General features: G+C 55.1%; 90 protein-coding genes (2 of these 90 cut by a window edge). 36 read left to right on the forward strand and 54 right to left on the reverse strand.

The window, feature by feature from the left end; all coding sequences use genetic code 11:
- The 10 genes from phnE to phnG form a co-directional block, all read right to left on the reverse strand.
- On the reverse strand, positions 1 to 873 hold the 5' portion of the coding sequence (phnE, locus tag SRBAKS_RS15600; protein ID WP_229591819.1) for a phosphonate ABC transporter, permease protein PhnE. The gene continues 231 nt to the left of window position 1, outside the view; only the first 873 of its 1,104 coding nucleotides appear in the window; its start codon is at positions 871 to 873; the stop codon falls past the left edge of the window.
- 2 nt (positions 874 to 875) lie between these two features.
- Entirely contained in the window at positions 876 to 1,757 is an 882-nt protein-coding gene (gene phnD / locus SRBAKS_RS15605; protein WP_229591820.1) for a phosphonate ABC transporter substrate-binding protein, read from the reverse strand.
- A 73-nt stretch (positions 1,758 to 1,830) separates the two neighbouring features.
- Positions 1,831 to 2,652, reverse strand: coding sequence for a phosphonate ABC transporter ATP-binding protein (gene phnC, locus SRBAKS_RS15610; protein ID WP_229591821.1), 822 nt, complete (start codon positions 2,650 to 2,652; stop codon positions 1,831 to 1,833).
- A gap of 154 nt (positions 2,653 to 2,806) precedes the next feature.
- Positions 2,807 to 3,967 carry an alpha-D-ribose 1-methylphosphonate 5-triphosphate diphosphatase gene (locus SRBAKS_RS15615; RefSeq protein ID WP_229591822.1) on the reverse strand — a complete coding sequence of 387 codons (1,161 nt, stop codon included), beginning with the start codon at positions 3,965 to 3,967 and terminating at the stop codon, positions 2,807 to 2,809.
- Between the two features lie 2 nt (positions 3,968 to 3,969).
- The gene (phnL, locus tag SRBAKS_RS15620) at positions 3,970 to 4,668 is read right to left on the reverse strand and encodes a phosphonate C-P lyase system protein PhnL (RefSeq protein WP_229591823.1); all 699 of its coding nucleotides are present in this window, start codon (positions 4,666 to 4,668) and stop codon (positions 3,970 to 3,972) included.
- An 8-nt stretch (positions 4,669 to 4,676) separates the two neighbouring features.
- The gene (phnK, locus tag SRBAKS_RS15625; protein ID WP_283816488.1) at positions 4,677 to 5,459 is read right to left on the reverse strand and encodes a phosphonate C-P lyase system protein PhnK; all 783 of its coding nucleotides are present in this window, start codon (positions 5,457 to 5,459) and stop codon (positions 4,677 to 4,679) included.
- Positions 5,460 to 5,467: 8 nt separating this feature from the next.
- A complete protein-coding gene (locus SRBAKS_RS15630) occupies positions 5,468 to 6,412 on the reverse strand; it encodes an alpha-D-ribose 1-methylphosphonate 5-phosphate C-P-lyase PhnJ (protein ID WP_229596999.1) in 945 nt (314 codons plus the stop codon).
- 5 nt (positions 6,413 to 6,417) lie between these two features.
- On the reverse strand, positions 6,418 to 7,524 hold the full coding sequence (locus SRBAKS_RS15635) for a carbon-phosphorus lyase complex subunit (RefSeq protein WP_229591824.1): 1,107 nt from the start codon (positions 7,522 to 7,524) through the stop codon (positions 6,418 to 6,420).
- 1 nt (position 7,525) lies between these two features.
- Positions 7,526 to 8,125, reverse strand: coding sequence for a phosphonate C-P lyase system protein PhnH (gene phnH, locus SRBAKS_RS15640; RefSeq protein WP_229591825.1), 600 nt, complete (start codon positions 8,123 to 8,125; stop codon positions 7,526 to 7,528).
- 9 nt (positions 8,126 to 8,134) lie between these two features.
- On the reverse strand, positions 8,135 to 8,611 hold the full coding sequence (gene phnG / locus SRBAKS_RS15645; RefSeq protein WP_229591826.1) for a phosphonate C-P lyase system protein PhnG: 477 nt from the start codon (positions 8,609 to 8,611) through the stop codon (positions 8,135 to 8,137).
- A gap of 84 nt (positions 8,612 to 8,695) precedes the next feature.
- Between phnG and phnF the strand changes: the two genes are divergently transcribed.
- From phnF to phnN, 4 genes are all read left to right on the forward strand, one after another.
- The gene (gene phnF / locus SRBAKS_RS15650) at positions 8,696 to 9,421 is read left to right on the forward strand and encodes a phosphonate metabolism transcriptional regulator PhnF (RefSeq protein WP_229591827.1); all 726 of its coding nucleotides are present in this window, start codon (positions 8,696 to 8,698) and stop codon (positions 9,419 to 9,421) included.
- Between the two features lie 226 nt (positions 9,422 to 9,647).
- Positions 9,648 to 10,292, forward strand: coding sequence for a DapH/DapD/GlmU-related protein (locus tag SRBAKS_RS15655; protein ID WP_229591828.1), 645 nt, complete (start codon positions 9,648 to 9,650; stop codon positions 10,290 to 10,292).
- Between the two features lie 3 nt (positions 10,293 to 10,295).
- Complete coding sequence (locus SRBAKS_RS15660) at positions 10,296 to 11,018, forward strand: DUF1045 domain-containing protein (RefSeq protein WP_229591829.1); 723 nt, start codon at positions 10,296 to 10,298, stop codon at positions 11,016 to 11,018.
- On the forward strand, positions 11,000 to 11,569 hold the full coding sequence (phnN, locus tag SRBAKS_RS15665) for a phosphonate metabolism protein/1,5-bisphosphokinase (PRPP-forming) PhnN (RefSeq protein WP_229591830.1): 570 nt from the start codon (positions 11,000 to 11,002) through the stop codon (positions 11,567 to 11,569). The genes SRBAKS_RS15660 and phnN overlap by 19 nt, the downstream gene beginning before the upstream one ends.
- Before the next feature lie 186 nt (positions 11,570 to 11,755).
- Here the strand turns inward: phnN and SRBAKS_RS15670 are convergent, their stop codons facing one another.
- Complete coding sequence (locus SRBAKS_RS15670; RefSeq protein ID WP_229591831.1) at positions 11,756 to 16,960, reverse strand: cadherin-like domain-containing protein; 5,205 nt, start codon at positions 16,958 to 16,960, stop codon at positions 11,756 to 11,758.
- 746 nt (positions 16,961 to 17,706) lie between these two features.
- Between SRBAKS_RS15670 and SRBAKS_RS15675 the strand changes: the two genes are divergently transcribed.
- From SRBAKS_RS15675 to SRBAKS_RS15685, 3 genes are read left to right on the forward strand one after another with little or no spacing between them, the layout of a single operon-like run.
- The gene (locus SRBAKS_RS15675; protein ID WP_229591832.1) at positions 17,707 to 18,663 is read left to right on the forward strand and encodes an ABC transporter substrate-binding protein; all 957 of its coding nucleotides are present in this window, start codon (positions 17,707 to 17,709) and stop codon (positions 18,661 to 18,663) included.
- 22 nt (positions 18,664 to 18,685) lie between these two features.
- A complete protein-coding gene (locus SRBAKS_RS15680) occupies positions 18,686 to 19,438 on the forward strand; it encodes an ABC transporter permease (protein ID WP_229591833.1) in 753 nt (250 codons plus the stop codon).
- The gene (locus SRBAKS_RS15685; protein ID WP_229591834.1) at positions 19,435 to 20,202 is read left to right on the forward strand and encodes an ABC transporter ATP-binding protein; all 768 of its coding nucleotides are present in this window, start codon (positions 19,435 to 19,437) and stop codon (positions 20,200 to 20,202) included. The genes SRBAKS_RS15680 and SRBAKS_RS15685 overlap by 4 nt, the downstream gene beginning before the upstream one ends.
- 121 nt (positions 20,203 to 20,323) lie before the next feature.
- On the opposite strand, the gene SRBAKS_RS15690 is transcribed toward SRBAKS_RS15685, so the two are convergent.
- The 5 genes from SRBAKS_RS15690 to SRBAKS_RS15710 all read right to left on the reverse strand — a co-directional run bounded on the left by SRBAKS_RS15690 (position 20,324) and on the right by SRBAKS_RS15710 (position 28,009).
- Positions 20,324 to 21,586: a sensor histidine kinase gene (locus SRBAKS_RS15690; protein ID WP_229591835.1), complete on the reverse strand. Its 1,263-nt coding sequence runs from the start codon at positions 21,584 to 21,586 to the stop codon at positions 20,324 to 20,326.
- Positions 21,576 to 22,256: a response regulator transcription factor gene (locus tag SRBAKS_RS15695; RefSeq protein WP_229591836.1), complete on the reverse strand. Its 681-nt coding sequence runs from the start codon at positions 22,254 to 22,256 to the stop codon at positions 21,576 to 21,578. The genes SRBAKS_RS15690 and SRBAKS_RS15695 overlap by 11 nt, the downstream gene beginning before the upstream one ends.
- An 81-nt stretch (positions 22,257 to 22,337) precedes the next feature.
- Positions 22,338 to 25,490, reverse strand: coding sequence for an efflux RND transporter permease subunit (locus SRBAKS_RS15700; RefSeq protein ID WP_229591837.1), 3,153 nt, complete (start codon positions 25,488 to 25,490; stop codon positions 22,338 to 22,340).
- A gap of 44 nt (positions 25,491 to 25,534) precedes the next feature.
- Positions 25,535 to 26,689 carry an efflux RND transporter periplasmic adaptor subunit gene (locus SRBAKS_RS15705; protein ID WP_229591838.1) on the reverse strand — a complete coding sequence of 385 codons (1,155 nt, stop codon included), beginning with the start codon at positions 26,687 to 26,689 and terminating at the stop codon, positions 25,535 to 25,537.
- A gap of 312 nt (positions 26,690 to 27,001) precedes the next feature.
- Positions 27,002 to 28,009, reverse strand: coding sequence for a LacI family DNA-binding transcriptional regulator (locus tag SRBAKS_RS15710; RefSeq protein WP_229591839.1), 1,008 nt, complete (start codon positions 28,007 to 28,009; stop codon positions 27,002 to 27,004).
- Positions 28,010 to 28,307: 298 nt separating this feature from the next.
- Here SRBAKS_RS15710 and ptsP point away from each other — a divergent pair, with 298 nt between their 5' ends.
- From ptsP to SRBAKS_RS15725, 3 genes are read left to right on the forward strand one after another with little or no spacing between them, the layout of a single operon-like run.
- Positions 28,308 to 30,779 carry a phosphoenolpyruvate--protein phosphotransferase gene (gene ptsP / locus SRBAKS_RS15715; protein WP_229591840.1) on the forward strand — a complete coding sequence of 824 codons (2,472 nt, stop codon included), beginning with the start codon at positions 28,308 to 28,310 and terminating at the stop codon, positions 30,777 to 30,779.
- A gap of 13 nt (positions 30,780 to 30,792) precedes the next feature.
- Positions 30,793 to 31,743, forward strand: coding sequence for a 1-phosphofructokinase (pfkB, locus tag SRBAKS_RS15720; protein WP_229591841.1), 951 nt, complete (start codon positions 30,793 to 30,795; stop codon positions 31,741 to 31,743).
- 13 nt (positions 31,744 to 31,756) lie between these two features.
- Positions 31,757 to 33,487, forward strand: coding sequence for a PTS fructose-like transporter subunit IIB (locus SRBAKS_RS15725; RefSeq protein ID WP_229591842.1), 1,731 nt, complete (start codon positions 31,757 to 31,759; stop codon positions 33,485 to 33,487).
- A gap of 85 nt (positions 33,488 to 33,572) precedes the next feature.
- Here SRBAKS_RS15725 and SRBAKS_RS15730 read toward each other — a convergent pair whose 3' ends face one another.
- From SRBAKS_RS15730 to SRBAKS_RS15795, 14 genes are all read right to left on the reverse strand, one after another.
- Positions 33,573 to 34,862, reverse strand: a complete 1,290-nt coding sequence (locus SRBAKS_RS15730; RefSeq protein ID WP_229591843.1) for a TRAP transporter large permease — start codon at positions 34,860 to 34,862, stop codon at positions 33,573 to 33,575.
- A 4-nt stretch (positions 34,863 to 34,866) separates the two neighbouring features.
- Entirely contained in the window at positions 34,867 to 35,346 is a 480-nt protein-coding gene (locus tag SRBAKS_RS15735) for a TRAP transporter small permease (RefSeq protein ID WP_229591844.1), read from the reverse strand.
- Between the two features lie 102 nt (positions 35,347 to 35,448).
- The gene (locus SRBAKS_RS15740) at positions 35,449 to 36,516 is read right to left on the reverse strand and encodes a DctP family TRAP transporter solute-binding subunit (RefSeq protein WP_229591845.1); all 1,068 of its coding nucleotides are present in this window, start codon (positions 36,514 to 36,516) and stop codon (positions 35,449 to 35,451) included.
- A 424-nt stretch (positions 36,517 to 36,940) separates the two neighbouring features.
- Positions 36,941 to 38,776, reverse strand: a complete 1,836-nt coding sequence (locus SRBAKS_RS15745) for an ATP-binding cassette domain-containing protein (protein WP_229591846.1) — start codon at positions 38,774 to 38,776, stop codon at positions 36,941 to 36,943.
- Positions 38,777 to 38,795: 19 nt separating this feature from the next.
- Positions 38,796 to 39,584 (reverse strand): ABC transporter permease, encoded by a 789-nt coding sequence (locus tag SRBAKS_RS15750; protein WP_229591847.1) that lies wholly within the window; start codon positions 39,582 to 39,584, stop codon positions 38,796 to 38,798.
- Between the two features lie 16 nt (positions 39,585 to 39,600).
- A complete protein-coding gene (locus SRBAKS_RS15755) occupies positions 39,601 to 40,584 on the reverse strand; it encodes an ABC transporter substrate-binding protein (protein ID WP_229591848.1) in 984 nt (327 codons plus the stop codon).
- Between the two features lie 293 nt (positions 40,585 to 40,877).
- Positions 40,878 to 42,080 carry a [FeFe] hydrogenase H-cluster maturation GTPase HydF gene (gene hydF, locus SRBAKS_RS15760; RefSeq protein ID WP_229591849.1) on the reverse strand — a complete coding sequence of 401 codons (1,203 nt, stop codon included), beginning with the start codon at positions 42,078 to 42,080 and terminating at the stop codon, positions 40,878 to 40,880.
- Positions 42,028 to 43,116 carry a [FeFe] hydrogenase H-cluster radical SAM maturase HydE gene (gene hydE / locus SRBAKS_RS15765; protein WP_229591850.1) on the reverse strand — a complete coding sequence of 363 codons (1,089 nt, stop codon included), beginning with the start codon at positions 43,114 to 43,116 and terminating at the stop codon, positions 42,028 to 42,030. The genes hydF and hydE overlap by 53 nt, the downstream gene beginning before the upstream one ends.
- Positions 43,062 to 43,655: a hypothetical protein gene (locus SRBAKS_RS15770; RefSeq protein WP_229591851.1), complete on the reverse strand. Its 594-nt coding sequence runs from the start codon at positions 43,653 to 43,655 to the stop codon at positions 43,062 to 43,064. Before SRBAKS_RS15770 ends, hydE begins: the two co-directional genes overlap by 55 nt.
- Complete coding sequence (locus SRBAKS_RS15775) at positions 43,652 to 45,067, reverse strand: aspartate ammonia-lyase (RefSeq protein ID WP_229591852.1); 1,416 nt, start codon at positions 45,065 to 45,067, stop codon at positions 43,652 to 43,654. The genes SRBAKS_RS15770 and SRBAKS_RS15775 overlap by 4 nt, the downstream gene beginning before the upstream one ends.
- Positions 45,068 to 45,109: 42 nt before the next feature.
- Positions 45,110 to 46,534 (reverse strand): [FeFe] hydrogenase H-cluster radical SAM maturase HydG, encoded by a 1,425-nt coding sequence (gene hydG / locus SRBAKS_RS15780; RefSeq protein WP_229591853.1) that lies wholly within the window; start codon positions 46,532 to 46,534, stop codon positions 45,110 to 45,112.
- Between the two features lie 19 nt (positions 46,535 to 46,553).
- Positions 46,554 to 46,796 (reverse strand): TM1266 family iron-only hydrogenase system putative regulator, encoded by a 243-nt coding sequence (locus SRBAKS_RS15785; RefSeq protein ID WP_229591854.1) that lies wholly within the window; start codon positions 46,794 to 46,796, stop codon positions 46,554 to 46,556.
- A 418-nt stretch (positions 46,797 to 47,214) separates the two neighbouring features.
- A complete protein-coding gene (locus tag SRBAKS_RS15790; protein WP_229591855.1) occupies positions 47,215 to 47,553 on the reverse strand; it encodes an iron hydrogenase small subunit in 339 nt (112 codons plus the stop codon).
- A gap of 12 nt (positions 47,554 to 47,565) precedes the next feature.
- Positions 47,566 to 48,825, reverse strand: coding sequence for a [FeFe] hydrogenase, group A (locus tag SRBAKS_RS15795; protein WP_229591856.1), 1,260 nt, complete (start codon positions 48,823 to 48,825; stop codon positions 47,566 to 47,568).
- 723 nt (positions 48,826 to 49,548) lie between these two features.
- Between SRBAKS_RS15795 and SRBAKS_RS17970 the strand changes: the two genes are divergently transcribed.
- Positions 49,549 to 49,818 carry a DUF6538 domain-containing protein gene (locus SRBAKS_RS17970; protein WP_430708946.1) on the forward strand — a complete coding sequence of 90 codons (270 nt, stop codon included), beginning with the start codon at positions 49,549 to 49,551 and terminating at the stop codon, positions 49,816 to 49,818.
- 163 nt (positions 49,819 to 49,981) lie between these two features.
- Here SRBAKS_RS17970 and SRBAKS_RS15800 read toward each other — a convergent pair whose 3' ends face one another.
- The 4 genes from SRBAKS_RS15800 to SRBAKS_RS15815 form a co-directional block, all read right to left on the reverse strand.
- Positions 49,982 to 50,935 (reverse strand): ABC transporter substrate-binding protein, encoded by a 954-nt coding sequence (locus SRBAKS_RS15800; RefSeq protein WP_229591857.1) that lies wholly within the window; start codon positions 50,933 to 50,935, stop codon positions 49,982 to 49,984.
- 86 nt (positions 50,936 to 51,021) lie between these two features.
- On the reverse strand, positions 51,022 to 52,497 hold the full coding sequence (gene betB / locus SRBAKS_RS15805) for a betaine-aldehyde dehydrogenase (protein WP_229591858.1): 1,476 nt from the start codon (positions 52,495 to 52,497) through the stop codon (positions 51,022 to 51,024).
- A gap of 17 nt (positions 52,498 to 52,514) precedes the next feature.
- Complete coding sequence (betA, locus tag SRBAKS_RS15810) at positions 52,515 to 54,152, reverse strand: choline dehydrogenase (RefSeq protein WP_229591859.1); 1,638 nt, start codon at positions 54,150 to 54,152, stop codon at positions 52,515 to 52,517.
- Positions 54,153 to 54,173: 21 nt separating this feature from the next.
- Positions 54,174 to 54,956, reverse strand: a complete 783-nt coding sequence (locus tag SRBAKS_RS15815) for a FadR/GntR family transcriptional regulator (RefSeq protein ID WP_229591860.1) — start codon at positions 54,954 to 54,956, stop codon at positions 54,174 to 54,176.
- A 1,151-nt stretch (positions 54,957 to 56,107) separates the two neighbouring features.
- On the opposite strand from SRBAKS_RS15815, the gene dgcN reads away from it, so the two are divergent.
- Genes dgcN through SRBAKS_RS15830 form a run of 3 tightly spaced genes read left to right on the forward strand, consistent with a single transcriptional unit; the run spans position 56,108 to position 58,953 of the window.
- Positions 56,108 to 57,109, forward strand: a complete 1,002-nt coding sequence (gene dgcN / locus SRBAKS_RS15820) for an N-acetyltransferase DgcN (RefSeq protein ID WP_229591861.1) — start codon at positions 56,108 to 56,110, stop codon at positions 57,107 to 57,109.
- Positions 57,100 to 58,065 (forward strand): N-acetyl-D-Glu racemase DgcA, encoded by a 966-nt coding sequence (gene dgcA / locus SRBAKS_RS15825; RefSeq protein WP_229591862.1) that lies wholly within the window; start codon positions 57,100 to 57,102, stop codon positions 58,063 to 58,065. The genes dgcN and dgcA overlap by 10 nt, the downstream gene beginning before the upstream one ends.
- A 42-nt stretch (positions 58,066 to 58,107) precedes the next feature.
- Positions 58,108 to 58,953, forward strand: coding sequence for a D-amino-acid transaminase (locus SRBAKS_RS15830; protein WP_229591863.1), 846 nt, complete (start codon positions 58,108 to 58,110; stop codon positions 58,951 to 58,953).
- Between the two features lie 674 nt (positions 58,954 to 59,627).
- Here the strand turns inward: SRBAKS_RS15830 and SRBAKS_RS15835 are convergent.
- From SRBAKS_RS15835 to SRBAKS_RS15885, 11 genes are all read right to left on the reverse strand, one after another.
- The gene (locus SRBAKS_RS15835) at positions 59,628 to 60,044 is read right to left on the reverse strand and encodes a cytochrome c3 family protein (protein WP_229591864.1); all 417 of its coding nucleotides are present in this window, start codon (positions 60,042 to 60,044) and stop codon (positions 59,628 to 59,630) included.
- A 22-nt stretch (positions 60,045 to 60,066) separates the two neighbouring features.
- Complete coding sequence (locus tag SRBAKS_RS15840) at positions 60,067 to 60,819, reverse strand: 4Fe-4S dicluster domain-containing protein (protein ID WP_229591865.1); 753 nt, start codon at positions 60,817 to 60,819, stop codon at positions 60,067 to 60,069.
- Positions 60,819 to 63,866, reverse strand: a complete 3,048-nt coding sequence (fdnG, locus tag SRBAKS_RS15845) for a formate dehydrogenase-N subunit alpha (protein ID WP_229591866.1) — start codon at positions 63,864 to 63,866, stop codon at positions 60,819 to 60,821. Before fdnG (SRBAKS_RS15845) ends, SRBAKS_RS15840 begins: the two co-directional genes overlap by 1 nt.
- A 21-nt stretch (positions 63,867 to 63,887) precedes the next feature.
- Positions 63,888 to 64,118 carry a hypothetical protein gene (locus SRBAKS_RS15850; RefSeq protein WP_229591867.1) on the reverse strand — a complete coding sequence of 77 codons (231 nt, stop codon included), beginning with the start codon at positions 64,116 to 64,118 and terminating at the stop codon, positions 63,888 to 63,890.
- A gap of 267 nt (positions 64,119 to 64,385) precedes the next feature.
- Positions 64,386 to 64,757 (reverse strand): 4Fe-4S binding protein, encoded by a 372-nt coding sequence (locus tag SRBAKS_RS15855; protein WP_229591868.1) that lies wholly within the window; start codon positions 64,755 to 64,757, stop codon positions 64,386 to 64,388.
- 1 nt (position 64,758) lies between these two features.
- Positions 64,759 to 65,835, reverse strand: a complete 1,077-nt coding sequence (locus SRBAKS_RS15860) for a hydrogenase large subunit (RefSeq protein ID WP_229591869.1) — start codon at positions 65,833 to 65,835, stop codon at positions 64,759 to 64,761.
- Positions 65,836 to 66,204 carry an NADH-quinone oxidoreductase subunit C gene (locus SRBAKS_RS15865; RefSeq protein WP_229591870.1) on the reverse strand — a complete coding sequence of 123 codons (369 nt, stop codon included), beginning with the start codon at positions 66,202 to 66,204 and terminating at the stop codon, positions 65,836 to 65,838.
- Complete coding sequence (locus SRBAKS_RS15870; protein ID WP_229591871.1) at positions 66,201 to 66,656, reverse strand: NADH-quinone oxidoreductase subunit B family protein; 456 nt, start codon at positions 66,654 to 66,656, stop codon at positions 66,201 to 66,203. Before SRBAKS_RS15870 ends, SRBAKS_RS15865 begins: the two co-directional genes overlap by 4 nt.
- Positions 66,656 to 67,501 (reverse strand): NADH-quinone oxidoreductase subunit H, encoded by an 846-nt coding sequence (locus SRBAKS_RS15875; RefSeq protein WP_229591872.1) that lies wholly within the window; start codon positions 67,499 to 67,501, stop codon positions 66,656 to 66,658. Before SRBAKS_RS15875 ends, SRBAKS_RS15870 begins: the two co-directional genes overlap by 1 nt.
- Positions 67,498 to 69,402: a proton-conducting transporter transmembrane domain-containing protein gene (locus SRBAKS_RS15880; protein WP_229591873.1), complete on the reverse strand. Its 1,905-nt coding sequence runs from the start codon at positions 69,400 to 69,402 to the stop codon at positions 67,498 to 67,500. Before SRBAKS_RS15880 ends, SRBAKS_RS15875 begins: the two co-directional genes overlap by 4 nt.
- 430 nt (positions 69,403 to 69,832) lie before the next feature.
- Positions 69,833 to 70,951, reverse strand: coding sequence for an XRE family transcriptional regulator (locus SRBAKS_RS15885; protein WP_229591874.1), 1,119 nt, complete (start codon positions 70,949 to 70,951; stop codon positions 69,833 to 69,835).
- Between the two features lie 413 nt (positions 70,952 to 71,364).
- Between SRBAKS_RS15885 and SRBAKS_RS15890 the strand changes: the two genes are divergently transcribed.
- The 16 genes from SRBAKS_RS15890 (at position 71,365) to SRBAKS_RS15975 (ending at position 96,649) form a co-directional block, all read left to right on the forward strand.
- The gene (locus SRBAKS_RS15890; protein WP_229591875.1) at positions 71,365 to 73,404 is read left to right on the forward strand and encodes a TonB-dependent receptor plug domain-containing protein; all 2,040 of its coding nucleotides are present in this window, start codon (positions 71,365 to 71,367) and stop codon (positions 73,402 to 73,404) included.
- Positions 73,405 to 73,433: 29 nt separating this feature from the next.
- Positions 73,434 to 74,090: an FmdE family protein gene (locus SRBAKS_RS15895; RefSeq protein WP_229591876.1), complete on the forward strand. Its 657-nt coding sequence runs from the start codon at positions 73,434 to 73,436 to the stop codon at positions 74,088 to 74,090.
- On the forward strand, positions 74,077 to 74,919 hold the full coding sequence (locus tag SRBAKS_RS15900) for a class I SAM-dependent methyltransferase (RefSeq protein ID WP_229591877.1): 843 nt from the start codon (positions 74,077 to 74,079) through the stop codon (positions 74,917 to 74,919). Before SRBAKS_RS15895 ends, SRBAKS_RS15900 begins: the two co-directional genes overlap by 14 nt.
- A 70-nt stretch (positions 74,920 to 74,989) precedes the next feature.
- Positions 74,990 to 75,982, forward strand: a complete 993-nt coding sequence (locus tag SRBAKS_RS15905; protein ID WP_229591878.1) for an ABC transporter substrate-binding protein — start codon at positions 74,990 to 74,992, stop codon at positions 75,980 to 75,982.
- Positions 75,979 to 76,989: a FecCD family ABC transporter permease gene (locus SRBAKS_RS15910; RefSeq protein ID WP_229591879.1), complete on the forward strand. Its 1,011-nt coding sequence runs from the start codon at positions 75,979 to 75,981 to the stop codon at positions 76,987 to 76,989. Before SRBAKS_RS15905 ends, SRBAKS_RS15910 begins: the two co-directional genes overlap by 4 nt.
- 4 nt (positions 76,990 to 76,993) lie before the next feature.
- A complete protein-coding gene (locus SRBAKS_RS15915) occupies positions 76,994 to 77,818 on the forward strand; it encodes an ABC transporter ATP-binding protein (protein WP_229591880.1) in 825 nt (274 codons plus the stop codon).
- A gap of 7 nt (positions 77,819 to 77,825) precedes the next feature.
- Positions 77,826 to 78,779 (forward strand): TonB family protein, encoded by a 954-nt coding sequence (locus SRBAKS_RS15920; RefSeq protein WP_229591881.1) that lies wholly within the window; start codon positions 77,826 to 77,828, stop codon positions 78,777 to 78,779.
- 2 nt (positions 78,780 to 78,781) lie between these two features.
- Complete coding sequence (locus SRBAKS_RS15925; RefSeq protein WP_229591882.1) at positions 78,782 to 79,327, forward strand: MotA/TolQ/ExbB proton channel family protein; 546 nt, start codon at positions 78,782 to 78,784, stop codon at positions 79,325 to 79,327.
- Positions 79,317 to 79,715, forward strand: coding sequence for an ExbD/TolR family protein (locus tag SRBAKS_RS15930; protein WP_229591883.1), 399 nt, complete (start codon positions 79,317 to 79,319; stop codon positions 79,713 to 79,715). The genes SRBAKS_RS15925 and SRBAKS_RS15930 overlap by 11 nt, the downstream gene beginning before the upstream one ends.
- A 1,364-nt stretch (positions 79,716 to 81,079) precedes the next feature.
- A complete protein-coding gene (gene fdnG, locus SRBAKS_RS15935) occupies positions 81,080 to 84,136 on the forward strand; it encodes a formate dehydrogenase-N subunit alpha (protein WP_229591884.1) in 3,057 nt (1,018 codons plus the stop codon).
- Between the two features lie 10 nt (positions 84,137 to 84,146).
- A complete protein-coding gene (locus tag SRBAKS_RS15940; protein ID WP_229591885.1) occupies positions 84,147 to 84,872 on the forward strand; it encodes a 4Fe-4S dicluster domain-containing protein in 726 nt (241 codons plus the stop codon).
- Between the two features lie 180 nt (positions 84,873 to 85,052).
- A protein-coding gene (locus SRBAKS_RS15945) for an IS3 family transposase (protein ID WP_430708947.1) occupies positions 85,053 to 86,194 on the forward strand; the annotation gives its coding sequence in 2 pieces (ribosomal slippage) (positions 85,053 to 85,317 and positions 85,317 to 86,194; 1,143 coding nt in all).
- Between the two features lie 1,051 nt (positions 86,195 to 87,245).
- Positions 87,246 to 91,550: a beta strand repeat-containing protein gene (locus SRBAKS_RS15960; RefSeq protein WP_283816489.1), complete on the forward strand. Its 4,305-nt coding sequence runs from the start codon at positions 87,246 to 87,248 to the stop codon at positions 91,548 to 91,550.
- 212 nt (positions 91,551 to 91,762) lie between these two features.
- Positions 91,763 to 93,937 carry a type I secretion system permease/ATPase gene (locus SRBAKS_RS15965; RefSeq protein ID WP_229591887.1) on the forward strand — a complete coding sequence of 725 codons (2,175 nt, stop codon included), beginning with the start codon at positions 91,763 to 91,765 and terminating at the stop codon, positions 93,935 to 93,937.
- Positions 93,937 to 95,352: an HlyD family type I secretion periplasmic adaptor subunit gene (locus SRBAKS_RS15970; protein ID WP_229591888.1), complete on the forward strand. Its 1,416-nt coding sequence runs from the start codon at positions 93,937 to 93,939 to the stop codon at positions 95,350 to 95,352. Before SRBAKS_RS15965 ends, SRBAKS_RS15970 begins: the two co-directional genes overlap by 1 nt.
- A 67-nt stretch (positions 95,353 to 95,419) precedes the next feature.
- On the forward strand, positions 95,420 to 96,649 hold the full coding sequence (locus SRBAKS_RS15975) for a glycosyltransferase (RefSeq protein ID WP_229591889.1): 1,230 nt from the start codon (positions 95,420 to 95,422) through the stop codon (positions 96,647 to 96,649).
- A 397-nt stretch (positions 96,650 to 97,046) separates the two neighbouring features.
- Here the strand turns inward: SRBAKS_RS15975 and SRBAKS_RS15980 are convergent, their stop codons facing one another.
- Both SRBAKS_RS15980 and SRBAKS_RS17975 read right to left on the reverse strand, forming a co-directional pair.
- Positions 97,047 to 98,201: a hypothetical protein gene (locus SRBAKS_RS15980; protein ID WP_229591890.1), complete on the reverse strand. Its 1,155-nt coding sequence runs from the start codon at positions 98,199 to 98,201 to the stop codon at positions 97,047 to 97,049.
- A gap of 459 nt (positions 98,202 to 98,660) precedes the next feature.
- Positions 98,661 to 98,978, reverse strand: a complete 318-nt coding sequence (locus tag SRBAKS_RS17975; RefSeq protein WP_430708948.1) for a transposase — start codon at positions 98,976 to 98,978, stop codon at positions 98,661 to 98,663.
- 139 nt (positions 98,979 to 99,117) lie between these two features.
- Between SRBAKS_RS17975 and SRBAKS_RS15985 the strand changes: the two genes are divergently transcribed.
- From SRBAKS_RS15985 to SRBAKS_RS16010, 6 genes are all read left to right on the forward strand, one after another.
- Positions 99,118 to 99,690, forward strand: a complete 573-nt coding sequence (locus tag SRBAKS_RS15985; protein ID WP_229591891.1) for a TetR/AcrR family transcriptional regulator — start codon at positions 99,118 to 99,120, stop codon at positions 99,688 to 99,690.
- 86 nt (positions 99,691 to 99,776) lie between these two features.
- Positions 99,777 to 103,229: an acyl-[ACP]--phospholipid O-acyltransferase gene (locus SRBAKS_RS15990; RefSeq protein ID WP_229591892.1), complete on the forward strand. Its 3,453-nt coding sequence runs from the start codon at positions 99,777 to 99,779 to the stop codon at positions 103,227 to 103,229.
- A 7-nt stretch (positions 103,230 to 103,236) separates the two neighbouring features.
- A complete protein-coding gene (locus SRBAKS_RS15995) occupies positions 103,237 to 104,412 on the forward strand; it encodes a 1-acyl-sn-glycerol-3-phosphate acyltransferase (protein WP_283816567.1) in 1,176 nt (391 codons plus the stop codon).
- Positions 104,400 to 105,299, forward strand: a complete 900-nt coding sequence (locus SRBAKS_RS16000; RefSeq protein ID WP_229591894.1) for a phosphatase PAP2 family protein — start codon at positions 104,400 to 104,402, stop codon at positions 105,297 to 105,299. The genes SRBAKS_RS15995 and SRBAKS_RS16000 overlap by 13 nt, the downstream gene beginning before the upstream one ends.
- A 10-nt stretch (positions 105,300 to 105,309) precedes the next feature.
- A complete protein-coding gene (locus SRBAKS_RS16005) occupies positions 105,310 to 107,757 on the forward strand; it encodes a PEP/pyruvate-binding domain-containing protein (protein WP_229591895.1) in 2,448 nt (815 codons plus the stop codon).
- 1,309 nt (positions 107,758 to 109,066) lie between these two features.
- The gene (locus SRBAKS_RS16010) at positions 109,067 to 110,392 is read left to right on the forward strand and encodes a pentapeptide repeat-containing protein (protein ID WP_229591896.1); all 1,326 of its coding nucleotides are present in this window, start codon (positions 109,067 to 109,069) and stop codon (positions 110,390 to 110,392) included.
- A 90-nt stretch (positions 110,393 to 110,482) separates the two neighbouring features.
- On the opposite strand, the gene SRBAKS_RS16015 is transcribed toward SRBAKS_RS16010, so the two are convergent.
- The 7 genes from SRBAKS_RS16015 to SRBAKS_RS16045 form a co-directional block, all read right to left on the reverse strand.
- Positions 110,483 to 110,875 (reverse strand): DUF805 domain-containing protein, encoded by a 393-nt coding sequence (locus SRBAKS_RS16015; protein ID WP_229591897.1) that lies wholly within the window; start codon positions 110,873 to 110,875, stop codon positions 110,483 to 110,485.
- Between the two features lie 153 nt (positions 110,876 to 111,028).
- Positions 111,029 to 111,253 carry a hypothetical protein gene (locus SRBAKS_RS16020; RefSeq protein ID WP_229591898.1) on the reverse strand — a complete coding sequence of 75 codons (225 nt, stop codon included), beginning with the start codon at positions 111,251 to 111,253 and terminating at the stop codon, positions 111,029 to 111,031.
- A 337-nt stretch (positions 111,254 to 111,590) separates the two neighbouring features.
- The gene (locus tag SRBAKS_RS16025) at positions 111,591 to 112,328 is read right to left on the reverse strand and encodes a WYL domain-containing protein (RefSeq protein ID WP_229591899.1); all 738 of its coding nucleotides are present in this window, start codon (positions 112,326 to 112,328) and stop codon (positions 111,591 to 111,593) included.
- A 116-nt stretch (positions 112,329 to 112,444) separates the two neighbouring features.
- Positions 112,445 to 113,566: a bacteriophage T4 gp5 trimerization domain-containing protein gene (locus SRBAKS_RS16030; RefSeq protein ID WP_229591900.1), complete on the reverse strand. Its 1,122-nt coding sequence runs from the start codon at positions 113,564 to 113,566 to the stop codon at positions 112,445 to 112,447.
- Positions 113,542 to 114,240: a hypothetical protein gene (locus SRBAKS_RS16035; protein ID WP_229591901.1), complete on the reverse strand. Its 699-nt coding sequence runs from the start codon at positions 114,238 to 114,240 to the stop codon at positions 113,542 to 113,544. Before SRBAKS_RS16035 ends, SRBAKS_RS16030 begins: the two co-directional genes overlap by 25 nt.
- Positions 114,237 to 114,776, reverse strand: coding sequence for a baseplate complex protein (locus SRBAKS_RS16040; RefSeq protein ID WP_229591902.1), 540 nt, complete (start codon positions 114,774 to 114,776; stop codon positions 114,237 to 114,239). Before SRBAKS_RS16040 ends, SRBAKS_RS16035 begins: the two co-directional genes overlap by 4 nt.
- Positions 114,773 to 115,343, reverse strand: the 3' portion of a protein-coding gene (locus tag SRBAKS_RS16045) for a hypothetical protein (RefSeq protein ID WP_229591903.1). 335 nt of this gene lie beyond the right edge of the window; only the last 571 of its 906 coding nucleotides appear in the window; its start codon lies off the right edge, out of view; its stop codon occupies positions 114,773 to 114,775. The genes SRBAKS_RS16040 and SRBAKS_RS16045 overlap by 4 nt, the downstream gene beginning before the upstream one ends.

Below are 115,343 nucleotides of genomic sequence, written 5' to 3' on the forward strand. Positions count from 1 at the left end.
GACCGAGAAGGCCATGATCTGGGCCGGTCCTGCGCCCGAGGCGGTCACGGCTTCGACCTGTCCCGGTTCGATCTGCTCGATGGCCTCGGAAAAGACCTTGCCGAGGACGCCAAAGGTGTGGATGGCCAGGGCGAGCACGCCCGCATAGGGACCAAGCCCGATGACAGCCACGAAGATGAGGGCCATGACGAACTCATTGAATCCCCGGCAGAAGTCCAGGGAGCGCCGGGCCGCGAACTGGCCGAACCAGCGGAAGATCCTTTGGCGGATGCCGTCTCCCTGTATCATGAGCTCCAGCGTATTCTTGGCCGCAAACATGGCCATGGGGATGGCTGCGATAAAGGCGATCAATGTCCCCCAGATGGCGATGGCCACGGTCTCGATGAGCGCGGAAAGATACTCCTTCATGTGCGACCACGCCGTCTCGGGAGGGAAATAGCCCCCTTCCTTTTCATCGGCGATGCGGTCGTATTCCTCTTTGACGAGCGCCGAGCGTTCTGCCGTGGACATGGTGGCCATGTGCGCGGTGGCCCGTTTTTGGGCCTCGCGTTGGATGGCGACGGTGTCAACGGTCTTGCCCGAAGCGATGTATTCGGCCTTGATGTCCTGATACGCTTCTTCAAAGGCGATGATCTCGGGCAAGCGGTTGGCCTGATCCATGGCTGCCTGCTTGTCCGTGTCGTTCAGCTCTCGTCCGAAGAGGTATTCAAAGGCGTTCTGGCGTTTGTCGTATAGCTTGAACGGGTCGATGTCCGTGGAAATGTAGGACGCCACCAGGACCGCCAGGATAAGGGTCAGAAGGCCCCCCAGGGCGAGCTTCTCAAGGAAGCTCTTCCTGGGGGTGACCTGTTCGAGTGTCAGTTGATGACTCATGATTACTTCTTGGCCAGCTGCTTTTTCAGGCGCTTCAGGTAGCGGATGATGTCGTAGTTCTTGTCGCTGGTGTGGGCGTATCCGCCGTTCTGCAGGATCTTGAGGGCCTCGGGATCGTCGTTGATCTGGAGCAGGGCACCGGCGACTGCGGCCTTCAGGCTTGCGGGCAGGTCCTTGCGGGCGGCAATGGGGGCGCCGGGGATGAGGTCGGACTTCTTCAGGATCATGAAGTCTTCCAGAGAGGCGGAACCCTTTTCGATCATGCGGTCAAGGTCGATGTTGTTGGTGGCGGCAACCTGGATGGAGCCGTTTTTGACGGCCAGGATGGAAGCGCCGTGCGAGCCGGAGAAACGGACTTCCTTGAAGTACTGCTTGGGATCGATCTTCATGTCACGGGCGAAGATGACGTTCGGGACGAGGAATCCGGACGTGGAGTTGGGGTCGGTGAAGGCAAAGGTTTTGCCCTTGGCCTGGTCCATGGAGGCGATGCCGGAATCCTTGCGAGCGATGATGATACCGGTATAGCCGGGCTGACCCTGCTTGTTGAGTTCCAGGAGCAATGCCTCGGCATTGGCTTTCTCAGCGGCTTCGACATAGCTCTTGGGGCCGAAGTAGGCGATGTCGATATGCTTGTTGGCCATGGCGGTGATGATGCCGTTGTAGTCGGAGGCGGTGAATATTTCGACCTTGACGCCGAGTAAGTCCTCCAGCTTCTTGGCCAGGGGGCGGGCGCGCTTGGCAGAGTCGGCGGCTCCCTCTGTGGGGATGAATCCGAGTTTGAGGGTTTTGGGCCAGTCCTTGGTCCCGGCATGAGCGAGGCCGGGGAGGGCGAATGCCACCATCAGAGTGGCCACTATGAGCAATTTGGTCAGTTTGCCGAACATTGGAAATCTCCTGTAATAATTTAAAACAGTTGCGTTTGTTGCCTCAAGACACGATGTTTTCTTTCCTATGGATCTAAGCGGCAGAAAGCTCTTCCAGAGCCTCTTCCGCCTTGTCGCCGTAAATGCGTGACACTGCCTCGGGGTTGAGATCGCGGGCCGTGCCGTCGAAAATGAGTTCTCCCTTGGACATGCCCAGAATGCGCTTTCCGTATCGCTGGGCAAAGTCGATGTGGTGCAGGTTCACCAGTACGGGGATGCCCTTTTCCTCATGGATCTTGGAAAGGATCTGCATGACCGTTTCCGAGCTGCGTGGATCAAGGCTGGCAATGGGTTCGTCCGCCAGAAAGACCTCCGGCTCCTGAGCCAGTGCGCGGGCAATGGCCACCCGCTGCTGTTGTCCGCCGGACAGTGCGTCGGCTCTGCGGTAGGCAAGGTCGGCAATGCCCACCTGTTGCAGACAGTCAAAGGCGAACTCCTTTTCCTGTCTGGAAAAAAGACGCAGCATGCTCAGTCCCCGTTTCATGGGGCTGGCGTTAAAGCGCAATCGACCGACCAGCACATTATCCATGACCGTGAGTCGGCGCACGAGATTGAACTGCTGAAAGATCATGCCCACGCGCCTGCGGACCTGCCTGAGGTGGCTGCCGTTCACGCAGGTCACGTCTTCGCCGAACAGGGCGATCTGGCCGCTGGTGGGCCGGACGAGGCGGTTCATGCACCGGAGCAGGGTGGATTTACCCGCGCCGGACAGGCCGATGATTACGCAGAAGTCGTTCGGATTGATGCCCACGGAAACGTCCCTGAGGGCCACGGTTCCGTTGGGATACACCTTGGACAGGGCGGTCGCCCTGATGGCTTCTCTGGTTTTGTTGCCGCCTATATCAATGGATTTCATTGCAGCCTCCCGGACTGATTCGAGTCATGTTATGGGAGATTGCCTTGTCCATTCGGACAGGTTCTCCCCACTCTGCATGTCTACACACTGCCTGCGACAGGGGTATTGTGGTTTTGTAACAATTGTATGGAGTGTCCGCGGATGCCTGTAACAATCAGGCGGCGTTTTTAGTCGGGATTTCACTGGTGCTCATGCTCCCGACACTCCAGGTCTGTAACACTGCCGGAATTCCTTCGATTTCACGGACACGGACCATGTCCGCCCGTTGGCCGACGCGGATTTCTCCTCGGTCCGAAAGACCGATGGCCCGGGCAGGGTTCAGGCTGATCTTGGCAACGCATTCGGGCAGGGGGATGTCAAGCTCGCGGTGCAGGGCAAAGGCTGCGGAGGCGAGACTGCCCGGCACATAGTCCGATGACAGGATGTCCAGAAGTCCGGCTTCGGCCAGATCGCGTGCGGCCACGTTGCCGGAATGCGATCCGTCACGAACCACGTTGGGAGCACCCATGACGATCCTGATTCCGGCTTCGCGCGCCAGCTCGGCGGCTTCCCGTGTGGTGGGAAACTCCGAGATGGCGATGCGCTCCTGTATCGCCTGGGTGATGTGCTCCGGAGTGGTGTCGTCATGGCTGGCAATGGGCATGTTGCGCTGGCGGCATAAATCCACGATGGCCTTGCGGTTGTCCATGGCGCAGGCTGCCTGCGTGGCGACGAGCCTCCGGGCGATGTCGTTGAATTCCTCGTCGCTCCAGTTCTTCTGGTAGTAGCGGCGGTAAAGGTCGGTGTCCGTGAACTGGCGCTGTCCCGGCGTGTGGTCCATGAGGGAGACAAGCATCAGCACATCATCATCGATATGGGGAGTGAACATCTCCAGCACTTTCGGGTCGGAGTATTCACACCGCAGGTGGAGCTTGTGGTCTGCCTTGAGCACGCCGGTCCTGCGTGTTTTGCGCAGGGCATGAATGGACATGTCCAGAATCTTCGAGCGGCTGGGGCCGTCGTGGTACTCTCCCAGAGACACGGCGTCGAGCACGGTGGTGATCCCGGCGCTGACCATCTGTGCATCATGGGCCATGACAGAGGTGAGCGGGTCGGGCCAGAAGACGCCGGGGCGGGGTTCCAGTTCCTGTTCCAGGTTGTCGGTGTGCAGCTCCACAAAACCGGGCATGAGATAGTCGCCGTCGAAGTCGATGGCGTTGGTCACGTTGCACGATCCCTGACTGATGGCGGAGATGAAGCTGTTCGTGATTTTGACCGATCCGGTGATGACGGCGTCTCTGAGCAGTATCCTGGCGTTCTTGATGATGATATTCATGATTATGCTGCCTCCTTGAAGCTGCGCATTTCAAATACTGTGTCGGCCACTTCGTCGCGTACTTCCTCGTCGTGAAAGATGCCGACAACAGCCGTGCCCCGAGCCTTGGCTTCCTTGATGAGCTGGACCACCACCCGCCGGTTGTCCGCATCCAGCGATGCCGTGGGTTCATCAAGGAGCAGGATGGGATAATCCACGCTGAAGCCACGGGCGATATTGACCCGTTGCTGTTCGCCGCCGGAAAAGGTGGCTGGCGGGAGAGTCCACAGGGTCGGGGGTATGTTCAGCCGCTTGAGCAGGAAGGCGGCCTTGTCTCTGGCGGTCACCGGGTCGCCGGTCAGGTGGAAGAGCGGCTCTGCCACCACGTCCAGCGCATTGACACGGGGGACAACCCGCAGGAACTGGCTGACGTACCCCATGGTGTGCTTGCGGATGTCGAGGACCGTTCGCGGGGTGGCGGTGACGATGTCGATCATCTGCCCGTTGTGCAGGATATTGATGGAGCCGGACTGCGGCTTGTAGTTGCCGTACAACGAGCAGATCAGCGAGGATTTGCCCGCGCCGGAGGATCCGGCCAGTGCCACGCATTCACCCGACCGGACTTCGAGGTCCAGATTGGCGAACACGTCGATGACCGTGCCGCCCTGCGTGTGCAGGGTGAAGGTCTTGTTCAGGTTCTTGACGGATATGTTGACTGACATTGTGTCTCCTAGGCTTGCAGGATGGAGGAAACCAGCAGTTGGGTGTACGGGTGTTGCGGATCATCCAGCACCTGATCCGTCAGCCCGGTCTCAACGACTTCACCGCCTTTCATGACCATGAGCCGGTGGGCCAGCAGACGGGCCACGGACAGGTCGTGGGTGACGATGATGACCGAGAGTCCGAGCCGGGCGACCAGATTGCGCAGCAGGTCGAGCAGTCTGGCCTGCACCGAGACATCCAGCCCGCCGGTGGGTTCATCCATGAAGATGATGCGCGGCGAGGTGATCAGGTTGCAGGCGATTTGCAGCCGCTGCTGCATGCCGCCGGAAAAGGTCTTGGGAAAATGATCGATACGGTCGGCGCTGATTTCGACCTCACCCAGCCACTGGATGGCGGTCTCACGGATGGTGCCGTAGTGGCGTTCACCGATACTCATGAGCCTTTCGCCCAGATTGGCACCGGCGGTGACGCCCAGTCGAAGACCGTCACGCGGGTTCTGGTGGACCACGCCGAGTTCGGTGCGCAGGAGTTTGCGCCTGATGGATTCGGAGCAGTCATGTACGTTGATGCCGCCGAACTCTCCGGACAGGTAGCTGACACGCCCGTCTGACGGGGCGAGTCGACCGGAGAGGCAGCGCAGCAGGGTGGATTTGCCCGAACCGGATTCGCCGACAATGCCCAGTATTTCACCGGGCCACAGGTCGAAGCTGATGTCCTTGCAGCCAATCATATCGCCGTAATATTTCGTCACGCCTTCAGCGTGAATCATCGGTTCCATGGATATAGTCATGTGTGTCTCTATGCTGTTTGCGGGGCGGAGCCCTTGAGTTCGGCTATGTCGTCGCGTTCGGCCATGGGGCCGACGTGTCCCTGCTCCCGTCGGGTCGAGCAGTAATCCGTGTCCGAGCAGACGAACATGCGCTCGCCCCTGTCGTTGAGGATGACCTCGTCCAGATAGCTGTCTTCGGCGCCGCACAGGGCGCAGCAGTCGTCCCAGGTCTCCACCGAAAACGGGTGGTCTTCGAAATCAAGGCTCCTGACTTCGGTGTGGGGCGGCACGGCATAAATGCGTTTCTCGCGCCCGGCTCCGAAGATGTGCAGGGCCGGACTCATGTCGAGCTTGGGGTTGTCGAATTTCGGGATGGGGGACGGACTCATGATGTACCGTCCATTGACCTTGACCGGGTACATGAAGTTGGTGGCGATACGCCCATGCCGTGCAATGTCTTCATACAGCTGGACATGCATGACGCCATATTCTTCCAGAGCATGCATCTTGCGGGTTTCGGTCTCCCGTGCTTCGACCCAGCGCAGCGGCTCCGGGATGGGAACCTGATAGACCATGATCTGGCCTTCGCTCAGCGGTGCCTCGGGAATTCTGTGGCGCGTCTGGATGACGCTGGCCTCGGTCGTCTTTTCCGTGGTGTCCACGCCGGTCACGCGGGCGAAGAACGAGCGGATGGAGACCGCGTTGGTCGTGTCGTCGGCTCCCTGATCAATGACCTTGAAGACGTCATCCGCGCCGAGGATGCTCGCGGACAACTGGATGCCGCCGGTTCCCCATCCATAGGGCATGGGCATTTCGCGACCGGCAAAGGGCACCTGATATCCCGGAATGGCCACGGCCTTGAGGATGGCCCGTCGGATCATTCGCTTGGTCTGCTCGTTCAGGTAGCCGTAGTTGTACCCGGTGTCGCCGGTTCCCGGCACTGCGTGGTTCGAATCCACAGTGGTTTCTTCCATGAAGCTCATGCCGCCTCCTCGGATTCGGGCGTTGCCGTGTGCCGTTCCTTTTTCAGAATTGCTTCCCGCATGGAGCGAACCATGACCAGGTCAGCCTGAAAGTCCACATAGTGTGGGAGCTTCAGGTGCTGAACAAATCCCTGTGCTTCAACATTGTCGCTGTGGGAGAGCACGAACTCTTCGTCCTGGGACGGAGCGACAAGGTCCTCGCCAAGCTCTCTGGCCTGAAGGGAGCGGTCCACCAGCGACATGGCCATGGCCTTGCGTTCGTTGTAGCCGAAGGAGAGGCCGTATCCTCTGGTGAATTTTGGGAGGGCTGTTTTCGAACCGACAAAGCTGGTGACCATTTCGCATTCGGACACCGTTATGTCGCCTATCTCGACCTCGAACCCGAGTTCATCGGGGACGATGGAGATGGCGACTTCGCCCATGCGGATTTCACCGGCAAAAGGGTGGTTGTCACCGAACCCGCGCTGACTGGAATACCCGAGGGCGAGGAGGAACCCCTCGTCGCCGCGGGCGAGATTCTGCAATCGGATGTCTCGCTCCACAGGAAACGTCACCGGGTCCTGTGTGATGTCGCCGACCTGTTCCGGGGCGTCCGGGGCCGGCGCGTCGACCAGCCCCTCGGTGCCGAGAATGTCCATGACGCGGGACAGGGGCGTGTCGTCAATCGGCGCGGTCGGGACTTCCGGGAGCCGGGACTCGGCGGCCAGCGAGAAATCCAGCAGCCTGTGCGTGTAGTCGAATGTGGGGCCGAGCAGTTGTCCGCCTGGAATATCCTTGAATGTGGCGGAGATGCGGCGGCGCACCTGCATGCTCGTGGTGTCGATGGGCTGGGTCGTGTACAGTCGGGGAAGTGTGGTGCGGTACGCGCGAAGCAGGAAAATGGCTTCCACGAGATCGCCCCGCGACTGTTTGATGGCCAGGGCTGCCAGACCGGGGTCGTAGAGTGACCCTTCGCTCATGACCCGATCCACGGCAAGGCGCATCTGTTGGAGAATCTGTTCAACGGTGAGTTCCGGGATGGTTATATCCCCCCGGCGCTCTTCGGCCATGAGCCTGTGAGCATTGTCGATGGCTATTTCGCCACCTTTGACGGCTACGTACACGTTATAACTCCACCTGGACCGTTCTCGGCAGTGAGACGATCTCTGTTTTGGTTGTCAGGATCACATCGAAACCGAGGGGGAACCGCCTGTGGTTGTCCTGCATTGCCTGCCAGAAGTCGGTGTGCAGTCCGTCCACGGAGAGTCGGGTGTTTCCATTGATTCCGGGGCCGCTCAAAGTGATGCCCCGGCCCACATTGATTGAATCCACCTGGATGATCAGGGTGGCGGACCTGTCGGGGTACTCGATGTCGCCGGGGTTGAAGGATTCGAAGTCGGGCAGTCGGGTGCCGTCCAGTATCAGGCCGAACGCGCCGTTTTCGGGCTTTCGGGGGATGAAGCATCCGCAGTGGAAGCGGAGGAAGGTCTGAATGTCGACAGGGGCCTTGGGTCCGACCCAGAGCGGTGTGTCCATGTCCACAAGAGCGAGGCACACCGCTGCGGCTGCGGGGTGCAGCCCCTGTGGCGGGTTGGGCCAGTTGCCGATGACCGTGACGGTACCGGGGCGGGACATGGTGAGCAGTATCGCCCGGAATATCCGCTGATTGTTGTGAGCGGGGTCGACCTGCTCATGGAAAGAGGTGTTGATCGCGTTTTCCGACATACGTACTCCCTAGTCTTCGCCGCGGACCATGGTGAAGAAGTTCACCTTGGTGGCAGCGGTCTTTGCCTGGTGGGCGTTCATGTGTTCAGCCTGTTCACGGGCAAATGTCCTGATGGTCTCATGCAGCCTGGGGCCGTGCTCAGGGGTCTGGAGCAGAGCGTCGAAAAGGGCTGCCAGCTCGGCGTGTCGCTTGTCGCGCCCGGCAATATATCCGTGCCCGATGGGACCGTTTTCAAGCTGTATCGAGCACCGTGAGATGGTCATTTCGCCGAGGTTGAATTGCCTGCCCTTGGCTTCGGCCCTGGCTCGAACCATGGCCATGCCGATCTCCGGTGCGCGCAGGTGGCTGAACCTCGGTGGAGCGTCCAACGCGGCAAACGCCTTTTCCAGACGGTCTGTTTCGATTCGGGCGAGCGTACTCATCCAGTCCTTTCTGGCCTGTGTTCCCTGATGAAGAGCGTCTATGGTGTCACTATCGGGTTTCATTTCTGTGAAATCCTCATGGGTTGTCTAGACAACTACAGCTGTCTGTGGTGTCGAGATTCTTTGGTAAAAGAAAGGGGGGGGCGTATGCTCACACGCGGAACCGGGGTTGCCTTGTGGCGACAGATCTATTCGACGCTTGAACTGGAGATATCTTCCGGGCGATTGCAGCCCGGTGATCGGTTGCCGTCCGAGAACGCGCTGTCCGCAAAATTCGCAGTCAACCGGCATACGATCCGACGCGCCCTGTCCACACTTGAGGAGAACGGATTGATTCGGGTGGAGCATGGCCGGGGTTCCTTTGTGCAGGAGCCTGTCATCCATTATCCAGTCAGCAGACGGACCCGCTTCAGCGAGAACCTTTCCAAACAGCGCCGGACTCCCGGCAATGTCTTTATCAGGGCTGTGGATGCCGAAGCCGACAGGCTGGTTGCCGAGGCCCTGGATATCGAGTCGGGCGCGGTCGTGACCTGTGTCTCCAGCGCGGGAGAGGCCGACGGCAGGCGTATCAGCTATTCCACTTCGTATTTTCCCCGATCCCTGTTCCCCGGCATGGTCCGTATCTATCGGGAGAACGGTTCCGTGACCCGGACGCTGGAGCATTTCGGCGTTGGGGATTACTCCAGAAAACAGACCCGGATCATCTCTCGAATGCCCTCTGCCGAGGAGGCCCGTGAGCTGCGACAGCCTCGGACCAGACCGGTGCTGATCACTGAGAGCATCAACGTGGACAGCAGAGGCGTGCCGGTTGAGTTCGGCATCTGCCTGTTCGCCAGTGATTGGGTGCAGATTCTTGTGGAGCCTTCCGAATAACGTCATCAGCCTGTTCTCTCGCGCTTTGTTTCGGGCGTTCCGGTAATGGATGCGCCGCCGTGATCAAGCGATAGGGCAAGAACCCCATACAGGCACTAGACAAGTTCTCAACTTGTTTGCTTTTAGCTTTGATTTCAAGTTGTTGTAACACTCTCGTCATATTTGTTTCCAAAATGACTGCGCTTCGTGCTTTTTCCGGGAGCGTACATTTGTCAGGTTTTGCTGCATGAAAACCGATACGCATAATTCGACATCTGCACTGGATCTGTCGCCTGCCGTGGACGTGACGGCAGAGGTCACGGATTCGGAGCTGGGGATATACACCGAGGTGCTTGAGAACTGTCTGGTGCTGGAGAGCACGCTGGGAGACTATTCCTATCTGAGCCATGGATGCGACGTGGCCTACTGCGACATAGGCAAGTTCGCCTCCATCGCTTCGCAGGTGCGCATAGGGCCGACCAATCATCCCATGTGGCGGCTTACCCAACATCATTTCACCTACCGGAGCAGTCGATACGGGTTCGGTAAAGACGACGACTGGCTTTTTGACTGGCGGCGCGGACAGCGGACGCGCATCGGGCATGATGTCTGGATCGGACACGGGGCCACGGTCCTGCCCGGCGTCACTGTCGGCCACGGGGCGGTCATCGGGGCCGGAGCCGTGGTCAGCCGGGATGTCGCTCCCTATGCCATTGTCGGCGGTGTTCCGGCCCGGTTCATCAGGGATCGGTTCCCTGCGGAACTTCATGAGCGGCTCATTCATCTTGCCTGGTGGGACTGGGGGCATGATCTGCTTGGTTCGGCGCTGGAGGATTTCAGACGCCTGCCCGTGGAGTCCTTTCTCGAAAAATATGAAGGAATGACGAGGTAGAGCATGTCAGGGAGGTACGCACTGTATTACGCCCCGGAACGGGAGAGCACGCTCGATCTGTTCGGCAGGCATTTTCTCGGCAGATGTGCGGAAACCGGGAAGCGCTATGAACAACCAAACCTGCCTGATGCGGGAGCGGAGGGGGTTCATGGGCTCACCAGCTCCCCGCGATTCTACGGATTTCATGGAACCATTGTCCCTCCGTTTCACTTGAAGGATTCCTCGACTCCCGGCGCGCTCCTGGAGCGCGCACAGGCCTTTGCCCGATCGCAGCCCTCCTGTGATCTCGGCACGCTGTCGGTCAAGGAGCTCGGCAGTTTCATCGCCCTTGTTCCATCTCAGACGCTTCCGGTTGTCCGATTGGCAGAGGCGGGGCTTCGGTCATTTCACCATCTGCGTGAGCAGCCGTCCCTTGCCGAAATGGAGCGCCGCCGCTCAAGGGGGCTGACTGTCACGCAGGAACGTCTCCTGGCGACGTGGGGATATCCTTATGTTCTGGAAGAATTCCGGTTCCATCTGACGCTGACGGATTCCATCGGGGATACGCGCCTCAGGAAAAAAATGGTGAAGTCCCTGCATGGCCTGACTGCTCCGTTCAGCAGGACGACGTATGCCATTCGTGAGGTCTGTGTTTTTTACCAGTCGGACACGGCGTCTCCCTTTTCACTCATCAAACGAATTCCCTTTGGGAACACTCAGGAGTCAGTATGCACTACGGCAGATTGATTTATGTCATCGGCCCTTCCGGCTGCGGCAAGGACAGTGTCATGAAATATGCGCGGCAGCGATGTCCGGGCAAGGAAGCGGCTTTTGCGCATAGGTATATCACGAGAAAGGCCGCTGCCGGGGGTGAGAACCATATCCACTTGCACCCGGATGAATTTCAGGGGCGGCTGGAGCGTGGGGCGTTCGCCCTGAATTGGGAGAGCCATGGGTTTCGGTATGGCATCGGGGGCGAGATCGATATCTGGCTGGAATCCGGCATGAATGTGGTGGTGAACGGCTCTCGGGCCTACCTGCCGGAAGCGGCGAGAAGATATCCGACGATGCTGCCGGTGCTCATCTGTGTTGAGCCGGATATTCTCAAACATCGCCTGCGGTTGCGCGGCCGCGAATCACCGATGGAGATTGAACGGCGATTGGAGCGGGCCCAGGCCTATGATGTGGAGCATCCGTGTCTTGAGTGCCTTGACAACAGTGGGGAGCTGAGCCTCGCGGGGAGTCGCATGCTTGAACTGGTCAGACTTGATCGGGTGAAAATGCGCAAGGCTGTATGAGCTGTTTTTTGTGATCGCATGAACGGAGAAAAGGCTTGGGAGGACCATCCTTCCAAGCCTTTTCTGTGGCTGACCCCTCAGCACTGTAGCCTCATTTTCTTGATTGGCTCAATCAGGAGAACGAGTAACTACTTCGAAATATCTCTCGACCCCGGCCATATGGCCGGGATCGAGGTTGTGGTTGCGTTAGATGATTGCATCGTTACCGGAGTCGATGATCGTTTGGATCAGTGTGTTCAGGTCGTCGCTGGTCGTGATTTCCACCACCTGATCAACCATGTCGTTTGCCGGGGTGACACCCAGCAGGTTGACCACGATATCATCACTGCCGTTGATGTCGGAGAACACGAGGTTGACATCATTGGTGTCGGACGTGATCGAGACCGTTGCGCCTTCCAGGTTGCCCAGAGCCAGGCTGTCGTTGTCGCTGAAGTCGAGGATATTGATGGATGTTGCTCCATCACCCAGGTTTTCAGGATCAATGACGATGACATCCGATCCTGCGCCGGAGTGCACGTCGTCGCCGCTTTCCGGGAAGATGACGTCATTGCCGTCGCTGCCGAGCACGGTTCCGGTGCCGCCCAGGACGTTGCCGGAGTTCACGTTCAGCGAGACTTCAATGAATGCGGTGTCAGAGCCGCCGGAGCCATCGGATACGGTGTATTCGAAGACATCGGTGGAGGTCTCTTCGAGGTGCTGCCATCCGCCTTCGCCGTCAACTTCCTCAAACGGATCATAGTTCCACTCACCAGTGTCGTAGATCTTCAGGGATCCGAAGTCGCCGTCAATGGTGTAGTAGTCGCCGCCAATGTCGCTGCCGGTGGAAGCCACGTTGGCAGGTGCGTTGGCGCTGTCCACATCCGTCACGCTCAATTCGAGCAGCCCCATGTTGCCGGCTGCGGCGGCGGTGTCGAAGTCCACGTTGTCGATATCGAAGTCATTGGCCAGCACGTTGCCGTCTGCCACGCCGGTGATGGAGGTGTCTCCGCCGGTCACGGTTGTCAGGCTTTCCATGCCGAATGAACCATCGGGGATGAAGACGATCGTGTCGAAATCAAAGCCCGGGGTGATGTAGACTGCGTTACCAACATTGGTGAACAGGGTCGGTGCTCCGCCTCCAACGGGGTAGACGTATGCATTAACGTGGTTGTTACCCTGAGCGATGAACCCAATGCTGAACGAACTCTGCGGGTCGTCGAACTCGAATGTGATCTGTTCGCCAGGCGAGTCATCATCAACCTTCTGACTGTCTCCGGAACCACCGCTAAGGATGCCGAGGTGCTGATCGTTACCCCAGGTCGTGAATGCAACGTCATCGACAGGGGCGCCGAGTTCATCAAAGGCCTCGGCGGTTACGGTGTAACCAGGCCCATAGTAGACCGAGCCGCTGATGTTACTCCAGTCATCAATTACGGTGACGACAGTGCTCTCGATGAAAATATCATGAGAGCCGTCATGCACTGCGATGGGAGTGTCATTGGCCGGATCAATGGTGATGGTCAGTGTGGCCGTGTCAGTCAGTGCGTCGCCGGACTGGTTGTCGGAGACTTCGTAGGTGAAGACGTCCGTGACCGGTGCGTCGTCCGTGTTCAGCGGATCGGTTGCGCTCTTGTCTTCCACATAGTGGTAGCTGCCGTCATCGTTGAGGTACAGAGTACCGTACTCGCCTTCCACGATGTTGTCGGCAACATGAGCGGTGCTGGTCCGCGCAGGCGGGGTTCCGCCGCCGGTGTAGTCGATGTCGGTGATGGTCAGCTCAGGTGTGCCGACTTCGCCGAGATCGATGTTGTCGATGTCCGTATCATTGGCCAGCACGTTGCCGGACACGTCTGCTGCTGCGGCTGCGTCAACTGCCTCGGTAAAGGAGTTGGTGTCCACTGCGGCGATGGGCGAGTCGTTGGCACCATCAATGGTGATGGTCAGTGTGGCCGTGTCAGTCAGTGCGCTACCGGACTGGTTGTCGGAGACTTCGTAGGTGAAGACGTCCGTGACCGGTGCGTCGTCTGTGTTCAGCGGATCGGTTGCGCTCTTGTCTTCCACATAGTGGTAGCTGCCGTCATCGTTGAGGTACAGAGTACCGTACTCGCCTTCCACGATGTTGTCGGCAACATGAGCGGTGCTGGTCCGCGCAGGCGGTGTGCCAGCGCCGGTGTAGTCGATATCGGTGATGGTCAGCTCAGGTGTGCCGACTTCGCCGAGATCGATGTTGTCGATGTCCGTATCATTGGCCAGCACGTTGCCGGACACGTCTGCTGCTGCGGCTGCGTCAACTGCCTCGGTAAAGGAGTTGGTGTCCACCGCGGCGATGGGCGAGTCGTTGGCACCATCAATGGTGATGGTCAGTGTGGCCGTGTCAGTCAGTGCGCTACCGGACTGGTTGTCGGAGACTTCGTAGGTGAAGACGTCCGTGACCGGTGCGTCGTCTGTGTTCAGCGGATCGGTTGCGCTCTTGTCTTCCACATAGTGGTAGCTGCCGTCATCGTTGAGGTACAGAGTACCGTACTCGCCTTCCACGATGTTGTCGGCAACATGAGCGGTGCTGGTCCGCGCAGGCGGTGTGCCAGCGCCGGTGTAGTCGATATCGGTGATGGTCAGCTCAGGTGTGCCGACTTCGCCGAGATCGATGTTGTCGATGTCCGTATCATTGGCCAGCACGTTGCCGGACACGTCTGCTGCTGCGGCTGCGTCAACTGCCTCGGTAAAGGAGTTGGTGTCCACCGCGGCGATGGGCGAGTCGTTGGCACCATCAATGGTGATGGTCAGTGTGGCCGTGTCAGTCAGTGCGCTACCGGACTGGTTGTCGGAGACTTCGTAGGTGAAGACGTCCGTGACCGGTGCGTCGTCTGTGTTCAGCGGATCGGTTGCGCTCTTGTCTTCCACATAGTGGTAGCTGCCGTCATCGTTGAGGTACAGAGTACCGTACTCGCCTTCCACGATGTTGTCGGCAACATGAGCGGTGCTGGTCCGCGCAGGCGGTGTGCCAGCGCCGGTGTAGTCGATATCGGTGATGGTCAGCTCAGGTGTGCCGACTTCGCCGAGATCGATGTTGTCGATGTCCGTATCATTGGCCAGCACGTTGCCGGACACGTCTGCTGCTGCGGCTGCGTCAACTGCCTCGGTAAAGGAGTTGGTGTCCACCGCGGCGATGGGCGAGTCGTTGGCACCATCAATGGTGATGGTCAGTGTGGCCGTGTCAGTCAGTGCGCTACCGGACTGGTTGTCGGAGACTTCGTAGGTGAAGACGTCCGTGACCGGTGCGTCGTCTGTGTTCAGCGGATCGGTTGCGCTCTTGTCTTCCACATAGTGGTAGCTGCCGTCATCGTTGAGGTACAGAGTACCGTACTCGCCTTCCACGATGTTGTCGGCAACATGAGCGGTGCTGGTCCGCGCAGGCGGTGTGCCAGCGCCGGTGTAGTCGATATCGGTGATGGTCAGCTCAGGTGTGCCGACTTCGCCGAGATCGATGTTGTCGATGTCCGTATCATTGGCCAGCACGTTGCCGGACACGTCTGCTGCTGCGGCTGCGTCAACTGCCTCGGTAAAGGAGTTGGTGTCCACCGCGGCGATGGGCGAGTCGTTGGCACCATCAATGGTGATGGTCAGTGTGGCCGTGTCAGTCAGTGCGCTACCGGACTGGTTGTCGGAGACTTCGTAGGTGAAGACGTCCGTGACCGGTGCGTCGTCTGTGTTCAGCGGATCGGTTGCGCTCTTGTCTTCCACATAGTGGTAGCTGCCGTCATCGTTGAGGTACAGAGTACCGTACTCGCCTTCCACGATGTTGTCGGCAACATGAGCGGTGCTGGTCCGCGCAGGCGGTGTGCCAGCGCCGGTGTAGTCGATATCGGTGATGGTCAGCTCAGGTGTGCCGACTTCGCCGAGATCGATGTTGTCGATGTCCGTATCATTGGCCAGCACGTTGCCGGACACGTCTGCTGCTGCGGCTGCGTCAACTGCCTCGGTAAAGGAGTTGGTGTCCACCGCGGCGATGGGTGCATCATTTGAACCGAGTACCGGAATACTCAGCGTTGCGTGGTCGTACTTGTCGCCGTCCCACATGCTGTAGCTGAATGTCTCGACGAGATCGTCTTCGGTGTTCAGCGGATCAGCCTTGGTCTGGTCAAGTACATACTCGTAGGAACCATCTTCGTTGATGGTGAGCGTTCCATACTGACCGTTAACGGTGAAGGCACCGTTCTCGGGAGTGGAGTCGTATTGGTAGGTGCTATTACTATATATAGAAGTGACGCCAAGCTCGATGACGCCATCGGGGTCGGTCGGGATCAGGGTCGCATACGCGGGATCCAGATCTTCATAGCCGATGTTGTCGATGTCGGAGTCGTTGTGGAGGACATTGCCGATAACGCTTGCGATTCCAGCAACTTCGGTTCCCTGCTCGATAACTCCTTCAACAGGCGCATCATCAAACGCGTCGGGAGCATCGTTGCTGCCGATCACGGTGATGGTCAGGGTCGCGACATTGCTGCTATTGCCTTCAGGATCTATGGCGGTGTAATTGAACACCTCTTCCACTTCCTGTCCTTCACGAAGCGGATCTGCCAGGTTCTGGTCCAGATCATAATGGTATGAACCGTCGGCAAAAACGGTCAAAGTGCCGTACAGGCCGTTGACCTGCACACCGGCGTCAGTGACGGGAACGGCGGCAGGATTATTTCCTGTAAAGTCTTCACCCGGGAAATCAATGGTGTTGACGGAAAGTTCCGTCTGACTGCCACTGGTCTCCGGGTAATCGATATTGTCGTCATCGTAGTCGTTAAGCAGCAGGTTGCCTTCAACAAAGCCATACTGTTCCTGTCCCCAAGAGCCTTCACCGCCTTCGCCGCCGCGATTCCATTCGTCCTCTACGATGAGGTTGACGTCATCAACGGCTACGGGGGGAATAGGTCCTTCGGCAGGAATTGTTTCATCAGTAGGATCGGTCACTTCGAATGTGGTCGAGTCATAGGCATCGCCCTGTCCACCGAGCGCATTCAGACCGTCAAAGAGGCTGCCTGCATCATCACTGTATGCACCTGCGCCCGAGCCAGTGGCGCCTGCGGCTGCAGCGGTTTCAAGGTCTTCATCCGTGGGTTGGTCCGCCCCTTCAAATGCAAACATATATATGCCGCCTGGAACCAAGTCGCCGCCAACCATTTCAAAGGAAGGCAGGGAGTCTGCTTCTGCGAGAATCAGATAGTCCTCAAGGATTATCTTTCCACCGCCTTCCACGATAATTTCAAGGTTGTTGCCATTTCCAATGAATTCCGCTTCGGAAAGATCAAAGGTGAACTTGACCAGAGTGTCCGACGTAAGGAGATACGACGTTGTCTCGCCCGGACCAGGCAATGCTATCCGCAGTACCGGGACTTGTTGGGTAGTAGTTGTGTCAGCCATGATATCCTCCTGAGGGTATGTCCAAATGGACTATAGGACTCTACTTTTAGGTCTCTATTAATATATACGAATGAAACATCTGTTGGGACATCTTAGTATAGTGCTTAAAACCAACGTGTTAGAGTGTGGAAAAAGTGTAGCTGACACGGTTTTTTGTCTGTATTCCAAATGGTTTGATTTGGACTAAAATTCGGAATTATATTTGATTGAAATTGTTTTAAACACTACTATGTTGAAAACTTTATCCCGGTAGAAGCGTTTTGCACAAGCTCAATTTATTTTTGAGGGTAGATAATAATGCTTATTTACTGGCTTTTTCGTCTGGGTGAGCTGCGAAAAAATATGAAAATAATTTCGATTTATTTAGTCTGAATTATGAACACGGCAAAAGTTCAAAATTACTTCATTTTCCTCACGTATGCTTGGTGGCCGTTTTTAATCCGTCTTTTAGGCTGGATTCGGTTGTTGTCAGGGCGTCCAGGCTTTTTCTGGGCGTGTATTTGAATGCAGGCGGGGTGCTCAAAAGACGTATGGCGTGTCAGGGGATACCGTTGTTGTAAAATGCGTGTGATTCAGGAGGGTGATAGTGGTCGTTTCTTCCCTAAAAAGTTGCATTTGTAACCCAGGCGTCCTATTGGGGGCGTCTGAAATATATTTTGTGGATTGATGGCAGGGCGGTTGAGAGTCGCTCCGTGTCGTCAGTCGTTCAAGTCAGGTTTGTTTCACTATTTATGAGAGAGGATAAAATGAAGCGTCTATTGTTGTTGGTTTGTGCCCTTATGCTCTGTGCTTCCACCGCGTTGGCCGGTACGCCGGTCAAGGTGGCCCACGCTACCTGGGTTGGTTATGGCCCTCTGTATATTGCTAAGGATCTTGGATACTTTGATGAAGCCGGACTGGATGTCGATCTGGTTATCATCGAAGACGAAGCCCAGTACGCAGCGGCTTTGGCCTCCGGTAATATCGATGGCCTGGGCAATGTGCTGGACCGTGAGGTCATCCACTTTGCCAAAGGCACTGAAGAAGTCGTTGTTTTTGCCATGGATGAATCCTCCGGCGGCGACGGTGTGATCGCATCCAAGGACATCAAGACGGTTGTCGATCTCAAGGGCAAGACTGTCGGGCTGGACAAGTCTTCCACTTCCTACTTTTTCTTCCTGTCCATCCTGAAGAAATACGGTGTTGACGAGAAAGACATCAACATCCTGGAGATGGGTGCTTCTGACGCCGGTGCCGCTTTTGTGGCTGGCAAGATCGACGCGGCTGTTACCTGGGAGCCCTGGTTGATGAATGCCGGTCAGCGTGAAGGCGGCCATGTGCTGGTTTCCTCCAAGGAAATGCCCAAGACCATCGTGGACGTGTTTGTGCTCAACGCCAACTATGTCAAAGAGAACCCTGCCGTGCCCGGCAAGCTGACTGCGTGCTGGAACAAGGCTGTTGCCTGGTATGCAAAGAACGCCGACAAGGGCAACGCCATCATGGCCAAGGCCATGGGGCTTGAGACCGGCGAAATGGCTGAAATGGCCGCAGGCGTCACCTTTATCGGCGCTGATGACAACAAGGCCTTTTTTGATAAGGCTCAGGCCAGCAACATCTACGAAGTGGCCGAGCGCGCCATCACCTTCTGGAAGTCCAAGGGCATCATCACCAAGGACGTATCCGTGGATACCCTGATCACCTCCGACTACGTGAACGCCAACTAACATGGGGCGACGACTGTCAATAATGCGGACCGGGACGTGGCTTGCTGCCACGTCCCTGTTCGTCGTTCTGGGCCTGTGGGCCCTGGCCGCCTATTCCGGGTCGGTGAAGCCGCTCTTCCTGCCGCCTCCGCACAAGGTTTTTTTAGCCTTTGGCGAGATGTACACGGAGGGCATTCTCTTCTCCTATACCTGGGACAGCGTCTACCGCGTCATGGTGGGCTGGTCTCTGGCCGTGGTCTTTGCCGTCCCTCTGGGGTTGCTCATAGCCACATCCCGGCGGGCGTCGGCTCTGCTGGCTCCGCTCATGGAGTTTGCCCGCTACCTGCCGGTGGTGGCTCTGGTGCCGCTGACCCTGCTCTATTTCGGTATCGGTGACGCCCAGAAGTTTGCCATCATTTTTCTCGGCACGTTTTTTCAACTGGTTCTTATGGTAGCGGACAGTGTGTCTGCCGTTCCCGGAGACCTGAGTCGTGCCGCCGCTACTCTGGGAGCTTCCAAGGCGCAGACGTACCGGTTGGTCCTGTTTCCCGGTGCGCTGCCTGGGATCATGGATGACCTGCGTATCACCGTGGGCTGGGCCTGGACCTATCTGGTGGTGGCCGAGCTGGTGGCCGCAAACTCCGGTCTGGGTTATATGATCCTGCGTGCGCAACGCTTTCTGGCTATCGACCGCATTTTTGCGGGGTTGATCCTCATTGGTCTGCTCGGTCTGCTGACCGACTCTTTGTTCAAGTTGCTCGCCCGTACCATAACCCCGTGGAGCGAAAAACAATGAGTATGCTGTCCATTGAAAATCTCGGCAAGGTCTTTGAGTCCAACAAGGGAGCGGTTGTCGCTCTTGAGGATATCGACCTCACCGTGGATCGCGGTGAGCTGGCGGTCATTGTCGGTCCGAGCGGCTGCGGCAAGTCCACGCTGTTGAATATCGTTGCCGGGCTGGAAGCGGAAACATCGGGGCAGGCCGTACTGGAAGGTGCGTCCATAACCGGGCCGGGTGCCGATCGTGGCATGGTGTTCCAGTCCTATACGCTGTTCCCCTGGCTGACCGTGCGCAAGAACGTGGAGTTCGGCCTGCGGTTGAAAGGGGTTCCGTCGTCCGAGCGTGCGGATATCGCCCGGAAATATATCGATCTGGTCGGACTGGCTGAATTCGAAAACGCCTTGCCCAAGGAGCTTTCCGGCGGCATGAAACAACGGGTGGCCATCGCGCGCGTATTGGCCAACAATCCGGTCATGTTGCTCATGGATGAACCCTTTGGCGCGCTGGATGCCCAGACCCGGCTGCTTCTTCAGGAGTTGCTGCTGGATGTGTGGCGCAAGGAAAAGACGACCATCCTGTTCATCACCCACGATATTGATGAGGCCATTTTGCTGGCCGACAACGTGTACATCATGTCCAGACGTCCCGGTCGCATCAAAGCGAAGATACCCGTGAACCTTTCTCGTCCGCGAGACCACAAGGACACTCTTACGCCGGAATTCTCTGCCGTGAAATCCCAGATCATGGAATTGCTATGGGAGGAGATTACGCCGAAATAGCGTCGTTTTCGATGCCATGGATAGGTGGAAAGCGTCTTTGAACAAGAGGCGTTCACTGCACACACAAAACGCACTCATCAATCCATGAGTGCGTTTTTTGGTGGGCAGCTATTGGGAAGTATCAAGCACCTTTTATGTCCACCTGCACCAGGAATCGTCCGTCTTCTTCCCGGATCTGAATGTTCCACCCGATTTTTTCTACCAGTTGGATGCTCAACTGGAGCCCAAGGCCATAGCCATCAGTGCTGCCGGTGGTGTTCTCGGAAGGAGGGTCGGCAAGGTTGGATATCTCAAACAGTGTCTGGTTTGCCTTGATGGTGATCTGCCCCTCGTAGGAATGCTGAAAGGCGTTGCGGATAAGATTGACCAGAATGATGTGGGCCAATGTCCGGGGGACGCGAATAGAGGCGGTTGCGAGATCTGTTGTGATGGAGACGTTTTTGCCTTCCAGCAGGTACACGTTCTCATCGATGATTTCGCGCACGAAATCGTCGACGTCGATATCCTCTGCGGGCAGGGGGGCGTCGGGTTCGCGGGAGAGCCACAACAGTGAGGTGGTCAGGTTGCGCATATTGCGCACGGCCTTGACCATGCGGGCATGCGAGGCCTGATAGCGGGTGTCTTCTGTGATTCCCTGTAGCTCAAGCAGCTCCAGATTGTTCTGAAGAATGGCGATGGGAGTGCGGAGTTCATGACTCGCGTGTTTTTGAAATCGTTTTTCACTCTCTGTGCGGGCCACCAGCCGTCTGGAGGTATTGAGGACCAGGTCGGCAATGGCGGTCAGCTCATCATATTTGAAGTGAATTGGTTCCTTGTCCAGGTTCTCAGGGGAGAGTCCTATGGCCCATTCATGCAATTTTTCCACTGGCTTGGCTATGTGATTGAACAGGCGAAACGCAAGGAACAGCACGGTAAGCAAGGCCAGGAAACCGGCCAGCGCCGGGGTGTAGAAATAGTAGAAGTCGAAGCGGCCCTGTGACTGCGCCGTCATATGGCCTTCGGTCGCGGAGAAGAGCAGGAAAACAATGTTCTGGTCGGCCCGCTTGATGACGAGTATCTTGTAATGGTTGTCACCTTTGTGAATGTAAGTGAATCGTTCGCTTTTAAGCTGTTTGACAGAGACCTCTGCCCGGACTTCAGCGGGCAGTTCTTGGTAGTTCATATAGCCTTTGATGGGACCTTCTGACGGCAGCGGCGTGCCGGGATCGGTGGCTAAGGCCTCCAGATAGCTGCCTGCGACCTCCTCCAGACGAAACTCCACAAAGAGTGAAAACCCGCGTGTCAGGTATTGGCTCAGGAAAATGGAGTAGCCGATCACCAGCACGGCGCAGGTGATGACAAAGTAGGAAACAATGGATTTCTTGAAGCTTTTTCTACACTTCACTGGGGTCCTTGATAACGAATCCCACGCCGGGGACGGTTTGGATCAGAGGATATGCAAACGGCTTGTCCACTTTTTGCCGTAAGTTGTGCATGTGCACCTTGAGGCTGTTGCTTTCAGGCAGGACTTCACCCCAGACGGCCCGTTGTATCTCGTCTCGCAGGGCAACATTCGGGCTTGTTTTTGCCATGTATTCAAGCAAGGCCCACTCCTTGGGAGACAGGGTCAAGATGGTCCCTGCCCGGATGGCCTGATGTTGCTGCATGTCCACCTCAAGGTTGCCGATGACATATTTTCTGGGCTGGCTGCTTCGGCGTTTGGCCAGGGCCTGGACGCGGAGCAGCAACTCCTTGAGGGCAAACGGTTTGACCAGATAATCGTCCGATCCGGATTCAAATCCTTCGATTTTATCGTCCAGCGTGTCTCGGGCGGTGATCATCAGCACAGGCACATCCAACCCGTCGCGCCGCAGGTTTGAGCAGAGGCTCAGGCCGTCGAGTTTGGGCAGCATGAGATCGAGTACGATGACATCGTAGTTGGTTTCCCGTGCAAGCTGAAGACCGTGGACGCCATTGGCGGCATGATCACAGGTGATACCTTCCAATTCAAGGTATTCTATGAGTGAGGCGGCAAGATCAATATCATCTTCCACCAGCAATGCGTATATATTCATGACGTCTCTCGATACCGCAGGCGTTTTGGCTCCGGCAGGGCGAATGGTACAGCATACCCCGCCGGAGATGGTTTGACAAACCTATTCAGACACTATCGTCGTTGTTGAGTCGGGCGTGTTCTTGTGTCCCTTGCCCCGGAATCGTTCGACCAGGGACAGAACCCCGACAAAGAAGATAGGAGCGAAGATGATGCCCAGTACCGAGGCGCTCAGCATACCGCCGATGACACCCGTACCAATGGCCCGCTGGCTGGCCGCTCCTGCCCCGGTTGCAACCGCCAGGGGGATGACGCCCAGAATGAAGGCCATGGAGGTCATGATGATCGGACGGAAGCGCAGTCGGGCGGCCTGGATGGCAGACTCCTTGAGTCCAACTCCCTGGCTGTAGAGATCCTTGGCGAATTCCACGATCAGGATGGCGTTTTTGGCCGCCAGGCCGATGATGGTGATCAGCCCGACCTTGAAGTATACGTCGTTGCTCATGCCCAGCACGGAGACCATGGCCACGGAGCCAAGGGCGCCGATGGGGACGATAAGCATGACGGACAGCGGGATGGACCAGCTCTCGTACAGGGCCACCAGCAGCAGGAAGACAACCAGCAGGGCCAGGGAGAAGAGGACCGGCGCCTGTGTGCCGGATTGCTTTTCCTGATAGGAAAGCTCGGTCCACTCGTAACCGATGCCCTTGGGCAGGTTTTGCATGATCCGCTCCAATTCGACCATGACTTCACCCGAGCTGTAGCCCGGAGCGGGGTTACCCGTGAGCTTGAAGCTGGAGTATCCGTTGTAGCGCACCACCTGGACCGGGCCTGTTTCCCATTTCGCCTTGATCACCGAGGTCAGGGGGACCTGGTCGCCTGAGGCGTTGGGAACATAGAGCATGTTCAGGCTCTCCGGGTTGCGGCGATACTTGGAGTCGGCCTGCACCACCACGCTCTGCATCCTTCCCCGGTTGGCGAAGTCGTTGATCGTGCTGGAACCGAAGGCGCTGGACAGGACCGTGTTGATGTCGCCAAAGCTGACACCCAGGGTCTCGGCCTGTTTGCGATCGATCTCCAGACGCAACTGGGGGGCATCGGGCAGTCCGTTCAGGCGGGCATAGGCGAGGACGGGGGAGGCGTTGGCCTGTTGCAGGACCATGCCCACGGCCTGCCCCAGGACTTCACGGCCCATGCCGGCCTTGTCCTCAATGCGGAGGGCGAACCCGCCGGTGTCTCCCAGTCCGTCAATGGGGGGTGGGTTCACGGCAAAGGCGAACCCGTCGTTGATTGATGACAAGAACATGTTGGCCTTGAGGATCAGATCGTCCGCAGACTCTCCTTCACCGCGTTCGGACCAATCCTTGAACATGGGGAAGGCTGCGGCTGCGTTCTGTCCCTGGCCGGAAAAGCTGAATCCGATGACCGCAAAGGCGTTTTCAATGCCGGTTTCATTGGCGAGGAATTCCTCCATCTTGTTGGCCTGGGCGAGCGTGCGGGAATACGTGGCGCCCGGAGGGAGCTGCATGCTGATGATCATTCTGCCCTGATCCTCGGACGGAACAAAGGCGGTCGGGAGGCGCATGTATACATAACCAAGGGCGATCAGGATGATCACATAGATGATCATCATCCGCCCGGTTTTGCCAACCAGGCGGCTGGTCAGGCCCTGATACCCGGAGCCGAGTATGTCGAACCGACGGTTGAACCAACCGAAGAATCCGGATTTTGCCTCGTGAGAACCCTTGGACACGGGCTTGAGCAGGGTGGCGCACAGGGCCGGAGTCATGGTCAGTGCGAGGAATCCGGAGATGAGGATGGAAACGGCCACGGAGACGGCGAATTGGCGATAGATGATACCCACTGATCCGTCCATGAAGCCCAGCGGGAAGAACACGGCGGACAGAACAAGGGTGATACCAACGACCGCCCCGGATATCTGCTTCATGGCTTTGCTGGTGGCTTCCTTGGGCGGCAGGCCTTCCGTGGACATGATGCGTTCCACGTTCTCGACCACAACGATGGCGTCATCGACGAGTATGCCGATGGCCAGGACCATGCCGAACATGGTCATCATGTTGATGGAGAATCCCACCACATACATGACGCCGAACGTGCCGAGCAGGCAGACGGGAACAACGATGGAGGGGATCAGGGTGTATCGGAAGTTCTGCAGGAACAGGAACATGACCAGAAAGACCAGGAATATGGCCTCGAACAGGGTGTGGATGACCTTCTCGATGGCCACGTCCACGAACTTTGACGTGTCGAGCGGGACTTCCAGCTTGACCCCGTCGGGCAGGGCCCTCTGGATTTCATCAAGTCGGGCCCGGACCCGTTCCACCGTGCTCAGGGCATTGCCGCCCGGTGCCAGCTGCACGGCGGCAACGGCTGTTTCCCTGCCGTTGAGTCGGGATTGAAAGTTGTAGGATTCAGGGCCGACCTCGATGCGCGCCACGTCGGAGAGCGTGACAACCGCTCCATCGACATTGGCGTGCAGCACAATCTGGCCGAACTCCTCGGGAGTTTGCAGCATGCCCTGTACGATGAGGGTGGCCGACAGCTCCTGGTCCGCATTGCCGGGCCTGGAGCCGAAGCTGCCTGCGGGGACCTGGACGTTCTGCTTTGTTATGGCCGCGTTGACATCGGCGATGGACAGGTCGTAGCTGAGTAGTTTCTGGGGATCAACCCACACGCGCATGGCGCTTTCCGCCGCAAAGAACTGGACCTTGCCCACGCCCTCGACGCGGCGGATTTCATTGTTCACGCTTCGGGCCATGAGATCGGCGAGGACTTGGGGGTCCTTGTCTGAGTTGTCATCCGTGTAGACCATGGCATAGGCCATCAGAAATCCCGAGCTTGCCTGTTCCACCGTGATTCCCTGATCCAGAACGGCCTGAGGCAGACTCGACTCCGCATTGGAAAGTCTGTTCTGCACATCTACCTGGGCAAAGTCCGGGTCGGTGCCGGGCTTGAAGGTGACCGTGATAGAGGCTGTGCCGTTGGAATAACTGGTCGATTCGTAATACAACAACCCCTTGGCGCCGTTGAGTTCTTCTTCGATCTGACTGACAACCGTATCATTGAGGGTTGAGGCTGACGCACCGGGGTAGACCAGCGAGAGCGTAATCTGCGGCGGGGCTACCTGCGGGAATTTCTCCATGGGCAGGGACGGGATGGCCAGTATGCCTGCCAGGGAAATGAATATTGCCACGACCCACGCAAAGTTGGGTCTGTTGATAAAGAAATCTGACATTGGTGAATCCTGTAAATGGATTGTTGCGTTGTGTGGTGTCTACGCTATTGGGTGACCGTTGAACCGAGGTCTATCTGGTTGGGGATGACCTTCATTCCCGGCTTGACCTTGCCCGCGCCGTTGACCACCACCCGGTCTCCCTCTTTGATGCCCTGCAGGATCTGCCACTGGCTGTCGCGCATTGCGCCGGGCTTGACCTGTCGGGCCTGGATAGTGTCCTGATCGTCCAGAACATACACGGAGGAGTCACCGGTTACGGACATGGTCACCGCTCTTTGAGGAACATAGAGGGCTTCTCCATCCGCAGGCATCTTGATCTGAATGCGGACAAACATGCCGGGCAGGAGCATCCCGTCACTGTTGGGGAATTCGCAACGCAGGGAGACCTGACCGGTCTTTTCATCGACAGAGACATCGGAGAAGAGCAGACGGCCCTTCTGGGTGTAGTTCACGCTTTCCAGATAGACGGAGACCTCAGGTTCCTTGCCGGATTTTTTGCTGGCGTTCATGGCGGCCCGCATCCGCAGGTATTCGTCCACTGATTCGTTCAGGTCCGCATAGATGGGGTCAAGCTGCTGGATCTTGGCCAGCGCCGTGGCTTCGTTCTTGCCGACCAGAGCGCCTTCGGTGACATAGGCGGCACCGATTTTGCCGGAGATGGGGGCAGCAACGGTTGCATAGCTCAGGTCAAGGTTGGCTGTCTTGACTGCGGCTTCGGCGGCCTGTTTTTCGGCCTTGGCGACTTTGTAGTTGGCGGCGGCGGTGTCGTAGTCCTGTTGGCTGATGACCTTGGCCTTGAGCAGGGGGCGATAGCGGTTCAGGGTCGCTTCGTAGTCCAGCATGCTGGCTTTCGCCTTTGCCAGGTCTGCCATGGCCTGTGCACGGGCGGCCAGGAAGGAAGCCGGATCAATATGGAAGAGCACCTGCCCCTTCTTGACTTCGCTCCCTTCCTCGAAATTGCGGCTGAGCAGAATACCTGCCACGCGGGCTCTGACTTCAGCGTTTCTGACCGCGGAGATACGCCCGGGCAATTCCCTTATGGAATTAAACGGGGTGGCCTTGACGGTGATGATATCCACGGCAGGAATACGCGGCTGTGCCGCATTGCCCTGGGCTTGTTCATCTCCACTGCATCCGGAGAGAAGAAACATGGCGGCTGAGGTCAATACCAATGACAGCCATAGGGTTTTGATACGCATACTATTATCGTCTCCATTATGTGTTGTAGTGGGGGGGACGGGGGATACGCTGATCTGTTCCGCACCATTCAAGACCGGGTACTAGCAGTAATCAGGGTTAAGAAGCGGTTAACACGCCGTTACCTTTATGTGTCGAGTGCAAAAAAAGAAACACAGCATGGCTCCTGCTGCAATACGACCGAATCTGTGGCATGCGGCAGAGTGGTAGAGGCAGATGTCTGTCGATGCCCTGGAATGCTTGCCTATGTGGCAATGATAATGGACCTTTTTGATGTGTAATGAGTGGAATATAGGGCGGTTACGTCGGAGGGGCTATTCTGTTGCGGCACGGAGTGCGCCGCAGGATTGGCGGACAACGAGTTTACTGGAGAGGACCACCTGTCTGGTGGGTCGGGTCGGGTCCTCAATTCGCTTGAAGAGCATTTCGCAGGCGGTTTGACCGATGGCATATGTGGGCTGCTCCACTACGGTGATGGAGGGGCGGGTCATGGCTGTCCAGAGGGATTCGTCAAACGTGGCAAAGGCGATGGCCTCGGGCACGGGAAGCTCTCTGTCGCGAATGGCGCGGAAGGCTCCGGCTGCCAGCAGACCGCTGCTGGTGATGACGGCGTCAGGCGGTTCGGCCAACGCGAGGAGACGGGTCATGACCTTGTGGGCGTCCTCTTCCTTGGCAGGGAGATCCACGATCAATTCAGGGATGACGGCTGATCCGGCTTCGTGCAATCCCTGCTCAAATCCGGCCCGTCGTTGCCGTCCGGTGGTGCTGTCTTTTCCGAACAATCCTGCGACGCGCTGATAGCCTTGACGCGCCACATGCACCGTGAGTTCCCGTGCGGCCAGGACATTGTCAATGAGCACCATGTCCACGGTTGAGCCCCGGACCTGCCGATCAATGACGACCATGGGTGTTTCCATGGAGTGTTCGTCCGTGAACTGTTCCGAGAGAGACAAAGTGGGAGCCAGGATGATGCCTGCCGCGTTCTGGGCGTACATCATGTCCAGGTACATGCGTTCCTTGTCGGTATTCTCATCGGTATTGCACAGAATGACGCTGAAATTGTTTTGCAGGGCCACGTCCTCGACGGCACGACACAGTGAAGCGAAATACGGGCTTTGGATGTCGGCCACTATCAGACCAATGAAGCTGGAGCGTTTGGACCGCAGGCTTTGCGCAGCCCTGTTGGGGCGGTAATTCAATTTTTCTACGGCCTGCAACACTTTTTGCCGCATCTTTTCACTGACATTGTCCTTTCCGCTCAAAACGCGGGAGACGGTGGCAGTGGATACTCCGGTTGCTCTGGCTATATCTTTCAATTTCATGTTAGCCTCATACAGTGAATATGGTAATTTACATGTAATCGTTTTCACAACAATTTTCAACTCTTGCTTTCAGGTGCAGTGTCACAAAAGTGATGTGAGATTTTTGTATGAAAAATAATTTAGTGTAACATGCTGATTGTATTTGTTTTAAATACACACTGTGTTGTCGTTTAAAAAGGAAGACCCCGCTGAATATATACACAAAAAAGCAGAGTCATTTTATTGAAGTACATATTGACTCAAAAAATGTAATCGTTTACAAGTGAAGTACCAAGAGAGCTTCTTGAGGAGGTAGGCCATGGTTCAAATGAGTGAAGGAAACATCGTTTTGGGAGCGCAGGCGTCGGGAAAAGTTGATGCCATAGAGCAGGTGGGAGACATTCTTGTCAGCCAGGGATTTATCGAGCCCGGCTATATCGACAGTATGAAGCGGCGTGAAGCCGTGGCCAACACGTTTCTGGGCAATGGCATCGCCATTCCACACGGCCTGCCCGAGAACCGGGAGCTGATCCGCAAGACCGGCGTGGCCGTATTGCAGGTGCCGGGCGGCGTGACCTGGAACACCGGGGAAGTGGTCCATCTCGTTGTGGGTATCGCGGCCAAATCCGATGAGCACATTGAAATCCTGACCAACCTCACCCATGTCCTTGATGATGCCGAGGTCACTGAAATGCTGGCCGCCACCAAGGATCCGGCCGATATCGTCCGCGCCCTGAGCGGCGGGGCCACCACGGTCAGCCGTCCCGGTCCGCAGTTGGATACCCTTGATTTCGATCACGCGGTGGATGTGACCATCATGGGCGATCACGGGCTGCATGCCCGACCGGCCACCTATTTCGTTGATATCGCCAAGACTTTCGATGCGGAAATTTACGCTGAATACGATGGCCGCTCCGGCAACGGCAAAAGCCTTGCCTCGCTCCTGAAGCTCGGTGTCAGCGGGGGCAAGACCATTCGCCTGCATGCCAGGGGCGCAGACGCCAAGGCCGCGCTGGCCGCTCTCAAGGAAGCCGTGGATCACGGGCTAGGCGAACAGGAAGAAGAGAAGGCCGTTCCTCAGGTGGAGCACGGCTGGACACCCGAAGACGTCAAGCGTGTGGTGCCGGGGTGCATGGCCTCTCCAGGGTTGGCCTGTGGCCCGATACGTCAATACACCCATCGGCGTATTGTTGTGGAGGCCATTGCCAAAGATCCGCAGCACGAGTTGATTGAACTTAAGCAGGCTATCTCCGCAGCCCACAGCAACCTGCATAATCTGTATGTGGAGGTTCGCGCCCGGACCGGCGAACCCAGTGCAGCCATTTTCAAGGCTCATGAAGCTTTTCTGGAAGACCCTGAACTGCTGGCGGATACCGAGGCGCTTATTCTGGAAGGGAAGAGCGCCGGGTATGCGTGGCGGCAGATCATTGATGAGCGTGTCAGACATATGGAGCAGCATAAGGATGAAGTGCTGGCGGCCCGCGCCATGGATCTTCGTGATGTTGGTCGGCGTGTGTTGCGTCATTTGGCGGGCGTTGTTCAGGACGAGCCGTTCATCCCCACCGAACCCGTTATTCTCATCGCCGAGGACCTGACGCCCTCGGATACGGCGCAGCTTGATCCAGGTCTGATTCTCGGTTTCTGTACTTCAGGTGGCGGGCCAACCTCGCATTCGGCGATCATTGCCCGTTCTCTGGGTATACCCGCCATCGTTGCCGCCGGTCCCACTGTTCTGGAGATACAGGACGACACACAGGCCATCCTCGACGGCAACACGGGCAATCTCTATCTGGAGCCCAGCCCCAAGGACGTACAGACCGCTGAAGCCGCAAAGCGACAGCTGGATGCGCTCCGCAACAAGGAGTATCGTTCCCGGTTCGAACCCGCCCTGACTCTTGATGGCACTCGTATTGAAGTGGCTGCCAACATCGGCAAGACCAACGAGGCGGAAAAGGCCGTGAACGCCGGTGGTGAAGGCGTGGGGCTGATGCGGACGGAGTTTCTGTTTCTTGAACGCGAGACGCCGCCTGACGAGGAGGAGCAGTTCCAGAGCTACAAGGCCATGGTCGAAGCGCTCAACGGGCTGCCCATCATCATCAGGACACTTGATATCGGTGGAGACAAGGCCGTCTCCTATCTGGATCTGCCTGCCGAGGACAATCCGTTCCTCGGTGTGCGCGGCATTCGTCTGTGCCTGAATCGGCCCGAGCTGTTCCTGTCCCAACTGCGCGCCATTTACCGGGCCTCGGAATTCGGTCCCATTCGCATCATGTTCCCCATGGTCGCCACCATGAGCGAGCTGGCCGCGGCCAAGCGGTTGGCGGAAAAGGCCCGCATCGAAGTAGGGGCTTCCCCCGTGGAGATCGGGATCATGGTCGAGGTGCCTTCCGTGGCCGTCATGGCCCGGGAGTTTGCCCGCGAGGTGGACTTCTTCTCCGTGGGGACCAACGACCTCACGCAATATGTCATGGCCATGGATCGGGTCCATCCCACTCTGGCTGCGCACGCGGACAGCCTTCACCCGGCTGTGCTCCGCATGATCGAGCAGGTGGTCAAGGCTGCGGACGAAGCCGGTATCTGGACCGGCGTCTGCGGTGGTTTGGCCGGGGAACCGCTGGGGGCGGCGATCCTGGTGGGGCTTGGGGTCAAGGAGTTGAGCATGGTTGTGCCCAGCATCGCGGCGATCAAGTCGTACATCCGCAGCATAAGCATGACTCAGGCCCGTCAACTTGCCCAGAAGGCCCTCAATTGCATTGATAACAATCAGGTCAGGACGCTCACGCTGCCCTAGACCGGAGAAATACATGACAGAAAAGACTCCTATCGTCACCGTGACCATGAACCCGGCTATCGACCTGACGTGTTCAGTGCCCGGATTTGCCGCAGGGACGGTCAATCGGGTGAGGGAACACCGCATGGACCCTGCCGGAAAAGGCGTGAACATCGCCTTTCTTCTGCGCATGTTCGATCTCCCCGTGACGGTTACCGGATTTCTCGGAACTGAAAACAGCGGGATCTTCGAACGCAAATTCGACGCGTTGGGGATCACCGATCGGTTTATCCGTGTGCCGGGCGAGACCCGTACCGGGATCAAGGTCCTGAACGCTGACAACGGAGAGACCACGGATATCAATTTCCCCGGTTTGTCACCGGATGCACCCCATCTGGAGGCTTTGTTCGAGGAAGTGCGCCAGTTGGCCGTCAAGGATGCCATCGTGGTTATCGGTGGCAGTCTGCCGCACGGCGTTTCGCCGGAGGTGGTCGGTCGTCTTATTGACATTGTTCGCACACAGGGCGCCAGGGCCGTGGTCGACACCAGCGGTCCTGCGTTGAAAGCCGCGGTGGAGTCCGTGCCGTCGCTGATCAAACCCAATGACGATGAGCTGGCCGATCTGGTCGGGCGGCCCATGGAGAATCTTGATGATATCGTTGCCGAGGCCCGGCGACTGCATGGTGAAGGAATAGAGACAGTCGCTGTCTCGCTGGGCGCTCGGGGGGCACTCTTCCTGGAGGGGAGTGATGCGCTCATGTCCAGTCCGCCCACAATCGACCCAGTTAGTACCGTTGGAGCCGGAGACGCCATGATAGGCGGTCTGGTCGCCGGGATGGCGCTGGGCATGCCGATGGAAGATCGTGTTCGTCTGGCCACGGCGCTTTCCGCCGCCACTGTCGCCCAGTCCGGACCGAGTCTTGAAAGCCTGGACATGGCCCGGGCGTTGGAATCACAAGTCGTCATAAACACCATTACTCTGTAAGGGGGGTAAAGTTATGTCCAAGATCGTTGCCGTCACAGCCTGTCCCACCGGAGTGGCTCACACAATCATGGCTGCCGAGGCGTTGAAAAAGGTCGGAGCCAGTATGGGGCACGAGGTAAGCGTTGAAACCCAGGGAGCGGAAGGGACCAAGGATGTTCTTTCCGAATCCGGCATCGCCGCCGCCGAGGTGGTCATCATTGCTGCCGACATTCATGTGGATGCCGAGCGTTTTCAGGGTAAGCCGCTGTACGCCGTGACCACAAGCACGGCCATTCGTGATACCGAAGGCGTCATCAAGGCGGCTCTGGACGAAGCCGCGAGCATGACCGCCGCTCCGACGGATGATGCTGTTTCAGGCAGCAAGTTTGTCATTGGCGTAACCTCCTGTCCCACCGGCATTGCCCATACGTTCATGGCTGCCGAAGCCCTGCGCAAGGCCGGGGAGAAACTCGGGTATGAGATGAAGATCGAGACCCAGGGATCGGTCGGTGCCAAGAACGTGCTCACCGATGAGGATATCGCCCGTGCCGATGCCGTGGTCATTGCAGCCGATGCCTTTGTGGACACGGCTCGTTTCGCCGCCAAACCGCTCTATGAAACCACGACCAAGGCTGCCCTGCATGAAGGCGAGCAGGCCATCAAGTCCGCGTTGGCCGCTTTGCCGGGGAGCAAGGCAGGGCTGGTCGATCAGGTGTCCGAAATCAAGAAGGAGCGTTCCGCCGTTCGCACCGGACCCTATCGTCACCTGATGACCGGTGTATCCTACATGCTCCCGGTGGTTGTGGCCGGTGGTCTGCTTATCGCCCTGGCTTTCGCTTTCGGCGGTATCTATGCCGGGGACAATGAAGGGACCTTTGGCTGGGCGCTCATGCAGATCGGTGGAGCAGGGGCGTTCTCCCTGTTCGTGCCGGTACTGGCTGCGTTCATCGCCTTTTCCATCGCCCAGCGTCCGGGCATTACTCCTGGTCTTGTTGGCGGCCTGCTGGCCACCAATGTCGGGGCCGGTTTTCTCGGTGGTATCGTGGCCGGTTTCATTGCCGGTTACCTGACCCAGTTCCTGAACGACAAGATCAAGCTCCCGGAGAATCTGCAGGGCCTCAAGCCGGTGCTGATCCTGCCTTTCATTTCCACGCTGGTAGTCGGCCTGCTGATGATCTATGTGATCGGGCCGCCTGTAAAAATCGCCCTGACTTCGCTCTCCGAGTGGCTCAAGGGCATGCAGAGTGGCAGTGCCGTGGGCCTTGGTCTGCTCCTGGGAGCCATGATGGCTTTCGATATGGGGGGACCGGTCAACAAGGCGGCGTACACCTTTGGCGTAGGCCTGCTCTCTGCCAGTATCTATGAACCCATGGCCGCGATCATGGCCGCAGGCATGACCCCGCCGCTGGGGCTGGCGCTGGCTGCGACCCTGTTCAAGAACCGCTTTACCGAAGACGAGCGGGAGGCGAGCAAGGCGGCCTTTGTTCTGGGGCTTTCCTTCATTACGGAAGGCGCCATCCCCTTTGCGGCTCGTGATCCGTTCCGGGTCATCCCTTCAATCATGCTCGGTTCCGCTGTCACCGGTGCCATTTCCATGGGGCTCAAGTGCACCCTGATGGTGCCGCACGGTGGTATCTTCGTGCTGCCCATTCCCAACGCGGTTACCCATCTTGCGGCATACGCCGGGGCCATCGTCGTTGGTACGGTAGTCACTGCCGGGGCACTCTTCTTTGCCAAGCGTCCCCTGCCGGAGGAAGCCGCATAACCGCTGACCTGTCATAAAAGAGAACTCCCGCGCAGTGTCGTCACTGTGCGGGAGTTCTTTTGCGAGTCGTTGCGCTGTTTGGCCGTTATGGCGTGTAGAGTCCGGCCCATTCCGGCAGGAAGAGCGAGAGTGCCGGAATTAGGGAGATGATGATCAGGACCACGAAGTCCATGATAACGTAGGGGATGGCCTCCTTGGCTATTTCGTCGACCTCGCACCCGACCAGATTGGCCGCGGTGAACAGGTTGACCCCGACAGGCGGGGTTGCCTGCCCGATGGCCAGGGCCGAGATGAAGATCACGCCGTAGAAAACCGGGTCCACATGGAAGGCGGACAGTACCGGAATGAGGATCGGCATGAGCAGATATGAGATCGAGATGGCGTCGAGGATCATGCCCAATGCGAACAGCAGGATATTGACGAGGACGATCATGACCACGGCGTTGGGGGATATCCTGATGATGTAATCGGCCATGGTGTCGATGACGCCGGTCACGGACGCCGCCCAGGTGAATATGCCGGCAAAGGCCACGATGAACATGATCACCGAGCTGGTCACGGCCGATTCCACGAGGATTTCCACCAGATCGCGCCAGCCGATGGAGCGGTAGATGACCACTGCCACGAACAGGCTGTAGAACACGGCCACGACCGCGGCTTCGGTGGGCGTGAAGATGCCGGTATAGATGCCGCCGAGAATGACCACCGGGGCCATGAGTGCCCAGAAGGATTGGCGCAGCGCCTTGAGCAGGTCAGCCATGCAGCCGCGGCAGACCAGCCCCCGGTATCCCCGACGATAGGAGATGTACCAGGCGACCAGCATGGTTGCCAGACCGGTCAGTATGCCGGGGATGATGCCTGCCACGAACAGGGCGGACACGGACACCGAGGTGATGTTGCCGTAGATGATGAAGGCGATGGACGGCGGGATGATGATGGACAGGTCCGAGGCGTTGGCGATGGTCGCACCGGCAAAGGCCTTGTCGTACCCGTTCTTGAGCATGGGGGTCAGCAGGATCATGCCGACGGCAGCGGTGGTTGCCGGGCCGGAACCGGACATGGCTCCCCAGAACATGCAGGTGAGCACCGCCACAATGGAGAGACCGCCGACGGCGCGACCGACCAGCAGTTCAAAGAAATTGGCGATATGCGCCGCGATGCCTGCCCGTTGCAGGATGACGCCGGCCAGTACAAAGAACGGAATGGCCAGCAGCGGGAAGGAGGCGATGCCTGAGGCGAAATTGACGCCCAGCATTTCGGCGCCGAGATCGAAATACATGATGGTGGCAACGGCTGACACGCCCAGGGATGTGCCGATGGGCGCACCGATGAACATGAGCACAAGAAAGAGGACGAGGATGAGCAGAAATTCCATGTGATTACTCCTTCTCCTGTCCGGTCAGTTTGGTCATGGCATCCTTGTAGATACCCCGGAAGATGAAGACGGAGAACACAGGCAGCCCGAGATAGTAGATCCACACAGGGATATCAAGGGAGGCTGACCGGGCCTGAAACAGGGTGATCTCGTCATAGATGGCCTGGATCATGAAATAATCGAGCACCAGAAAGAGAGCCGCCGCCAGCAGCGAGTAGATGACGATGGAGACCTTCTTCAGTGCCTTGGGAAACATGTTGAAGAACGTGACCATGCCCATGTGTCCGCCGCGCTCAAAGGCGATGGCGATGCCGATGACGGTCATCCAGACAAAGAGGTTGATGGTGATTTCTTCTGTCGCGGCCAGCGAGAAATGAAAAATATAGCGACTCAGAATATTGATGAAGGCAATCCCAACCATGGTGGCCATGCAGATGGCGACCAGCCAGTGGTCGAGGCGAAAGCCGAATAATAATTTTTTCAAAAGCTTACTCCACAATTTGGGTTGAGTAGTCTCAATCCCATGATAGAACCTGCCCCGGAAATCCGATTTCCGGGGCAGGATACATTCGTCACAAAGGTCGGGTTAGCGGGCTATGTCAGCCTTGGCTTTCTCGTATACCTCAGGCCCGATCTCCTTGATCCACTTGTCGTAGACCGAGTGCGTGGCCTTGGCAAAGGCGTCCCGTTCTTCGTCGGTAAGCTGATGCACTTCCATACCCTTGCTCTCCATGAAGGAGATGGGGTTCGGAACTTCCATGGTGTAGTTGAACTCGTTTTTCAGGATGTCGTGGGAGATCTCGCCGTCGAGACCCGCGCGACTCAGTGCGGTCTCAAAGCGACCAGCTTCCTTGGCGGCTTCGAGAATCGCGGCCTGGATTTCATTGGGGAAGGCTTTCCATTCCCGCTGGTTCCAGTAGATGATGAGAGGATCAACCAGATAATTCCACATGGATGCGTACTTGTGGTACTGGTAGATCTGAATGGGAATCAGTACGCCGACCGGGTTCTCCTGGCCGTCAACGACGCCCTGCTGGAAACCGGCGACAGCGTCACCCCAGTTCATGTTGACCGGGTCGGCGCCCAGAGCGCGGAAGGTGTCGATGAACAGCGGGTTGCCGACAACGCGGATGCGCAGGCCCTTCATGTCTTCAGGGGTCTTGACCGCCACCTTGGAGTTGGTCAGTTGGCGGAATCCGTTCTCGGCCCAGGCCAGAGGCTGGAGGCGTTTGGCCTTCATGGCCTCGAACACGGCCTCACCGGCCTGACCGTACTTGACCTTGTCCAACGTCTCGAAGTCGTTCAGGAAAAAGGGAAGATGAAAAATATTGGCTTCGGGAATGACCGGGCTGATATTGATGGTGGAATCCATCGCACAGTCGATGACGCCCTTGGCGACCATTTGCGAGCTTTTCAGCTGGGCGCCCTTGAGCAGCGCGGAACCGAAGTAGGGTTTGACGATAATCTGGCCGTTGGTCTTTTCCTTGACCAGTTCGGCGAACTTTGTTGCACCCATGCCCCAGTAAAGCTTCGGGCCAACCGTGACCTGCATTTTGTATTCTTTTTTAAATCCGGCTGCCTGTGCAGTGACAGCGACCATCATGAAAACAGCGACCAGTGCTGCGGTTTTTGTCAGTCGTTTGAGATTCAACATGAACCAATTCCCCACATCCAAAGATTAAAGCCGAAGACGCCGTCCTATTCCGTTCGTTTGACCGCAGTGTCAGGCGTTTCGGCAAAAGCTATATATAAACCAGGGGTTGAACCGATGAGCAGTTAGGATCATGCGGCGAACTGAAACAGTTTCGCCGCAGAGCTGAACACATGGTGCGATGCCGCGTGATGTCGGAGTCTGTCGGATGAGTCCGTGACAGACCGTTGCCACCCATATCCTGGATAATCCCGAGACAGACCTCCGTTTCGATGGATTTGCTCCACGTGGCGGGATGTCTTGCTCTCGTTGGTCGTACCCTAGGGTACGTCGTCAGATTCGCACGATATCAGCACAGGTGAATTGAAAAGTCTACCTCAAAACATTGCCTGAGAAAGGGGAGGGTCGCCTTCTTCGTTTGTTCCGCCTAGTTCGCCCGTCTTTGCAAGCTGATACCGAGCATGGTCTCCACCTGTTTCGGACCGAGTTGCATGCGGTAGAACAGCGCATAAAACTCTCTGACCTCCTGCACTATGTCCCAGTCGAACCATTCGGGGTAGAGCAGGTTCGTCAGCCAGATCAATCCCATGAGCCGGTTGACGGACGGAGGTCGGTCGAACCAGTTGTACATGCCCCCCGGCGGTTCGTAGATCGTGCCGTTGCGCGTTGCTTTCAATTGGGACCAGAATGGATCGGTTCTGGTTCTGTTGAACAGCCGTTGCGGCGATTTCCCCTCATCGGAGAGCATGATGATGACATCCGGGTTCCAGCGGATCAGGTCAGTGGCGCAGACCGGAGTGCGGCCGCACCCCCGCTGTTCATGCACTTCGGCCACGTTCACTCCACCCGCGTATTCAATGATCTCGCCGTGGCGTGATCTTCGGGGTTCCGTGAGCAGGCCTGTCGGCGACTGAGCATAATAGACTGTGCGCCTTTCATTCAACGGAATTTGAGCGATCGTCTTGCAGATCAAATTGAATTTCTTGTCGAAATAATCGGCCAGGACATTACCTCTGTCCGGGCACCCCAGCAGTACGCTGACGCGCCGAAGCACTTCTCCGGTCCGATCCAGGCCTCCGTCGTATATCAATACGGGAATCCCCAATTCCTGTTGCAGACTGTCGGCGGCGCTGACTTCAATCTCATCCATGGCGAACAGGGTCAGTGAGAGAATCAGATCGACCCGGTTGCGCTGTATGGCGTCCTTGTCAAAGGTGTTCTTTCCACCACCGAAGTTTCCTCCCATGACACCGAGAACCGGTAAAGAGAGGTATGGCTGATCTGCCAGCATGCGCTCGGGGGGCATGGGCGGCATGCCCAACCCCGCGATTTTTTCGGGTGCCAGGGCAAAGAGCAGTGCCGTGACCATGGGGTTGTACCCGAACACGCCGTTGATCTGCGTTTTGACCAGGGCTTTGCGTCCGGCCATGTCCGTGGCCAGTGTTGTCTCGGGCATGGTGACAGGATTGAATCCCACCATGTTCACCTCTTTTTTTGCGGGCTGAGTATTGGATACGGAGGGGCTTTCGGCTGTCTTGCCGCTGTTTCCGAATGCGGCTCCCACCGCAGGGGCAGAGAGCATTTCGGTCACCGTGCGGTGGATGAAATCCGCATCCCGGATGGCAAAGGGCTGTGAAAGTTGTTTCTCGTACACCACATGGCCGGGCGACGGAGCCAGTATGGCTATGCGGTGGCTCAATCGGACGGCCTCGGACAGATCGTGGGTCACGAACACGGCGGCCAGCTCGCGTTCACCAATGAGAGCAAGGACAAGGTCCTGGAGTTCGCGCCGCAGCCCCACATCAAGGGCGCTGAAAGGCTCGTCCAAAAGCAACAGGTCCGGCTCCACCGCCAGCGCTCGTGCCAGTGAAACCCGCTGGCGCATGCCGCCGCTCAGTTCATGGGGATATTTCGTGAGATCGCCCGGTTGCAGTCCCATGCGCGCACCCAGTTGGCGAGCCCTTTCAAGACGCTTCGCCTTGTTCATGCCCATGCCCTTGAGGCCGAATGCGATATTGTCCTGCGTGAGGCGCCATGGGAGCAACCGCGGCTCTTGAAAGACGCACGCGGTGTGCGCAAAGGTATTGATAACCTGTCCGCTCTCAGGGGTGAGCAATCCGGCGGCCATGTTCAGCAGGGAGGTCTTGCCGCACCCGGAACGACCTGTCAGCGCGAGGACTTCGCCGGGCGCAACCTGAATGTCCACACCCGCCAGCACCGGGGCGGCCCCGTAGTCATGGGTGATGTTTTTCCAGGTCAGCATAGGGCATCCAGTGGTGGCGTCATGATGGCGAGACGGTTTTTCGCCATGGTTCCATCCGCCGCTGCAACGGTTCGAGCAGCAACAGCTCCACGGTCAGCAGCATGGTCAGCAGGACGAGTATCCAGGCCAGCGCTTCAGCCGTATCCAGATTGATCCGCGCCAGAGCCATGCTCGCGCCGATGCCATCTGTGGAGGAGAGCAGTTCGGCCATGACCGCGACTTTCCAGGCCAGCCCCAGCGCCGTTACCCATCCCGGAAAAAGATAGGAGAGGATATGCGGCAGGTGCACGTCCCATAACAGCATGCAACGCGGGGTGCCAAAGGAGCGCGCCATGGCCTCCAGGTCCTTGTCTCTGGTTCGTGCGCCCTCAACGGCCACGGCGAACACAATGGGCAGGGCGGTCACCACCACGGTGAAGACCGGGGTGAACCCGGTGGTGCCGAACCAGAGCATGGCCAGCACGATCCAGGCAATGGGAGGGATGCCCAGCAGCATGGCTATGACCGGTCTGAGGGTCTGGGCGATGGCGGGCCTGAGTCCTGCCAGAATACCGAACCCGCTGCCCAGCAGGGCCGCGATGATGAATCCGCCGAGAGCGCGTCCGGCTGTGAGCAGTGCCGCCTTGAGGACCGCGCCTTCCATGGTCAACCGCCAGAGCGCCTCGCAGGACTCCCATGGAGATGGAAGGATGAACGGTCCATAACAGAGACTCCCTACCCACCACAGCATGACGAAGAGCGTTACCCCCAATGCCGGGTAGCGGGAGTTGCGCAGTCTGCGCCATGCTGTCTGGGAGGTATGAGCCATGGTGTGTGCCTGCTTGTTAGCTCAGGTAGAAATCCGTGTCCGGCAGTTTGCCGCCAATGAGCTTGGGCGATATCTCCATGAGGGTGGAATAATAGAATTCCAGATCTTTTTTCGCTGTTACGGCAGGACTGCGTCGGATGGGGAAGGTCTCCAGGGATGTCTGCAACACCGGCGCCTTGAGCCCGAAGAACTCGGCGAATTCCTTGGCGGCCTCGGCCGGGTGCTGGTTGATCCAGTCCACGGCCTGTGCAATGCCGGTTTGCAGCGCCTCCACGACGTCCGGCTGTTCGTCTGCCAGCGAGGCCTGACACATGGTGCCGCCCAGAGGCAGGGCCAAAGCGCTGCCGGTCACTTCGGCCCAGACATCCTGAAGGACGATGCGCGTCAACTTCATGCCGTTGGCCTTGCCTTTGAGCAGAGCGGCAGTGGCTACGGGTTCTGACAACAGGACCGTGTCCGCACGTTTGGAGAGCAGCATCTGCAAAGCGGCAAACGGTGACTCCACATAGGAGACGGTCATGTCGGCATCCGGGTTGATCCCCTGTTTGACAGCGAGATACCGGACAATGGTGTCCGGGGTGTCGCCACGGAAGAACAGGAGGACGTTTTTCCCTTTGATGTCAGTGAATTTCCTGATGGATGGGTCGCGGGTGACGATACTCAGAATGCCGCCGTTGTTCACATCCAGCAGACGAACAGGGAGCCCCTTGTTGTAGAGGATGGACGCGGCATTGGACGGTGCGGCCGAGACCTGAATTTCATTGGAGACCATCCAGGCGCGCATCATGTCCGGATTGCGCCACTGCTTCATCTCCATGGCGGGAAGCGCCGGTGTGCCGGTCTCTTTTGCCAGACGGGCCAGCGGGAGGCTCAACGGTGCCGGTGGACCGGCGAGAGTGAGCTTTGTCAGGCTTTCCGCTCGTGCCGGAGAGGCGGTCAGGAAAGGAAACAGGACCATGGCCTGGGCGCTCAAGGTGAGAAAATCCCTGCGTGTAATCATCGGTGAACTTCCTTGCAAAGGTGTGTCATGTGTGGCCCCTTCCGGGAGGATGGGTTGCGAGCGTGTCTCAAGGGGGTCACTGTTGGGGCAACGGGTGCCGACGTACGGTCGTTTCGTGCCGGAGAAGCCTCTGGAGCGGTACGCACAACACTCCTCCAACCATGGCGCACTGTATGGCTGTGGAGTGAGGAGTGGCAATGTTGTCACGAAAATATGAATATGCGTGACACATGATGTTTTCCTCCTGACGATTGTGACGGAGAGAGGGCTTCCCGAGCGCCTTTCCCTGTTGTTTACAGCCTAAAGGGGGCAATAACCCTGTCGAGCACGCCCTGTACTTTGGATATCGCCACGCCGTAGTTGGTCACGGGCACTCCACGGCGATTGCATTCGTTCATGCGGCGCAGCATTTCCGTGCGGTTGAGCATGCAGGCTCCGCAGTGGATCGCGAGGGAGAACCGTTCGAGGTCTTCGGGGAAATCATGGCCGGAGTAGGTTTCGAATGTAAGGGATTTGCCGGTGTATTGCGTGACCCAGCGTGGAATCTTGACCCTGCCGATGTCGTCGGCCACGGAGTGGTGGGAACAGGCCTCGCCAATGAGGACAGTGTCGCCATCCTTGAGTTTGTCAATGGTTTCAGCTCCTTCAACAAGCCGTGGCAGGTCTCCTTTATAGCGGGCGAAAAGCGTGGAAAAGGTCGTCATCGGAATGTCGCTCGGAACATCTCCGGCCACGCTGTGAACCACCTGGGAATCCGTGATGACCAAAGCCGGTTTGCGGTTGAGCCCACGCAGGGCTTCTTCGATTTCCCGCTCCTTTACGGTTATGGTCACGGCGTCACAGTCGAGCATTTCACGCAACACCTGTACCTGGGGGAGGATCAGGCGTCCCTTTGGAGCGGCGAGGTCGATGGGAACGACACAGACGACCCAGTCCCCTTCCTGTATCAGGTCGCCAGCCAGAACCGGATTGTGTTTCATTTCCGGCGGGGCGATGCTGATGAGCAGGTCTTTTACTGCATCGACGTTCGCGCCGGTTTGCGCGGAGAGGTGTATTGATTTGAAGCCGTTTTCAAGGCAGTACGCACGATCCTTGGCAGAGGGCTCATTCAGGTCGCATTTGTTGAAGGCCACGAGAAAAGGGATGTTCAGTTTCTGGATATCCTTGATGATTTCCAGTTCGTGGGAGGTGATGCCTTCCTCGCCGACCACGACCACGGCGACGTCGGAGCGCCAGAGAATCTTCTGGGTGGCCTTGATTCGCAGTTCGCCGAGTTCTCCGGTGTCGTCAAGGCCTGCCGTATCATAAAACGTCACCGGGCCGAGTGGGAGCAGTTCGTAGTGTTTGGCAACCGGATCGGTGGTTGTTCCCGGCATATCGGAAACTATAGCCGTTTCCTGATCCGTGATGGCGTTAATCAGCGACGATTTGCCTGCGTTCCGTCTACCGGCGAGCGCTATAACCAGACGCACTCCGCGGGGTGCTTTCGTGGACATTGTTTCTCCTGGAAAATCCTTTAGATGATGAGGGCACAAGGCCGAGAGCACTGATCATGTCTTTGGCGAGTTTCAGCGAATCGGTGATGTCGATGTTCGACGCATTCTTTCCCGGATAGATGGTGTAATCCGAGCGGTGTCTCTCCGGGGTCATGGAGGGCATGAGCACGTTGCAGCCGCGCAGCAGTCCCAGCTTCTGGGAGTCGCTGTCCAGCGCGCCCAATGCGGATGTGGCAGGGATGTTGGCGTGGGGATTGAGGATGCGCAAGAGGGCTGTCATCCGGTGCGACAGGTCGATGCAGCCGTGCTCCATGTCAGCCAGTGGCGTCTGGGGATGGGGAATGAACGGTCCCGCGGCGATCATATCCAGATCGAGGTCGGTGATGAAGAGGATGTCCCTGAGGGTGGAGATGAGGTCGGCGTCGGGTAGCCCGACAATAACGCCCGAGCCGACTTCGTATCCGAGGTGCTGCAGGAATTTGATCTTGTGCAGCCGTGATGAGAAGTCTTCGCCCCCTCTGAACCGTTTGTAGAGACGGGGGTTGGTGACCTCCAGCTTCAACAGACACCGGTCCGCTCCGCAGTCGTGCCAGTAAGCATATTCATCCAGTCCCCTGTCGCCCAGAGAGAGGGTGACGGCCACATCGTGGGAGGACTTGATCTCCTGAATGAGTGAGCCGATGTCCTCTGTCGAATAGCTGAAATCGTCACCGGACTGGAGCACGATGGTCGCGGCTCCTTCGGAGGTAGCCAGGGCAGCGGCGTCGAGGATGTCCTCTTTGGTCATCCGGTACCGTTCCGTTTTTCCATTGGGGGCGCGTAGTCCGCAATAGTGGCACTTCTTGTCGCAGACATTGGAAAACTCAATGATGGCACGGAGGAATATTTCGTCTCCGAACCTCTGGACCTTGATGTCGTTGGCACGCTCAAAGAGCTCTGCGTCATTGACGCCCAACAGATAGGTGAGGATATCCTGTTCGTTTATGGTGTGCATTGTTGAGGAGGGGGTTGAGTGGTGTTCATGGCTCTGCTGCATTCGTTGATCAGCCGAAATGCAGCGATGTCCTTGTGGGTGGCGTTGACCGGAGGCTTGCCTGTTCTGGCCCATCCAAGCAGTCGGTTGACATCTGTCTTGACGATTCCCCAAAATCCGTTGGGAGCATGTTCTCCGGCATGGGCATACTGACCGAAAAGTATGGTGTCATCGATGATCAATATGGGGAGACAGGGCAGCCTGCGGGCAGGGTGAAGATGGATTTTGTCCGGGAACTCGGCAGCGAGTTCTGTGAGGTATTGGTGCGACAACGCCACTTCGTCGGTGACTCCCTGAGAGGATATTCCGAACCTGAGTGCTTCGAGGAAAGAGGTCGTCCATGTTGAATCGTGTGCGGGGTCAATGGCGATGATGTCCAGCCGTTCGAACCCGGGCTTGAGGAGGGCCTGCTTCAGGCCGTTGCGGTGGGCCTCAGATTTTGCAAATGCTCCGTACACGGCGGCATGGAGGATGATCCTTCTGGTGGCGGCGGCAAACAGCCCCGGTGTGTCCAATGCGTCTATTCCGGCAACTATGTTCATCTATTCTTCACCTCGCAGTATTCGTCGAACGTGAATCCGAGTTTGCACAATCGCCTTGGCGAAAGCAGTTTGTCCATGACTTCGGAAGAGGCAAATCCTTGAATGATCGCTTCTTCCCGAATGGTTCTTTTCGATGATTTGGCGTCGGCCAGCAGTCGTTCCACCCGGCTGTAGCCGAGGGCCGGGACCAGCACCGTGGCAAGTGCTCCGCTCTGTTCCACGTTGTCCTGGCAGCGTTCCCGATTCGCTGTAATGCCTGGAATGCATTTTTCGGCAAACCCTCTGGTGACACCGATCAACAGTGTCAGCGATTCCAGAATAGTGTGCGCCAGCAGGGGGAGGAGGTGGTTGAGCTCCAACTGTCCCAGTGCGGCCGCGAGGGTGATGGTCTGGTCGTTGCCCATAACCCGGAGCGCTGTTTGCGTGACCGCTTCCGGCATGACCGGGTTTATCTTTCCGGCCATTATGGAAGATCCTGCCTGGAGCGGCGGGAGCGTTATCTCCCCGATACCCGTTACCGGTCCGCTCGACAGGAGGCGGAGGTCCGAGGATATTTTCATCAGGTTGGTGGCATAGGTCTTGAGCAGACCGGAGACTTCGACGAACGAGTCCATGTTCTGGGTAGCATCCACCATGTTTTCGGCGCGGGAGATAGGCAGGCCGACGATGTGTTTCAGGGTGTCCGTTGCCTTAAGGATGAACTCCCGGGGGGCACCGAGCCCTGTTCCAATGGCCGTTCCTCCCAGGTTCACCTTTTTGAGGCGTTCCCGGCTTTTGAAAATTCTCCAGCGATCCCGGGCCACGGCCTCGGCAAAGGCACCAAAGGTCATGCCCAGAGTCATGGGGACGGCATCGGTCAGTTCCGTGCGGCCGACTTTCACGATGTCACAGAAGTTGATTTCCTGTTGCTGCAATGTCTCCTGTAGTTTGGAGACATGGGTTTCGAGCTTCATGAGGAGGTTCAGGGCGGTTATCTTGAGTGCGGTCGGATAGGTGTCATTGGTGGACTGGTGCATGTTCACATGATGTATGGGATGTATCATCATGTACTCTCCGCGCTTTCCTCCCAGGATTTCGTTGGCCCGGTTGGCGATGACCTCGTTAAGGTTCATGTTTGTCGACGTTCCGGCGCCCCCTTGAAAAGGGTTGACGATGATTTCGTTGTGAAAATGACCGGACTCTATCTCCATGCAGGCTGTTGCTATGGCTTCTCCACACACTTTAGAGATATATCCGAGTTCCATGTTGGTCTGGGCACAGGCGTGTTTGACCTGCGCGAAGGACCGGATGAATTCAGGATGGATTTGTTGCCCCGAGAAGGGGAAATTGTGTGCGGCTCGTAACGAGTGGATACCGTAATATGCAGTGGCCGGTACCGACAGTTCGCCAAGGGCATCATGTTCCTGTCGCATGGAGGTAGAGTCCGTTGTTATCATTTCCGGATTACCTTTGAACTAGAGGTAGAGGTCTCTCTCGCCAGCCTCGATGCGGACGAGTCGTTCAGTGAGCAGTTTTTTCTGTGCGAGGTCGACGTACTCTTCCACCTCACGGGCAATGAGTTCTTCACCCACCTGCTTGGTTTTTTCCGAGGCGTAATCCTCAAGATATTCCTTGAAGGTGAGAAGGCCGTTGGGCAGACAGAATTTCTGGATAAATCCTTTTTTGGCCAGCTCCATGAAGTGTTCGCCGGTGCGTCCGAGGCGATAACAGGCCGTACACCACGACGGGACATAGTCATGTTCCCCGGCGATGGACTGAATGACCTCGTCCAGACTGCGACTGTCACCGATGCAGAACTGCTGTACGCCGGGGCGATCGTATTCCGGGTCGCTGTATGCGCCGGGATAGGTGCGCGAGCCGGCTGAGATCTGGGAGACGCCCATTTGCAGCAGCTCGGCACGGAATTCGGCGGTCTCGCGGGTGGTCAGAATCAGGCCTGTATACGGCACGGCGATACGGAGTGCAGCCACGATTTTCTTGAACTGGTGCTTGCTGGTCGCGTAGGGCGGCTTGAAGGACATCTCCGAGCCGAGGGCCGGTTCGATCCTGGGGAATGAGATGGTGTGCGGGCCGACACCACAGTCCTTTTCGAGCTGCTGGGCGTGGTGGAGCAGCCCCAGTACTTCATAGGTCGTGTCATACAGGCCGAAGAGTGCGCCCATGCCGACATCGTCGATTCCGGCTTCCTGGGCGCGGTGCAGGGCGTGAAGCCTCCACAGATAGTCAGTCTTGCGTCCGGCCAGATGGAACTTCTCATAGGTCGGAAGATGATAGGACTCCTGAAAACACTGGTAGGTGCCGATACCGACATCGTGCAGCGTCTTGAAGCCGTCGACATCCAGAGGCGCACAGTTGATGTTGACCCGACGGATTTCACCGCTTTTTTCCGATGTGACGGCATACACGTCCCGCACTGTCTGGGCGATCCACTCCGCGTCGTACTTGGGATGTTCACCATAGACGAGCAGGAGACGCTTGTGCCCTTGATTTTCCAGTACGGTCACTTCATCACGAATCCCTTCTGGGGTGAGGGTTCTCCGTTCCAGGTCGTCGTTTGTGGCCTTGAAGCCGCAGTAGGCGCACTGGTTGACGCATTCGTTCGAAATGTACAGCGGGGCAAACAGGACCAGACGGTTGCCGTAGATGCCTTTCTTGATGGACATGGCGGTCTCGAAGATGGCCTCGTCCAACTCCTTGTCCGTGTTTTTCAGCAGAACGGCTGTCTCGAACGGGGTGAGGCCCACGCGCTCCGCGCCTTTGGCGAGAATGTCTCGTACCAATTGCGGATCAGGATTTTCCGCTTTTTCCATCTCGGTGCGGATGGCGTTATCGTCGATAAAATTTTCCAGACCGCTACTCAAAGTGCTGTCGAGTTTCATGATGTCTACTCCCTGTTTCTCAGACCAAAAGTGATTTGACTTGAACGCCTTCGAGCATGCCCAATTTACCCGTCAGCGCTCCTACTTCGTCGGTGGTCGCTTCGATGATCAGGTCAATGATGTTAACGCCTCTGTCCTTGAAGGGAAGCCCCATGCGACCAACTATAATTGTCCCGTAATCGCCGAGGATCCTGTTGACTTCAGGGGCTGCCTTGAACCTGTCTTTGATGATGATACCGATGATTCCCAATCTTTTTTCCATTCAAGATTCCTTTGCAAATGATGCTTTCACAGTACAGGAGAAGCCCGGATTAGCACTTCCGGGCTGTCTGCAGGCGGTGGGGTGGGAGCTTTAAGACATCAGCTTGCCTGTGGAAAGCGGGGTAGAGTCTCGATGGCTCCACCCTGTGGCTCAGGCTGACCCTTACCGCAGGCAGATTATCTCCGAATGGAGGTGTTCTGGGGAAAAGTGTTATGAAAAATATGAGCACGAATCAAGCAAAAGTTTTATTATACGCATAACTTTTTAAAAAAAGTATTACGTAAATGGTGTAAGAAATATCCTGTATGTCAAAAGATATTTTGGCATAATGTACTGTGCTTTTTAAATGTTTGTGTCTGGTAAAGAGCGTTCCCTTGGGTCAGATATATCCTAGCCGCAGGTAGACGCTGTAGGCGTGTTAGAAGTTCAGGGTCACACCGCGGTCCTTGAGAGCGGCGACCTTGGCGCTGCGGTCAATGTAATGCGTGTGCAGCAGGTGGTGGGACATGTGTCCGCAGGGGCCTTCGTGGAGGAATCCATCCTTCTTGTCATAGATTTTTTTGATCATGGGGTTGTCCTGGGACTTCCTGATCGCATAAATCTTGGCATTGGCGTCGGCAGCGTACACGGACGTCTGGCGCAGACCCACGAAGCTCATGCTGCTGGCCACGGCTTCTTTGGTTATGTTCAAGCCGAGCACTGCGTAACCGGTCATGATGCCGCAGGCCTTGATGAAAGCGCGTCTGTTCATTTTCATTCTCATTTCTCCTTATGCGGTGACCTTGCGTGCCCGGAAGCGTTTGTTGATCTGAGCTACCGTGCTGCTGAACAGGGACGCCCTGACATCGGGGTCGATGGGTTGGCCTCCGCCGTTCACACAACCGCCGGGGCAGGTCATGACTTCAATGAAGTGATACGGAGACTTGCCCGCTCTGACCTCGTCACACAGTTTGGCCGCATTATCGAGGCCGCTCGCAACAGCGATCTTGACAGTGCCGAATCCGGGAACCTTGACGTCAGCGGTGTTGATACCCTCATGGGTACGGACCACTTTAATGTTCGGATCGCTCAGCTTTTTGCCGGAGAGCACTTCGTATGCGAGTCTGAGCGCTGCTTCCATGACACCGCCGCTGGTGCCGAATATGGTCGCTGCACCGGTGGAGTCACCCAGTACTGCATCGGGTTTCTGATCAGGCAGGCTGTTGAAGTTGATGCCCGCGGTCTTGATCATGTACGCGAGTTCGCGAGTGTTGATGGTTGCGTCGGTGTCGCGGAATCCGCTGTCCGCCAGTTCAGGCCTGAGGCCTTCATATTTCTTGGCGATACAGGGCATGATGGACACGGTGTAGATTTTCTTGGCTTCCGTGTGCGTTTCATGCGCGCCGTACGTCTTTGAGAGAGGGCCAAGCATGCCGATGGGCGATTTGCAGCTGGACAAGTTCGGCATCAGGTCCGGGTAGAAGGTCTCGGTGAACTTGACCCAACCAGGACAGCAGGAAGTGAACTGCGGCAGCGGACGTGCGTCCTTCTTGCCCTGTTCCTGCACACGCTGGATGAGCTCCGTGCCTTCTTCCATGATGGTCACATCAGCGGTGAACTCGTTGTCCCAGATGTAGTTGAATCCGAGCTGGCGCAATGCCGTGTGCATTTTCCCGCCAACATAGGTGCCGGTCGGAGCGCCAAAACATTCGCCCAGGCCATAGCGGACCGCCGGAGCAGGCATGGAGACGACGATCGTGTCGGGATCTTTGAGCTTTTCAAAGATTTCATCGACATACGAGACGCCCTCGTAGATGGCCCCATAGGGACAGCTGGCAAGACATTGACCACAGTTCATACAGGCTACCGGATCAACGACCGAACGGATGCCGTCCTCATTAATGGATTGGATTGCACCGGTAGCGCAAACCTCTTCGCATGTACCGCACGCCTCGCACTTGGTGGCGTCAACCTGGACAAAATAGATCGAGTCCGGGTCAACCCCTTTGGGTGCGTTGTTCTGATACATGACGCCTTCAATCAATCTCATGGTTCCCTCCTTGTTCGGGTGGACTGAAGACAGGTCGACCGGTGTAACCACCGGCGACGACTTTGGTGTGCATCCAGACATTGGATACCCTCCTTTGCTAACGTTTCCTGAATTTGTTAAATACAGAACGTGTTAGCACATAATTAAAAAAAGTAGCACAATAAGACTACTATTTTATATTATATAGTCGTGTCAAGGCATCTCGAAAAGTGGGCGCGAGCAGCCGCGCCCAGTGGATTCTCACGTGTGTTGAACGTGTTGTGCTGGTTGGTGGCCGCCAAATACACCACTCCAATATAATGGTCTGGCGACCTCCAAAAGCTCTGCATGATAGGACCGTGCCCGGAATTCAGCGGTGTTGTGGTGTAAAGAAGTGGCCGTTTCCACCATATGGATCAACGTTGGCCGCATAGCATCGATCCCAGGAATGCGATATTTCACGCCTGATTATTCCAGGCTGGAGGGTGCCGGTAAGCACAAACTGTTTCCATGCTTTTTCCAGCTTGGCGCTGTGTGATGTTGACATACTTTTGGCTTGCACTTTTGACCTCCTTTGAAATAGCTTTGCTCCCTGACACGATGAGGTAAGTTGAGAGTACTGCTTTTCCTTTGCCCAGCATGATTCTGGAATCATTTTGCACAGAACTGACAGGTGTTCCCTATGCCTTTTGGTGTGCTGTGCGCCGGGTGATGCAATCTGTAATAGTTTGACGAGGTCTCAGGATGCAGAAGTCAGAGTCGATCCATCAATGCAAAGACAGCGGACAATATCAGTTGAGGCAGGAGGTCCCTGTCGATCTTCAGGAATTGGTCAGAAAAAAGGTGATAAAGCGGTCGCTCAATACCAGTGACGAGGGTGTCGCCAGACGGCTTTCCGCTCAATATGGTGCGGAATATGAAGAGCTTTTTCAAAAGCTCCGCGGAGACAGGGAAAGGGCGGTCGATCCCGGGATATTCGCGTACATGTTACACTGTTTTCGTGATCAGATCTGATTGAAACTCGCACGACGTGGCACCACAGCCGCTTGAGTTCGGGACAGCGTATCTGGATTGTGCTGTCCTGCCGATGCCAAAGAAAAAGGGAGCTGTGTTGACACAGCTCCCTTTTATTGCATTGCGCAGAGAGGCACGGAGAAGACGGGGTGATACGTCGTCTCTATATCTTTGCGTCCAGAAAGGACTTGAAGGCCGGGGCTCCGGGCTTGCCGTCCACGGTGGTCACGTTTTCGAGCCATTGTTCATAGGTGGCGGGATTGTCCTTGAGCCACTTGAGTCCTGCCTTGGTGAAGCCGAGGCTTTTGTCCTTGTGCACCGAAGTCATGATCTGGTTCATCATGGAAACCGGGAAGACCATGTTCTTCAACAGTGCCGCCACGTTGGGGTTGTCTTGCTCTAGCCCCTTGCGGATGTTGGTCCAGACGGTCGCGGTGCCGTCGTTGCCACCGAAGGTCGCATCCGTGCTGCCGGTCAGATAGGTCATGTCGATGCGTTCGTTCATGCTGTGCGGCGCCCATCCGAGAAAAACGATCCACTTGTCGTTTTTGGCCAATGCCTGGACTTCAGAGAGCATGGCCACTTCACTGGAAGCCACCAGCTTGAACTTGCCCAGACCGAACATGTTCTTGTCGATCATGTCCTGAATAATCATGTTGCCGTCATTGCCGGGTTCGATGCCGTAAATTTTCCAATCCAGTTTGTCGCCGAACTTGGCGATATCGCTGAAATCCTTGAGGCCGGCCTTGGCACAATAGGTTGGGACGGCGAGCGTGTATTTGGCGCCGGGCATGTTGGCGACGTACTTGATGACCGTTCCCTTGTCGAAGAACTTGTTGGCGATGGTCGCCATGGAAGGCATCCAGTTGCCGAAGAAGACATCGGCGTCGCCGGTAGACAGGGCGGAATAGGTGATGGGAACGGAAAAGACCTTGTTCTCAGCCTTGTAGCCGAGGCTTTCCAGTACCGAGACCGCGATCTCCGATTTGATGGTTACGCCTGTCCAGGAGACGCTGGCGATAGTGATTTTTTCGGCCGCTTGTGCCGAGAAAGAAGAGCAGAAAAGGGTTGCGATTACGAAGAAGGCGAGTGCGATTCGCCTAAGGCCAGAAGACATTAAACCTCCTCAGTTGGAATTAATGGAGCGGCTTGGCAGAGTGCCATCCCGCTCCGCGCACGCGAAAGGCGTGCTTGATACCTTGGTTACGCGCCGAACCAGTTGAAGGGCTTGGTGGCGTAGTTACGGTAAATATGTTTGACCTCGGTGTATTCTTCGAGGCCGATCTTGCCCAGTTCACGTCCCAGCCCCGACTGTTTGTAGCCGCCCCAGGGAGCCTGGACAAAGTAGACATTGAAATCGTTCGCCCAGACCGTGCCGAATCGCAGGGCTTTGGACATTCGCTCTATGCGGTCGGCGTTCTGGGTCCAGAACCCGGCGGACAGACCGTAAATGGTGTCATTGGCCCGCTGGATCACTTCTTCTTCAGTGGCAAAGCGTTCAATCGTAATGACCGGGCCGAAGACTTCTTCCTGAACGATACGCATGTCGTTTTTGCACTCGGTGAACAGGGTCGGCAGGTAGAAGTAGCCGTTTTGCAGTGCCGGATCATCCGGGCGTTTGCCGCCCAGCAGGAGCTGTGCCCCTTCCTGTTGCGCTATCTCGATGTACCCCTCGACCTTGGCCTGATGCTGTGCTGAAATGAGCGGGCCCATCTGGGTTTTCTCGTCAAAGCCGTCCCCCACCACAATGCGTTTCATGCGGGCAAGAAGCGCCTCCACAAAACGGTCGTGGATGCCTTTCTGCACCATGACCCGGGTTCCGGCAGAGCAGATTTGTCCGGCATGGAAGAAGACGCCGTTCAGGGCGTAGTCCACGGCAAGGTCGAGGTCTGCGTCGTCAAAGATGATATTCGGATTCTTGCCGCCCAGTTCCAGAGCGACTTTCTTCACGTTTCCGGCGGCCGCACGCATGATGCTCTTGCCCGTGGCGACACCGCCGGTGAAGGAGATGAGGTCGACGTCGTTGCTTTCAGCCAGCTCGGCGCCCACCTCGGGGCCTGGTCCGAGCACGGTGTTGATCACGCCGGCCGGGAACCCGGCTTCCTCGGCGAGCTCGGTCACCTTGAGGGTGGTCAACGGTGTGATTTCGCTCGGCTTCATGACAATGGTACATCCGGCGGCCAGTGCCGGAGCCATCTTCCATGAGGCCTGAAGCAGGGGATAGTTCCACGGTGATATCTGCCCGCAGACGCCTACGGGTTCGCGGACCAGAGTGCTGGAGGAGTCAGGATTGGGCGAGGCGATGACCTCGCCGCCGTCCTTGTCGGCCAGCCCCGCAAAGTAGCGGAAAATGCCTGCTATATCGTCCATGTCCCACCGGCTCTCTTCAACGGTTTTTCCCGTATCCAGACTTTCCAGCCGAGCGAATTCCTCGCGGTCGCGCTCGATCAGGTCGGCCAGGGCAAAGAGCAGGCGGCCCCGTTCGGCGGCCGGGGTTTGCGGCCAGCCTCCGTTATCAAAGGCGTGACGGGCCGCCTGAATGGCCGCCCTGGTGTCATCGCGACCACCTTCGGCCACGGTCGCGATGACCGAGGCGTCAAAGGGGTTGAGAATCTCTCGCGTTGCCGCAGAAAGGGCATCGACCCAGTGTCCGTTGATATAGAGTTTTCCGTGTATCATGAAGGTCTCCGATTTCGTTATTTTTCGTGCTTGTAGTAGGGGATATCTTCAGGAGCGAGCGGCGTGTTGCCGAGGATGATGTCCGCCGCCTTTTCCGCGATCATCATGACCGGGGCATAAATGTTCCCGTTGGTCACATATGGCATGACCGAAGCGTCCACCACGCGCAGGCCTTCCACGCCGTGCACGCGCAGGTTCGAGTCGGTGACTGCCATGCCGTGGGTGCCCATGGCGCAGGTGCAGCTCGGATGGTAGGCGGATTCGCCTTCCCGGGCCACGAAGTCGAGGATTTCCTCGTCCGTCTGTGCCTGTGCGCCCGGAGCCAGCTCCTTGCCGCGATATTCATCGAATGCGGGCTGGGTCATGATCTCGCGGGTCTTGCGGATGGCTTCCACCCACTCGCGCTTCTCCTGTTCGGTGGAAAGATAGTTGAACAGGACCTTCGGATACTCGGCCGGGTCGGAAGATTTGATTTTCACATGCCCGCGCACATCGGTGTTCATGGGACCGACGTGCACCTGATAGCCGTGCCCCTCGTTGGGAGCGGAGCCGTCGTAGCGGATGGCGATGGGCAGGAAATGATACTGGATGTTCGGATACGTGACCTGATCATTACCTCGGATGAAGCCGCCCGCTTCAAAGTGGTTGGTCGCTGCCTCGCCCTTGCCGGCCAGGAGCCACTTCAGGCCGATCCACGGCTGGTTGTACCATTTGAGGCAGGGGAACATGCTGACCGGTTTTTTGCAGGCGTACTGAACATAGAGCTCCAGGTGATCCTGCAGGTTCTCGCCCACACCGGGGAGATCCTGAACAACGTTGATGCCCAGAGCTGATAAATCATCGGCATTACCCACGCCGGAAAGCTGGAGCAGCTGCGGCGAGTTGATGGCACCGCCGCAGGAGATGACCTCTCCGGCGTATGCCTTGTGGGTGGTCTTGCCCCGGGTATATTCCACGCCGACAGCCCGTTTGCCTTCGAACAGGATGCGTGTGGTCATGGCCTTGCATTTGACCGTCAGGTTGCGGCGGTTCTTGACCGGATGGATGTACGCGCGGGCAGCGTTCCAACGGCGTCCCTGATAGGTTGTGCGGTCAAACTTGCCAAAGCCTTCCTGCTGGAAGCCGTTGACGTCCTTGGTCACGGGATAGCCCGCTTCCTGCACGGCCTTGAAAAACGCGTCGAACAGCGGATTGTCGTTCTCCGGTTCGGTCAGATACAACGGACCAACCGCGCCCTGATATTCGTCGGCACCGGCGGTGCGGCACTCGAACCGCTTGAAATAGGGCAGGCAGTGAGCATACGACCAGTCCTCAAGGCCGTCTTCCCTGGACCACTTGTCATAGTCCATGGCGTTACCGCGAATGTAGATCATGCCGTTAATACAGCTGGACCCGCCAAGAACCTTGCCGCGCGGCTGATAGATGCGGCGGTTGTTCATGTGCGGTTCCGGCTCGGATTCATACCACCAGTTGTACGTCTTGCCTGCCAGCGGATAGGTCAGGGCAGCGGGCATGTGGATTCTGAAATCGAACTTGAAATCCGGCAGTCCTGCTTCCAGAACCAGAACCTTGTTCTTGGGGTTGGCGCTCAGGCGGTTGGCCAGGACGGAACCAGCGGAACCGCCACCTACTATTATGTAATCGTATTGTTTCATGTGGAGAAGTATCCTTTGTGGCTATTGATTGTCGTCTTGAAGAAATTCTGCGTTGGGCTCATGCGTATGGGCGGCCTTTTCCTCGATGCACTTGCGCAGCAGCACATAGTGGTGGCCGATGAATGCCAGGGCGCGCATGATCTCGCCACCCACGATGGCCTTGGCCGTGTCGCTCCAGTTGGCAGCGGCCCGCAGTCGGTAGGTACGATCCTCGTACAGGGCATAGTCATGGGAGCTGAATCCCATTTGCAGGGCGTGCATCACCCATTCAAAAAGCGGGTTGCGCCCCATGCTGGCGAGTTTGATGTTTAACTGCCGGTCCAATTCACTGGTGGCCACAAGATCCGGTTCGTCTTCGCGGAGCATGGCCTCCAGCCGAAGGGCTTCCTGGTATAGCTCGTCCTTCTCGGATTGATCGGCGTGGGCAATGGCAAGCTGGGCAATAGTCCGGTCAATGGTCTCGCGAAATTCAATGAGCTTTTCCGGGTCGACAGGATGTTGCTTGAGGAAGAGCGCAAGAGATTCCGATATGTTGCCTACATCCAGTTGGCGGACATAGGCACCACCCTTGGCGCCTTTCTTCACCTCAAGGAGGCCTTTCTGCTTCAGCACCTTGATCGCTTCGCGGATAACGCCGCGTCCTGTGCCAAATTGTGATTGCATCTCGCGTTCGCTCGGCAGTCGGGTGCCGGGAGCCAATCTGCCGTCCACGATGGCGGCTTCGATTTGAAGAGCGATTTCTTCACTTGCTCGTCCGGCTTGGACAGGCATGAAGAGATGTAAGGATTCGGATGGTGGCTTCAATGGTAGTACCTGTATGGATTAAATTGGAGTTTTTTGAGCCAAAAATAACAAATTGGCGTCTTTTGGTAGTACCATTCTAAAGGACTTTTGCTTCATGCGTCAAGGGGCCCTCTGCTCGACACAGGGCTAGGGAGTATGCGGGTGCATACTTTTGGGGCTGGAGAGGGGAGGTGTTGGGCGTGAGCCACGAGGCTGACATTGGTGTATGTCGGGACTGGGGCATTCAGCCGGGTACGTGCCATCAAGGGTGCGTGATCAGCTTTGTGAGCGTGCTTTTGCGGGGATGCTATCAAAATAAGGGACCGCCCCGATTTCGAGGTGGGCTGATAGGGGAACGTATTGGTACTGCAGCCTCCAGGCACGCTGGAGTGTCTGGAGGCTGCACCGTCATTCGCGGTGGAGACAAGACCAATATCATCCCGGATCATGCATTGCAGCCCCGGGAGCGAGGCGCTTCTGCAGCAGTTGATCGTTGAGGGGCAGAAGCTGGGGGCGCAGTCAACGGTCTCTCTACGGGCGGGTGTGCGGACGGCAACTGGACCGCGGCCAAGGGCATTCCGACCATTGACGGTATGGGCCCGTGCGGAGAGAACTCCTACCGTTTGGACGAATATATGCTGCTGGATTCCATCATTCCAGCGTTTCTCATGGTCAGTGAGACCTGTAAGAAGATAGCCTTGTCGTAAGGGAGGCTTGATCGACGAAAAGTGTTTCCGGTCGCCGGTCTGCCTGATTGCATGGCGACCGGCGATTTGTCTTTTGGACCCCGGAGTATGTTGTTGAGGATGTTGTTGACGAAAGTTTGTCGAATATATAAAAAACTCCATCTTGATTTTCGGAACTAAAAATTACAATGATGAAAATTTACAATTTAGATGTTTCACGATTGTAAAATTTGTTAAAATGGTAGTGTGATGAAAAGACACACGATCAAAAAAATAATGTGTTGAAGATCGAGATAATAGGCTGAAATCGTTGTTTGTTTATTATTGATATGTGGCGCGGCTTACATTTTTGTGGGGAACCGGGCATTTTGGGTTCGGAAATTGTAAGGCACACCTCGGGTGACAGGGGGCTGGTCGGCATCGTCCGGTCTGGCTATCATGAAACAACCGAAGTGGATTATCACTTCGTCCATGGAGAATATGTATATGTTTGAAGCACCGTATCTGCTTTTTCTTGGGGATGCACCGGATGGTCTGGCAGCAAAAATGGCTCAGGGTATCTATGACTGGCGGCCCGATGCCGCAGCAGGCCAGCTGCGCATGGATGGCTGCAAGGCCGATCTGGGCATCAGGGACATGACGGTTCAGGAAGCAGTCGAAGCCGGGGTGAAGACGCTGGTCATCGGCGTGGTCAATCGCGGCGGCATTATTTCCGAGAGCTGGACTTCCGTTCTGGTGGAGGCTCTTGAGGCCGGGCTGGATGTCGCATCCGGCCTGCACAATCTTTTGCGCGACGAACCCGCTCTGGTGGAGGCTGCCGAGAAAAGCGGCTGCACCCTGCATGATGTGCGCATCCCTACAGTCAAGTACCCCATCGCTTCGGGCAAGAAGCGCACCGGCAAGCGCTGTCTGGCCGTGGGCACGGACTGTTCCGTTGGCAAGATGTACACGGCCATCGCTCTTGATCGCGAGATGAAGAAGCAGGGAATGCAGTCCACCTTCCGCGCCACCGGTCAGACCGGTATCCTTATTGAAGGGAACGGCGTTCCGCTGGATGCCGTCATTGCCGACTTCATGGCCGGTTCCATCGAATGGCTGACCCCGGATAACGACGCGGATCATTGGGATATCATCGAGGGGCAGGGCAGCCTGTTCCACGCATCCTACTCCGGCGTGACCATGGCCCTGATTCACGGCGGTCAGCCTGATGCCCTGATCCTGTGCCATGAGCCGACCCGTGAGACCATGCGCGGTCTGCCCGATTACACTCTGCCGTCCCTTGCGCAGTTGCGCGACACCGCATTGCCGCTGGCACAGTGGGTGAACCCCGACTGCAAGGTTGCCGCCATTTCCGTGAACACCCAGCACATGTCCGAGGAAGAGGCGCTGGCCTACCTGGATGATGTTGAGAAAACAATGGGCATACCGACCGTCGATCCCTTCCGTCAGGGAGCCGGTCGTCTGGTCGAGGCGCTTGCATGCATATAGAACTGAGCAGGGACGTTTTTCCGCTGGCAAAGGTGTTTACCATTTCCCGCGGTTCGCGCAGCGAAGCAGTGGTCGTGTCCGTGACGATTCACGACGGTGACGTGTGCGGTCGGGGCGAGTGCGTTCCCTACAAGCGGTATGACGAGACTGTGGAAAGTGTCATGGGCCAGATCGAATCGCTGCCCATGCCGCTTGACCGTGTCAGACTCCAGGAGCTGTTGCCTCCCGGAGCGGCCCGCAATGCCGTTGACTGCGCTCTGTGGGATCTGGAGGCCAAGAAATCAGGCAGATCGGTTGCCGAACTCGCAGGACTTGGTTCCCTTGAACCGTTGCAGACCGCATTCACGCTGTCGCTCGACACGCCTGAGAATATGCTTGAGGATGCCCGTCAGAACGCGGATCGTCCCCTGCTGAAAATCAAGCTCGGGACTGACGACGATATTGCCCGGATTGAGGCCGTGCGTGAAGGTGCGCCCGATTCCAGAATTATCGTTGACGCCAATGAGGGCTGGACCGCCGAGTCCTACAGGAAGATGGCCCCGGTCATGGTTCGCCTCGGCGTAGCCATGGTCGAGCAGCCGTTGCCCACAGGTGATGACGACGCGCTGTTGACGCTGGATCGTGTCCTGCCGGTCTGTGCGGACGAGTCCTGTCATGACCGCACGTCCCTGCCTGGTCTCAAGGGCAAGTACGATATGGTCAACATCAAGCTCGACAAGACGGGCGGCTTGACCGAGGCGCTGGCCCTGCGCGAGGAAGCCCTGCACGAAGGGTATGCGATAATGGTCGGCTGCATGGTCGGCTCCTCTCTTGCCATGGCACCGGCAACGCTGGTCGCTCAGGGCGCGGAGATTGTCGATCTGGACGGCCCGCTGCTGTTGGCAACCGACCGTGAGCATGGTTTGAAATATGATGCCGGAGACGTCTATCCGCCCCGGACAGCGCTTTGGGGTTAAGGCGTTTATTGTATAAATACTGATTTGAAGACGAGGTTTGCTATGAGCCGTACTGTATATGTTAATGGAGAATTTTTGCCGGAAGAAGAAGCCACGGTATCCATCTTTGACAGGGGATTCCTGTTCGCTGATGCCGTTTACGAGGTGACTTCCGTTGTTGATGGAAAATTGTTGGATTTCGACGCCCACATGGCCCGTCTCGTACGGTCTCTGGGTGAGTTGGAGATGGATATGCCCCTTGATCGGGACGCCATCCTCGAAGTGCACCGTGAGTTGATAGACAAGAACAGCGTCGATCAGGGAGTTGTCTACATTCAGGTCACCCGCGGTGTTGCCGATCGGGATTTTCTGTACCCCAAAGACGCTGCGCAGACAGTGGTCATGTTCACCCAGTCCAGGAAATTGACTGGTGAAAAGAAAGGATTGAGGGTCGTTTCCTCCCCGGATATCCGGTGGGGCCGCAGGGATATCAAAACCGTTCAGCTTCTCGCTGCCTCCATGGGCAAGATGGCCGCTTACAAGCAGGGCAAGGATGACACCTGGCTGGTCAAGGACGGCTTTGTGACCGAAGGCAGCTCGAACAATACCTATATCGTGACCAAGGATGGCAAGATCGTGACCCGTCATTTGTCCAATTCCATCCTGTCCGGCATCACCCGCGCAGCCGTGCTGAAGCTGGCCGCAGAGCAGGGGCTGGAAATCGAAGAACGTCCTTTCACCATGGACGAGGCCAAGGAAGCAAGCGAAGCCTTCATGACGGCAGCCAGCTCCTTCGTGACCCCGGTGATCGAGGTCGACGGCACGGAACTGAATGGCGGCGTTCCCGGCCCTGTTTCCAAGCGCCTGAACGAAATCTATATTGAGGAAAGCAAGAACACTGCAATATAAATGAACCGCTGCGGCCGCTGGAGGCGATTGTAGTCGATGCTCGTATCAATGCGAATATTCTTGGCAGTAGAACGAGTGAAGGGCATTTGATTCGAATATACCACTGATGAATAATACCCGATTGTCCTAATCCCGGCGGTACATAGTACAAGCTGATATAATAAGGGGGAGTCAACGCCTATGCGTTGGCTCCCTTTGTGCTGTGCAGACTTCTATGGCAAGGACGATCTCAATATAATTCAAACCTACCACCACGCGCGGTTCAACGGGGATACGGCCCCAACAATCATGAAATGCATGTCCGTGCATTTTCCAAGAGACCTTCAGCTGGACGAATCAACGAATAGACCCCACGCAGATAGCACGCTGCGTGGGGTCTGAAGAAACTCCGTATGCCATAGTGTCGCAAGGTCCGGCGCGACAGCTTACGGAGGTGTTTCATTGGTTTGCTGGCGATCCTCACTGGCTTCATTGCTTCGAATCAACCTGAATCCCTGCGTAAAGCAATACGCGGCGACCTTGATTGCTTCCTGCATCTTGTCAGCGAACATCTTGAGCAGATTGTAAGCCGGGAAGGATAAACCCGGGGCAAGGGAGGTTCCCCGCCCCGGGAATGTATGTTGTTTCAGTTCTGGCTGGTCATACGTTTGACCGTATGTCCAACCTAGCCAGGGTTATTGCAAGCCCGTGGGGTGACACGCGGAGTTGACGCAACCTGTAAGGTCTTTGTCGCCAGAGAATTCTTCTACGTGGCAAGAGAGACAGGATGTGCGTTCCGGGTTTTTCACATGCATTGCACGGAAGTAAGACGTGACTCCCTGTGCACTGGGATCTGTCTCGGTATGACAGTTCGCGCAGGACTCGGGTTCGTCTTGTACGGTGTTTTTGTGGTGACAGGTGAAGCAATCAATATCCTCATGGCTGGAATGATTGAAGGTAACTCCAAGATCTCGCTTGCTGTTTCCTTTGATGACATTGATTTCAAGGTCATCGTCCGGAGCATCAATCGCAGAGACCAGTTCTGTCTGGGCAAAGGCCAACACTGCGGTAAAGCACACACACAGCAGGGACATGATGAATACTTTTTTCATAATATTTCCTTTGTATGTATGGTTACGCTTTGGTTTTTGAGCCAAAACGACCGGCGAGCATGTCGCGGCGGTTGATTTCAGCTTTGGCCAGTGTCTGTTTCATCAATTTGCTTCCATCCAAGGAGGCGAGCAAATTGCCATTATAGCTTTCCGGCGCAGCCGTGCACAGGTATATGACACGGACAGACTCGGGGTCTGCAAGGTACGCATCCGGATTGGTTTTCTTCACTTCCGCCAAACGTTTTTCCGCGAGAGCGAGCATGTCTGCACGATCGCCGAAGTTCATGGTGCCGGTCGGGCAGCTTTGAACACAGGCAGGGAGACGGCCGGCTTCCACACGGTCCAGGCACATGTCGCACTTGAACCACTGTCCGCTTTCTTCGTCCATGCGGGGTACGTTGTACGGACACAGCTCTTCACTGGTGACGTTGTCACCGATGCCAGCCGTGCGGCCGTTCATGACCACAGCGCCGGTCGTGGCGTCTTGCTCGATACCGTCTTCGCAGTACATGTTTCCGATGTACTTGCAGGGCGGTTCAAGACAGTGACGGCACTGTTCCGGGAAGAAGTACCACTGCAGTTTATTGTTGGCATCACGCGCTTCATTGAAGCGAACAAGACGGATAGTCTGAAAAGACAGGTCTTGCGGGTTCTGGTGGGAGCCGACATTGCGGGTTTTTTCGGCAGGGAGATTCTTCCACTGCTTGCAGGCAACCTGGCAACCTCGACACGCGGTACAAAGGGACAAATCGACAAAGAAGCTTTTACCACTCATTATTTATCCCCTTCCTTCCACTTGCGTAAGTTGACCATGAACGCCTTGTATTCAGGAATACCGGTGTTCGGATCACCAACGTTTGGTGTTACAATGTTTGCAGAGTCGCCGCCGTCAACCGGCATCACCCAGCCGTAGTGCCATGGCATACCGACCATATGCACATCATTGCCATCAATGTTGTATGGCTGGATGCGTTCGGTAACCATTGCGATGGCCCATAAGGAACCACGGACGCTTTCAACGGTGACTTTTTCACCATTTTCGATGCCGCGCAGTTCAGCCAGTTGTGGGCTGATTTCAACAAACATTTGTGGTTCGGCTTCCACCAACCAACTGCACCAGCGGGTCATGGACCCTGTTTGCCAGTGTTCGGTCACGCGGTAAGTCGTACCGACGAACGGGTAGCGTGGATCACAAACCGCTTTCTCTTCACCCTTGATCTGAACCGCAGTCGGGTTGTGGAGGGTGCTGGAGAAGGGATGCTTCTTAACAGGGCATTCCAGAGGTTCGTAGTATTCAGGCAGAGGGCCATCAGCACGACCCGGGCCAAAGAGTTGACCAAAGCCGTGTTTGCGCATGATGAACGGATGCTTGGTGCCCGGAGCCCAGCCACCATCAGGGACGTCGCCTTCCCATTTTTTGCCGTTCCATTCGATAACAGTGCGTTCCGGGTTCCAGGGTTTGCCCTGCAGATCCACGGAAGCTCTGTTGTACAGGATGCGGCGGTTGACAGGCCAGCACCAGGTCCAGTTCGGGAACAGGCCGATCTTCTCTTGCAGTTCGGTCTGAGCGATACTGTGGCGCATGGACTTGTTCTCGGTGTCGCTCACCGAGTTGCAGTAGAGCCAGTTGCCGGAGGTGGTGGAGCCATCATCCTGGAGGTAGGCGAAGCTCGGGACCTGCTGTCCCTTCTTGAACTCCTTGCCCTTGACGACGGTGTCCTTGGTGAACCAGCCATTGCAGAGTCTGGCGGTCTGACGTGCGCTGAATTCCATGTGACCATGGTCATTCTTTTCACACATGTTCTCGAAGCTCAGGCGGGTGATCGGTTCAGGGTAGGCGCCGCCCTCTTTCTCGTAGAGGTGGACCATTTCCTCCCACAGTTCGTGGAAGTAGTGACCATCGGTGAGGACGCCGTCCTTCGGTTCCGGGCCAGCATAACGCCACTGCATCCAGCGGCCGGAGTTGGCGACGGAGCCTTCCTTCTCGATTGCGGTGGCGCAAGGGATGAAGAAGGTTTCGGTCTTGACCTTTTTCGGGTCCATGCCGGGGCCTTTCCAGAAGCTCGAGGTCTCGCAGTCAAAGACGTTGACGTTGACCATCCAGTCCAGTTTGGACAGGGCCTTGCGGGTCTTTTCGGAGTCGGAGCTCGAACAGGCAGGGTTCATGCCCCAGATCCACGCGCCGGTAAAACCTTCATTGTACATGCGGTCGATGAGCGGAATCCAGGAGTATTCGCTTGCCTTGTGGTTTTCCAACTTCGGCAGGTAGCTGTATGCATCCTTGGGATCATCGTCGGAGTACATGGCCTTGATCAGGGAGGCGGAGTACTTGGAGTAGTTCTGCCACCAGTTGGCGCTCATCGGGTCCTTGGTCACGGGAGCGAACTTCTTGTTGTACTGGTCGAGAGTGTCGAGGCCAGCCAGCGGGGTCGCGATGTAACCGGGCAGGATGTGGTAGAGCAGCGCGTAGTCGGTGGAACCCTGTACGTTGCATTCGCCGCGCAGTGCGTTGACACCGCCGCCGGCGATACCGATGTTGCCGAGCAGGAGCTGGATCATGGCCATGGCGCGGATGTTCTGCACACCAACGGAGTGCTGGGTCCAGCCCATTGCGTACATGATGGTGCCTGCTTTTTTGGCAGTACCGGTCGCAGAGTAGGTATCGTAGAGTTCGGTCAGGTCTTCGGCGGAAATACCCGACATGTTGGAGACGTTCTCAAGCGTGTACCGCTCGTAGTGCTTTTTCACGATCTGAAAAACGCAACGGGGGTTCTTGAGGGACTTGTCTTTTTTGGGGATACCGTCGGCATCGTATTCGAATGCCCACTTCGACTTGTCGTATGCGGCTGTCTTGGAATCAAATCCGGAGAACATGCCGTCCTCGAAATCGAACTCTTTACCAACGATGAAAGAGGCGTTGGTGTAGTCGCGCATGTAGTCGAGGAAGTACCGTTTGTTCTCGATGATGTATTTAATCATACCGCCCAGAACGGCGATATCGGAACCGGAACGGAGCGCAATATGCTTGTCGGAACGTGCGGACGTACGAGTGTACCGCGGATCAACGTGAATGATCTTTCCGCCCTTGGCCTGCGCTTTAAGTGCCCATTTGAAGGAAATGGGGTGGTTTTCGGCAGCATTGCTGCCCATTATCAAAATACAATCACTGTTCTGTAAATCATTCCAGTGATTGGTCATCGCACCGCGTCCGAACGACTCTCCCAGAGCCGCAACAGTTGCGCTGTGTCAGATACGTGCCTGGTGTTCGAGGTAGACGATACCCTGGGCGCGCATGAAAGTATGCATTGCGTAACATTCTTCGTTGTCCAGTGCAGCAGAACCAAGGGAAGCTACACCCATGTTACGGTTAACGACCTGGCCTTTGTCGTTCTTTTCCAGGAAAGATTTATCGCGGGATTCTTTGGCAAGTCTGGCGATGCGTTTTTTACACCATTCCCAGCTTTTTTCTTCCCACTCACCAGAGTAGGGTGCGCGGTAGAGGCACTTGCCGTTGCGCAAATTGTTTTCGGTCATCTGAATGGAGCTTGCGCCCTTTGCACAGAGAGAACCTTCGTTGATGGGATGGTCGGGGTTGCCTTCCACGTTGATGGCTCTTTTGGTCTGTAAAGAGGTAGTGACTACCAATCCACAACCAACAGAACAGTATGCGCAAACAGAAGTAGTTTCTTTACTCCAGTCAGGCTTCATATGATTGATTTTATCAACTGCTGTTTTCTTGCATCCGACACCGAGGCCTGAAAAGGCGACGCCAAGGGCGGTTGCTGAAGACAGCTTTACAAAGTCACGACGATTCAGTTTCATTCCATAATCCTAGATTAGTTGTTATCGTCCACGAATTTCGCAGCCGAGCACTGTAAGGAGCCTATAGCCAGAGAGCGCCACAGGAGGCTCATGAACCGTCATGCCAACACAAAAAGAGGCTGGCGCCCAAGTAATGACTTGAACATGCAGCGTGTCGGCATACGATTCACAGGCTTCAAGAGACATCCCCAGTCCGCCAAAAGGAAGATTGGTTGTGCTCTGCGCTGTTAGGGATTTTTCTTTGAGTGCCATTGTGCACCTCCATTACCATTGCTTTTGTACATCATGTACTAAAGCGACTGATAGGTATGGAGAATTCAAGAGAACAGCAAAAGAAGGTAACTTACGCATGATTATGCACAGCCGTTTCGATGTGCTCGAAAAACCGTGAACCATGCTGTTTTTTGAGGGGCGGTATCAAGTGCAGGGCGGCATAGCGTTCAAACTGCCCACCTCAATACCGTTCAGTGAGCCGCCAGAGCTGGCCCACATCCGATGCTTCCAGAGTCGTCTGGCGACCTAGGCGTCTTTTTTGGACTTGGCTGGACGCTTTGGTGGAGCAGGGTGCAGCTCGGTACGCTGACGGGTAGCACTGGGAGTCGGACGTTCTGTGGACTGGGTGAGACAGTGCGTGGGGCAGACTTCCGCGCACCAGCCGCACAGGACGCACGCAAAGGGTTCGTGAGCCCAGAGTCCTTTCTTGTCCACCTCGATGCAGGCCGTTGGGCAACGCCGGGCGCAAAGACCGCAAAGGATGCACTTGGACGCATCATTGACGATCTCCCCGCGAGATTCGGCATAGGGTTCACGGGTCTCGGCGGGATAGCGCCGGGTGGCGGGACGGCAAAAAAGGCCTTTGAGTGCTTCTGGAATCAATCGGGGCAGCTTCATGTCATCGCTCCGTACAGGAAATACAGGGGTCGATGGTCAACACCAGCACTGGCGCGTCGGCCAGATCATGGCCTGGCAGCAGGTCGAGCAAAGCGGGAATGTTGGCGAATGTGGGCGTGCGGATGCGTACCCGATCCAGGAGCTTCCCGCCATCGGCTTTCACATAATACAGTGCCTCGCCACGAGGCTGTTCCACGCGTCGCACGGCTTCGCCCTCGGGCCTTCCTTTGACCTTTACTGTAATGTCACCCTGCGGCAACTTATCCAAGGCCCCAAGGGCCAGATTCGCACTTTGTTCACTTTCAGCAATGCGCACGGCCAGTCGGGACCAACTGTCACCGTCCGTTTCCACACAGGGAGTGAACTCCAGCGCGCCGTAAATTTCCTTATCCAGCATGCGAATATCATGAGCGACGCCCGAGCCACGCAAGACCGGCCCTACCGTACCCAGATCATGCGCCCGCTCCGCAGTCAACACCCCGATACCCTTGGTCCTTTTAGCTGTGGAATAATCGCCCAGCATGGCCTTGCCCAGACGGTGCACTTCGTCTCGCACTCCGATCAGTTCTCTTCGGCACCATGACTCCAGATCCGGGGGTAAGTCACGTCGCACTCCGCCGATAGCGGAAACAGAGACCATGACCCGGTTGCCGGTTGTGGCGTCCTGCATGTCCATAATCCGTTCACGTACCCGCCAGAATCCCATGAACAGATTCTCAAAGCCCAGGGCATCGGCAAAAAGGCCCAGCCAAAGAAGGTGACTGTGCAGACGATGCATCTCGGCCCAGAACACGCGCAGCCATTTGGCTCTCGGCGGCGGCTCGATACCATGTATCTCCTCAAGGGCCTGGCAAAAACACATGCCGTGCATCATGGAGCAGATGCCGCAGACTCGCTCCACCACCTGGACCATTTGGTCCGGGGTGCGTTTTTGGGCCAGGAGTTCAAGACCCCGGTGGACGTATCCCATTCGGGGCAACGCCTCGACAATACGATCATCCTCCAGAGTCAGGGTCAGATGAATGGGCTCAGGGAGTACCGGATGCTGCGGTCCGAAGGGTATGACTGTACGGCCCATCTACGCCTCCTCCTTCTTTGGCACCACCGTATAGGCGGCCATGGGTGAGAGCCGGGCTTCCGGCTCCAGGAACATCTGTCCGCCAAAGTCCGGAGTCAGGCCCGAAAAGCGTAGACCGAACTGATCCTGTATCTCGTTCTCCACCAAATAGGCGCCAGGGTGGTCCGGGTTCAGGCTGGGCAGCTCCGCGTCTCTGGCCACGGTGAGGCGTACCTGTTCCATGACGAGGTCTCTGTCGAAATGATAGATCAGGTCAATGTCGCCATCCTTCAGGGGAACGCAAGTGGCAGTCACCAGACGCCACCCTTCGGTAGCGCGTCGAGCAGACTCGGCACCCAGTTCGGACAAAGAAATGGTTTCGGCGTTCATGCGTTCTCTCCTTGATTGGAACCATGTCCAAACTTGTCCAAGGCCATGATCACCCCGTCCAGTACGGATTCCGGTGTGGCCGGACAGCCAGGAACATACACGTCTACAGGGATGATCTTGTCCACCCCGCCCAGCACGTTGTAGGCATCGTGGAAAACCCCGCCGGACAGCGCGCAGGCACCAACGGCCACGACTGCCTTGGGATCCGGCATCTGTCGATACAGCTCCTTGAGCACATCGGCGTTACGGAGATTAACCGAGCCCGTAACAAGAAGAACGTCCGCGTGGAGGGGGTTGCCCACATTGACCGCACCGAATCGTTCCACGTCGTAGAGCGGAGTCAGGCAGGCCAGAATCTCGATATCACAGCCGTTACAACTGCTACAGTCGTAGTGCAGAATCCAGGGGGATTTGCGCCGTGCCAAATTCGTTATTTTCTTGAATATATTCATTACCATACCACCCAAGCCAAATTGACTGCGGTCAGTATCAGGCCTGGGCCCCAGAAGACGGCCAGAAGCCAGGGCCAGGTCAGTCGGGCCGAAGCGTTGTCCAGCACAATCTCGCCCAGCCAGACCAATGCCACAACCAGAGCCATACACCAGAGGTTCGAAGCCCAGAACAAGGCACAGATGCCCAACAGGAGCACCGTGTCAAGCCAATGAGCCACTTCGAGCAGGGCCAGTGATCGGCCCGAATATTCTGTATACATGCCGCGGACCAGCTCCTGATGCGCATGGGCCGAAGCAGCCGTGTCAAACGGCGACTTGCGAAATTTGATGCCTGTGACCAGCAGGAGTGCAGCAAACGCCAAAGGCAGTTGTGGCAGCAGCGGCTCGGAAAGCGCCAGGGGAGCCCAGGATGCAAAACTGCCGGACGCCTGTCCCACGCAGGCCAGGATGAGCAACAGGACAGGTTCATAGGCCGCCAGCTGCAACAGCTCGCGTTGGCCGCCTGTCTGGCTGTAAGGCGAAGGAGAGGCCAGTGCTCCCACAGCCGGAAGCCCTGCCCCTACGGCCTGAGTAAAGAAAACCAGCAGCAGGTCCTGTCCAGTTATGAAAAGGCCCAAAGCCGCAGCCGAACCGACCAGTCCTCCCCATGCACAGAAGTCTGTCATGGCACTGGTGAACAGCGGTTCTTTGGCCCAGAGCTTGATTACATCAAAGAACGGTTGCAACAGCGGCGGTCCGACCCGTCGCTGAACACGTGCGGTGAGAATGCGGTCCATGCCTTGGATGAGTCCGCCCAGAAACGGAGTGAAGCACAGGACGATAAGCCCTATCAACAGATTGGTCATGCGTTCCCTCCCAGCCAGAAAGCGCCAAATTGCGCCAGAAGCAGCAAAATTGTCAGTCCGGCCAGTGCCAGCCCGTTAATCCAGGGCAACAGCCGCTTTTCTCCAAACAGCCGCTCAAAGGCGTACAGTCCTGTCTTGGCCTGCATGGTTTGACCCAGCGTATTGGTAAATGAGGCAATGCTTGTTGAGGCCAATCCCGCGAGATATGGCCCGGCTCGTCTGGCGGTGTTCCGGCGGGCGTGTGCTCTGAACCCCAGTGCCAGCCCGAAGAGCAGCGCCACGAGCAGGGGGGAGTAGACAAAACCGCCTACCTGAAAGCCGGTGACCATCTGGTCGGTGTTCGGGCCGGATAACAATACGTAGAGCCAGGGGCCCAAAGCTGTTCCGGCCAAGGTCAGCCCAGCCAGCACATATTGCGGAATCATGCGTGCGGAGCCGATTTCCTTGTCCGCCCCGGTGCTCTCTCCTGCACTCAGCACCAGCCCTACCCAGCGGGTCCAATACGCCATGGTCAGGCCGCTACCAAGTCCCAATAGAACCAACAGGAGGGTGTTGCTCGAAGCCGCTTCCACGGCCATCCACTTACCCAGCAACATGCCAAAAGGAGGCAGGAGCATGGCCCCGACACCCAGGGCGAGCAGGGGCGCTGTTTGTGGCATACCGGAAACCAGCCCCCGCAGGTCTTCGGCCTGTCGACCGTCGCGTCCCTGGTCCGCGCTGCCCACGCACAGAAAGAGCAATCCCTTGGCCAAGGCATGGAAGAGGAGCAGTAAGGTTCCGGCGGCCAGAGCCCAGGGGGTACCCAGTCCGGCACAGGCAATCATGAGTCCAAGGTTGGAAATGGTAGAGTAGGCAAGCACTTCCTTGCCGTCGGAGCGCCCCATGGCCAGTACAGCCCCGGCCAGGAAACCGAAGCCGCCGATCAGTGCTGTGGTCGGCCCGATTACCGTGGACGCAAAGGCGGGGGAAAAACGAAGGACCAGATAGACTCCGGCCTTGACCATGGTTGAGGAGTGCAACAGGGCCGAGGTGGGGGTGGGGGCAACCATGGCCCCCAAAAGCCAGCCGGTAAAGGGCGGTTGCGCCGCTTTTGCAAGCCCTGCCAGCACCAGCAAAGCCAGTGGGATTAACGAAAGGCCAGTCGTGGCGACCAGAGTCGGAATATGCAGGCCCGAGCCATCCATGCTCAGCCAGACCATGGCGCCGATCAGGGCGAGGCCGCCGACGGAGTTCATCCACAAGGCCCGGAGTGCGTTGTTTTTGGCTACCGGGGTGCGATCATGACCGATGAGCAGGAAGGAGCATAGTGTGGTCAACTCGAAGCCCAGATAAAAGAGCCGCAAGTCCGCGGCCAGGGCAAGGCCGTTCATGGCCCCCAGAAAGCCCAGTAATACGAGGAAAAAACCTGGCTGCCTTGACCGCTTCAGGTTCAGGTGTCGTTCGTGCTCGCGCATGTACGGCACGGCCCAGAGGCAGATGAGCGAGCCGACCACCGAGACCACGCAAACAAGTGTCAGCGACAATTGGTCTGCATGGAACAGCGTTGGTGGAGCGCTGTGGGGCTGGCTCTCCAACAGGGCCAGCAGAGCGACCTGCGGCACCACGAAAAGCGCGGTAAGGATGCTTTTGCGTCGCAGAGCCACCAGAAGGAAAAAGGCCAGGAGCAGAAAGTCGGCTACGGCAGCGCCCAACAGCACACCATGGGTTGCCTCAGGCGGCAGCGGCAACGCTCCTTCAGGGCCTGCGTGCAATACCAGCAGCAAGGCCGAAACAGGCAGCACAAGGGCCGTACCCCAGATAAGCGCGGTGCGAAGGCGTGATCCGAAAAGACACCCCGCAGCGGCCAGCAGGGGCCAAAGGACAAGCAGAATCAGGAGGATAATCGATGGAGAAAATTGCATGGCGTGTATTCCGTAAAAGATCCGTTAGGTTCTTTGTCTAGCACTCTCCGTAGACATGATATGAGATTGAGTAAAAACCATTATCGGTCTCAAAAGTTAAAGGCAAGCGTTTAAACTGTTTTTTTAACGTATTTTTAATTGAAGAAAAAATAAAAATATACAGGCGGGTTATATACACTTTCCCCGCAACGGGCAAAGCATAATCAGGATTATGACAATCTTTGAAGCGAACCTTGTGTATGGGATACCGTTCAGGGGCCGTGATGCTACCGGGGCACAGCTCGGTAGGAGCGGGTGGGAAGCGCGAAGGGGCCTTGCTCACAGAGAGGGAAGATGGGGTGGATGTCCTCTTTGGGAGCTGTTGAATGGCTGAGGGTTAAGCGTCCGGCAAGAGCCGATACATGTGCTGGAAAGCACTCATGCCGTGTGCTTATATTTCGGCAATGATTGATCCGGTCGACTCTGTGTCATATCCGGCCAGGGCTTTCAGTTCATTCCGCAGGGCGCGGGTTTGCAGGGTGTCGAGCAAGATTTTCATGGCTGGATGTTCCAGGAGATCCTGCGGCAAGACCAGTTCACAGTTTGCGGAAATGAGCGGGATGAAATCCAGTCCGTACATGTTCGCGATTGCGCGAAAGCCCAACGCGGCGTCGGCCTTTCTGTATAATACACGCATGACGCCTTCCGTATGGCTGCGAACCACGTCATCGTAGCCGGGGATTTTTTCCGGCGGTATTCCCTGTTTTTCAAGCAAGTCATCGAGCAGGATGCGAAGTGCGGCACCTGATTCACGATTGATGAGTCGTACTTTCGGATTGGTTAAATCCTCCAGGGAACGGATGCTATACGGATTGCCCGGAGCAACTAGCAGCCCTTCTTCAATTTGCGAGAACCCGATAATGGTCGCGGGTTTTTGTCCCAGGCTTTTCTTGGCCAATACGATGTTGTCGCCATGGACCTTGGTGCCGGGGTGCAAATGCGTGCCCGCGAGATGCGCGTGTCCAGAAGCCACGCCGTTGACCGCCTTGAGGCTGGAGGCAAAACGGTAGTTTATGCGCATATCTGCGGCTTTACGGGAGACATGTGCGGAAAGCAGGGCGAATGCAGGGTCGCATCCCAAAAGAATGAGCGTCTTATCCGGCATGTCAGGAGGGCAAAGCAACTTGACGTTGTCCTGCCCCGGGGAGAGCAAGCCATCCGCCGCTTCGAAATTGGTGTTGAAAGGATCGGAACCAGGCAGCGGGTACGCAATCAGGCGGTCTCGCACCTTTGCCAGAGAGACGCGCGCAACGTGCTCCAGAGGCGGCCCGACCAGCGTGAAAGACGCCAAGTCTTCTACCTTTTCATTAAAAATATCTTCGACACGACAGGAAAGGTGTTTGGCAAGGCGAAGCGCAATAAGAGTATTGGGAGCGTATTTCCCGGACTCAATATCGTAAATGGCCTGGCGCTTGACACCAGCAAGTTCAGCTAACTGCGTCTGTGAAAGGCCTTTCTTTGTCCGATAGGCTTTCACCTGATTTGTTAACGCCTGAGATTTCGGCTTCATTCTGTATCCTCACGTTGTGAGAGAAAAAGTACGTGAGTAAAAGTCGCTTCCTGCGTCCTTAAGAGGGAGCGTACGAAAAGCGAGTGCTCAATATGTAAACTCCCTCTTTCTACCCTGTACTATCGCTGTCTCGGAGCGTCAAGGTTGGTTCAACAGTGTTCTGTGGCAACGGATTATTGTCGTACGAAGAGATCGTTAACAAAAAGCGTTCTTTGATTGATGGAGTTAGAAATATACGCATAGGGGTTTATCAACGGTTCAATGTATGTTAAAAATATGATTTGACGTTTTTAAACACCTTCCATATGATCCTGTCAATTCTGTATACGCAGGTTGTTTTTTCGATGGATTGGGTAATTCCTGCAACAGAGAAAGAAGGGGAAATGGGAATGGTTCTTTTCATACGAGGCGTATTGTATAGTCTTTTTGTTATGCTGGTTCTGTCTGTTTGTTTTGCAGGGACAGCCCTTGCACAAGCAGAAGACGCATCTGATGATGGCGTTGTAGAAAAAAAGGAAGAAAAACCAGTAGAAAACACTCAGGAAGAACGAAAAAGTGTTTTTGATCTGGGTGAGATTGAAGTCATTTCAACCAAAGCCAACAGTGGAAACCCGACTTCCGTACAGGTGGATAAAGAAGAACTTCGCAAATTCGAAGCGAACACTCTCCCGGAACTCACCAAAATTGTTCCCGGTCTGACAACGGATCGTACAGGCGCCAGGAATGAAACCATGATCAGAATTCGTGGTTTCGATCAAAAGCACATCCCGATTTATCTTGATGGCATTCCGATATATGTTCCGTACGATGGGTACCCGGACTTGGGCCGTTTCACCACGTATGACCTGTCTGAAGTAATCGTATCCAAGGGGTTTACCTCAGTCTTATACGGGCCGAACACTATGGGCGGTGCCATTAATATGGTCAGCCGACGTCCTGTCGAGGAGTTTGAAGGCAATATCGGCGGACGTGTCGATACCAATGGATATCGTTCGTATTTAAATGCCGGAACCAACCAGGGTGCGTGGTATTTTCAAGGCAGCGCTTCCTATTTGAACAGCGATGGATATCATCTTCCCGACAGCTATGACGCGACCACTGAGGAAGATGGCGGTGTGCGGGAGAATTCATATAAACAGGACAGCAAATACAGCCTCAAGCTGGGTTTGACTCCAAATAAGACCGACGAATATTCACTCACGTACATCTATCAACATGGCGAAAAGGGAACACCTCCTTACACCGGCACGAATCCCGCCGAGAAGGTGCGCTACTGGCGCTGGCCGTATTGGGATAAACAAAGTGTGTACATGAACACCAAGACTGCTGTTGGCGCCGAAAAGGACTATTATATTAAGACGCGTCTCTTTTTTGATAGTTTTAAAAACGCCTTGAACAGCTATGACGACGCCACGTATTCATCGCAGAATTTTGGCAGTTCCTTCAGAAGCAACTACAATGACCACACAGTTGGCGGGGCAATCGAGTTAGGCACCTATGTTATCCCAAACAATGCGCTCAAGATGGCCTTACATTATAAGGGCGATTACCATATTGAGCATAATGACGGTGATCCGAATCAGCATTTCCACGAGGATATTTATTCCATTGGGCTTGAGGATACCATTGATATTACGGATCAACTGTATTGTATTGCTGGTGTCAGCTATGACTATATCGAAACAATAAAAGCCGAAGATCTGGACGGCAGCAACAACATAGTCAGTTTTGATAAACCAAGCGCCAGTGGAGTCAATCCGCAGCTTGGTTTTTTTTATCGCGTAGGCGAAGGCGGCCTAGCTCATGCCACCGCCGCAGCCAAAACCCGCCTCCCTTCGATCAAGGACAAGTTCTCCTACAAAATGGGCAAGGCATATCCCAACCCTTCTCTCAAGCCGGAGAAATCAATCAACTATGAGTTGGGCTATAAACAGGACTTTAACAAGACCGACACGATGGAGGTCACCTTCTTTTACTATGACATCTCCGACTTCATCGAATCCGTCTATGTCATCCCCACCCGGTACCAGAACCAGAATGTGGGCAATGTAGAGCAGTATGGCGTCGAGCTGTCAGCGTCTGCGAATCTGGTGGAAAACCTGTTCGGTGGCTTCAATTACACACACCTGCACTACAACAATCTCACCTCGCCCAGCCAGGTACTGACGGATACGCCGGAAAACAAGGCGTTTGTCTTCCTGCAATACAAGTTCTTCCCGGATATCTGGCTCATGATTGACGGTGAGTATAACTCCCGTAGCTGGGATAGAACTGATCGGTCGTACAACGCGGGTGAATACTTCCTTCTGGGCGCCAAGTTTCAATGCAAGGTCAACGAACATGCGTCCTTCAACGTTGGCGCGGAGAACCTCCTGGATCAGGAATACGAGATCGACGAAGGCTACCCGGAAGCCGGTAGAACCGTGTACGCGGGGCTTGATTTTACATTCTAATCACTCGCTACAATACAAGGTGCAATCTCATGAGCAGTACAGAAGAATTCGAACGCCTGTTGGATGCAGCCGTGGCATTCCATGGCCATGTGTGCGGCGGTCAGATCATTGGCGTGCGTATCGGGATGGCAGGATTACGTGAATTGGGAATAACCGATCCTCGCGGGCGTGAGAGAAAGGACTTCATTGCCTTTGTGGAAACCGATCGTTGCGCAACAGATGCCATTCTTACTGTTACCGGACTGACACCCGGAAAGAGAAGCCTCAAGATTCTGGATTATGGCAAGATGGCTGCGACGTTTGTCCATCTTCCTTCGGGCAGAGCAGTACGAATTCATGTCCTGAAATCCTCGATGGAAAAAGCCTCGGAGCTCGCCCGGAAGTTGAACCCGGGAGGAGGTAAGGACGCAGAACTGCAGGCGCTCAAGGAGTTGTCGGAAGAGGATTTGCTCGCCGTAAAGGAGGTGGTGGTGCATTTGGAGCCTTGCGACCTCCCTGGAGTGCCTGTCCGCATTGCTACCTGCTCATCCTGTGGAGAACAGGTTCTGGACAATAGGGATATCGTTGTTGACGGCAATACATATTGTAAACCCTGTGCCTCCGGTCAGTTTTATTACAGTCCCTCTGAGGGAAGTGTCCAATCAACCTGCAATCATGTGAGGGAGCAGTGTAATGAGTGTGCCTAATATCGATTGGAATACCGTCTGGCAGTTATGTCATAAAAAAAACAGTCGGCATAAATACAACAAAGTCGCGTTTTGGGACAAACGCGCCCCGGAATTTACCAGATCTGTGAAGGAGACCGATTATATCCTGCAGTTTCTGGAGATGATGAATCCACAACCGGAGTGGACGGTTTTGGACATGGGGTGTGCAGCCGGTACACTGGCCATACCCTTGGCCAAAAAAGTTCGTTCAGTCACTGCCGTGGACCCTTCTCCCCGTATGCGAGAGCTATTGCAGGAACGCTGTGAAAAGGAAGGGATTGAGAATGTTCGGGTTGTGGACGGGAGCTGGGAGCAGGACTGGGACGAACTGGATATCCACCCCCACGATGTCTTCATGGCATCGCGTTCATTGCTCATGGATGATTTGTCCGCCTCCATTGCCAAGGCGCAAGACTTTACACGCCAGAAGGTTTTTCTTTCCACACTGGTCGGAAACGGTCCTCATGATCCGCGCATTCTCTCCGCGGTGGACCGCAAGTTCACGCCTGGTCTGGATTATATCATCGTCCTCAACGTACTTCGCCAGATGGGAATCTATGCCGACGTATCCTTTACCCGCAATAGCAGTCGCAAGGTGTACCCTGATCATGAGTCTGCGCTGAATGATGTGCGTTGGATGGTGCATGACATGAGCGAGGATGAAGAAGCGAAATTGCGGGAGTATCTGCAAGAGACGCTCTTACCCGTGGAAAACGGGTTAACTATGCCTGTTTCATCCCCCGTTCGCTGGGCTGTTCTTTCCTGGGACAAGCAAACCGGTAGCGATACAGATATGGTGGAGGAATAACATGTTCCAGTATCCTCGTACACGATCCAGGACCCGTTGTTGTTTGGCTCTGTGGACAACATGTGTTTTTTTGTTTGTTTTCGCTACCTGCGCTCAGGCGCGCATCATAGAGGACATGACCGGCCGAGAGGTGGAAATACCGGATACGATCCAAACGATTTTTCCGGCTTCACCGCCTGTTCTGTACTTCTTGTATGCGCTTGATTCCAAGAAGATCGCGGGGTTGAACTTTCAGTTTACCGCTGTGGAAAAAGGATATCTTCGCAAAGACTTCCTTGAGCTGCCCGTCATTGGCGGATGGTTTGGCCAGGGGAATACACCCAACCTGGAAAACGTGATGGCCGTGAACCCGGACTTCATGCTTGTCTGGTCCTGGAAACAGACCGCCCTCAATCAACCCATGGAGGAGACCGCAGAGATAATCAACCTGCCTATCGTGTATCTGCAGTTGGACACCATGGAAGAGTATATTCGTTCTTTTCGATTTATGGGCGAACTGCTTGGCTGCCCTGAACGGGGAAATGCTTTGGCCGACTATACGCAGCAGGTGCTGGATGGTGTGCGTCCGGTTTTGCAGAATTTGCCGGAAGACGAAAAACTGTGGGTGTATTACGCGGAAGGTCCGGACGGACTCAAAACCGAATGCGATCAATCCCCGCATGCCGCTTTGATTCAAATGGCTGGTGGCCGGAATATTCAGCACTGTGTGGACAGCTCAACCTATGGCATGGAAACGGTCTCCATCGAAGAGGTCCTGGATAAGAATCCTGAAGTTATTCTCATTCGCAACAAACAATTCGCGGAGGCAATATATAAGGAAAAACAGTGGAGCTTGATGCGCGCCGTGCAGAATAAACGTGTCTATTCCATTCCGGCCATTCCCTTCAACTGGTTCGACCGCCCTCCATCCTTCATGCGTATTCTCGGCCTGCAATGGTTGACGAACAAGCTTTATCCGGAACGGTATCCAAAAGATATGGTGAAGGCCACGCGTGAGTTCTACAAGCTGTTTCTGGATGTGGATCTGTCAGATGAAGACATTAATAGCCTATTGAATCCATGAAAAAACAAGTGATATTCGGCGTATTGATTCTGGTTCTATCAGGAGTGATCCTGCTCTCCTTTACGCAGGGGCGCTATCCGTTGAAACTGGTTGATATCTGGCACTATCTGCACCATATTCTGTTTCAATCTCCAATGGCGGACAGAACCGCCAACAGTATCAAAGTCATATTGTTTGACATTCGTCTGCCGCGGATCCTTGCGGCTGTGGTCGTCGGCGCGGCACTGTCGGTTTCCGGCACCACCTTTCAGGCCATGTTCATCAACCCTCTGGTGTCCCCTGGGATATTGGGTGTGTTGGCGGGCGCTTCCTTTGGTGCCGCTCTGGGCATGCTGCTTTCCTCTGATTGGGCCGTGGTGCAGTTCAGCGCTTTTTCCTTTGGAATGATTGCCGTGGGATTGGCTGTGTTGCTCTCCCAGCTGTATAAAGGCGACCGGCTTCTTCTGCTTATCCTCTGCGGCGTGATCAGTGGTGCGCTGTTTACGGCACTGCTTTCAATAATAAAATATCTGGCAGATCCGTACGATCAGCTTCCTGCCATTGTGTATTGGCTCATGGGCGGCTTTTCCATGATCAATTTGCACACCATCAGCAGCCTGGCTCCGGGCATTCTTGTTGGCATTGTGGTGATTATCGCTTTCGCCAACAAGCTCAATCTTCTCACCATGGGCGATGAAGAGGCACGGTCGCTTGGTGTGCGTGTGCGCACCATACGGTTGATGTTTATTGTCGCTGCCACCCTGATCAGCAGCCTGACCGTCGTCATTGGCGGGATCATTGGCTGGGTCGGTCTTGTCATTCCCCATATGAGCCGCATGATTGTCGGGCCGGATAATCGGTTCCTTTTGCCATGCAGCGCACTCATCGGCGCGCTGTTTTTGCTTGTTGTGGACAATGTGTCACGGCAGATGTTCACCGTTGAAATACCGTTGGGAATTCTCACCTCGCTTCTGGGCATTCCGGCTTTTGTCTGTGTGCTTCGGGGAGCGCGAAAAGGATGGAGTTGACGTCATGGATAAACTGCGAGTGCACAATGTGAGCTTCGGATATAATGGAAGCCAGGTGTTGCGAGACATTTCCTTCACGCTGGAAAACGGGAGCATCCTTTCCCTGCTGGGACCGAACGGGAGCGGAAAGACCACGCTGCTCAAGATCCTCCTCGGACTCTACCCTCCGCATTCCGGTCAGATCTTTTTGGATGACGTGCCCATTACGGAGCTGACGCCCAGCCAGTTGGCTCGCAAGATAGCGTATGTGCCGCAGACGCACCGGTTATCCTTTGCATATAGCGTCTTCGACGTTGTGTTGATGGGGCGTGCGCCCCATGCGTCCTTGTTTTCCCGCTACAGCATGGAAGATCGCGATATCGCCATGAAAGCCATGGAGCGGTTGTCCATCTCCAAACTCAAAGACAGAAGCTATACGGAAATCAGCGGCGGGGAACGGCAATTGACATTGATAGGTCGGGCTCTGGCGCAGGGGGCCGACACGCTGGTTATGGATGAACCCCTCAATGGGTTGGACTACGGCAACCAGATCCGACTGCTCGAATGTATCAAGGGGCTTTCCCGTGAGGGGTATACCTTTATCAAAACAACGCATTTCCCAGACCACGCGCTTTGGATTTCCAATCAGGCGGTGCTTATGTACCAAGGGGAAATAGTCGCCGACGGGCCAACGCAATCCATCATAAACGAAGGTGCCATCAGCGCTCTCTATAAAAAAGACATAGCCATTCTCGATGTCGGCAGCGGCGTGCGGACCTGTATGCCACGTTCGCTCTTTGAAGTGCCGTCTCAAGTCACTTCTTCGCCTGTTTTTCAAGAATGGAGTTGATGTCCCCGTGGGCGCGTCACGTATTACGTCGATCCTTTCGCACCTCTTTTCATTGCGAAATTGCGTGCTGTTGTCAGTGCTGGTGCATCTGGTCATTTTTAGTTTTCCCTGTAAAAACAACACGGTTAAGGCTATGCCGGGCAGCATCAGCATGGCCCTTGTCTCTGGAACGGGCAAAATTGGGCACGGCAAGGAATCGATCAATGTGTCCACCCGTTCCGACAAGTTCGTTACGCAGCCTAAGGCAGTGCAACAGGAAAAAAGCCCTGCGCCCGACAATAAACAGCAATCGATGGTACAGCCTGAGCGCAAACCGGCGCCTGTAGTGCGCCGGGCTTCCGCTGTTTCCACCGCCTCTCAAAAACGCCCCGTAAAAAAGGCCGCCTCTGCGGTAAAGACCAAGTCCAAGCCCGTGGTACGCCCTCGAAAAGTCGTCAAGAAAAAGGACGTTCATCCGGCTGCGCCTGCTAAAAAGATCCACGACCACGAGGTGGTTGCCAAAAAAAACCAACCGGTAAAGGCGAAAGACGCGGATACGCCAGAAAAACAGGTCGTGAAAACAGGGCAAAACGCAGCATCAAATACAGGGCAGGAGGTCGCCAATGCCGATCAAGGCATACACGCCCAATCGTCACGGTCCGCTGGTGGCAGCACTTCGGAAGGGCCTTTACACGCCCGAATCGGCTCGTTGTTCGGTCCGAAAATAACGCGTTGGGTGCGGCCCAAATACCCGCGCAAAGCCAGGGCCATGGGGCAGACCGGCTTGGTTGTGCTGCGCATCACCATTGATTCACTCGGAAGTCCGGTACAGGTGGAAGTCGTGCAAAAGGCCGGGTCAGGGTTTGATGAAGCCGCTGTCACTGCCGTGAAGAAATCCTCATTTTCTCCGGCCACGCATAAAGGCGATCCGGTGGCCTGCATTGCATTGCTCCCAGTCCATTTTACTCTCAAAGGAAATTAAGCATGTTGGATATGTTTGCGAAGGGTGGCCTGCTCATGTGGCCTATTGTATTCTGTTCTGTTGTCGCTTTGGCAATCATGATGAGCAAGGCCGTTCAATTCGGTTTTGTGTCGAGGACCGTGCACCTTACTCCGCAACAGGTGTTTTCAAGGCATCCCGAGCTGCTGTCGCCGATTCTGGACGCTGTGGATAACGGTAAAGCCGAAGATGAGATTGCGTCCGTGGGAACCCTGCTCGTACGACAGCTGGAGCGAGGACTCGGGACACTGTCCCTGATTTCCGCCATCTGTCCGCTTCTGGGGCTTACCGGGACGGTTATTGGCATGATTCAGACTTTTCAGGTCATCGCCTCTTCAGGAAGCGCCGTGAACCCCGGAATGCTCGCCTCGGGTATCTGGGAGGCGCTCATTACAACGGCGGCAGGGCTTCTGGTCGCTATTCCCGTGCATGTGGCACACCACTACCTGGATGGCCGCATGGGGGAAATAGTCTATACCTTACAGCAGTTGGTTTCCAAACTCATTGCGGTGCGAGCCAATGAAGTTTGAACGCCGCAAGCGATATTCCGCACTCTTGGACATCGCCCCTCTTGTTGATGTGATTTTTTTGCTGTTGCTTTTTTTCATGCTGACTTCCCGCATGGTCTCAGCCCCGGCGATCGTTATCGACCTTCCCCAATCACGCACCGCTGAAGTGCAGACGTCATCCGAAGTGATCATTACCATCACGGATCAGGGAGAGCTGTTCCTGGGCGATACCCCCGTAATACTCGACGATTTCGTGGAAACGCTCAGAGCGTGCCTGCAACAGAAAGACACCCCGGTAGTCCACCTGCGGGTAGATCATGAAGTAGAGGTAGGGCTACTCGTCAGCATAGTGGACTGCGTAAAAATGAGTGGCTGCGCTTCCTTCAGCATAGAAACGGAATCCGAATGATCCGCGTGCAAAGCTGGCCTGTTTCCTGAAAACGAGATCGCCGCACACGTACCACTGTGGGCCTATGGAGCCGAATTCATTTTGAGTTGAATGGTTGCTGTTGAATTTTTTCTCTTATACCGTTTCTCAATTTCTTCGGGTGGATATTGCACTCCGTCCAGATCTAGGAGGTTCTCGATCAATGGCTCAAGTTTATCCCCTTGATCCGTATGGGAACTAGCTCAAGTACTTTGCGGGTCCTAATGTTTTTTGGGCAACTTCTTATCACTCTCCAGGCCGCCCTGTTCGCATTTGCCTTGCGGAACAACTTCCGGCGCTAGCCATCCCTATTCCCCCAAAATTAAGCCCCCGGCTGAGTCTTTCTGCCGGGGGCCTCTTTCATGCTTCCCTGTTCATTTGGTGTTGGGTGTGTGTCAGCAAAGGAAGAAGGGTAAAGAGAGAATCATTACTAGGTGGATGCGCACTCATATTGATGTCAGCTACGCCCCACTAAACACGAGAAAGCGTCTGGAAATACCCCTTGAAATGAGTGAACCTGTTTTTACTGTTTTGTATGTCATCGTAAAAATGTGGTTTTTGGTACATTGTGGGGCAGTGGGTATTTGCCTTTTCGATTTCAGAAATAGATTATGCCTATGTGAGCATAATTGTGTGAAATCATTACATTGTTCTGTTTAATTGCTTGTGTATGTCTGCGGGGCTAAACCAATCATAGTTAGGAAAGTCGGCTGAGATCCTGGGGAGTATTTGGAGATTGGTGCTCAATGTGAGCGAGCCTCTTGGAAGACTCAGACTCGGTCCTTCCTGAACAGGATGCAATCCAGGTAGAGAGCAGATGCATAGAATCGAACGCATACATCTCGTCGGGCCAGGCCTTCTGGTCCGACGACTCTGAAGGGGGCCGTATGGGTACCAGGACTGGTTCCCTTCGATCCCTGCTCCCGGGAGCATCCTCACCGCACGCGCGGCTTTCGCCGTTCGCTAACACCTTTCCCGTATCCTATTCCCTTTGGGAACCCGTGGTTCCTGTCGCCGTCAGGCTCTGCCTGAGGGGCTTTTCGCATTCCTTGAGAACAACCCTGGTCAGCAGGGATTGTCATACCGTCAATGGAGGATTCGATGTCCGTGTCAATTCGTAACACATCATCAGCCGTCCCAAGTGCTGTCTGCGCGCCTTTTTCCGGCCTTGGACACGCAACGGAAGCGGTCATGCGTTGTGCCGAATGCCTGTGCGTTCTCTGGGAGGTCGTCGCTGCGGTTATGCCGCCGGCCTTTCAGCCTGCCGGAGCATATGGCTACGCACTGCAATGCCATCTGGGACGAGAAACAAGAGCTGGGTGACCAACAAAATCAAAGGAGTAAGTATGAAAGTCAACAGGAGAAGCTTTCTTCAACTGACCGCTGCCACCGTCGTTTCAACGGCGTTCGGTGGGCTTGGGGCTGAATGCGTCGCCAAGGCCGGGGAGATGCCCGACCGCGTGGCCGCCCTTGAACCGAAGTGGAGCAAGCAGACCACTTCAGTATGCTGCTACTGCGCCGTTGGATGTGGCCTGATCGTCAACACCGATCTCAAAACCAAACGGGCCATCAATGTCGAGGGTGATCCCGATCATCCTATCAACGAGGGCGCGACCTGCGCCAAGGGCGCTTCCATATGGCAATTGGCCGAGAACGGCGAGCGGCCGAAACGCCCCTTGTACCGCGCCCCGTATTCTTCGGAATGGAAAGAGGTCTCTTGGGAATGGGCGCTCGACGAAATTGCCAAGCGTGTCAAAAAGACGCGTGATGCCAGCTTCACGGAAAAGAACGCGAAGGGGCAGGTGGTTAACCGTTGTAACGGACTTGCATCCGTCGGTTCCGCCGCCATCGATAACGAAGAATGCTGGACGTTCCAGGCTATGCTTCGCGCGCTTGGGTTGGTCTATGTTGAGCATCAGGCACGCATCTGCCACAGCTCCACCGTGGCGGCTCTGGCCGAGAGCTTTGGCCGCGGCGCCATGACCAACCACTGGAACGACATCGCCAACAGCGACTGTATTCTGGTCATGGGGAGCAACGCGGCCGAGAACCATCCGATCTCGTTCAAGTGGGTGACCAAGGCAATGACAAACGGGGCCAAGTTGATCAGCGTTGACCCGAGATTCACCCGTACTTCCTCCAAAGCTGATCTCTATTGCCAAATCCGGGCGGGCTCCGACATCGCGGTGCTCGGCGGTATGATCAAGTACATACTGGACAACGATCTGATCCAGAAAGACTACGTGGTCAGTCACACCAACGCGCCTTTCATTGTCAGCGACAAGTTCTCGTTCGAAGATGGCCTTTTCAGCGGGTACCATAAAAATCGTGAAGAAGCCGATTATGTCGGGGCTTACGACAAGACCCAGTGGGCTTTTGAGAAGGGCGCCGATGGCCTCCCCATGAAGGACGAAACGCTCAAGCATCCCCGTTGTGTCTACAACCTGCTCAAGGAACACTATGCCCGCTACGATGTGGACAAAGTGGTCAGCGTTTCCGGTATAGACAAGGCCAACCTGCTTGAATTCTACAAACTCTATTCCGCCACGGGCAAGCCGGACAAGGCGGGCACGATCATGTACGCCATGGGCTGGACCCAGCATACCGTCGGCGTCCAGTATATCCGCACCATGGCCATGGTCCAGTTGCTGCTTGGCAACATCGGTGTGGCAGGAGGCGGTGTCAACGCCCTTCGCGGCGAGTCGAACGTTCAGGGGTCCACGGACCACTGTCTGTTGTGGCACATCCTGCCCGGCTATCTGGCCACTCCCAATGCGGGGCTCAAGACATATACGGAGTATGTCGATGCCAAGGCAAAGCCTCATTTGGAAGGCGCCAAAGATCCCAAGAGTGCTGCATGGTGGCAGTATTATCCCAAGTATATGGCGAGCTTCCTCAAGGCCATGTATCCCGAGGCGTCTCTTGATGATGCCTATGCTTGGCTCCCCAAAGCCGAGGACGGCAAGACCTACACCTGGCTTCAGTTGTTCGAGGCAATGGATAAGAAGGAATTCAGCGGTTTCTTTGCCTGGGGCATGAACCCCGCGTGCGGCGGCGCCAATGCCGGGAAGAACAGGAGGGCGATGGCCAATCTGGACTGGATGGTCAACGTCAATATCTTCGACAACGAGACCGGCTCCTTCTGGCGTGGTCCCGGCATGGATCCGAAGACGATCAAAACGGAAGTCTTCTTCCTCCCCTGTGCCGTGTCCATTGAAAAGGAAGGGTCCATCACCAACTCCGGTCGCTGGATGCAGTGGCGCTATCAGGGACCTGTGCCCAGAGGCGAGTCCAAGACGGACGGTCATATTCTGACCGAGCTTTTCGACAAGATCCGGTCGCTTTATGCCGATCAGGGCGGAGCATTCTCCGAGCCGATCGCGCAGCTGTCCGTGGACAAGTGGAAGGCGCACGGCGAGTTCAACGCCCATGAGGTCGCGAAGTTGATCAACGGCTACTTCCTCAAGGATGTGACCATCAAGGGCAAGACCTACAAGAAGGGGACCCTGGTGCCGAGTTTTGCCATGCTGCAGGATGACGGCTCCACCTGTTCCGGCAACTGGCTCTATTGCAACTCATACACTGAGAACGGCAATATGGCTGCCCGCCGTAACAGCGAACAGACCCCCGAGCAGGAAAAAATCGGCTTGTTCTCGAACTGGTCGTGGTGCTGGCCGGTGAACCGCCGGATCATCTATAACCGGGCTTCATGTGACAACACGGGTACTCCTTACGCACCGCAGAAGCCGGTCGTCTCCTGGAACGGTAAAAAGTGGATCGGTGATATTCCCGATGGCGGCTGGGCTCCCGGCACCAAGTATGCCTTCATTATGAAGCCGCACGGTCACGGTCACATCTTCGGCCCCGGTCGTCAGGACGGCCCCTTCCCCGAGCACTATGAGCCAATGGAAACACCGTTCAAGGCGCATGAACTCTCGGATCAGCTCAACAACCCCACGGCGTTGCGGTTTGCTCATGAAACGCTGGCAGTGGCCGATCCCAAGTATCCCTATGTCGCCATCACCTATCGTGTGACCGAGCATTGGCAGACCGGTCTGATGACACGCCACACCCCGTGGCTGCTCGAGGCCATGCCGCAGATGTTCGTTGAAATGAGCGAGGAGTTGGCAAAGAAGAAGGGTATCGAAAATGGCGAAAAGGTCATGGTCGATTCCATCCGGGGCAAACTCTGGGCCGTCGCCATGGTGACCAAGCGAATGCATCCGCTCAAGGTCATGGGTAAAACCGTCTACCAGATCGGGCTGCCGTGGTGCTTCGGCTGGCAGATGCCTCATGATGGCAGTGGTGGTGATTCCGCCAATCTGTTGACCCCGTCCGTTGGTGATCCCAACACTGGTATCCCTGAAACCAAGGTCTTTGTGGCCAACGTCCACAAGATGTAAGGAGAACGTAATGAACGGTAAATCATTCCTCGTTGACCTGACCCGTTGCACGGCATGTCGCGGCTGTCAGGTCGCCTGCAAGCAATGGAAGAAGCTCCCGGCAGAGAAAACAACCAATTGGGGCTCATATCAGAATCCCAAGGATTTATCTGCAGATACGATTCGCCTTGTCCGTTTTTCGGAAGTTGTGGTCGAAGGGAAATTACATTGGGTTTTCTTCCCGGAACAATGTCGCCACTGCGTGGAAGCCCCGTGCTCCACTGTGCCCGACAATCCCGGAGCAATCCTGCATGACAAGGAAACCGGAGCGGTGGTGTATACAGAACTCACTGCCAAGGAAGATGGGGAGTCCATTCGCGGATCATGTCCTTATGACATCCCCAGAGTGAACCCCGAAACCGGCGTTGTGACAAAGTGCGACATGTGCATTGATCGGGTCCGTGCTGGCAAGCTTCCGGCCTGTGTTCAGGCTTGCCCCACCGGCACCATGAACTTCGGTGATCGTGAGGATATGCTCAAGTTGGCAGAAGAACGGCTTGCGGCTGTTCAAGAGAGGCACCCCCAGGCCATGTTGGTGGACCCGGAAGAAACCAGGGTCATCTACCTCGCTGCCATTGCTCCGGAAAGCTATTATCCATTTCTGGAAGCAGATGCGTCCGACGTTCTCCCCGATTCCATGACCAGAAAGCAGCTTCTGGCCAAACTGGGGGCACCCATACGGAATATGCGTTCATAGAGCTCACTCTGTCTTAAGAAGGGGTCTCACCTCCTCTCCGTCGGCCCGGCTTTTGTCGGGCCGACTTTTTCATGGGGATCGTCGAAAGGTCTCAGTCTGACCTGCTCCCGTGAAATAGGTCCACCGACAGTGTGGGTTTTCTGGCGAAATCGACTATCAAAATAGTAGGAGGATTTCGTCGTGAAAAGATCAAGGTACACCGAAGAACAAATCGCCTTTGCTCTGCGCCAAGCCGAGCACGGGACCCCAGTGAAGGAAGTAATCCGCAAAATGGGGATCAGCGAGCAGACCTTCTACCGCTGGAAAAAGAAGTACGGAGGTCTCGGCACCAGCGAGCTTCGCCGCCTGAAAATGCTCGAAGACGAAAACCGCAAACTCAAACAAATGGTAGCGGATCTGAGTCTGGACAAAGTCATGCTTCAGGACGTGCTGTCAAAAAAGCTTTAAGGCCTGGTCTTCGCAGGGAATTGGTGGATGGCCTTAGAGCCGACTACGATGTGAGCATCCGTCAGGCATGCCGTATCGCGCTCATCTCCCGGTCGCTGTATACTTACCAACGAAGGACCGACGATCAGGCCGAGCTCCGCATGAGAATCTGTGAAATCGCCGCTACCAGGGTCCGTTATGGCTACCGGCGCATCCATGTTTTGCTTCGTCGAGAGGGCTGGGAGATTAACCATAAGCGCGTATATCGCCTCTACAAGGAGGAGGAACTATTACTCCGCAGCAAACGTCCCAAACGCATCGTGAGCGCTATGCACCGTGAAAAGGCAGTAAGCGCAACGCGACCTGACGAGGTGTGGTCTATGGACTTCATGAGCGATGCTCTGTTTGATGGCCGTAGGCTAAGGTTGATGACCGTAGTCGACAACTATACGCGGGAAAGCCTTGCCATTGAGGCTGGACAGGGAATTACGGGTGAACACGTGACCGACGTGCTTACCAGGATAGCCCATGGTCGCTCGCTGCCAGCTCGCATCAAGTGCGACAACGGACCGGAATTCACTTCAAAGGCCTTGGACAAATGGGCCTATGAACACCACGTTGAACTGGACTTTTCCAGGCCGGGAAAGCCTACAGACAACGGATATATTGAATCATTCAACGGTCGCTTCAGGGACGAATGCCTCAATGTGAACTGGTTCTTGTCTCTGAAGGATGCCCAGCGTAAAGTCGAAGCATGGAGGCAGGACTACAATGTGAGTCGGCCTCACTCTTCACTGGGCAACCTGACGCCTGTGGAGTTTGCCATCCATTCCGGGCAATTGCCCGGAATGGATGGGCTGGAAAGACGCCGGGAACTCATACAAGCCCGGACCTAAAACGGGGGCATCTCCAACCGACCCGGAGTCTCTACTCGTAACTGGCCCTAAGATGGGGGACTTTACAACTTAAAGAGAGTCCCTCTTCTTGATATGTTACTGTAGAACATAGCCCAAGAGTATTTAGTTATAGTACCGATTACGTCAATTCTAACGTCCCGTAATGACCTTGTGAATGCTACCGCTTTTTCTGTGACACCCCAGCGTGAAGTTGCTATAGCACCTGCCAGTCCAAAGAAGCCTCTGCCAAATTTACTAATTCGTTGCACATCTTTCAGAGATTTCGGCATGTCAGTTACCCTGTCTCGTTAGCTCGTTAAATATGTTGTACGATAATTCCTTTATCGTATTTATCCTAGGCTTAGCATAAAGGGCTCTGAGCAACGCCATATCATACGATGTAATTCCGCGCATTTTATCTGGCTGAAATAGCTGCGAATCCGCTGTGTATTCGACTCCAGGCGGGAAGGGGGGGCAGGTCATTGTGGGAGAGTAATAAAGTCGTTAACGGCACACTAAAGTCTTAAACATAAGCCGCTCCTGGCTGCTATTAAAGGTAGTAAAACAGGAACGGCTTTTATGGTCAAACGACAGTCTCCCTCCGAGGCAACGCTTCAGCATTGGCTGAAAGAGGGCCGCGGAAGCGGCAGGAGAACCGCGCTCCACCTTCAATTTTGCTGCCGAACTGTCCAAACAATCGGAACTGCCTCAGCTTGCCCACTGATGTCCATCTTTCTGTCTGTTTTTAATGTGGTCACATAGCACTTTTATTGATCTTTCAACCATTCACTTGCTGAACTAATAAAAAAAACACTTTCCTTAATATTTTTTTTCCCTATAACAAATGTATTGTGTCAAAAAAGGCATCATGCAATCACTATAGGATACATTCGTAACATAGTTTTTGTATAGGCGGCAGCCTTCAAGTATGAATTTTCAGTTGTCTCAATCTTCTTGACGGTTGTATCATGGTTGTCATCTTTGGGCTTTGAGTCTCTGCTGTGGGCCAGAAGAAGCCTGCAGTCTTACCTGCACGCAAAAGGAGAAAGCAGTGTCAGATAGTTACAATTCAGATGGTATGAATACCTCATTTTCTCTTTCCACGGACGCGTCCGCTTCTGGCGGAGGCAATATCCTTTGGGGAACCGAAAACAATGACGTTTTGACCGCGACAGCAGACACAACCTCTGTACAGGGACTCGGTGGCGACGACACCTTGTACGGATTCCAAGGAGGAATGCCCACTGCGAGCAACGCGAGCCTTGACGGCGGTGCGGGCAATGACATTGTCTACGGCGGTGCCGGAAACGAAATCATCAGCGGAGGGTTCGGGGACGATACCCTTTCTGGCGGAGCTGGAAACGACGTTATTCATGGATTTCAAATCGGCAGCTCATCCGTGGCCAGTGGCGCGGGCGGAGATATCATGTCCGGCGGGCTTGGAGACGACACACTCTATGGTGGGGCAGGAAGTGATACTTACAAATATGAACTGGGTGACGGGAATGACGTCATCCAGGATGACGGGGCAGCCAGTGATGTCGATGTCCTGAAGCTGGGCGAAGGCATTACCAAGGATTCCATCACGATTTCCCGTGGTTCTATTGAGGATCCCTGGTCCGGAACCATCAATGAAAACTATCTTGTACTTACCTTTGCGGACGGCGGTACAGTTCGCTGGGACGGAAGCGTTGAGCAGATTCAATTCGCGGATGGCTCTATTTGGACTTCCGACGAGATCTTCAGCGAGTATTTGGCTTCAGCCGCTACCGGCGGCGATGATACCATTGAAGGGTTTGATGGCAATAACGATAAAATCGTCGGCGGGGCAGGAAACGATTACCTCTCTGGCATGGGCGGTGACGACACTCTGGTCGGCGGTACCGGGAATGACACCATGAACGGCGGTGCTGGCAGTGACAGATATGAATACAACCTTGGTGACGGGCAAGACGTCATATACGACTATGCTGAAGAGGGGGAGAGCAATACGGTCGTCCTCGGCGAGGGGATAACCAAAGACTCTGTTACTATTTCCAGGTTATCATCCTATTCGAGTGATCTGAAACTCAATTTGGCGGAAGGTGGAAGCCTCCAGATAACAGAAGGCATCAATACGGTTCTGTTTGCCGACGGGAGCTCCTGGGGCTACGATGAATTGAAGCAACTCTATCTGGATCAGGCCGGAACCGACGGTGACGACAGCATCAAGGGGTTCAACGGCAACGATACGTTGGCTGGAGGAAAAGGCAACGACACGCTGAATGGTTCTTACGGAAGTGATATCTACCGGTATAACCTCGGTGATGGAAACGATATAATCAAGGAGAGCGGTTACTCCTCAAGCGATGTAGACACCCTCGAGCTGGGTGCGGGCATCGAAAAAGAGAGCGTCACCGTCACCCGTACTTCCCCGTATTCCAGCGACTACATCCTCACGTTTGCCGACGGCGGCTCAGTCCAGGTCAACAGCCGCATGGAACAAATCAGTTTTGCTGACGGCACGGTTTGGACACAGTCGGACCTGCAGGGGCAGTATTTGGCCAATGCAGGGACTGTTGGTGATGATTACATCCGCGGCTTCGACAGCGATGACACTTTGGCTGGCGGCCTGGGGAACGACACTCTAGAGGGACGGAACGGCAGCGACACCTATGTCTACAATCTCGGTGACGGCAACGACACCATCCAGGATTACGGATACGGCTCCGGTGACGTGGACATCCTTAGCTTCGGCGCGGGCATTACCTTTGATTCCCTGTCGGTGGAAAAACGCGATGAGAATGGAACCCAGCTGGTGGTCACTCTGGCCGACGGCGGGACTGTCATTCTGGATAACCAGATTGAAATGGTTCAGTTCGCAGATGGGTCTACGGCGACCTATGAAGATATCAGGATATTGAGCGAACCCAAAATCATCACCGGCACGGTCGGCGATGATTATCTCAATGCGGAATTTGATACCGATATAGTTGATGGCCTGAGCGGCAACGATACTATCTACGGCTATTCCGGAAACAACTCTACCGCCAGCAATGCCGCACTCATGGGCAATGACGGGAATGATGTCATTTATGGCGGCACCGGAACGGATATCATATACGGTGGAGCGGGCGAAGACTCTTTGTACGGCAGAGACGGCAACGACCTTATATATGGGTACCAAGGTGCTCCGATTGAGGGCTATTTGCCTGAAACTAGCGATCCCGACGGCAGCGATTACTTGAACGGCGGCAACGGCAACGACACCCTGATCGGTGGTTTCGGCAACGACACGCTTATGGGCGGCAGCGGCAATGACGTGCTCATCTCCGCAAGCAATGCCGGAGGTGCCGTGATTGATGTCGATGCCACAATCACTGCGGCCAATGCGTCCTTCAGCCTGAACTCGGAATCAGTTGCCAGCGGTGCCGGTGGCGACAGCTACCTGAACGGCGGCAACGGCGACGACACCCTGGTTGGCGGTTTGGGCAACGACACCCTCTTTGGCGGCAACGATGACGACCTCCTGGCCGGAGGGGCCGGCGACGACAAGCTGTTCGGCGGAGATGGCACCGACACCCTGGTCGGTGGTTCCGGCAACGACAAGCTGTACGGCGGCAGCGGCAATGATGTGCTCATCGCCGGACAGACCGCAAGCAATGCCGGAGGCGCCGTGATTGATGTTGATGCCGCAATCACTGCGGCCAATGCGTCCTTCAGCCTGAACTCGGAATCAGTTGCCAGCGGTGCCGGTGGCGACAGCTACCTGAACGGCGGCAACGGCGACGACACTCTGGTTGGCGCTTTGGGCAACGACACCCTCTTTGGCGGCAACGATGATGACCTTCTGGTCGGAGGGGCCGGCGACGACAAGCTGTACGGCGGAGATGGCACCGACACCCTGATCGGTGGTTCCGGCAACGACAAGCTGTTCGGCGGCAACGGTAATGATGTGCTCATCTCCGGGCAGACCGCAAGCAATGCCGGAGGCGCCGTGATTGATGTCGATGCCGCAATCACTGCGGCCAATGCGTCCTTCAGCCTGAACTCGGAATCAGTTGCCAGCGGTGCCGGTGGCGACAGCTACTTGAACGGCGGCAACGGCGAGGACACCCTGGTTGGCGGTTTGGGCAACGACACCCTCTTTGGCGGCAACGATGACGACAAACTTTATGGCGGCCAAGGGAACGACGCTCTCTTCGGCGGCACCGGCAACGACCTCCTGGACGGAGGAGCCGGCGATGACAAGCTGTACGGCGGAGATGGCGCCGACACTCTGAACGGTGGTTCCGGCAACGACAAGCTGTTCGGCGGCAACGGCAATGATGTGCTCATCTCCGGGCAGACCGCAAGCAATGCCGGAGGCGCCGTGATTGGTGTTGATGCCGCAATCACTGCGGCCAATGCGTCCTTCAGCCTGAACTCGGAATCAGTTGCCAGCGGTGCCGGTGGCGACAGCTACCTGAACGGCGGCAACGGCGAGGACACCCTGGTTGGCGGTTTGGGCAACGACACCCTCTTTGGCGGCAACGATGACGACAAACTTTATGGCGGCCAAGGGAACGACGCTCTCTTCGGCGGCAACGGCAACGACCTCCTGGACGGAGGGGCCGGCGATGACAAGCTGTACGGCGGAGATGACGCCGACACCCTGATAGGTGGACTTGGCAGCGATACGCTTATGGGCGGTAGCGGCAACGACGTGCTTTATGCCAACAAGGAAGTAACCGATCCATGGTCTATGGAATATGATTCTGCCAGCAATTATCTTAATGGCGGCAATGGAAACGACACCCTCCATGGCGCAATTGGCGATGACACCCTCATCGGCGGCGACGGCAATGACGTACTTTACGGCAATGAAGGCAAAGATGTCCTCTATGGGAATGACGGCAATGATTTGCTGCAAGGCGAATTTGGTGCCGATCAGTTGTATGGCGGCAATGGTGCCGACACCCTTGTCGGCGGGTATGGCAACGACACCCTGATCGGTGGCATGGGAGATGATGAGTATCGTTTCGATATGGCAGGCGGTCAAGACACCATCGTAGATAACGGCGGGAATGATAAAGTCGTGTTTGGAAGTGGCATTGAACAGGACGACCTGCTTTTCTCCAGGAGTAATAATGATCTGACAATAGGCGTTATCGGCTCTACCGACCGCCTGACGATAAATGGTTGGTATACCAGTTCCGATAAACAGGTCGAGTCGTTTGAACTCAGCGACGGGAGCCTGCTCTTGGCCGGCCAGGTACAGTCCCTAGTGGATGCCATGTCCGCTTACACGCCGAGTTCCGCAGGCGTACTGACCATACCTAACGATGTTCTGGATGATTTCCAAAACATCATCACGACCAACTGGCAGAAATCGTAAGCTCAGTGATTGACAAAAGGGGCTGCCCAAGGCGGCCCCTTTGTTTTATCTTCCCACAGACTCTGCAAGTAGACGATTCAAGGTTCACAATTTCAGGGAATTCCCTTAAAAAGTGCGGAATGGTTCGGCGGGCAACATCCTGTTTCTTTCGTGAGAACTCTGCAACACAAGGACATCTGCGCTGCCAATCGGCAGAGCTTAAGGCTATTTGAATGGGAAAAAAAACAAACCTGAACGACGAAGAAAAAAAAGACTCCACCCAGCAGGCAGATACGGGACTCATCTCCCTCATTTTACTGGCCCGTTATCACAGTGTCGCTGCAGACCCCGAGGGCATTCGCCACAAATTCGCCCCCCCGGATGAGCCCATGCAAGACGTGGACATCATGCGAGCAGCCAGGGCCCTGAGTCTCAAGGCCAAGGTCCTGCAAAGGGATTGTTCCAGTCTTGATAAGGTGCCGTTTCCGGCTATGGCCCAGATGAAGGATGGAACCTGGCTGATCTTGGGGGGAGCAGGAAACGATGATGTGCTTACCCAAGCTCCCGGCGAGCGAGGGGTGAAGAAGATTCCCCTGATCGAATTTGAGGAGTCCTGGTCCGGCAAGCTCATGCTTATCACCAAGCGCACTGCGCTGCCAGACGCCCTGCGGCAGTTCAACATATCCTGGTTCATCCCGGCACTGATCAAATACAAGCGGCTGTTCGGCGAGGTGTTGCTGCTCTCCTTTTTTCTGCAGCTTTTCGGGCTGGTGACACCGCTTTTTTTTCAGGTGGTCATCGACAAGGTGCTGGTGCACAAAGGACTGACCACCCTGGACGTATTGGCCATAGGCCTCATGGTCGTCTTCATCTTCGAGGTGGTCATGGGAGGCCTGCGCACCTGGCTTTTTTCCCACACCACCTACCGGGTGGACGTTACTCTCGGGGCTCAGCTTTTTTCCCATCTCGTTTCCCTGCCATTGGCGTATTTCAACGCCCGCCGCGTGGGCGACTCCGTTGCCCGCGTGCGTGAATTGGAAAATATCCGGCGTTTTTTGACCGGATCCACACTGACTGTGGTTCTGGACCTGCTGTTTACCGGCGTATTTCTTGTGGTTATGTTTTTTTACAGTTGGCAGCTTTCGTTCTTGGTTCTGGGCATCATGCCGTTCTACATCGGGCTTTCCGTATTCGTGACCCCGGTGCTGCGGAAACGCCTGGACGAAAAATTTCAGCGCGGAGCAGAGCAGCAGGCCTTTCTTGTAGAAACTATCAGCGGCGTGCAGACGCTCAAATCCATGGCAGTGGAACCACAGTTTCAGCGTCGCTGGGAAGATTTGTTGGCCGGATATGTGAAGTCCGCATTCCGCACCGACAACCTGGGCAACTTCGCGGTACAAGCCACAACTTTTTTGAGCAAACTGAGCACGCTGCTCATTCTTTGGATCGGTTCCCGCGCGGTTATTGACGGCGACCTGAGCGTAGGCCAACTCATTGCCTTCAACATGATGGCCGGGCGAATCAACAGCCCCATCCTACGCCTCTCCAAGGTCTGGCAGGATTTTCAGCAGGCCGGGGTTTCGCTTCAACGCCTGGGAGATATTCTCAACAACCCTACAGAGCCCGGCTACAACCCCAACCGCTCAACCCTCCCTTCGCTGCACGGGGATATCAAATTCGAGAACATCAGCTTTCGCTACCGTTCGGATACTCCTTTTGTGCTTCAGGACGTCAACCTTCACATCCGCAAAGGAGAAAGCGTAGGCATTGTTGGGCGTTCCGGGTCAGGCAAGAGCACATTGACCAACCTGGTACAGCGTCTGTTCGTGCCTGAAAAGGGACGGGTGCTGGTGGATGATATCGACCTGACTCTGGTGGATACAGCCTGGCTGCGGCGGCAGATTGGCGTTGTGCTCCAGGAAAATATGCTTTTCAACCGTTCCGTGCGCGACAACATTGCCTTGGCTGACCCCGGGGCGAGCATGGACCGGGTGGTGAATGCGGCCCAGCTGGCTGGGGCGCACGATTTCATTCTGGAATTGCCCGAGGGATACGATACCATCGTCGGAGAGCAGGGCACCGGGCTTTCCGGCGGGCAGCGCCAGCGCGTCGCCATTGCCCGTGCCCTCATGACCAACCCGCGGATTCTTATTCTGGACGAGGCCACCAGTGCCCTGGACTATGAGTCCGAGCATATCATTCAGCAGAATATGTCGGCCATCTCTTCGGGCAGGAGCGTGCTGATCATTGCCCACCGCCTGTCCACGGTCAAGGATTGCGACCGCATCGTAGTGGTGGAAAAAGGACAAATCGTGGAATCCGGCAGCCATGAGCAACTTGTGCGTACGGGCGGATATTACGCCAAGTTGTGGCAGTACCAATCCAAGGACCCCCGGGAGGCTGCGTGATGATCGGCGGGATAAAAGCGATGGTCAGGGAAAAGGTATTATCGCATGTGCCCACATTTATGGACAAGGCCAGAAAATGCCGGTTCAGCCACCCCACCACGGAGATGGAGTTCCTGCCTGCTGCTCTGGAAGTGGTGGAGACGCCTCCTTCGCCTATCGGCAGAGCTACAGCTTGGTGTATCATGATTTTGGCTGTTTTCCTTGTTGTCTGGGCCTCGCTCGGCAAAACGGACGTGGTGGCCGTGGCCGAAGGCAAGATCATCCCCAGTGGCATGGTCAAGACCATCCAGCCTTTGGAAGGCGGGGTAATCACCAGGATCAACGTTCGCGAAGGACAGACCGTCAAGGAAGGTGAGCCGCTTATCGAATTGGATACGACCACCAGTGGAGCGGATGTGGAAAGACTGAGGGGGCAATTGCAAGCTTCTCTGTTGGAAGAGGCCCGACTCAAAGCTCTTCTCCGTTGGGATCCCGAAAGAGAAAAAATGCCGGAATTGGTCATCCCGGAAGGAGTGGATTCGACGAATGTCCTTCAGGAAAGGCGATACCTCCTTCAGGCTGCGAAATCCCTGTCGGCCAAGCTCAAGGGGTATGACAACGAGATTCGCAGGCTGCAGGCCAGGATGCAGTCCGCTACGCATATAGTGGACAAGCTCAAGGAACAACTTCCCCTCGTCAACAAGAAAGCCCAAGCGCACAAGATTCTGTATGAACAGGATTTTGCTCCAGAAAGCGAATGGCTTCAGGTCGAGACCGAACGTATTGAGATCGTGCAGAATCTTAAGGCTGAGCAACAGGAACTGGCCGAGGCCGAGGCGGCTATTGATGTGGCTGAGGAACAGCGGCTCCAAGCCTTGTCCGAATACAGCCGCGACCTTCTTGAAGACAAAACCAAAGTCTCGACAGAAGTGGACTCCCTGACTCAAGAACTCAAAAAGGCCACTCGAAGCGACACCTTGCAGCGGATTGTCGCACCTGTGGACGGCAAGGTCATGAAGCTGGCCGTCCACACCATCGGCGGCGTGGTCACTCCGGCTCAAGAGCTTATGATCCTGGTACCCCGGAACTACCAACTGGAGATCGAGGCGCGGGTCAAAAACAAGGATATCGGATTCGTACGCGAGGGCCAGGCCGTGGGGATCAAGCTGGAGGCATTCCCCTTCACAGAATACGGCACCCTGGATGGCACTGTGAAGTCCGTATCTGGCGATGCCATCCAGACCGAAGAAGGCGACCTCTATTTTCTGGCGCGGGTGGCCATGAAACAGAGCTATATCGAGGTCAACGGAAAGCGCGTCAACCTGACTCCCGGCATGCATGCCTCCGCCGAGGTCAAGATTCGTCAACGCAGGCTCATTGAGTTCTTTCTTTCGCCATTGCTTAAATACGCCAACGAAAGCATGAAGGAGCGATGACAATCATGCTACTCACCTGTAGGATATTTAACGGGTACCAACCCACAGCAACAGCACGTGAAGCCCATTGAAACCAGAATCCATGCGTATCCTGATCACCCACTGCAACTTCCCGGCTCAATTCCGGCATATTGCCGCATACCTCGGCCGTAATCCGAAAAATGAGGTTGTGTTTGCCACCAAAAATCCGCGCCCGGAATGGAATATACCCGGAGTCGGCAAAGTCGCATTTCAGCCCGTTGAGAACCGTGCCGAAAGTCTCCACCCTCTGAGTCTGGGGGTGGACGAATCCGTGCGGCATGGCGCAGGACTGCTTGATACATGTCGCCAACTCAAAGCCAAGGGATTCAATCCAGACGTCATCCTGGGTCATTCCGGTTGGGGACAGACCATGTATCTCAAGGATGTCTTTCCCGATGCTCCGTTGGTGAATTATTTTGAATGGTACTACAATGCGGCTGGCCCCGAGACCCGACTTGATCATCGGGAAAAGAACGATACTGACCTGGCCATGCTTAGGATGCGAAACACCCCGATCCTGCATGACTTGGTATCATGTAGCGCAGGCGTGACCCCGACGGCTTTTCAACAGACTCAATTCCCGTCGGAATTTAAGGCCAAGATTCATCAAATTCACGACGGCATCGACACCCGCTACTTTGCACCCGACCCAAACATTTCCATTCAAAATTTACAGCTACCAGGTATTGATCTCACTGGTTGCACGGAGCTGCTGACCTACTGCGCGCGCGGCCTCGAGCCTTATCGCGGTTTTCCGCAGTTTTATCAGGCCTTGCCGGCTATTCTGTATGCCCGGCCCAGTTGCCATGTGCTCATCGTCGGCGAAGACCGGGCATGCTACAGCCCCAAGCTGACAGATGGCCGTACCTACAAGCAAGAGATGATAAAGCGGGTGCGTGTGGATGAAAGTCGGGTTCATTTCGTCGATCCCCTGCCATACGGCCTGTACAAAAAGGTGCTCCAAGCCTCCACGGCCCACGCCTACCTCACTTGGCCCTTCGTCCTATCCTGGTCCATGCTGGAAGCCATGAGCTGCGAATGCCTCATCGTAGGCTCGGACACAGAGCCAGTGCAGGAGGTGTTGCAAGATGGTCAAAACGGCCTTCTGACCTCTTTCACTGATCCGGACAAAATCGCTAAGAGCATGATCCAAGCCCTTGAACACGCACCGGACCTGCAGCACATCCGCAAAGCCGCACGTCGAACGATTCAGAACAAATATGATTTAGCGATCTGCCTACCAAAGCAAATCAAATTGCTTACCAGCTTGCTTTGACCTTAAGCCTATAGAAATGGGCCAACTTTGTTGGGTATGTGAGCTGTGTCTTTTGGAGAACCGCACGAAAGTTGCAATATGGACATCCGTTAAAGAATGAAAAACCATATTGTCCGGATATGTTCCGATAAGTCACCATGGCAATCGTTCAGAGAAGTGGGGTCACTTTGTCGGACCACTTCTGTTCGCCGGGGACAACTATGCGTGAAATTCTTTGTGTAAAAACAGTTATATCGGCTGGACAAGTCCAGTCCTTAATCATCCCGTCCGGGCGAAGCAGAGCCACGCAGTTGGTTCAAGATGTCCGCTACGTCGCAGATGTCCTCAACAGGGGAAGGGGTGGGTATTCTACGTTTTCTTAGGAACAATAATATAGTTAAAACAGCCTTAGTCTTTGCTATCTCATCGATTGATCAAATACGTCTAACTTAATCTTGGTATCAGCGGGGGATTTTCCAGTTAGTCGTTTACATATGCTGTTTAGCATTTTGTAAATTCTGTACTTCTTGCGAGCTCCCAACTCGCCTGAATGATATCGTTTTTGAAAATCATTCATTTTAATGTATATAAACATGCTGAAATCAATATTGACAATTGCATTAAACCAGATTTTGTTCAGTACAATTGGTATCATTTCCAGTTCGCCACTATGGAAAGAATCCTCTTTAGGCGTTTCCGTCATTTTGTTTTGAGGAAAGAGAGGCCCCTTTTTTTGAAGAATTTTTTCAGCAACCATAGTATTTGATTCTCTGAAATATTCAAGAATATCGTTCCTCTCTTTTACAGATAGGAATTTTTTAATATTGCTAAACCCCATGGATTCATTGAGTGCATAAAGCACATGCATAGAAATGTTTTTTTCAACATGAGATCTATCGTTGAATATTTCATACTGCTTTGCAGCTATTTTTCTGTATCTTTGATCTAGGCTATGACCAATTCTTTTCTCAGGTATAGTATACTCATCGAGAAAGGGTAGATTCAAAGCGTGAATAAAGTCAGTAAAAATACTACCTCCATAAAATTCATTTTTATCATACACACGCACACAAATATTTTCTTTCCCTAATACTTCCTGTAACCTAGAAATCCATGAATAGTAGTCATAGTTAATTCGGTCATGACATTCTAACGGTAAAAAACGAGATGGGTATTCTTCCCACGTGAATTGTTTTTCTTCAGCCGAACTTGCAATATGATTGAAAAGCGACTCGATATGTAAATCTTGCCGTCTCAGGTAAAGAATGATTTTTATTTCCAAGGAAGGATATCTGTCCTTTATTAAAAGGATGTCGTTTGGGTTTCTGCTAACTATAGGTGATATGCCTTCATCACTGATCAAAATGTCTTGTTCTCCATTGGCGAGGAGGTCGATGCACTTTAAGTGCTTGTTTAGACTGCTTTTTTTACCGTCCCAAGCTTCGTATATCCTTTCATGAACATACACAATGCTTTGTTCCCGTAGTGCCGACTCATTACACCTTAGAAAGAACTGTATTGCTGAGGTTCCAGTCTTTGGTAATCCTATATGTAAAAAAAGTCTTTGTGCCATGCTCATCCTTCTCCCAAAAAATGATTAATAAAACGAATTGCTGTTAAGAGTAATGATATATTACCTTAGTTGTTCCCGGCGGGGAAAACGTGAGTCGTCATTGCTAAATTATAAATGGAATTTAAATACCTTGTACAAATCCTAAGAGGCGTACATAGCGTAACATATATTATGATACCTCTTTGATAGTGGGTGTCAACCAAGTGTTTTGGTGCAATGCTAGGGGTAATTATCTGTTTTTTCTAGGCTAGAGAAATAAGAGTTTAAACAATTTCGTCCAGCCCCCAGCCTAGCTCCCCCTAGGGGGAGCCGCGCGACTGGCGCAGGCGGTTTGTATCCCAGCGAGCTATGCGGGTCTGATCGTATTGTATTCCTGCCGCCAGTTCTCGATAACTACCTGCGCTTCGTTCAGACACATTAAGGACAGCCTGAACATGATTTACACATTTGCGGCGACGTTCAGGGCTTAGAAGTTTCCCTTGAGCGCCTCTGAAAGGATTTGCTTATCCAGACTGAAGTCGGCAACGAGCTTCTTAAATCTGGAGTTCTCTCTCCAACAGCTATGAGCTGCCTGGCCTGACTCGTCTTCAAGCCCCCGTACTCTTTGCGCCAGCGGTAATACGTCTGCTCGGGTATGCCCAATTGACGGCAGGCATCAGCAACTCGCGTTCCTTGAGTCAAGGCAACGTCGGCTTCTCTAAGCTTGAAGAGGATCTGTTCAGGGGGGGGCATTTGATGGCCAGATCCTGTCTCTTTCATGGCCCATACGACTAACATTCGATGTGGCCAGTTTTCGGGGGGCAGGTCACTTGATTGAGGTTGATTCCAATCGTGGTGTGTATCTGTTGTTGACAATTGCGATTGTGGAGTCTAGTTAATAAGTGAATATTTACTTATTAATTGGGGAGTGGAGTGTATGGCCCGGCCAGCGATAAAGAAGCAGGACATTGAGGAGGCGGCGATTCTTTTGTTTTCCACAAAAGGATTGGCGCAGACGACCATCAAAGACATCGCGGCTGAGGCCGGAGTGACAGAGGGGGCCTTGTACAGGCACTATCCGGGTAAAAATGAGATGGCATGGCAACTGTTCTGTCGTGAGCTCGAAAGGTTTTCCAGAGAGCTCGGGGTGAAAATGTTTGAGAAGGGTGCTCCTCTGGAGGCTCGCCTGGAGTCGAGTGTCCGTTTCATATTTTCCTACTATCGGGAGTATTCCGTGCAATTTGCCTTCATCATGCTGACCCAGCACGGGTTTCCTGATGAGAAGTTGCTTGATGAGACGGTGAATCCTAATGATATGGTCGCACGTTTTGTCGCAGAAGCGGTGGCCGAAGGGGAAATCCCGCCCATGGACGCGGTGCTGGCGTCAGGCCTTGTGTTAGGGTTGGTCCTTCAGGTCCTGGTGATGCATCGATACGGGCGGATCATAATAGACGATGTTGTCGTCAATAACGTAGTCGCGGCAGCTAAACGCGTTTTGTGTGTGTGCTAATTGCTATCTTATTGAATTTCAACTATTAGCTGTTCTAGTTATAACTTGAGTATTTGCAGCGAAAGCTATTGTCATAGGAGAACGTCATGCGGACTTTGATGAAAATATCAGGCTTCACGTCATACATCATGGTGGTTTTGTTGAACGCCATGACTGATCTCGGTCACAAGATAATCATCCAGAATACAGTGTTCAAAAGCTTCGACGGTGCGGAGCAGATTGCTTTAACCGCTATTGTCAACGCGCTTATTCTGCTGCCGTTCATTCTTTTGTTTACACCTTCCGCTTTCATTTCGGACCGGTTTTCAAAGAACAAGGTGATCAAGGTCTGTGCCGCAGCATCAATACCGCTCACGATACTTATAGTAGTCTGTTATTATGCGGGGCTGTTCTGGCCTGCCTTTGGGCTGACATTTCTGCTGGCTGCACAGAGCGCCGTATATTCTCCTGCCAAGTACGGTTATATCAAGGAAATGACGGGCAATGATCTCCTTGCCCAGGCCAACGCCGCTGTTCAGGCGGTAACCATTGCGGCAATCCTCGCTGGAGCGGTCATCTTTTCGGTCTTTTTTGAGCATCTTCTGAGCGCGGCAGGAGGAACTCCGAGTGAAATACTCAAGACCATCGCACCTTGCGGCTATATTCTCGTCGTTGGGGCCGTGCTTGAAACGCTGGTCGCCTTTACGTTACCTGAAAAGCAGTCCGGTGATTCCAAGTTGTTACTGGATGGAAAGAAGTATTTGCGTGGCGGGTATCTGAAATCCAACATAAAACTGGTGAAGAAGAGTGAGGTTATCTGGCTGTCGATCATTGGTTTGGCCATTTTCTGGGCCGTCAACCAAGTGCTTCTCGCCGCTTTTGGTGCCCACCTGAAGGATGTCGCCGGTGAAACCAATACCATTATAGCCCAAGGCACGCTTTCATTGGGGGGTGTCGGTATTATCATCGGCTCCATAATGGCGGGCAAGGTGTCCCGCAATTACATTGAGACCGGAACAATACCGTTGGGCGCAATCGGCATGACCGCCTGCCTCTTCTTTTTGCCGTCGATCGAAAGCCGGTGGGCATTGGCCTCGCTGATCTTCGCGTATGGTATTTTCGGTGGCCTGGTCATCGTTCCGCTGAACTCGCTGATTCAGTTCACAGCCGGGGCGGGTGAGTCGGGCAAAGTCCTTGCAGGCAACAACTTTATACAAAATATCTTTATGCTCGGCTTTCTCGGGCTGACGCTGGTCATGTCTATGGTCGGGCTGGGAAGCATTCCGTTGTTTTACATCCTCGCAGTGGTAGTGTGCGGCGGGATGGTCTACACCTTGTACAAACTGCCCCAGTCCCTGCTCAGGTATGTGATGCATCTTGTTTTTTCTCAGCGGTACAATCTTTTCGTTGCCGGTCTTAACAATGTCCCGGCTGAAGGTGGTGTCCTTTTGCTGGGCAACCATGTCAGTTGGATTGATTGGGCCGTGCTTTCGCTGGCTGTGCCACGCCGACTGCGTTTCGTTATGGAACGTGCCATCTATGAGCGCTGGTACCTCAACTGGTTTCTCAGGCGTTTGGGCGTCATACCGATCTCTCCGCGAGGCAGCAAAACTGCTCTGAAGGATATTGCCAAGGCGTTGAGCGATGGAGACTGCATCGTCATTTTTCCCGAGGGTGCCATCAGTCGTAATGGTCAACTCGGAGAGTTCAAAAAAGGGTTCGAAGGGCCTGCGAAGGAATCCGGCTGCACGATCATACCCTTCTATCTCAGAGGGCTGTGGGGAAGTGCGTTTTCCTTTGCTACTCCTCGCCTTCGTGAAATGTCCAGAATTCGGAAAGTCCGCGACGTCACGGTATGCTTCGGGGAGCCTCTTTCGTCGGATGCCTCCGCGCATGATGTGAAGCAGAGTGTCACGCACCTCTCCATTGATGCTTGGAAGTACTATTCGGACACGTTCGATCCCATCCATATCGCATGGCTCAAGACTGCAAAACGTATGATGGGGCAACGGGCTGTTGCCGATTCCACAGGGGCAGAAATGAGCCATCGGAGACTTCTTGCCACATGCGTGCTGGTATCTCGTTTGCTCGCCAAGCAAACACGGGGAGCACAAAATGTAGGCGTTCTCTTGCCAGCCAGCGCGGGCGGAACCATCGCCAACATGGCTCTGCTTATGTGCGGAAAGACTGTGGTCAATCTCAACTATACGGTCGGCCCTGATTCCTTGCAGAAGGCTTTGGCTCGAGCAGGGATTCAGACGGTCGTGACTTCGGAAAAGTTTGTCACCCGGTTGAAGGCCAAGGGATTCGACCTGAAGGGAATATTGATGGGTTTAACTGTGTTTCACATGGAAACCCTTAAGGACAATATTTCCAAGGCGGGATTCCTCCGCACTATGGCAATGGTTCAGGTGCTTCCTACAAGTCTGTTGCGCCTTTTGTTCTTCCGCAAAGTTCCGTTGGACAGCACCGCAGCAATCCTTTTCAGTTCCGGGTCCGAGGGTACGCCGAAGGGCGTCATGCTGACGCACGAAAACATCGTGGGCAATGTGAAGCAGGTTTCCAGCCTGTTCAATGCTAAGGACGATGATGTGTTTTTGGGTGCATTGCCCCTGTTTCATGCCTTTGGACTGACGGCGACGACGTTCATGCCCTTGATAGAAGGCATCCCGCTTGTATGTCATCCCGATCCGACGGACGCTCGAAAGATCGGCCAGGTTGTTGCGAAGTTCAAAGCGACATTTTTGTGTGCAACCCCGACGTTTTTGGGGCTTTATGCCCGCAATCGCCGATTGCATCCACTCATGTTCTCTTCCTTGCGTCTTGTCGTGGCCGGGGCCGAGAAGCTCAACGAGGAAATCCGAAACGCCTTCAAAGCAAAGTTCGGGCTGGAAGTCTATGAAGGATATGGCACGACCGAGACCACTCCCGTGGCCAGCGTCAACACACCGGACGTTATCAATTTGAGCGATTTCACCGTACAGGTCGGCTCCAAGGCCGGGACTGTAGGGCTGCCCCTCCCTGGAAGCGCCTTCCGAATCGTTGATCCCCAGACCCTTGAGGACCTCCCTGAAGGGGAGGCTGGCCTCATACTCATTGGTGGAACCCAGATTATGAAGGGATATCTTGATGATGAGCAGAAGACTGCCGAAGTTATCGTGGAGCAGGATGGTGTCCGTTGGTACAAGAGCGGCGATAAAGGCCGTGTCGATCCCGACGGCTTCCTGGTCATCATGGACCGATACTCGCGCTTCGCAAAGATCGGCGGAGAGATGGTGAGCCTGACCGCCGTGGAAGAATCCCTGTTTAAAGTCGCACCTGGGGAAATCGATACTGCCGCTGTTGCCATCCCGGACGCCAAGAAAGGCGAGCGCATTGTTGCTCTGGTTCAGGGGATGGAAGATCCCTCCACCTTGAAAGGCGCAATGCTTGAAGCTGGCGTCGATTCGTTGTCCGTCCCGTCTCAGTTCTACAGCGTTGCCGAAATTCCGAAGCTGGGGACCGGAAAGAAGGATTTGGCCGGGGCCAAGAAGCTCGCTTTGGAATTCGCAAATGCTTAAGCGGACAATGCAATGGGCAAGGAACCGACTTTTCAGGACGTACTTCCGAGATATCCGGGTCCAAGGGATTGCCGACGTGCCCGGTTCCGGCGTGGTGCTGTATGCCTGCGTCCATCGAAATGGGGCGGTTGATGGCCTCGTTATGGAATCCGTTCTCGACAATACGCTTGGAATCGCCGGTAAAAACCTTACCCGGTCTGCCTATTTGCGGATGTTCCTCGGGGATTGCGTGTCCATATACCGACATCCGGCGACAACTGCCGAGAACAAGGAGAATCTGCGGCAATTGAAAACAGCAGCGGTGGCTGCTGTCAATGGCAGACGAGTCATGATGTTCCCGGAAGGAACGAGCAAGCTTGGCCCTAAACTGTTGCCTGTGAAAAAGGGAATGGCATACCTCGCGAAGTTGACGGTCAAGGAAGCGGACGGCATACCTGTGCATATCGTCCCAGTCGGACTTCATTACGAAAGGGGTTTTGAGTTTCGCAGTGTTGTGGAGATCTACTTTGGCCGGCACATCATTGTCGACAGTCAGGATACAAAGGATCTCGAGAAACTTACTGAACGCATTTCGGAAGCCATGGCTTCAGTGGCCGTTCAGTTTGACGATGCGGAAAGTCAGCGCAGGGGCGAATTGTTCGCCGACGTTGTCGTGAGCATGGACGAGACAATATCTCACAGGCAGGCATGCCTTGATTATGGGGCGGGGAGCGTCCCTCAACATGTTCGAGCCGTTTTTGACGACGCCATAAAAGGGCGTGACCGTCATTCTCTCGTACCGGTAGTGCCTATTGGGGGCATAGCGGGAGTGGCGCTTGAACTACTGCTGCTCACACCTTTTGTTGCAGGGGCATTCATCGTTAACGCCTTGCCCGTCCTGGGGGGAAGCGTCGCGGCGAGGCTGCTGGCCGATGACGATAACGTAATCACCCTCTGGCGGATTCTTGTTGGTACTCCCCTTTTGTTTCTTCAGACCACAGCCTATTTCCTGTTGGCATTGTTCAATCCCGCATGGGCGGTGTTTGGCTTAGTCGGATATTCGGCGATGACTGCGACTGGGATAGCCGTCTATTGGAGATGGAAAAAAGTGTTGGCCCAAGTCTTCAATATGTTGGCTGGTGGACGAAAGGAAATCAGGCACAGCAACGTATTGGCGAAGGAGTGGCTCGAATGCGGACGATGAACGGTGATATGCAGTCTTTTTCAAATATCTTCGCCCATGAGATCTGCATGATCCTCATGCTGGGGCAGATTCTGATACGGCTCGCTCTATCGTCACACGCCTATGGCTGGATGTCCGCTTACGTTTTCGTCTTGGCCGTATATGGCGTTCTCATGTTTTTTGGCCGGAAATATCTTGGCCCGCTTACGAATCGATTCCGGCTTCTCTGGAATGTCGTTGTGATGAATTTTGCATTCACCAGCATCAAGTACGTCGTTCCCGCTCTTGGCCTCACAGCCCGCGATGCGAGTCTGGCCGCGATCGATGTGTCTCTCGTCGGCGGAGATTTGAGCGTATGGGCCCAGCAGTTTTATTCCAAGCCTATGACGGAAATAATGAGCCTTGGATATATGCTGTTCATCGTATTTCTTTTCTTCAGTTTTTTTTATTACGGGATCAAGGCTGACCTGCCCAAGCTGTTATCTTTTTGTTCAGGGCTGTTCGTTCTCTATGCTTTCGGGATAACCGGTTACACGCTGGTGCCCGCCCAAGGGCCATATGCGTATTATGCCCACATGTTGACCACGCCGGTTGAAGGATTCGTCTTTACCTGGCTCAACGGCATGATGGTGGCAGCAGGGTCGTCCGGGTATGACGTTTTTCCCAGTCTCCACGTGGGGGTTGGCCTGTATATGCTCCTTTTCTTTGCACGGTTCGACCGCGCCTTGTGGCGAGTCTATGTCGTTCCGTTTATCCTTCTCGTCATCTCGACTATCTATCTGAGATATCATTACTTCATCGACCTAGTCTGCGGGGCATCGCTTTCCCTTGTCTGCTTTTATTCCTGTTTGGGTTTTGCGTTTCGCAACGCATCAAAGAAGCAGGCCGCCTTTTCAAAGATCAAATAACGGAGGCAACATGAGCATCACTGATTTCACCGTACAAAGCGGCGTTGAAGAGGCTGGAGGCAAGGGTCACAATCTCAAGCGTCTGACATCCATGGGGTTCCATGTTCCTGGCGGCATCGTCGTGGGAGCGTCTTTTTACCATGATAATTACCCGGCTCCTCCTGCCTTCGATCTCAATGACGAATCCGTGCTTGAGGAGCAATGCCAAGCTATGCGGAAGCGGGTCATGTCTCTTGAACTGCCCGAAGGGGTGGAAGAAAAGATGGCCTTAATGCTTGATAGTTTTTCCGCTTCGACACGATTTGCCGTCAGGTCATCTTCTACTTTCGAGGACCTTTCTTCCGCAGCCTTTGCCGGACAGCACGATACATTTTTGAATACGTCTCGTGAGGATGTGGTTGAAGCGGTGAAAAAGTGCTTCGCTTCATTGTGGAGTCCCCATGCCGTTCGCTACAGGACTCATAACGGCTTTGCCCAGGAGGACGCTTCCATGGCCGTGGTCATCCAGGAGATGCTTTCCCCCGACAGTTCGGGGGTGGTCTTTTCCGTGGACCCGGTCGGGGGAGAGCTGAAGCATGTGCTTATCGAAGGCAACTTTGGTGTAGGCGAGTCTGTTGTCGGGGGCGAGGCTGTGACGGACTCGTGGCTGGTCGATCCGGCGGCGTCATCCATAGTGGAGCGCCGGGTCAACACCAAGGAACATCAAATTGTCTTGTCGGACAAAGGAGTGGTTGAACAGGCCATCCCCAAGAATTTGAAGGATGCTCCGTGTCTGTCCGATGAAGAGATCCAGGAGATCGCGGCTACAGCCAAACGGATCGAGCAGGCTTACGGATCGCCGCAGGATATCGAATGGGCGCTGGTGAAAGGGGAACTGTTCATACTGCAATCTCGTCCGTTGACCAAAATACCTCCCCGCTACACGCGGGATGAGTCTGCAGAACGTTTCCCCGAGCCACTTACGCCCTTGACCTGGAGCTATGTGGAGGAGGCGTTTAACCAATCTCTTGAGCATTCGCTTGATCTCATGGGGATCAGCCTGCCGACGCGTCCATGGTTCACACGGATCGACTCCTACATCTATGGCAACCAGAATGCCGTCGAATTGCTGGCGCTTAACCGTCCGATCGACATGCGTAGTTTTGACCGACTCAGGGAACAGGTGCCCCTTTTGCGGGAGCGTTTTCAATGGGTTGTCGACCTGCCCAATGATTGGGCGTCCGACCTGGACACCTTCCTCATGAGCGTGGGACGGCTTGGAACCATCGACTTCAATTCGTTTACGTCCACGGTTCAATATCATGAGTACTTTCAAGAACTCTTCAATGCTTCCTGCGAGTACTTCAAGCCCAATATCGCCATCTCAATGACTCAATCTTTCTTGGTGAGAACCCTGTTCGAGTATTTGATGCTCACAACGGGAGATCAGCTTGAAGCCCAAGGCATACTCAAAGGTTTGATAGCTGATTGTGGCGCGAAAACGGGACAGGTCAACAAAGGTATCGCCACATTGGCGGGGATTGCCCGCAAGGAGCAATCGCTTCTTGATTTGCTCGGCAAGGGTGGCGAGACAGCACTGTCCGAAATAAACAGCCATGAGGAATTCAATGACCGCTTCCAGCGCTTTCTCAGCCAGTATGGTCATCGGGAGACGACTTTCGACTACCATGTGCCGACTTGGGGCGAAGCGCCCCATGTTGTGCTTGACCTCGTGAATGTCGTTGCCACTTCAGGGCAGGAAGCTTCCGACACAAGGGAAGGGGAACTGGTCGAGCGAAGGGTTGCCTGCATTATGCAAGTAATGGAACGAACTCCTGAGGATCTGCGCCCTTTTGCCGACGAGCTGATTCGGCTGGCACGTCAGTTCTCCTGGCTCGATGACATGGAACATTTCCAGACGACGCGTATCAACCCGCTTGTTAGAAAGGTTATAGGGGCCTTTGGCCTTCATCTTGGATTGGAGAATCCTTATGACCTCTTTTTTCTCAGTAAGCCGGAGATAGAATCCATTCATTCTGAGAGTATGCCTGAGGAACTGCTTGCGACTATCCATGAGAGAAAAGAGCTGCATCTAAAAGCGTTCGAAACGGAGCCTGTGTGGGCGATCGGTGTTTCCGACGAAATGGAAATAGCCGATGAAGGTGTTTTCAAGGGGGTTCCAGGTAGCCCAGGAACAGCGGAAGGAGAAGCGTATCTCGTCCACGGCGTTGAGGATTTTCCGCATATGCCGGAAGGCGCTATTCTGGTGGCCAAGACGACGAATCCGTCATGGACGCCGCTTTTTTACAAGTGTTCAGCTCTCGTCACAGAATCCGGCGGCCCGCTTTCTCACGGTGCGGTCACGGCGCGTGAGCTTGGCATTCCAGCGGTCATGTTTATCCGGGGAGCACTCAAAAAGTTCCGTAACGGGGAACAGTTGCGCGTTGACGGGCAACTCGGGATCGTTCAGCGAGTGTAGATTGTTGGCGCACTGGGACGGTGGCCGGGATCACGTTCTTGTTTATGGCACAGGTGTTCTGGTCGAAGATGGCCGCACAGCGTCAGAGCACCGTGCGTTACTATGCTTCCGACAGAAGCCGAGTTAGGACGTCTGCCTGGATGCCCATCTCGACACTGCCAGGCAAAGTCTCTTCCGGCGTCTAAAGCGACGCTCCTAGCGATCTCATCCTTATCAACTGTTTTATTGATTGGATGGATTTTAGAAGTTCCTCTGTGGAGGTAGTGCAGTCCGTGGCAGATGGCGAATGTTTCTTCGTCCTCGAAGTCGTGACAGGCTGCTGCATGATGGCCGTCATGCCGATCATAGTCTGGAATTTCAGCTCATTCGTATTCATGTTTGGATATCCTGGCATCTCGCTAAAAGTGCGGAGCGATCGCTGCATAAATTTGAGCCTGCGCATACTCATCTTTGGTGTCCGAAGCTTGCGTGAAAGTCCCCCAGCACTGTTGAAGAAGAATTATGAAATTAACAGTGTTCTCGTGCTACAGCCTCTTTTGGGAAAATACATTTTTGGATAGGATTTGGCTTGGAGAGATATACACCCCCTGGCCCCTATAGATACTAAAATAAGAATGCCTTATGAGCTTTGTGTGTACAAAATGCGTATAATCCATTGTTTCGGCCAAAAAGGAAAAGCCCCACAACGACATAAGTCGTTGTGGGGCCTTACTATTCCTTGGAGCCAGGAATCGGAGTTGAACCGACGACCTACTGATTACGAATAGGTCGCGGGATGGCGTAAATAAAGGGTTTCCGGGGGAGATGGACTAAATATGGACTTTGGGAGTCTGGCAAGGTCGATTTTGTGCAACGCCGACTTCATCCACCTTTGAAGCCTTTAACCCGCATGGATTATAACTAAATCGGCCATTATAAAGCTGCTCTGCGACAGGACCCTTTCCCCTATTTGAAAAGTCCCTGAGTTTTTAAAAAACCCGGAAACCCGCATGGGCATTGTGACTGACTGATTTCTGGTCAGTAGGTCGGACGCTCTTCAAAATGGCGCAGAGCTGCACCGACTTGCAAACATTGCGAAAAGGTTAATTGTTTTAACCGCCTACAGCCACAACGTTTCGGGGGGTGCTTTGCGTGTCTTTGAACTTGCGCAAAAAACGGACGAAAAAGCGCGAAGGCGGGAGCGGAGGAGTGATTTTTTTCGGTGTTTGTTTTTATTGTGGACCGACGGAGTGTGAATCTATTTTGATTTGAATGGTTGCAGTTGAATTTGTGATCTTATACCGTTTCTCAAATTAATGGGAGGCATTCAGTGGGCTGTTGCAAATGCGAAGAACATGAGTGGGATGATCCGCAACCTGTTGTTTATACGGATTCGGATGACGGCAAGGACTATTGCCTATTCCATGCCCCGGCGGAGCATAAGGGTGTATCTGTCGATGGATTCAATGAACAGGTGTCAGAGCGTATACAGGCTACGGTAGATCTCGGGGAAGAGGTACCGCCATGCGATTTGAGTGGAACTATATTTCCGGGAGATATTTGCTTTGATCGAGATTGCATTTTGCCTTGTATCACATTTCAACATGCTCAGTTTGTAGGACATGCATTTTTTGACTGTGTTACCTTAAGAGGTCAGGCACTCTTTGATGAAGTTTCCTTCAAGAGGGACGCCTGCTTTCGCAGTGTCACCTTTGATGGTGCAGTCTTTTTCAAAGAGGCTATATTCAGTGGGAATGCACTTTTTTTGGGAACAAACTTCAATATGGGATTTTTCTCCAAAGCGACTTTTCACGAAGACGTGTTTTTACAGAATTCCACCTTTAATGGGGCGATAGATTTTATTGAGGCCACCTTTAAGAAAATGGCGTACTTTAATCGGGCCATTTTCGATGGAGACGCAACATTTATCAAGACGACCTTCTGTCAGAACGCAGATTACTCAGGAACACAATGCAACACTAAGCTTCTTTTTGGATTAATTAAAATAGATGAAAATACTATTCTCAAATTTGCTAACTGCAGAATCTCCTCAGAGGCCATTACCTTCCAAAATTGCGATCCCACCTGTCTAGACCTCACCCAACAACGCGACCTAACCAATATCCATTTCATTGATTCCCCTTGGGAAAAGAATGACCGCATCAAGGCATGCACCGAGGATGACAGGCTTCAGCTCACCCGCGATTTTTACCAGCGTATGAAGGCCAAATACAAAGCCGAGAACAACGAATATGAGGCGTCCAGATGGCATGTGGCTGAGAAGGAAGCACAGTTGAAGCTGCTTGGGCAAAGTGAGAATGTGAAGTTCAATTGGTTTATGTTGTGGCTTTACAAGCAGTCTAGCTTTTTTGGGGAGTGGCCGCGTCGGGCTTTTAAGGTGTTTCTGTTGCTTCTTTTTTTGCCGTTATTGATATTGACGGGCATTGAAGTATATCAGCATTTTGCGTGGATGCAATTTGATCCTGCAAAAGTGGACCATGTCATTGGCGAGTGGCTTAGGTATATCCCATTGACTAAAGCAGCCTCCGATGAACCTTCTAGCGCTTTGCGCGCCTTCATGTTCTTCTGGCAACTCCTCATCACCGTCCAAGCCGCCCTGTTCGCATTCGCTCTGCGGAACAACTTCCGGCGCTAGTACCTCCATCCCCCAAACCCAAAAAGCCCCCGGCAGTGTTTTTCTGCCGGGGGCTTCTTTTATGCTTCCCTGTTAATTTTGGGCGGGGGTTTATGAAGTCACTTGTGCCCTACCTTTTGGATCTTGTCCGTAAAGGTTCGCACCATGGACTCCATCCAAAAAGCCAAGTTGAATAAATACAATAATATTAGCCAGTGGAATAAAAGAGAACAAAACATACCCGCCAGCGTGACCTCGGTCGTGAAATCTCTTAACGCTAACTGCTAACTCTATCCAAATACCTAGAATGACAATAGGAACAAAAACAAGAGTATCCATCCCCTCCGGCCAAGATGGCTGTGGTAGTGTAAAAGCCAAAATAAATAAAATCTTCCCTATAATAAACCCTTTCAACCAAAAATCTAAACGAGTGCAACGACCTTCAAAACTGAAGAGCGTGTGAAGAATTGAACCATTATATGCGGGAGTCGTAGAATACGTCATATTAGTCTCTTTTTTCTCAATGTTAAAAATTAACATTTGCAGTATACAGAATGTCTATATATGTCCACTACGGAATTAGGAGGGGGGGCTAGTTTTTAGTCCCCCAAAATAACTAAAAAGCCCCCGGCAGTGTTTTTCTGCCGGGGGCTTGTTTTATGCTTCCCTGTCTATTTTGCGCGGGGCGTGTTTGTGGACGAGCGGCTGGACCGCCGTTGTGGATTCTTCGATGATTTGGGACAGCACGTAGAGGGTGCTGGTCAGGTCCTTGGCCGTGGCTGTCTCGGAGAGGATGGAAAGTTCCTCCAGGGCGTAGCCGATGCTTTGGAGGCGGCAGAGCGCCTTGCGCGGGGTCAGTCTGGGGGCGTCTTTTGCGGTCATAATACCGCCCCTTTGTTGGGGTGGTTCCGTAGCGCGTCTACAGTAGTAGGGGCGTGAGGGTGGGGCGTGTGTGCCATGGGGCATCTCCTTGAGTTGTGACTAAGACATCTTGCGAAATGCAAAATGCCGGGTGGTTAGTCACAGCTCAAGGAACTGTTGGCTTATTCCCCCGAAGGGTATTGTATTAGGCCACCACCCGGCATAATAAATTATGCACTTTTGCCCCCTCCGTCGGGCGCAAAAAAACCACTACTCACGGGTGTGGCTGCCGCCTTGAATGGTGTGACTAAACACCGTTAAGGCAGTAGGCCATACCATGCAGGGCTGTGTCAAGTAGCTATTCCCAGTTAATACCCTTAGTAGGAATACCGAGATGTTCGTGTATAAACTTTCGTTTTCCAATAGTGCCGTCTTTGCAGCGAATATAGGTATTAACCCATCGCAAGGATTTATACCTGGACCCTTCATCTGTCTTAAACCAAAAATAAGGATGCTTGTGCTCTGAGATCATTACCCTTGTTAAGGTCCCCTTTTGGGAGTCGAATTCAATGTCCATACTTCCTTCCCAGGCACATTTTGCAAATCTCGAAAGCAAATCCTTGTCACGTTTTTCTCTAAGCTGTTGAACATTTGGATGGATACTAAAAGGGAGTTCCAGGACTTCTTTAAATAGCGCATCCATTTTGTATTTTTTGCCACCGTCTACTTTGACCATGGTCGTTATTCTCGACACGCGAAAGGTGCGTTCTGCATTTTTCAAATGACAATGTCCCATGAAATAAAATGTGCCGAATCTATTCTGTTCGATAGACTTTACCGTGACTTGCCTACGGGTTCTGCTGCTGCCGTCAGAGTTCAAGTATGAAAACTCAAACTCTTGGCTGCCAGTCCATATTGGGATTGGCTTGTCATACTGGGGCGCTGCAAGAAAATGAGGGGTGTCAACTTCATCAAAGTCGTCTGAAGTCGTGGTTATAGTTGCATGGGATGGGGGATTCTCATCTTTTCCCTTTGTCCGTTTTCCTAACCAAATAAATAGTACCACAACAATAACGCAGACAATAATCCAAGTCATATGCTTCTCCGTATTTTTACATCCGCCGTTAACGCGTGTAGCATATTTGTATTATAGTAGGAAAACGAGAATTTTTGGTTTTCTGAATGGGTAAAAACTGCTTAATGGTTCAAGTTTTAACCACTAATACTTCCAAGCTTCCCCTTCAGCCCACCCACCGCGCTGGAATGCCCGGCCACCTCGCTCTGCACATCGCAATTCCCCACGCTGGGGTGAACATGGTCGGCCAGGTCCTGGAGCGCGCAGCGGACTTCCTCCATGAATGCGATGAGGGTGGGCAACAGACTGACCCCTCCACCGCCTCGGCCCATGCGTACCGTCGTCGCCACCAGGTTGATGAATTCCGCTTCAATCGTTTTCGTCGTCGTGACCTGCTCGGTGGACTCGGCTCCGACTGTGCTGGTCGTGCTGCCGCCTACGTCAGCGGTGATGTCCCCGCCGGTTGATTCTATTCTGTCCCCGCCAACGTCTTCAGTGCGGTTGCCGTTCACCGTCTCCTCGAGGTTGCCCTTGACCAGAGAGGTGTGGTGCCGCCCGGTCACCTCATGGCGATCCTGGGCAGCCGTCAGGGTGAAGTCCCGCGTCGTGGTCAGGTTGATATTATCCACGGCCACAAGGTTCGCGGATCCACCGGAGCGGAGACGCAGCGCCCCGAGTGCTTCCAGTATTTTGAACCCACCGACTTCCTCCACGCTGTTCTCGCGGATGGTCCGGTGGTCGCGGGAATATTGCTCTTCATTCTCCACGGCCTCGATGTTCCGGCGCAGTGATGTGTCGGTTATGGCCATGTCTGTTTTGCGCGTCCAATTTCCGTCCTTGTCCACGTCCTGAAACACCGCCGCCGACTGTTGCCAACGCTGCTGGCCCATGTCCACGGTGGGCAGGCTCATGCCCTGCGGATAGATCTGGCGCACGATGGGATGATCGGCCCGGCCATAGGCAAAGCCTATCTCGACGATGACGCCCGGCTCCGGGAAGCCAAACAGCCCGGCCTCCTGTCCGCAGCCCAAAGGCACGGGCAATTGCACGGCCTCATATATCGGGAAAGATTCGTCCCGCTCCCCGTTCGGGGTCAGGATCTCAAGGTCCACGGCGTAGCGTGGTCGGAATCGCTCGGACGTGCCGCCATCCTTGGGCGCGTCATTGACGGCCAGTACCCGCGCAAAGCGTGGAAGGTGCAGCCCTGCATCCAGTTCAGGATAGAGCTTGAGGATTATCTTTTTAACGACTTCTCGCATTTTGTCACCATTTCATGGCCCTTGAGTTTGACGCGCACCGCATACCTGCCGTTCAGCAGGACGCCGGGCCGGAGCTGGGGCAACACAGCGGATCGCTTTTCGCCGGAGCCTGTCACTTTGTTGAATATGCCTTCATCCAGAACAACGGGCCGGGTGGCCCAGCGTGAGTCCTGCCATGAACCGACGAAGACTGAGCCATCGCCTTGCTGTTGCCATATGTAGTCCTGAATTCCGAAAATCGCGCCCAGAGAATCAACCCCATGAAAGCCGCTGCCAAGGGCATAAAATGCCGGGACACGCTTTTCGGCATAGGGCTTTTCAGGGACAACGAACCGTAGGCCGGTCCGGTCCGCATACCATTGCGTGACTTCCTGCAAGGTGGGGTGGCGAAGGGCTGCCGGAAGGGGCGCATACAGGGCGGCGGTCAGCTCCCGGCAACGGATCCGTTGTTGCTGGCCGTCCACGATCTCGCTGGTCCGGATCACGCCGATAAAATAGACCTGGTCCCGGTCCTGGGTGGAGTAGCCGACCTCCAGCCGGACGATGCCGTGCAGAGGTTCAGGGCTTTGTACTTGAAACACCGCCCGGCCAGGGGAGTAAAGGGAGAGCAGGACGTCTTCCTCCACCAGCTTGACCGGCGTGTCATTGATGAAAAGGGTTTTGCGTAATTTCATGCCAGGAAATCATCCATGAATTTAAGGATTCGTTCCAGGCCGGTCAAAGGCTCGGCAATGGCTTCGGCGGTCCCGGCTACTTCCGTTATTTCGTCCGTTGCCTTGCCCTGGCTTGTCTGAACCACGGAGGCCGATTTCGTCTCCCGCTGCTCAACTCGTTCAGGGTTGGACAGGTACTCCTTCAGAGTGAAAGACACGTCCCAGGCATGCAGCCCGTCTTTTTCCTGCCAACTGAACCCCTCGGCAAAGCGAACCTGTCGGATGCCTGCCACATTGGCGGTCCGGTTGGTGATGGTGTAGACCTTCCGCGTTCCGTTCTTTTTGGCTTCAGCCACACGGATGAGCTGTTTCAGGTCCGTCTCATTGGTGAAAGGGATGACGAGGGAAACCGGCAGCTTCTTGGCCTTGGTTCCCTTGTCCACTTCGTCGGTACTGCTCGTCTCGCCCGAAGCGTCCGAGGCACGGATATCCATGCTTCCGCCTATCTTCAGGCTCTTGCCTGGTACGTCATATTGATCCAGCCGAAGAAAGCTCATATGCCTAACAGCTCCCGGAAAAAGGTCATGTGTTCAGCAGTCCCGATCCATGCACACACGGCGGCCAGCTTGTAGCCCTCGACCGGCGGTCGAAGTTCGACCAGTTGCCGGTGAATGCTGCCGCTGTTGCCGTTCAGGACAAGTCCCTTGCCTGCGCCGCCCTGAATCACGTCCTGCAATGTGGTCCAGTCTGTTTCCAGCTGTTCAAGGAGGGCCTTCTTTTTGTCGATGAGCGCGGCCAGCTCGTCTTCTGGTCGCACGGCCTCGATGGCGTATCCTTCGCCTAGGGCAACCTGCGCGCCCAGAGTTGTGCCCATGTCTTTGGCGCGTTCATGTCGGCGTGGATCCTGCCCACGCCATGCCGGATGTACCGGCCCGGTGGTCTGGATCATTTTGTCTTGTTCAAGGGTTGCCAGTTGTCCGGCGCGCCGTTCTGCGAGCTGCAGCTCCGAGACGGGGAAAACAGTGTTGAACGCATTCAGTGTCTCCACGAAGTCGGTATGCTCAACGCCGCGCAACATGAGGAGCACTGCTTGCAGCGTGTCCTCGCCAGGAGAGTCCATAGGG

The sequence above is a fragment of the Pseudodesulfovibrio sediminis genome (assembly GCF_020886695.1).
Classification (GTDB): domain Bacteria; phylum Desulfobacterota; class Desulfovibrionia; order Desulfovibrionales; family Desulfovibrionaceae; genus Pseudodesulfovibrio; species Pseudodesulfovibrio sediminis.

Coding starts and splice junctions, on each gene's coding strand:
- phnD (WP_229591820.1), bottom strand. CDS start 1,757: ATGTTCGGCAAACTGACCAAATTGCTCATAGTGGCCACTCTGATGGTG.
- phnC (WP_229591821.1), bottom strand. CDS start 2,652: ATGAAATCCATTGATATAGGCGGCAACAAAACCAGAGAAGCCATCAGG.
- SRBAKS_RS15615 (WP_229591822.1), bottom strand. CDS start 3,967: ATGAATATCATCATCAAGAACGCCAGGATACTGCTCAGAGACGCCGTC.
- phnL (WP_229591823.1), bottom strand. CDS start 4,668: ATGTCAGTCAACATATCCGTCAAGAACCTGAACAAGACCTTCACCCTG.
- phnK (WP_283816488.1), bottom strand. CDS start 5,459: ATGACTATATCCATGGAACCGATGATTCACGCTGAAGGCGTGACGAAA.
- SRBAKS_RS15630 (WP_229596999.1), bottom strand. CDS start 6,412: ATGGAAGAAACCACTGTGGATTCGAACCACGCAGTGCCGGGAACCGGC.
- phnH (WP_229591825.1), bottom strand. CDS start 8,125: ATGTCGGAAAACGCGATCAACACCTCTTTCCATGAGCAGGTCGACCCC.
- phnG (WP_229591826.1), bottom strand. CDS start 8,611: ATGAAACCCGATAGTGACACCATAGACGCTCTTCATCAGGGAACACAG.
- phnF (WP_229591827.1), top strand. CDS start 8,696: ATGCTCACACGCGGAACCGGGGTTGCCTTGTGGCGACAGATCTATTCG.
- SRBAKS_RS15655 (WP_229591828.1), top strand. CDS start 9,648: ATGAAAACCGATACGCATAATTCGACATCTGCACTGGATCTGTCGCCT.
- SRBAKS_RS15660 (WP_229591829.1), top strand. CDS start 10,296: ATGTCAGGGAGGTACGCACTGTATTACGCCCCGGAACGGGAGAGCACG.
- phnN (WP_229591830.1), top strand. CDS start 11,000: ATGCACTACGGCAGATTGATTTATGTCATCGGCCCTTCCGGCTGCGGC.
- SRBAKS_RS15670 (WP_229591831.1), bottom strand. CDS start 16,960: ATGGCTGACACAACTACTACCCAACAAGTCCCGGTACTGCGGATAGCA.
- SRBAKS_RS15675 (WP_229591832.1), top strand. CDS start 17,707: ATGAAGCGTCTATTGTTGTTGGTTTGTGCCCTTATGCTCTGTGCTTCC.
- SRBAKS_RS15680 (WP_229591833.1), top strand. CDS start 18,686: ATGCGGACCGGGACGTGGCTTGCTGCCACGTCCCTGTTCGTCGTTCTG.
- SRBAKS_RS15685 (WP_229591834.1), top strand. CDS start 19,435: ATGAGTATGCTGTCCATTGAAAATCTCGGCAAGGTCTTTGAGTCCAAC.
- SRBAKS_RS15695 (WP_229591836.1), bottom strand. CDS start 22,256: ATGAATATATACGCATTGCTGGTGGAAGATGATATTGATCTTGCCGCC.
- SRBAKS_RS15700 (WP_229591837.1), bottom strand. CDS start 25,490: ATGTCAGATTTCTTTATCAACAGACCCAACTTTGCGTGGGTCGTGGCA.
- SRBAKS_RS15705 (WP_229591838.1), bottom strand. CDS start 26,689: ATGCGTATCAAAACCCTATGGCTGTCATTGGTATTGACCTCAGCCGCC.
- SRBAKS_RS15710 (WP_229591839.1), bottom strand. CDS start 28,009: ATGAAATTGAAAGATATAGCCAGAGCAACCGGAGTATCCACTGCCACC.
- ptsP (WP_229591840.1), top strand. CDS start 28,308: ATGGTTCAAATGAGTGAAGGAAACATCGTTTTGGGAGCGCAGGCGTCG.
- pfkB (WP_229591841.1), top strand. CDS start 30,793: ATGACAGAAAAGACTCCTATCGTCACCGTGACCATGAACCCGGCTATC.
- SRBAKS_RS15725 (WP_229591842.1), top strand. CDS start 31,757: ATGTCCAAGATCGTTGCCGTCACAGCCTGTCCCACCGGAGTGGCTCAC.
- SRBAKS_RS15730 (WP_229591843.1), bottom strand. CDS start 34,862: ATGGAATTTCTGCTCATCCTCGTCCTCTTTCTTGTGCTCATGTTCATC.
- SRBAKS_RS15740 (WP_229591845.1), bottom strand. CDS start 36,516: ATGTTGAATCTCAAACGACTGACAAAAACCGCAGCACTGGTCGCTGTT.
- SRBAKS_RS15745 (WP_229591846.1), bottom strand. CDS start 38,776: ATGCTGACCTGGAAAAACATCACCCATGACTACGGGGCCGCCCCGGTG.
- SRBAKS_RS15750 (WP_229591847.1), bottom strand. CDS start 39,584: ATGGCTCATACCTCCCAGACAGCATGGCGCAGACTGCGCAACTCCCGC.
- SRBAKS_RS15755 (WP_229591848.1), bottom strand. CDS start 40,584: ATGATTACACGCAGGGATTTTCTCACCTTGAGCGCCCAGGCCATGGTC.
- hydF (WP_229591849.1), bottom strand. CDS start 42,080: ATGTCCACGAAAGCACCCCGCGGAGTGCGTCTGGTTATAGCGCTCGCC.
- hydE (WP_229591850.1), bottom strand. CDS start 43,116: ATGCAGCAGAGCCATGAACACCACTCAACCCCCTCCTCAACAATGCAC.
- SRBAKS_RS15770 (WP_229591851.1), bottom strand. CDS start 43,655: ATGAACATAGTTGCCGGAATAGACGCATTGGACACACCGGGGCTGTTT.
- SRBAKS_RS15775 (WP_229591852.1), bottom strand. CDS start 45,067: ATGCGACAGGAACATGATGCCCTTGGCGAACTGTCGGTACCGGCCACT.
- hydG (WP_229591853.1), bottom strand. CDS start 46,534: ATGAAACTCGACAGCACTTTGAGTAGCGGTCTGGAAAATTTTATCGAC.
- SRBAKS_RS15785 (WP_229591854.1), bottom strand. CDS start 46,796: ATGGAAAAAAGATTGGGAATCATCGGTATCATCATCAAAGACAGGTTC.
- SRBAKS_RS15790 (WP_229591855.1), bottom strand. CDS start 47,553: ATGAAAATGAACAGACGCGCTTTCATCAAGGCCTGCGGCATCATGACC.
- SRBAKS_RS15795 (WP_229591856.1), bottom strand. CDS start 48,825: ATGAGATTGATTGAAGGCGTCATGTATCAGAACAACGCACCCAAAGGG.
- SRBAKS_RS17970 (WP_430708946.1), top strand. CDS start 49,549: ATGCAGAAGTCAGAGTCGATCCATCAATGCAAAGACAGCGGACAATAT.
- SRBAKS_RS15800 (WP_229591857.1), bottom strand. CDS start 50,935: ATGTCTTCTGGCCTTAGGCGAATCGCACTCGCCTTCTTCGTAATCGCA.
- betB (WP_229591858.1), bottom strand. CDS start 52,497: ATGATACACGGAAAACTCTATATCAACGGACACTGGGTCGATGCCCTT.
- betA (WP_229591859.1), bottom strand. CDS start 54,152: ATGAAACAATACGATTACATAATAGTAGGTGGCGGTTCCGCTGGTTCC.
- dgcN (WP_229591861.1), top strand. CDS start 56,108: ATGTTTGAAGCACCGTATCTGCTTTTTCTTGGGGATGCACCGGATGGT.
- dgcA (WP_229591862.1), top strand. CDS start 57,100: ATGCATATAGAACTGAGCAGGGACGTTTTTCCGCTGGCAAAGGTGTTT.
- SRBAKS_RS15830 (WP_229591863.1), top strand. CDS start 58,108: ATGAGCCGTACTGTATATGTTAATGGAGAATTTTTGCCGGAAGAAGAA.
- SRBAKS_RS15835 (WP_229591864.1), bottom strand. CDS start 60,044: ATGAAAAAAGTATTCATCATGTCCCTGCTGTGTGTGTGCTTTACCGCA.
- SRBAKS_RS15840 (WP_229591865.1), bottom strand. CDS start 60,819: ATGAGTGGTAAAAGCTTCTTTGTCGATTTGTCCCTTTGTACCGCGTGT.
- SRBAKS_RS15850 (WP_229591867.1), bottom strand. CDS start 64,118: ATGGCACTCAAAGAAAAATCCCTAACAGCGCAGAGCACAACCAATCTT.
- SRBAKS_RS15855 (WP_229591868.1), bottom strand. CDS start 64,757: ATGAAGCTGCCCCGATTGATTCCAGAAGCACTCAAAGGCCTTTTTTGC.
- SRBAKS_RS15860 (WP_229591869.1), bottom strand. CDS start 65,835: ATGGGCCGTACAGTCATACCCTTCGGACCGCAGCATCCGGTACTCCCT.
- SRBAKS_RS15865 (WP_229591870.1), bottom strand. CDS start 66,204: ATGAACGCCGAAACCATTTCTTTGTCCGAACTGGGTGCCGAGTCTGCT.
- SRBAKS_RS15870 (WP_229591871.1), bottom strand. CDS start 66,656: ATGAATATATTCAAGAAAATAACGAATTTGGCACGGCGCAAATCCCCC.
- SRBAKS_RS15875 (WP_229591872.1), bottom strand. CDS start 67,501: ATGACCAATCTGTTGATAGGGCTTATCGTCCTGTGCTTCACTCCGTTT.
- SRBAKS_RS15880 (WP_229591873.1), bottom strand. CDS start 69,402: ATGCAATTTTCTCCATCGATTATCCTCCTGATTCTGCTTGTCCTTTGG.
- SRBAKS_RS15885 (WP_229591874.1), bottom strand. CDS start 70,951: ATGAAGCCGAAATCTCAGGCGTTAACAAATCAGGTGAAAGCCTATCGG.
- SRBAKS_RS15895 (WP_229591876.1), top strand. CDS start 73,434: ATGAGCAGTACAGAAGAATTCGAACGCCTGTTGGATGCAGCCGTGGCA.
- SRBAKS_RS15900 (WP_229591877.1), top strand. CDS start 74,077: ATGAGTGTGCCTAATATCGATTGGAATACCGTCTGGCAGTTATGTCAT.
- SRBAKS_RS15910 (WP_229591879.1), top strand. CDS start 75,979: ATGAAAAAACAAGTGATATTCGGCGTATTGATTCTGGTTCTATCAGGA.
- SRBAKS_RS15915 (WP_229591880.1), top strand. CDS start 76,994: ATGGATAAACTGCGAGTGCACAATGTGAGCTTCGGATATAATGGAAGC.
- SRBAKS_RS15925 (WP_229591882.1), top strand. CDS start 78,782: ATGTTGGATATGTTTGCGAAGGGTGGCCTGCTCATGTGGCCTATTGTA.
- SRBAKS_RS15930 (WP_229591883.1), top strand. CDS start 79,317: ATGAAGTTTGAACGCCGCAAGCGATATTCCGCACTCTTGGACATCGCC.
- fdnG (WP_229591884.1), top strand. CDS start 81,080: ATGAAAGTCAACAGGAGAAGCTTTCTTCAACTGACCGCTGCCACCGTC.
- SRBAKS_RS15940 (WP_229591885.1), top strand. CDS start 84,147: ATGAACGGTAAATCATTCCTCGTTGACCTGACCCGTTGCACGGCATGT.
- SRBAKS_RS15965 (WP_229591887.1), top strand. CDS start 91,763: ATGGGAAAAAAAACAAACCTGAACGACGAAGAAAAAAAAGACTCCACC.
- SRBAKS_RS15970 (WP_229591888.1), top strand. CDS start 93,937: ATGATCGGCGGGATAAAAGCGATGGTCAGGGAAAAGGTATTATCGCAT.
- SRBAKS_RS15980 (WP_229591890.1), bottom strand. CDS start 98,201: ATGGCACAAAGACTTTTTTTACATATAGGATTACCAAAGACTGGAACC.
- SRBAKS_RS17975 (WP_430708948.1), bottom strand. CDS start 98,978: ATGTTAGTCGTATGGGCCATGAAAGAGACAGGATCTGGCCATCAAATG.
- SRBAKS_RS15985 (WP_229591891.1), top strand. CDS start 99,118: ATGGCCCGGCCAGCGATAAAGAAGCAGGACATTGAGGAGGCGGCGATT.
- SRBAKS_RS15990 (WP_229591892.1), top strand. CDS start 99,777: ATGCGGACTTTGATGAAAATATCAGGCTTCACGTCATACATCATGGTG.
- SRBAKS_RS15995 (WP_283816567.1), top strand. CDS start 103,237: ATGCAATGGGCAAGGAACCGACTTTTCAGGACGTACTTCCGAGATATC.
- SRBAKS_RS16000 (WP_229591894.1), top strand. CDS start 104,400: ATGCGGACGATGAACGGTGATATGCAGTCTTTTTCAAATATCTTCGCC.
- SRBAKS_RS16005 (WP_229591895.1), top strand. CDS start 105,310: ATGAGCATCACTGATTTCACCGTACAAAGCGGCGTTGAAGAGGCTGGA.
- SRBAKS_RS16015 (WP_229591897.1), bottom strand. CDS start 110,875: ATGACGTATTCTACGACTCCCGCATATAATGGTTCAATTCTTCACACG.
- SRBAKS_RS16020 (WP_229591898.1), bottom strand. CDS start 111,253: ATGACCGCAAAAGACGCCCCCAGACTGACCCCGCGCAAGGCGCTCTGC.
- SRBAKS_RS16025 (WP_229591899.1), bottom strand. CDS start 112,328: ATGACTTGGATTATTGTCTGCGTTATTGTTGTGGTACTATTTATTTGG.
- SRBAKS_RS16030 (WP_229591900.1), bottom strand. CDS start 113,566: ATGCGAGAAGTCGTTAAAAAGATAATCCTCAAGCTCTATCCTGAACTG.
- SRBAKS_RS16035 (WP_229591901.1), bottom strand. CDS start 114,240: ATGAAATTACGCAAAACCCTTTTCATCAATGACACGCCGGTCAAGCTG.
- SRBAKS_RS16040 (WP_229591902.1), bottom strand. CDS start 114,776: ATGAGCTTTCTTCGGCTGGATCAATATGACGTACCAGGCAAGAGCCTG.